The organism is Jeotgalicoccus sp. FSL K6-3177, from assembly GCF_038050175.1.
Taxonomy (GTDB): domain Bacteria; phylum Bacillota; class Bacilli; order Staphylococcales; family Salinicoccaceae; genus Jeotgalicoccus; species Jeotgalicoccus nanhaiensis.
This window is the reverse complement of the sequence record NZ_JBBOSK010000001.1, coordinates 1,267,693-1,383,035: the sequence shown is the minus strand read 5'-3', so window position 1 is coordinate 1,383,035 and position 115,343 is coordinate 1,267,693. Positions and strand designations below refer to the sequence as shown.

The window sequence follows — 115,343 nt, the reverse complement described above, 5'->3', positions numbered from 1 at the left end:
GATTTTGTTTTAGATGTTAACGTTAAAGGTGTCCTGTTCGGAATTCAGGCAGCAGCCAAGCAGCTGAAAGAGCAGGGCCACGGCGGAACGATTATCAATGCATCAAGTATTGCCGGGCATGAAGGTTTCGACTTCCTGTCAACCTACAGTGCATCTAAATTCGCAGTGCGTGGCTTAACCCAAGTTGCATCTAAAGAGTTTGCCAAAGACAATATTACCGTTAATGCATATTGTCCAGGTATCGCAGCAACAGGAATGTGGGAACGTTTAGATGAGAAATTTATGGATGTTATCGGTACTAAGAAAGGTGAAGCCTTAGAACAATACGCTTCTTCTATTTCTTTAGGACGCACGCAGGAACCAAAAGACGTGGCAAACTTAGTAGCATTCCTTGCTTCTGAAGATGCAGGTTATATTACTGGTCAGGCTATCTTAACTGATGGCGGTATAGTTTATAGATAATTTCACAAATGTTATTTAAATATAGAACCAGAGCAGAAAACTATCTGTCCTGGTTCTATTCTATTCATCGTTATAAAAGATGAATAAGGGGACTCTATTTATATGGTAACTATAGATATACTTTAATAATTAAAGATAATAAGCGCCGGGTTGCCCCGGCGCTTTTTTATTGAAGAAAATTATCTTAAATACTTGAACATAACGTTACGTCATGTGATTTAATCAAGGTAGAGGTGAAGTGCATGCATGAAAAAATGTATACCGTTGGTGAATTATCCAGATTATCCGGAGCAACGATCCGAACGATTCAATATTACGATAAAATCGATTTGCTTAAAGCTAACAGAGATGTGAAGGGCAATATTAGATATTATTCAAAGAAAGATTTAATGACACTTCAGCAGATTTTATTCTATAAACGTCTTGGCTTTTCCTTGAAAGAGATTAAAACAAACCTGGTTAATTTTGAGGATGTTTCAGATATCAAAAATATATTGAAAAACCAGGAAGATATACTGTTTCAGCAGGAAATGGATATCAAATTGAGAATGACAATTATTCAATCTGTGAATAGTGTGCTTGAAACAGACCCGAATCAGGATCTGGAACCTTTTATGGAACTTGTGCTCGGTCTGAATAAACAAACCATCCTTGATTACGCAAATGTTGAATTCAATCAAGACACGGAAGAATTATTTAACGATAAATACGATGATTACAATGAGATTATTGAAATTTACTGGCAGTGGAAACAGCTTATTCTGGAAGCGGCTTCTTATAAATTGAATAACACAGATGATAATCATCAAATTAAATTTCAATTTGGCAAGAAGTGGAATGATTTTATAAACAGTGTCACTGCCGAAGATCCGGATGCTGTCGCAGTGTTTGAAAAAGGGCTGGAAGACAGTGATAAGTGGCCGAAGGAAGATCTCTTTTTATACAACTTTTCCAATGATTTCATAGAAGATGCACATAATTATTATCTGAAAAAGGATGATGAACATGATTAAACTGGAGAACCTGACAAAAGAATACGGGGATAAAACCGTTGTGAATGATTTAAGTTTGACATTCAAACCCGGTATCGTCACAGGGCTGCTCGGTCCTAATGGGTCCGGCAAATCGACAACCATGAAAATGATTATATCTCTCGTCAATCCGACAGCGGGTGACGTACTGATTAATGGGAGTAAATATAAGGATTATCAAGAACCATTTAAACAGATTGGTACACTGATTGATCCATCGGCTTTAGATAAAAATTTTACGGCGCATCAGCATTTATCTATTATCGCTGAAGCATCAAATATCGATCCGGTCAGAGTGGATGATATGCTAGGAATCACGGGTCTCGACAATGCTAAAGATACAAAATTGAAATCTTTTTCCCTTGGAATGAAACAGCGATTGGGTGTGGCGACTGCACTGCTTAGTGATCCAGCTGCGATTATTTTGGATGAACCGTTCAATGGATTAGATGTAGACGGTATCAAATGGCTTAGAAAGCTGTTTAAGAATCTTGCAGAAGAAGGAAAAGCTGTAGTGGTGTCGAGTCATTTAATGAGTGAAATCCAGGCAGTGGCTGACCGGGTAGTCATTATTGGCCAGGGCAATCTGCTCGCGGACATGACTATGGAAGAAATGAATGAAAAAAGTTTAAGCTCTTACGTCTATGTGGAAGCAGACAATCTGGAGAAAATGAAAAAAGCCCTTGAGGAAAGACAGGCAGTAATTAAGAGGAAAGATGACGGTTTTGAAGTTCGGAACCTTGAAGCAAAAGAAATCGGCAGACTGGCTCTAGAGGAGCAGCTGATACTTCATGAGCTTAAGAGTGTGAAACCTTCCCTCGAGGAACTATTTACGGAAATCACTTCCGGAAAAGCGGATTACGTATCACAAGGGGCTGAGGACAAATGATGAACTTAATTAAAGCAGATTTTAAAAAGATATTTTACCTGCCGGCCTACCGGAATTTTTTAATGACCACGGTAATCTTGAGTATCGTGTTCGGAGCTATTTTTCTGTTCACCATTAATATTACTCAAGGCAAAGCATTAACAGACCTGACCTTTATAGAAATGATTGATATTTCATTCCTTGGGATAGATGTTACGACTATTATGCTCATCATATTCACAGCGATGTTTATCTCGAAGGATCTGTCTCCGGGAGCCGTTCATACGAATTTAGCGATTACTCCGGACCGCAGGAAATACTTTCTTTCTAAGATAATATTTATGGCTGTGTTATTTATCATTATCAGTACAGCAGTCACAGCATTATTAGTGATTATCAGTCAGCTTATTGCTTCTGCGATTGGATTAAGCGGGCTGAGTGCTGCGGGAAGCGGTTTTGTACAGCTCATCATCGGTTCTATTATCATGGTCTTATTTTATACGCTCTTAAGTGCAGCTGGGACGTTTTATATTCAATCGGCGGCTGGGGGAATCACCTTCGCTTTAGGTATCATGTTCCTTCCTGCACTCATTAAGATGTTTCCTGCCGGCGTATCAGACCCTTTACTTGTTATATTTCCTGAAAACGCACTGAATTACTTTATCGGTGCCGGCAACGGTTCATTTGTATTATCTGCTGCTGTTCTTCTGGTATGGATTATCATCCCATCCGTAATTGCCTTGTGGAAATTTAACAAAATCGATTATTAAGCGTGCGGTTATGCCGTAAGGCCTGTCCAACAATGTTGGATGGGTCTGTTTTTATTTGGGGGTATGACTAAAAACATGAAATTCAAAAGCGTTTATACCAATCGCTGGCGTAAATGTATATATTATAAGTAATGGACCAAGCTTAATTTGAGAGAGGGGAAGTTATGTGAAAAGGTTAAGTGTGTTAGTCATGATTCTGTTTGTCAGTGCTTGCGGCGATGGACAGACTGAACAAAGTGAAGCTGACAGTCAGGAAGAAACAGCGTCTACTGAAGAACAATCCGATGATGAGTTGACGGAATTAGAAAAAGAAAATGAAGAGCTGCGTAAAGAACTTGCAGAGGAAGAAAAAGAAGAAGCCGAAGAAAATACGGCTAGTGAAGCGGATAAGGCAGAAGACTCAGAAGATGAAGCGGCATCGCAGAATGACCCGGATGATAGTGAAAAATCTGCAGCTGTTGAAGAAGAAACAGCTGAACTCGCTGTAAAAGAGTTCACTATGGAAGAACAGCAGGAAATGACCCAGCACTTCTATGACTGGGCGATAGAACGCGCCGAAATTGGAAATATGGCAGTAACCAATATGTACTTCAGTCATGGAGCAGCAGGACGCGGAGATTGGTATGCTATGACGCCTGACGGTGAAGTACAAACTCAAAATCAGGATAACCCCGGCTTCGATCATTTTGATATTCATGCTGTCGGCGGAGTGGCATTTTATCAGCCTGCAAGCGGAGACTTTGGAGAAGATGCGGACGCACCATTCCCGGGTACAGCTGAAGGCTACTCCAGATTAGCGCTGCCGGATACAAATATCCACAAGTATATGCTGGCCGACAACGGTGTGGTTTATGAGCTGATTGGTAAAAGGGAACAAATGAGCTTCTCATCAGGCTTTGGTGAATACGATGATGAAGGAACGTACGGAGAATTCCCGCCAGGAGTTGAGTTTGAAATATCAGGAGATCAGGATGCCCAGCAGGAGTGGAAAAGAATACTGGGGATGTATCAAGGGTAATATATAGGAATGGCAAAAAAAGATATGTAATTACTTACGGAATAATAAAGATAATGAAAAGGACATCACCTATTAAATCATGTTATAATAGAGTCATGAGGAGGCGGTTTATATGTTAACTATGGATTCAAAAATTAATAAACAAATCGCTAAAAATTTAGAATTAGAAGGTATGAAAGTTTCTAAAGAACAGCAACAGTTAATACTGGAAGTTATTAATTCTAATAAAAAAATTACCAACGAAATAATTAGGAAAATAGCCTTAAAATGACAAAGTATAATACACAAGGCCAAGAGGAGTATTTATTAAAATCTAATCTTTTGGGTGCGCAAAATATGAAAGAACTCGAGCAGCTCGAAAGAGTTGCTTTTTATTTATCGTCTTCGAAAATAGAAGAAGATGGTTTAGATTTCTTGTTACCCCTTAGCCCCAATACAGTAACTATACTGCATAAAAAATTATTCGGTGATTTATATGTATTTGGAGGAGAAATAAGAGATAAAACGTTAATGAAAGATAAAACAAGGTTTTGTGAACCTCAATTTATAGAAGAACAATTAAGTATATTATGCAGAGCAATAAATAATGAAAGTTCATGGAATTCCGTAGAGGAAGCTGCAGAGCGATTGTCTTACTTTAAAACAGAGTTGAATATGATCCATCCATTCCGTGAAGGAAATGGAAGAACTATCCGATTGGTAATTAGAGAGGTCGCTAAGAGTAAGGGTTACGATTGGAGTATAGATCTGATGGATAATAATGAGTATATGGAAGCTATGATTTCATCTCAATATGACACGGGAAAGCTAGAAAAAGTATTTTTAAAATCGTTAAGGGAATTTTAATAATGAAAATGTTAAATTATGCTTTTCAATGGGAGTAGTTTTATGTCCAGAATGTATGAAATCAAAGCGCGTGCTATTGAAGATAATCCTGAGCGTAAAATGACATATGATACGGAAGCCATTCGTCTTAAAACTGCAGTTATAGTAATGCACAGGTGAGCACTACTGTGGAAATGCTGAGCTGGATTACTCAAGCTGTGGGTAAAGAACTCGAAATGAGTATTGTATAAATCTGAAAAGAAAAAACACTAATTGATTTGCTGCATTCATTGTATTAATAGATAGGAAGCGTTCGGGTAACCGGATGCTTTTTTATTTTATTACGCATCAAAGCTTTAATAATATACTGAAAGTTTCATTATCTGTGGTAATAATATTTTATAATTATGATTATCAACTTAAACTTATATTTCCTTAAGCCTCTTACATAATATTTTAATAGTGTTATAATTATCTATTGCAGGATATATTTGTAAATATAATTTTTATGAAAAAGATACGGGGGTAAATGAAATGGCGAATGAAAAGCAATTTTCACGACGTGATTTCTTAAAAACCACAGGAGTTGCTACTGGAGGCATTATCGGTGGCAGCCTGCTCGGTGGCTTGATTGGTTTTAATGTGCAGGACGCAGAGAATGATGAAGCTGTCACGGACAATGAATCCCACAATGCCGGAGACTCAAATGACAGTAGTGATCTCGGCGCAAATATTCCGGAACAAGGACGCGTATTCTTCAGCAATGATGAAGATTTCAACACTATTGAAGCGGCTATGGAAAGAATATTTCCTGAATCAGATATGGGACCGGGTGCAAAAGAACTCGGTGCAGCTTACTTTTTAGATGGTCAGCTTGCAGGTGCATACGGACATAATTCGAGAGAATATATGCAAGGACCTTTCCACGAAGGAAAAGAAACACAGGGTTATCAATCTAATTTAAACCGTGCATCATACTTTAAACTTGGAATTCGAAAATTGCAAGATGAAGCAAGCGATCGGCACGATACATCGTTCGCCGAATTAGAAGCTGAGCAGCAGGACGATATTTTGAAAGACTTTGAAACAGATGAAGTTGATTTCAATGTCCCTAAAAGTACAGCGACAGCAGGCTTTTTCTTTCAGCTGTTACGTACTGCAACCTTAGAGGGTGTATATTCAGATCCGATTTACAGAGGAAATAGAGATATGGCCGGGTGGAAGATGAAACAGTTCCCGGGACATCAGCATTCTTATTTAGATACCATTGATACCGATGAATTTCAGGATATCGAGCCAATGCCTAATTTTGGCTAGGAAGTTGAGATTGTAGGAGGATAAGGAAATGGCAAAAGAGTTAGATAAAGTAGACGTTATAACGATTGGAGCCGGCTGGACAGGCGGAATTGTTGCTGCAGAAACTGCGAAAGAAGGACTGAAAGTTAAAAGTTTAGAGCGTGGACCTTACCGGGATACCACTGATTATCAGCATGTGCATGATGAATTGAAGTATGCCCAGCGCTACGAACTGATGCAGGACACTTCAGTTGAAACTTTAACTTTTAGAAATTCCAGAGACGAACGTGCACTGCCTGTCCGTCGTTTAGGTTCATTTTTACCTGGTAATGGACGAGGGGGCGCCGGTACGCACTGGAATGGTCAAACTGACCGTTACATGCCTTATGATTTTGAAATTAAGACAATGACAGAAGAAAAGTACGGAAAAGATAAACTTGGAGAAGATTCTGGTCTTCGTTATCGCGACTGGGGTATCACCTTTGATGAGATGGAAAAATACTATGATAAATTCGAAAAAACTGCTGGGGTAAGCGGTGAAGAAAACCCGCTCGGTGAAGAGCGTTCAAGTCCATATCCAAACCCGCCGATGATTAAAACAAAAACTTTAAAAATGTTTGAAAAAGCAGCTCAAGAGTTAGATTTACATCCAATTATGATGCCGTCTGCTAACATGTCACAGAATTATGAGAATCCTGACGGTGAAGTGTTGAATCAGTGTCAATATTGCGCCTTCTGTGAACGTTTCGCATGTGAGTATGATGCAAAAGCAACTCCTGATGTGACTGTATTAAAAACAGCAGAAAAAACTGGAAACTATGAAGTCCGCTATAATTCAAACGTGACTGAAATTGTTACCGATGAAGATGATGATAAAAAAGTAACTGGTGTGAAGTTCATAGATACTGAAACGCGAGAGGAATTTTTCCAGCCAGCAGATATTGTTGTCTTAACGAGCTTCCTGTTTAATAACTATAAATTGCTCAGAGTTTCAGAGATTGGCGAACAATATGACCCTGAAACAGAGGAAGGAACACTCGGTAGTAATTATTGTTACCAAACAGGTTTGGGTGCTACCGGTTTCTTTGATGAACAGTTCAATACATTTATGGGTGCAGGTGCGCTTGGTATGATTCTGGATGATTTTAACGGTGATAACTTTGATCATGATGACCTTGATTTTATACACGGCGGATCAATTCACTTTGTTCAAACAGGCGACCGTCCTATCTTATCGAACACAATCCGTAAGGGTACTCCTGAGTGGGGAGAAGAATTTAAAAAAGAATCAATTAATAACTTTACAAGAACCTTAGAAGTGTATTCGATGGCCCATACTGGACCGCATAGAGATCATTACTTGGATTTAGATGATACATACAAGGATGCATTCGGAAATTCACAAGTCATGCTCACCTATAATTGGACAGAACAAGATAATGCCAGAAATAAATATCTGACAGAACGATGTGAAGAAATTGTAGAAAAAATGGGTGCTAATCATATAGATGTAGAAAATGATGATATCGGTGAATACGATATTGTACCTTATCAATCAACTAACATCTCAGGGGGTACACCGATGGGGACAGATCCTGAGAATAGTGTAGTAAACACGTGGCTACAGCACTGGGATCGCGACAACTTGTTTGTTGCAGGCTCGAGTACATTTGTACACAACTCCGGAAATAACCCGACAGGAACAGTCGGTGCGATAGCATATCGCTGTGCTGAAGGAATAATTAAATATCATAAAGACGAACAGAGATTAGAAGATTAAAATAAACACACGCAAAATTTGCGTGTGTTTATTTTTGATATTTCAAGATAATCATTAGAAGCTCTATTTTACAAAAAAGAGTTAATAAGATTTAAAATACCTATCTGGGGTATAAGAATAGAATTAGTTACAAATAGGAGGTATTTTAAATGAAGAGCAAGAAGTTTTTATCAGCAACCATTATCTCAGCAGGTCTGCTGCTCGCTTCGTGCAGTAATGCTGAAGAAGAGCCGGCTGAAGAAGGAACGCCAGGGAAACCACTGGAGGAAGAGGGAAGTCATGAAGAAATGGATCATTCTAGTTCCGGAGAAGTACCTGACACTCTCGAGGAGGCTGAGGATCCAAAATATCCTGTAGACAGTGAAGCGATGATACTTACTGATCATATGCCGGGTATGGATGGTGCTATCGCAACGATTACCGGTGCGTATGACACGACAGCTTATGAAGTATCGTATACTCCGACAACTGGCGGTGACCCGGTAGAGAATCATAAGTGGGTAGTGCATGAAGAATTGGAAGACCCAGGTGAGGCGCCCTTGGAGCAAGGTGACGAAGCAGTCATGAATGCTACTCATATGGAAGGCATGGAAGGCGCAACAGCCACTGTGGATTCAGCTGAACAGACTACCGTATATATGATTAGTTACGTGGATACGGAAACCGGAGATCCGGTCGAAAATCACAAATGGGTAACTGAAGCAGAACTCGAAGCTGCAGAATAGAATTACTAGGATAAAGAACATCGCTGTCAGTAAATCTGGCAGCGATGTTTAATTTTAAACCTTAAAATCCGTTTAATTAAGCGAATTTTATTGATTTTTATTCCATTTCATAATGTTCTATAACGTAATCAATAATTTCGGACAGCTGTTTAACCCGAGAAACTTGTACGTGTTTGGAAATGGTCGAGACAGATCTTTGCGTCAGTTTTGCTATTTCCTTCTGACTGATTCCTGTTAAATAATACTGCATGACTTCCTGCTGCAGAGGGGTCACAGTTCTGAAAATATCAGTCGCATACATTAACGCAATTTCGATACCTTTTGGCATATCAGGACTTGAGAAATCCTGCACTTTTGATTTTTTAATTGCTTCAAGCGATTCTCTTACTGCTTTTATAGCAGGGTGGTCCCAGCGGTCCGGATTGTATTCAGGATAAGAATCATCTACGGTATGGAAACTGCATTTTAAAGGAAAATTTGAAGCAGGCCATAATGATTTTGCGTAAAATGATAACAAAATAGTGTAATACGGCTGTGAGGATATGATAAACAGCTCTTCACCCATACGGTAATTCATATATAGTTTATTATTGTCTGTATTTAAACTTCGAAGTTTGCGTTCTATGAATGAGAGATGGTTATATATTTCAGGAGGCGCCTTCGTACTGTTAGACACGTCCAAAATCAGCATAGATATTATGGAAATCAGCTCCTTTATGTAGTGCTTATATTGTATTATAATTCGTCTTAAAAGGCGAATCGATATTTTAAGTTCGTTTAAATAGACGAATTCTGTAGAATCGAAGATAGAGCCTAATAGACCTGTGGTAGTATTTGGAAAATCTCAGAAACAGAATACGTAGGAGGGGAAGAATACAGGGGATTTATAAAAGATAAAGCTAAATCTATGAGAAAATATAACTTGTTTTACTTAATATATACTTTAAGATGTGATACAAAATACTTTATTAATTTTGTCAGCGGAGGGAATTATGGGAGAAATAGAAAGTTTAAATGAATGGGTTAACTATTTGAGTGTGATACTGACTGTTATTAGTATTATTTTAACGGCTTATCAATTATCTCAAGAGCATAAAGATGGCACTTCTTATATGAATATTTCGCTTTATGAGGAGAGATACAAAAATGAGATTAAGAATAATCAAACGGAACCGAATAATATATTGGGTGTCGTATCAGGACTGTTAATTATATTTTTGGTACTGTCATTCAATCAAGTAATAATTATAGTCATTTTATTAATAGGTATTATTGCTATTTTCCGTAGTATTATTATTGCAAAACAAGAAAGAATAAAAGTTGGAAGAGTTATAGTGAAACATATTATCTTTTTACTAATTTTATTATCTTCACTATATATACCTGATTTCATAATAAAGTATAGTCAACAATTGCCTGAACTAGATTTTTCAAGTTTCTCTAATTTATTTACGACAGCTTTATCAGGGTTTATGGCAATTTTTAAAATGGGAATGGATTTTAATGAGACATGGCCTATTTTTATCTTTGTGATTATGAGGATTTTCCTCTACACATATATGTTGTCCTACTTTATAAAGAACATCATCAAAATCAACATATATAAAGAAGCCTTCAAGTTATTAGGTAGGAATTATTTTTTGAAGATGTTAATTTTAGTTATTTTATTGCTATCATTAGTATTCATCGATTTTTACTATGGATTTATTGAAACAATAATAAATGCTATCTCGGATTGGATGACACGATAATTCGTCATAAAAGAAAGATATGTATATAGAAAAACATATAATATATAAGTAACAAAAATCGCTGACATATTATACTGCCAGCGATTTTTGTGTTTCCTATCATGAAAGTTACATAGAGGAAACGGAAATATTTTAAGTATGCTTCATCTTTGGAGAATGATTTTGCGCAATTCACTTATTTGAACAAAGTACAACACCAGAGACGCGTCGTATTTTGCCAGTCCTTCAGATACGACGGTGTTTTGGTGTAGTCCTTTAACAGTGTTTGGAGTATGACAGGGTGTCGCCGTTGGATTTGAACAGAGGTTGAGATACGACGGGCATTTCGCGTCGTACTTTATAAGAGTTTCAAGTACAGCGCCGCTTCACCGTCGTACTTGAACGCGGACAACCCCTAACCAAAGGGTCCAGCGTCCCCGCATAGGCGGGGAGACCTTTATCGTCTGACCAAGCATTTCAATAAATTCCTTAAATAAGGCTTGCCTGTCCATGTATTAGATGAAACACACGATGAAATCTGTTACTATATTAGAGATTGAGAATTGATGAACGGGAGTGCCATTATGCAATTTACAGAGTTATCTTTAGAAGAATTCAATGACTATACGAAGCAGAATTTCAGTCATTTTACCCAGACGGAACAAAATTATAAATTAAAAAAAGACAGCGGCATTGAAACTTATTTAGTCGGTGTCAAAGATGGGGATACGGTGAAGGCGGCCTGCCTCATTACACTGACACCCGTAATGAAAGTGTTTAAATATGCATATACCAACAGAGGCCCGGTACTCGATTACAGCGATGAAGCAGTGTTCAAAACTTTCTTTGACGGCTTGACAAAGTTCTTAAAACCGAAGAAGGTCATGTACCTGCGTGTCGATCCGTACGAAGTGATAAACAAACGCAACCACGAAGGTGAAGTCATCGAAAGCATGGAGAACGATTATATCTTCGATAATTTTAAAGCATTGGGCTATGAGCATGACGGCTTTAAAAACGGGTTTGACCCGATTGTGCAGGTTCGCTGGCATTCGGTGCTGAATCTGGCAGGGAAAGATAAAAAAGAAGTCTTTGATGATATGGATAATCTCAGACGGAGAAATATTAAAAAAGCGGAGAAGCACGGTCTGCACATTAAATATTTAGACCTGGATAATATCGATATCTTCCGCAAGTTCATGAAGGATACTTCGGAGATGAAGGAATTCTTCGACAGAGATGACAGTTTTTATATAGACAGAAAACGCTACTTTAAAGATCAGGTCATGATTCCGATGGTCTATGTGGATCTTGAAGATTATAATGCATCTATTGCCAAGGAGAAGGCGAAGATGGAAAAGAATATAGATAAAGCGGAACGTGCGCTTGAGCGTGATCCGGATAATGAGAAGAACCAGAACAAGGTGAAGAACCTGACTGAACAGCTGGAGAACATTGATGCGAAATTACAGGAAGGTAAAGAGCTGCTTGAATCTCACGGCAAAGAATTGCCGCTGTCGAGTGCTTACTTTATCGTCACACCGCATGAAGTAACATACCTGTCCGGCGGGACTGATAACGACTTCAGACATTTCGCGGGAAGCTATTTAATCCAGTGGACGATGATTCAGTATGCCCTGGATCAGGGTATAGACCAGTATAACTTCTACGGCATCAGCGGAGACTTTACGGAGAATGCCGAAGACTACGGCGTCATTCAGTTTAAAAAAGGATTCAATGCTGTCGTGAATGAATATATCGGGGACTTTATCAAACCGATTAATGGACCTGCTTATAAAACATATCAAATGATTAATAAAATACGAGGGTAAAAGAGAAAGCCTAATCAGATTGATGATTAGGCTTTTTATCAAACAAAAAAAGGGTGTTAGATATGAAAGTGCGTGTAGGACTGATTGCGGTAGAAGATAATATAGATTTTATAGCTAAGGTATTGGGAGAGTACCAAGAGATAATTGTAGTGAAAATTAATCATACCAAAGAAGAAGAATTACACAGTTTAATGTCCGAACATGAAAATTCAGTGGATGTATGGTTGTTTTCAGGATATTCGCCATATATATACGCAACAAGAATTCCAACAGCTCATCCTTTATTTTATTTTGAGTACTCTGGTTCAAGCTTATATAAGTCACTCTACTTACTTTTAAAAGAAAAAGGATTAAATGTTAATCAGATGAGTTTTGATACAATCAAAAGTGAAGAAATAGAAACTGTATTCAAAGAACTAAAGATGTCCTTTGACGAAAGTCGAGTTATTGAAAATATTGAAAATCTTGATAAAGTTGTTGACCATCATAAACGATTGTATGAGAACGGTGATACAGTCATCGCTTTGACTTGCGTTTGGAATATTCAACAACAATTACTTGAGCTGAATATTCCTGTCGAAAGGATTACTTTAGCAGTAAGTAGTATAAAAGCAACGACCAATCTTTTATTAAGACATATGGAAATGGAAAAATTTAAAGACACGCAAATTGCTGTCCAAATGATTGAAATTGATTCTTTAAGAAATAGGAATAACTATATTGATACATCAGATGAACTTCACCATATGGAAATGAGAAATGTATCAGATTTACTATATTATTCTAAAAAAATAAATGGTTCTTTAAAGGAAATAGGACCAGGGAGATATGCTATATTTTCAACGCGTGGAATGATGAAGAATGTGACTAAAGATTTCACTGAAAAATTTTCTTTTAAAAGTGCTAAGTCGTTAAATTTAGATGTTGTAATATCAGGTATAGGTCTCGGAAAAACAGCTTATGAAGCAGAAACGAACTCATTAAAAGCTTTACACAATGCTCAGCAAAGAGGAGTAGGTTCCTGGTACGTACATTTTCAAGATAAAAAAATAATTGGGCCACTAAGTTCGTCTCAATTGACCATAATGGACTCCGATCAAGAGAAATACAAAGAAATTAGTAATCAAACTTCATTGAGTTTAAATACAATAATAAATATAGCAACAGCTATGAAAGAAAGAGATGAAGACACATTCACAGCTAACGCTATGGCAAACGCATTGAGTATACAGCCGAGAAGTGCGAGAAGAGTACTGATGTTATTAGAACAAGCGGGTTTCGCTGAGAAAAATGGTGAAGATCAAGCTTTAAAGCAAGGCCGTCCAAGAAAAAAATATAAAATTAAGTTTAAGTAGGTTCAAAAGACAGGATACAAACCCTGTCTTTTTTTATTATATGAAATTTTCAAAATATTTATTGACAATGCGATAAAATTAAAATATATTATGGTCATGACCGAAAATAGTCCGAAAAGAGGGGTAAAATGCAACAAATTACAGATGATTTATTTCAGGATATGCTAAGGTGGCGTCGATATTTACATGAGAATCCTGAACTGTCTAATCATGAATCAAATACAGTTGATTACATAATCAAAGAGTTAAATTCTTTTGATGGGAACTTTGAACTTGTTCGGCCTACACCAACCAGCGTTATTGCTAAGTTAAAAGGAAACAACACTGATAAAACAGTAGTGCTTCGATCTGATATTGATGCTTTGCCAATTGACGAGCAGACAGATTTATCATTTAAATCAAGTAAAGGAGGTATCATGCATGCCTGTGGTCATGATGGGCATACTGCAATGTTACTAGCTGCTGCTAAAACATTAGGAGAAAAGGAGAAAGAAATCGATGGACAAATTTGGTTTCTCTTTCAACATGCAGAAGAATTAGCGACTGGAGCGTTGGAAATCTTGAGTACCGGTCATTTATCGGAAGCAGACTACATTTTTGGTGTTCATTTAAATAACAATTTCCCGGTAGGACAATTTGGTCTTGCTTCAGGAAGAATGATGTCTGCCTCAGATGGATTTTCAATTGATATCAAAGGTAAAGGCGGACATGCGGCTATGCCACATACAACAACAGATGCAATATATGTCGGCACACAGTTAATTAATGCATTTAATCAAGTAGTTGCTAGACAAGTTGATGCAAATGATCAAGCAATTATTTCTGTCACAACATTTAATGCCGGATTTGCTAATAATGTAATGCCGGATAATGCTAAATTATCGGGATGCATCAGAAGTTTCTCAGAAAAAACAAGAATTTTTTTGAAAGAAAAAATGAAAACGATTACAGACCATTTTGCGTTAGTATCTGATTGTAATATTGAGATGAAATGGCAAAGAGGTGCTGATGCTGTCATCAATACACCTTATCTTACAGAGGCTGTAGCTAACTTAATTAATGAAAAAATTGACGATGGGAAAGCAGTCGAAATTATGCCGCAAATGATTAGCGAAGATTTTGGCTCATATTTAAAAGAGATTCCTGGAAACTTTTTATTCGTAGGATCTGGTAACCCTGAAGCAAACATTGATAAAGCATTGCACCATCCGAAATTTACTTTTGATGAAGAAGCAATGAAATATGGAGCAGCGTTGCATATTCAAACAGCATTAAAAATGTCTAGTTATAAAGAAGATTGACTTTTTAGGTAAATTTGCAACCAAGGGGGATGAAATATGAATAAACAGAACAAAAGGGTTGGAAAAAAACAGTTCGCTCTGCCACATATATATGTAATTTTAGTAATAATGATAATTGTGGCATACTTAGCAACTTTAATTGTACCATCTGGTAAATTTCAAACAGAAGAGGGCCCGACAGGAGCCGAGGTATTAATACCAGGTACATTCGAAGTTATTGAAAAAACATACTTAAGTATATCGGATTTATTATTTTCGATTCCTGAAGGGCTTATACAAGCATCTGAAATATTCTTTGGAATATTGATGATCGGCGGTATGTTCGCAGTTCTTGAAAAAACAGGCATTATTGAACTGGGAATTAGTAAATTAGCACATTCTTTTGCAAACCGTGGAGTATTAATTATTCCTTTTTTAATGATTCCAATGGCACTTTTAACCGCTTTTACAGGGGCGGTAGAACTCGTTTTAGTATATGTACCTGTTGTCATCCCACTTATGTTGAAACTTGGATATGACAGAATTACAGGAACTGCTATTGCACTAATTTCGACAATTGCAGGTTACTCTTTAGCATTAACAGCACCTGCGACAGTTGGTATTGCACAACAATTGGTTGAGCTTAAACTATATTCAGGGATTGGCTATAGAATGATTGCTCTAGCAATTTTTTTGACTATAGGTATTGTCTTTTTAATGAAGTACGCACTTAAAGTTAAGAAAGATCCTAAACAAAGTCTACTCTATGGTGATCATGAAGTAGATGCAGAGTTTGAGCAAGATATAACAAATATTCCAAAAGCGACAACAAGGCAATTGATTGCAACGTTTGTGATTTTAGCAGGAGTAATTTTGATGATTTATGGACTCATCAATTGGGGTTGGTATTTTAAAGAACTTGCTGGACTATATGCAGGGATAGGTATTTTAACAGGTTTAATTGTTGGAATGAAGTTAGATACTATAGCAATTGCCTTCAATGAAGGATTTAAAAATATTATCCTAGGGGCAGCAGTAGTTGGTTTAGCTAGAGCAGTGTCGGTTATTCTTAATGACGGTCAAATTATCGATACAATCGTCAATGGATTAGGTGTCATTACTCAAATTGTACCTCACTCAATTACACCAACAATTATGATGGCAGTACAAGGTCTGCTGAACTTTGTTATTCCATCATCCAGTGGACAAGCGATGATTTCCATGCCGATTATGGGCGGGCTGGCTGATATCACAGGGGTATCAAGACAAGTGTCAGTCCTTGCTTTCCAAATTGGTGATGGGTTCAGTCATATTTTTTATCCGACATCGGGTTATTTCATGGCGACATTAGCACTTTCTAAGATACCGTATACTAAGTGGCTGAAGTTTATAATCCCATTAATTATAACTTGGTATTTAGTCGGTGCTATATTACTTGTTATTGCACAGTTAATAAATTGGCAGTAATTTATAGGAGGAACTGGAATGAAGATTTGTTTTATACAAAATGATCCTATAGTTGTACCAGGAACTATTTTAGAATGGATTGAAAAAAATAATCATGAAGTAGAAATTTATAAATCATATGAGGAGTATAATTTGCCTGATACGAATGACTTCGATCTGGCTATAATTTTGGGCGGTCGAATGGGTGCTTATGAAGAAAAAGAGTATCCGGCATTAACTAAAGTTAAGGAATGGACCAAGCACAATATAGATGAAGATAAACATATTTTAGGTATTTGTCTAGGCGCACAGATTATTGCGGATGTTACTGGGGGTGAAGCAAAACCTCACGATAAACCGGAAGTCGGTTGGTATAATGTAGAGTTTAATGAAAAGGTTAATTCACATCACTTACTTAAGAATAATGTTTCTAATAGTAAATTTTATGAGTTCCACTTTGATTCAGTAGAATTGCCAGAGAAAGCCATTTTATTAGGATCTAGTGAAAGAACGGATAATCAAATATTTGCAATTGGTGATAAAGTGTTAGCTACACAATTTCATCCAGAATTCAATATTAAGAGTATCGAAGATGCACTCAATCATACTAATGAAGAGAAAGCTAAAATGTATTATGCACAATCAGTAGAAGAGATGAAAAATGATACTTATGTTGAGAATAGTAAGAAATGGCTATTTAATATTTTAGATAACTTTGAATCATCAATAAAGAATTAAGGGAAATCTGATCAGTATGCACTGGTCAGATTTTTTATTTCAAGCTTAAATATATCATGACTAAAGTTGTCATGTACTATGATATAGTTGAATTAATACATATAAAAATGTAAAATAATTTATTGGTTAAAAGAAGACTTTTAAGAGAGAGTGAAACTGATGGAATTCTTAGAACTTACTGATAGAGAATATCAATCTTACATGGAAGAGGGCTATGAGCCTGCCTTTTTTCAAATGATAGAAAATAAAACCAACCGTGAAATGAATGGCGAGACTGTTAAACTGCTAGGGGTTAAGGACGATGCCGGCAAAGTGATTGCTGCATGTCTCTTTACGCTCCAGCCGACGGTCATGGGTAAATATTTCTATTACTCGAATCGGGGCCCGGTGCTCGATTACCATAATTTAGAGCTGGTTCGTTTCTACTTTGAAGGTTTAACGGACTATCTTAAGAAAAATAATTGCTCTTACGTTAAAGTCGACCCGAACTGGATTTATAAGAAATACGATAAAGACGTTGTTGAAAAAGAAGACTACCCGGCGCAGGATGCGTTAATCGAACTGATGGAGTCGCTCGGCTACGCTCATGAAGGGTTTACACGCGGCTATTCGAAAACGTCCCAGGCCCGCTGGATGAGTGTCTTGGATGTGTCGCCGTTTGACAATGAAAAAGACCTGGTGAAGTCTTTCGACTCCCAGCGTAAGCGCAATATGAAGAAAGTCCAGAAGTACGGTGTCGAGCTTAGATTTTTAGAAGTGGATGAAATCGATAAATTCGTGAAGCTGTATGCTGATACATCAGAACGCCAGGGTTTCTTCACACATCCCGATCCGAAGAAATACTTCTCGAACTTTAAGAAGGCCTACGGTGAAAAGGTTCTGATTCCTTACGCGTATATCGAACTCGATAAGTACGTGGCGAATCTGACTAAGGAGTTAGAGGATGTGGCGAAGCGTCTAGAGACGATGCAAGCGAAAGAGAATAAAAACGAGAAGACCTTGAATAAGATTAAAGAGATGGAAAAACAGGTGAGTAATCTTACCGGCGATCTTGATGAAGCAAAAGTAATTCACGAGAAGGAAGGCAACGTGCTCGATCTTGCTGCCGGCATTTACTTCGAAACGCCGTATGAACTTGTGTATAACTCAGGGGCGAGTACTTCTGAGTATCCGCAGTTTGTCGGACCGTATAAAATGCATTTAGAGATGATGAAATATTGTATGGAGCATAATATTTCACGCTACAACTTCTACGGTGTCAGCGGTGATTTCTCTGAAGACGGAGAAGACTACGGTGTTTATCGTTTTAAACGCGGTTTTAATGCGGAGATTGAAGAGCTGGTCGGCGATTTCGTTAAAGTGATTGCGCCGCTGCAGCATAATATCTATAAAGTGAAAGCGAAACTTGGACTGAATAAGTAAAGAACAGAAAGGTTTGATCCAGCGATGGAAGTAAAACCAATAACAGAAGAAGCATTTAAATTATTTGTACAGACCTATCAGGGGCATATGCATTATTTCCATGATGAATTGTTTTACGATTATATTTCCAAGGTGAATGAAACGCATTTGCTTGGCTTATATGATGGTGAAGAATTAATTGGAGTGTCTATGCTGAGTGCGACATCGGTGCTGAAGAAATTCAGGCTGTTTACGTCGCATACGGGGCCGCTTCTGCGTGACTTTTCGAATGAGCGCTTGAAGTTTTTCTTAGAGGAAATCGATCAGTATGCAAAGAAGCATGGTGCGCTGCAGATGATTCATTCGCCGTATCAGGTATACCAGCTGCGTGATCACGATGGTAACGTGGTTGAAGATGATGCCCGCAATAACCGGGAGCTTGTGTCTTTATATGAAAACCTCGGTTATACGCATCACGGCTTTACGACCGAGTTGATTACAGAAGAGTTGCTGCGTTTCCAGGCAGTCATCGATGTCGATAAGCCGCTGGATGATATTTTAAAACAGATGGATACGACGACGCGCTACAATACCCGACAGACGGAAACTATGCCACTTGAGTTAAAGCTGCTCGATGAAGATGAGTACGATAAATTTATCGATATCTATAAAGAAACGGAAGAACGCATCGGCTTTGATCCTGTGCCGGCAGAGAAGATTAAAAATCTGCTGCATACTTTGAAAGACCGTATGTTCTTAGTGATGACACATGTGAATGTCGATAAATATCTGTCGCAGCTTGAGGAAGAACGTGAAGCGGAACTCGGTCACATTGCGGAAATCGAAGAAAAGGCTGCGAACGGTACAGCGACCAAACGCGAGAAAAAACGCATCAACGAACATAAGGAACAGCTTGCAAGTAAGGACAAGCGCATTGCTAAAATGGAAGAGTTCAAAGCTGAATTCGGCACGGAACTCGACTTGTCAGCAGGCATGTACTATTACAATAACCACGAGATGGTCTATTTGTTCAGCGGCAGCTATCCAGAACTTTCATTCTTTAAAGGCACGAACTTTGCGACTTGGGAAATGATTAAGAAAGCGAAGGAATTAGGCGTGAAGCGGTTTAACTTCTTCGGCCTGACAGGCGAGTTTACTGATCAGGCGCAGGACTACGGCGTTTACCGCTTTAAACGCGGTTTTACACCGTATATCGAAGAACTGCCGGGCACCTTTGATAAGGTATTCAACAAACCCGTGTATGCGATAGCGAAAAAACTAGGGAAGATATAAAGGGCTTAACGCATGGGACTGGCTGCAGAAATATATGAATTTATTAAGCTGCTGTTGAGTATTGTGTTTAATAATTATGTAATCTGGTATTTGGTATTGCCGGGAATAATAGCAGCAGGGATTATTAAACTTAAAAAAGAAGAAAACAAGCCGTATTTTAAATCGGTTCTTAAATTTTTGATTATTTATTATGTGGCGAGAACCATAGTTGTAATAATCTTCTATTGAAATAGGAGCGCAGGCAGCACTTTCGAAGTGCTGCCTGCTTTTTTGTTGGATTTGTATGCTCGCGCGCCACTGTGGAAGTGACAATGACGGGGCAGCCCGTTTATCCTGTCACTGTGAAAATGACAATGACGGGGCAGCTCTCTTATCCCGTCACTGTGGAAGTGACAATGACGGGGCAGCTCTCTTATCCCGTCACTGTGGAAGTGACAATGACGGGATAGCTCGTTTATCCCGTCACTGTGAAAATGACAATGACGGGGCAGCTCTCTTATCCCGTCACTGTGGAAGTGACAATGACGGGATAGCTCGTTTATCCCGTCATTGTGAAAGTGACAATGACTGGACAGCTCGTTTATCCCGTCACTGTGGAAGCGACAATGACCCGGTAGAAGCTTTCTCGGCTACTTGTGAGAAAGACAATGACCCGGGAGCGCGGCTCTCGGGTCATTGTGCTGTTTATTTTTAAATGAAACCCACAAAAATTCCTTCCGGAACTTCTATTTCGCTGTCTAAACGAGAGATTGTGCCGTCTCCATTGATTTTGAAGAGCACGAGGTTGTGGGATTTCTCATGGGCGCATACTAAGTACCCGCCGTCCGGTGTAATATTGAAGTCTCGCGGCCAGTTGCCGTTGGATGATTCAATTTGCAGACGTTCCAGCGACTGGCCGCCTTCTTTAATTTCAAACACGGCGATGCTGTTATGGCCGCGGTTGGTCACGTAAATATATTTACCGTTCGGATGCTTACGGATGGCTGCTGCCTGAGAATGTTCAGTGAAATCTTCCGGCAGGGCGGAGTAAGTTTCAACCGGCGTAAATTTACCATCATCATATTCTGCAGCAATTACTTCGTTGGATAATTCCGTAACGATATATGCGTAGTCTCCGGCATCGCTGAACACCAGATGACGCGGGCCGCTGCCAGGCGCGACTTTAGACTCCGCTAGTTTAACGAGACGTTCTTCTTCTATTTTAAATGTAATTATCTTATCTGCACCTAAATCGACAGCAGCGAAATACTTGCCATCCGGCGTTTCCGTAACAAAATGCGAGTGGGCGTGATCCTGGCGCTCGTGCGGACCGCTACCTTCAACCTGATAAACATCCAGACGCTCAGTGACTGCACCGCGGTCGTCCATTTTATATAAACGCACCTTGCCTGTGCTGTAAACAGCATCGAGCATATACTTGCCGTCAGAAGACGGACTTAAATAACAGCCGTTTTCAGCTTCCGGTAGACATTCTTCGATGAGTTTAAGACCGCCATTTTCAATCTCAAACGTCGCAATGCCTGCTGTATCACCGTCCTGTTTTAATGAATACAATTTATCATTCTGTATATTTAAATATAAGGGACCTTGAAATTCTTCGATTAAGTCGCCGCCGCTCAATTTACCAGCTTCAGTATCTAAATTAAAACGATAAATACCCTTACTTTTTTCCTGAGTATAAGTTCCTGCATATCCAATCATTTAATCTCCTCCTAATTTTAAGCGATTAAATTGTTACATTACTGTATACCCTGAATATGGAACTTAAAAAGGGGTATAATGAAACTGATTAAAAAGGAGGCGCTGTATGTGGAAAATGGTGAGCGGATAACAATAGATATTGCAGAATTTCAGAAGAATCCTGAGAATGCTTTTAAAACATCTGAAAAAGAGCAAAGTGTTGTGCACGTAATCGATGGCGATAAAACTGCAGGCGTTCTGATGAGTAAAGCGCAGTACGAGTTCGCACGTGATGAAATCGAATCGCTGTATGACGTTATCGATGCTCTGACGGTGAATGAGGATTTAGCCAACTCGGATGATAAGACATTTTCTGTTGACGATGCAGCGTATGAAAAGATAAAAGAACTGCAACTGGATGAGGAATGGGAGTAAATAAGCTTTATGATTTGCTAGGGGAATAGTATGGATTATAAACATCAATTTGTTTCATTTTACAACAGTAAAACCAGATGGTATAATGTACTTACAAGTAAAGTGCTGAACATGAAACACCGAAACCCCAATCTATTCCAGTAGATTGGGGTTTTTTAATGGTGTATTGGCAGCTGTCCGGCTATTCATCGTCATTGTTCAGCCAATAAGTGAACAGTGAGACAATCACGCCGACAATTATCGGCGCAAAAAGTAATTCCAGTAAAGTGCTTTGCATGATAACACCTCCTTCCATGCTACCGGCACGGAAGTCAGCTGGACAACCTCTCTAATTTTACCATAAATCATACCTGTTACATATGTAATAATAGGGCAGATATTAAAGCAAAATATAATTAATCGCAATATTCAGATAATTTAAGTCAATAAAATTCGAACCCAATTGTAGTTCGCATAAGATGTGAATTTAACGAAATATGGAGAAAAACTGTTAAAATTGATGCATATACGTATCATCAGGAAGAAATCCAGCGATCATTAGAAATCAGCTGAAATGTACGTAAAACTTAGATTTAACGTTAAAACTGGAAATATCCGTATATAATCATATGAATACGGAAATACATAATTAAGGTAAAATCAGCTGGATCTGAGAATGATTTTAAGGATGCAACTGAAGGATTATCCATAGTAAATGATTAACTAAGCTTAGAATGAGCCAGGCGGATGACAGGCAGATTGAGCTGCACAGAGTCAGACGCAAAGGAAATGCGATCTGCAGCTGAACAGACAAAAATTAACCAGTTAAACACATAAATGAATTAAGTTAAAACAGCATATAAAAACACATAAATTTGAACATCTATATTATAATATATACTAAAGTTTACATAACATATATTATAGGAAGTTGTATGTACAGCAGAATATCAGGTGTACAGTGACCTATTTCGGTATGCATATCTTAAAAATATATTATGATACATAATTCACATACTATGTATTGCTCTTTTATTTGATAACGAGCTCTATTTATACACGGCTGTTCCCGCTGCAGCATCCGACGCACCTGCATCAGGACACGAGATCTTTATCTTTTAATCACTCACTATGTTTAAAACTTTCGGGCACGGATATATACAGTAATGTGTTCAATGAACAAACTATTTGGAGGGATATTATTATGGCACCATTTATTAAAACGTATCATGATGATGACAAAATCCAGGAAGCAATTGAAATTCTAAAATCCAACAAGGTAGATACTAAAGACATCTACGTTGTGACCCACGATGATGATCGTACGAAGCGTATCGCAGACAACTCCGGCGCAAATACTATCGGTATGAGCGAACAAGGTGTTGCTGACGCTGTTAAAACTACTTTCAAGAAAAAAGGCGATGAATTACGCAACAAATTGGAAAACATCGGTTTTGATGAAAATCAGGCAAAACAATATGAGGCTGAGTTAGATAAAGGTGCGGTACTTCTAATTGTCACTGAATCATACGGTGTAAACTTAGATACCCTTTTAGCTTAGTAAAATATAAAAATTACAGCTGCGTCCCCCACTATGCTGGGCGGCGCAGTTTTTTTGTGCAGAAAAAAACCTCCGTTTTGAAATGTTTAATCAAAACGGAGGTTTGTCATTTTATTGATATCTTTTTATCAGTTCAACAAAAGCATCTACAAATGTCTGCAGAAACTGAATCGTATCTTCATTAGTGATTTTATCGTTTTCGTCGAGTAAATTCTGCGAGTTCGCAAGATAAACTTCCGGCTGCTGAACGACCGGCATGTTCAGGAAAACGAGGGATTGGCGTAAATGATGATTTGCACCGAAGCCGCTCAAATTACTGATCGACTGACTGATAATCGCTGCCGGTTTCATATCCCACACACTTTCACCGTAAGGTCTGGAACCGGTATCGAGCGCATTTTTCAAGGCAGCTGACACGCTGCGGTTATGCTCGGGCGTAACAAACAGAATCGCATCCATGTCTCTGACTTGCTTGCGGAATGCTGTATATTCTTCGGGGCTGTCTTCATCGTAATCCTGGTTATATAATGGAAGATTTGCGATTTCTATAAACTCCGGTTCATAGTCCGATGGGAATAAAGGAGCGACATTTTCAGCAATTTTTCTCGAAAAAGATTCTTTTCTCGTACTGCCGACAATAATACCAACTTTAGCCATATTAAATCATCCTTTTCTTTACAAAATAATATTCCAGCTTCAACTCAATAACAAGGTCTACATTATATTGCTTACCCTATTTTAAGGATAGTATTCAGGATGAATGATGTGAATCCGGTCGGTATAACTTTGCATACCCCGCTGTACACCACAAAAAGACACCGGCTGCAGCCGGTGTCAAAAATCATCTTATATTTCCTTTTTATGTTCTGCTTCGTCGATAGTTTCACCGGGTCCGTCCCGCAGCTCTTTAGCACGGCGGCGGTTTCTCTTAACTACCCACATCGACATTGATACTACAAATGACAAGACTGCTAAAAATGCGGCGTATCCAGCCAGCGGTTGCCATTCGAGGTTGTCGTAAAAGTTCGGCAGCACAAAGGCTGCGATTCCCATAAGCACCAGCGTCAAAATCGGCATGATGAAATATCTTTTCGTAAAAAATCCGATAGCCATCGATAAAATGATTACTGCTAAAATAGTATATATATAAAACTGTACATCATTAACCATATCCTCACCTCTCTATAAATTATTACCCATTTTCCTGAAGTTCACTCACAGTTTCTAATGAATATACAATATTCAAAATCTTATGTATAATAAACTGTGTAACAAAGGGATAAAAAACCAGGGAGATGATTTAATGTCAGAGTTACAAAACAGACAGGATGTCGATGTCAATTACACATGGGATCTCAGTCCGTTATTTAAGGATGATAAAGCATGTGAGGCGGCGATTGATTCTGTTAAAGAGAAAATTGATTCTTTTGAAACGGAATTCCAAGGACAGATTGACGATGTCGCTGCTGCTGTTAAAGCAATTGACAGCTACCGTGATATTTTAGAACAGTTCGTCCTAATCGGTACATATTCGAACTTGCGTTTATCCGGAGACCGCGGAGATCAGCAGGCACAGAAACTTGGTGCACTGGTCGGCAATGCGGGTACTTCTTTAAGTTCGAAAACAAGTTTTTTACAAAGTGAATTATTAGCGAAAGATGAATCTTTCTTACAAGATATTGCTAAGGAGAAAGAGGAATACACAGGCTTTATTGAGGACTTACTGCGCAATAAACCTTACCAGCTGGATCAGAAGGTAGAAAAAGCACTCGCTTCCTTCTCTTCTGTCTTTAACGGACCTTACGATTTATATCAGAAAACAAAACTGCTCGATATTGATTTCGGTACGTTTACTGCTAACGGCAAAGAGTATTCTTTATCGTATCTTGCATTTGAAGGCGGTCTTGAATCGAATCCGGACAAGGAAGTGCGTCGTGCAGCCTTCAAGAAATTCTCAGAATCGCTGCGCCAGTATCAACATACAACTGCAGGTACTTACGACATACATTTAAAACAGGAGAAAGCGGAAGCTGACCTCCGCGGCTACGATTCTGTGATTGACTACCTGCTCCACGGCCAAAAAGTTGACCGTGAGCTGTACGACCGTCAAATCGACGTAATTACCGAGGAACTCGCTCCGCATATGAGACGTTACGCTAAACTTCTTCAAAAAGTGCACGGACTCGATAAAATGCGCTATGAAGATTTGAAGATTCCTTTAGACCCTGCGAGTGAACCGGAAATCAGCGTGGAAGAATCTCGCAAATATATTTTAGATGCGCTCGGTATTATGGGTGAAGATTATACGGATATGATTAACCGTGCCTATGACGAACGCTGGATTGATTTCGTTATTAACAAAGGGAAATCGACCGGCGCCTTCTGTTCGAGCCCTTACGGATCACATCCGTTTATCTTAATTTCATGGTCTTCTTTAATGGAAGAAGTTTTTGTTCTTGCCCATGAGCTTGGCCACGCAGGACATTTCTATAATGCCAACCGTGCGCAGAATATTTTTGACACTCGCCCGTCGATGTACTTTATCGAAGCGCCGAGTACGATGAACGAAATGCTGATGGCTAACCATCTGCTGAAAAACTCGGAAGATCCGAAATTTAAACGCTGGGTGATCAGTTCAATTATTTCACGCACGTACTATCATAACTTTGTGACCCACCTGCTGGAAGCAGCTTACCAGCGCGAAGTGTACAAACGCGTGGATAACTACGAAACTGTAACTGCGGAATCGCTGAATGAAATTAAACGCGGTGTGATTGAGAAATTCTGGGGTGACGATGTTGAAATTACTGAAGGTGCGGAACTGACTTGGATGAGACAACCCCACTACTACATGGGACTTTATCCGTATACGTACTCTGCGGGATTAACAATTGCAACTGAAATGTCGCAGCGTATTCTGAATGAGGGCCAGACCGCAGTTGACGAATGGCTGAAAGTTTTAAAAACAGGCGGCAAAGAAACGCCGGTTGAACTGGCGAAAATGGCAGGCATTGATATTACGACAGATGCTCCCTTGAAAAACACAATTCAATACATCGGCGAACTGGTGGATGAACTGGAAACGCTGACAGAAGAAATAGAAGGATAAAACAGATTTAAAGAACGGGGGGACATGAGTCCCTCCGTTTTTGTTTGTCTTTTTGAGGGTTCTAGTGATTTCTCTATATTAGTGACAATGAGCGTTGCTCATAGTCACGGAGAAGCGTTTAAGTGCCAATGAAGGTCGCCCATTGTCACGGAGAAGCGTTTAAGTGACAATGAAAGTCGCTCATAGTCACGGAGGAGCGTTTAAGTGACAATGAAAGTCGCTCATAGTCACAGAGGAGCGTTTAAGTGCCAATGAACAGCGCTCATAGTCACGCAAAGCCACCAAAAACTAAAAAAACGGAATCCCCTCCCAAGGATTCCGTCAATACAAGCTTATTTCTTCAAATGAGTTGCGCCGTTTACAAATTCGATCTTGTCTTCTTTTAAAAGTCCGCCTAAAGCGCGTTTAAACTGACCTTTTGACAAGTTAAATGCGGCTTTGATGTCTTCTGGTGAACTCTTGTCCGTGAATTCCATCATGTCGCCGTGCATCTGCATGTATTCCAGAATGCGTTCGCCATCTGTACCTAAGCGTTTGTAGGCTTTCTCCAAAAAGGAGCCGTTAACTTCGCCCTTGTCGTTGATGCCGATTACACGGAAGTTTACTTCCTGGCCGAGACGCGGTTCCTGTTCGCGTTCTGTTTCGTGGACAAATACTTTATAGCCTTCTTCGGATAAAATAAATGTGCCGACGCGGAGCAGACGGTAAGGACGCCCTTTCAGCCATTTGTTGCCGAGTGTTTCGTAGTCTTCTTTTTTCAGCGGCTGGAATTTTTCATCCACTTCTGTTTCTGTAATTAAGCGTCCGAACATCTGATCATCAGCTTCGACGCGAATCGTTGCATAGACCATGTCGCCGACTTGCGGCCATACTTCTTTCTTCCGCGGCAAATCGATCCACGGAATTAAAATTTCGCGCGGTGATCCGATATCGAGATAAGCGCCGTCGCGGTTAACTTCACTGACTCGGGCATAGCCGAATTTAGTCGCGGTAATGCTCGGCAGATTCGGTGTCGCAAACAGTTCACCCGAGCGGTTCGGGTAAATAAAGACCAGGACTTCTTCATCGATATCGTAGTCTTTATCCCCTTCGATTTCCGAACGGTTCATACGGATATACTTTTCGTCTTCTGTAACGAGAGTGTACGTCGAGCCCTCTTTTTTAATCACTTTTAAAAATTGTGTAGTACCTGAAATTTTTGTCATATAGACTCCTCATTAATATTGTTTCTATTGTGTATTATTCATTTATCGGTTAATGTTTAATATTGTGGTTTTTAAATAGTAAGCATACGGATGAACATACTGATATATTTAAATAATACCATATTTATGGTATTATCGCTTATGAATGTAAACTAAAACGATTGTTTTAATATAAAGGAGAATGCACATGCTGCAAGTTAGCGACGTGAGTCTGAGATTTGGAGACAGAAAATTATTTGAAGATGTAAATATTAAATTCACCCCGGGAAACTGCTACGGTTTAATCGGTGCGAACGGTGCCGGGAAATCCACTTTCCTGAAAGTCCTGACAGGTGAAGTTGACTCGGACGGCCACGTTATTTTAGGAGCGGACGAGCGTATGGCTTTCCTCCGCCAGGATCACTTCGGCTATGAAGATACGCGCGTACTCGATGTTGTAATGATGGGTCACGAAAAACTATGGTCTATTATGAACGAAAAAAATGAAATCTACATGAAACCGGACTTCTCGGATGAAGACGGCATCAGAGCCGCAGAGCTCGAAGGTGAATACGGCGAAATGGGCGGCTGGACTGCTGAAAGTGACGCTGAAACACTCCTTCACGGTCTTGGTATTCCCCATGAGCTGGTCGATAAAACAATGGGTGAAATCGACAACACGGCAAAAGTTAAAGTCCTGCTTGCACAAAGCCTGTTCGGCAACCCCGACGTGCTGCTTCTGGATGAGCCGACCAACGGTCTCGATATCGAAGCGGTACAGTGGCTGGAAGAATTCCTCATTAACTTTGAGAACACAGTGATTGTTGTATCCCACGACAGACACTTCCTGAACAACGTCTGTACGCACATTGCGGACCTCGACTTCGGCAAGATTCAGGTCTACGTCGGGAACTATGACTTCTGGTATCAGTCAAGTCAGATGGCACTGCAGATGTCTCAGGATCAAAATAAGAAAAAAGAAGAAAAGATTAAAGAGCTGAAAGACTTCGTTGCACGTTTCAGTGCCAACGCTTCAAAATCTAAACAGGCAACAAGCCGTAAAAAGATGCTTGAGAAAATTGAATTGGAAGATATTAAACCGTCATCACGCCGTTATCCTTTCGTCGGCTTTACAGCTGAAAGAGAAATCGGCAACGAGCTGTTAACAGTCAGAAATCTGACGCATTCAATCGACGGTGAAACGGTACTCGATAATTTAACGTTCACGCTCTCTCCTGACGATAAAGTTATTTTAACAGGCGGTTCTGAACTGCAGCGTACTACCCTGCTCCGCATTCTTGCTGGTGAAATTACGCCGGATTCAGGAGACGTCAACTGGGGTGTCACAACTTCACAGAGCTACTTCCCGAAAGATAACTCGGAGTACTTTGAAGGCGTTGATTTAAGCCTGGTTGAATGGCTGCGCCAGTACGCTCCGCCTGAAGAACAGACAGAAACCTTCCTTCGCGGATTCTTAGGAAGAATGCTGTTCAGCGGTGAAGAAGCGAAGAAAAAAGCAAGCGTCCTCTCAGGTGGAGAGAAAGTCCGTGCGATGCTCAGTAAAATGATGCTGTCGCAGGCGAACGTCCTCTTAATGGATGAGCCGACGAACCACCTTGACTTAGAGAGTATTACTGCAGTCAACGACGGTCTGAAGAAATTTAAAGGATCAATTATCTTCACTTCACATGACCTGGAGTTTATCAATACAATTTCAAACACGGTGCTCGATATCAGCAACAACACAGCACTTGTGAAGGAAATCGGTTATGAAGATTACCTTATTGAAAAAGGAATTATAAAGAAATAGAAATTATCTGTTTACTTTGAATACTTTGTTATGTATAATGACAATCAACATCAAAAACTGAATAGTACGGATGAGGCGCATCAATCAATAGTACTCATATACTTAACTTCTGCAAAGTGTATATGACGAAAGGGTGAGATGCCGAAATGTCCGGGAGCGCGCAGACCCCGGTTGTTGGATTCACAGGTTAAGAGCTATGGATTTGTCATTATTGACTCAATAATGGAGGGCATCGCTTGTATATACAATTTTAAAACAAGTCCGGTACCCGGGCTTGTTTTTTTATTTATATCATTCTATTCAGGAAAACTTCTAGGAGGCTGTATTTTATGAAACTCGCAATTGTCGGTGCAACAGGTGTCGTCGGTACAAAAATGCTGGAAATGGTGGAACAGTATAAAATTCCTTATAAGGAACTGGTCCTCTTCTCTTCCAAACGCTCCAGCGGAAAAGAACTGGAAGTAAATGGAGAAACGTATACAGTTCAGGAATTAACTGAAGACAGAACGAAAGATGGTTTTGATTATGTGGTTATGAGTGCCGGCGGTTCAACGAGTGAAAAGTTTGCCCCGCTCTTTGAAGAAGCCGGTGCAATTGTTATCGACAATTCAAGTTTCTGGAGAATGCATGAAGATATTGATTTAATCGTTCCGGAAATTAACTCACCTTCATTAAATCGTAAAATTATCGCGAACCCGAACTGTTCAACAATCCAGTCGGTTATCGCCTTACAACCTTTATATGATGCATTCGGAGTAAAACGCGTGCACTACGCAACATATCAGTCGGTTTCAGGTTCGGGTTCAGGCGGCATCAGAGACCTCGAAGAAGGCGCGAATGGTGCTGAGCCGACGACGTATCCAAAACCGATTTACAATAACGTGATTCCGCAGATCGATGTCTTTTTAGATGACGGCTATACGAAAGAAGAAGTCAAGATGATCGATGAAACGAAGAAAATTCTCGGAGATGATCAAATTGCGGTGACGGCAACATGTGTCAGAGTGCCGGTTATCTCAAGCCACAGCGTACAAATTAACGTCACGCTTGACCAGGAGGCGACAGAAGAAGAAGTCAGAGATGCGTTCCGCAATATTCCTCACATCGTCCTGATGGATAATCCTGCTGAAGGTGTTTATCCTACTCCGTATGAAGCGACAGATGAAAACGAAATTTACGTCGGCCGTATCCGCAAGGATCCGACGCTCGAAAACACTTTCCACGTATGGTGTGTCGGGGACAACATTCTTAAAGGCGCAGCGCAGAATACAGTGCAGATTCTAAAATCATTAATAGATAATAAATAAGGAGCGGATATATATGAGTCCGATTTTTGAAGGTATCGGAGTGGCGATGGCCACCCCGTTTAGAAATAATGAAGTAGACTACGATGCGTTCAGAAACCATATTGAATATTTAATCGACAATAATGCACAAAGTTTAATTATTAACGGCACGACCGGCGAATCCCCTACTTTATCAGCAGAAGAAATTAAAGAACTGCTCCGTGTCGGCGTTGAAACTGCTGGGGGCCGGATTCCGGTAATTGCAGGTACAGGCACGAACTCAACTCAGCAGTCAATTGACTTATCGGTGTTCGCTGAAGAAACGGGTGCTGACGGTGTTATGCTGATTACGCCCTACTACAATAAAAGTAACCAGCGCGGTCTGATTGCACACTTTACAGCGATTGCAGACAGCATTAATATCCCGGTTATTTTATATAATGTGCCGTCCCGTACAAGTATGTCCATCGACCCTGAAACAGTGTTAGAATTAAGCAGACACAAAAATATCGTCGCTCTGAAAGATGCGGCCGGCGATTTAAACTATACAATTAATGTATTAAACCTTGTAGATTCTGAATTTTCATTATACAGCGGGAATGATGATAATTTGACAGACTTTACAGCACTTGGCGGCAAAGGATTAATTTCAGTAGTCGGCAACGTCATTCCGGGTGAGATGCAGGAAGTATATGAAGGTATGAAAAATGGCGAGTCATCAGCAAGACAGCGATTCTCATCACTGATGCCTGTCATCAGTTCTGTACAAATTGATGTTAACCCGATTCCGGTCAAAGCCTTAACTGCAGAGCTCGGCTTTGGTGAATACGAGCTCCGCCTGCCGCTCTTGCCGCTGGAAGAAGATGCGAGACAATCTATTGTTGAAGCCTTCAACGAATTCAGAAAAGGTGTGAGAGTATGAGAATACTCTTAATCGGCTACGGGACGATGAATAAAATCGTTGCCCGTCTCGCAGTGGAAAAAGGTCATGAAATTGCAGGAGTCATTTCATCCAGCACAACAGACTACCCGGCATTTACAAATATCGATGATGCGGGCGCAGATGTGGCAATCGATTTCTCGAATCCCGACCGCATCCTGCCTCTCATTGAAAAACCTTTCACCACTCCCCTCGTTGTGGCAACGACAGGGAAAAAAGAAGAAATTGTAGCAGCATTAAAAGAACGTGCGGCATCAGCTCCGGTATTTTTCAACGCAAATATGAGTTACGGTGTACACGTGTTAAATAACCTGCTCCGTGAAGCACTAAAACAGCTCGACGGCTTTGATCTTGAACTCGTTGAACGCCATCATAAGCACAAAGTCGACGCCCCGAGCGGTACGCTCGTTAAACTCCTTGATACGGCACTTGACGTTAGACAGGGCAGCTATCCTGTTTATGACCGATCAGAAGCGAATGAAGAGCGGTCAGATGATGAAATCGGCGTCAGCGCTATACGCGGCGGCACAATTGTTGGCGAACACGATGCAATCTTTGCAGGACACGATGAAGTTATCGAACTGAAACATATTGCACAATCGAAAGATATATTTGCAAACGGTGCAATTGGCGCCGCAGAAAGTCTTAGACACAAAGAAAACGGATTTTACGACTATAACAACATATTTTAAGGAGTTTTTACACAATGGAAAAATTTACAGCAGAAGAGATTATTCAGTACATTTCAGATGCGGAGAAAGCAACACCGCTAAAAATTTATATCAACGGTAACTTTGAAGGTGTTGAATTCGATGAGTCATTCAAAGTATTCGGTACAGAGGATTCAAAAACTGTATTTGCGGATGCGCGCGACTGGCAGGCTTTCTACCCTTCAATAGAAGAAAAAGTAACGGATATCGTTATCGAACAGGACCGCCGCAACTCGGCTATTCCGTTAATGGACTTAACAAATACGAAAGCGCGTATTGAGCCTGGTGCCTTTATCCGTGAACATGCAGTAATCGGTGACGGCGCGGTCGTTATGATGGGCGCGTCAATTAACATCGGTGCTATCGTCGGCGAAGGCACGATGATCGATATGAATGCAGTAATGGGCGGCCGTGCAACGACAGGCAAAAACGTCCATGTCGGCGCTGGTGCAGTACTTGCAGGCGTAATCGAACCGCCAAGTGCTTCTCCTGTTATGATTGAAGATGATGTATTAATCGGAGCTAATGCTGTGATTTTAGAAGGTGTAACTGTCGGTAAAGGTGCTATTGTTGCAGCAGGTGCTATTGTTACAGAAGACGTCCCGGCAGGTACAGTCGTCGGCGGTACACCGGCACGCGTCATTAAGCAGGCAAGTGAAGTCACTGGTTCTAAAAAAGAAATCGTTCAGGCGCTCAGAAAGCTGAATGACTAATGTCTCCTGAATATACAGAAGAACTTAAATTCGTTACAGAACACCGGAGATATCTGCATCAGCATCCGGAATTAAGTCTAAAAGAATATAAAACGACTGAATATATTATTTCTGTTTTAGAAGAAATAGGAGTATCTTATTACCAGGTGCTGGATACGGGGGTCATCGCCGAGCTCGAGGGAAACAGCGGTCAGACACTCGGCTTCCGTGCCGATATCGATGCCTTGCCGGTACATGAACAGAATGATCTTGAGTATAAAAGCAGCGTGGATAATGTAATGCATGCATGCGGACACGATGGGCATACTACTGCCCTTCTTTTGTTTGTGAAACGTGCAAAGGCGCTCGCTGACAATGGAGATTTAAAGTATAATTGTATTTTTATCTTCCAGCCGTCAGAAGAAGCGAATGCCGGTGCGAATTTAATGATCAAAGCCTGGGAAAACCGTCCGGATTTCTCTGCGATTTTCGGTGTTCATTTAATGCCGGATGAAGATGAAGGACTGGTGCTGTACAGAGATGATGAATTAACAGCGAGCGCAACGGAATTTCACTTTACTGTAAAAGGCGCCAGTGCACATGTTGCCCAGAAACATCAGGGCATTTCAGCTCTTGAGACAATAGTTAAAATAGCCGGTGAAGTCGGCAATATCCAGCAGTTCCACCTGGACGGCCTCAACCGCAACATTATTCATATGGGTAAAATCAGTTCAGGTGAAGCGGTCAATACAGTGCCTGCCAATGCCCGTTTGAGCGGAACGATCCGTACGTACGAAGCGTCTGATCTTGCTGTGATTAAATCTCAGATGACTAAAATTAAAGAAGCCGCTGAACTGCTGTACGGTGCATCTGTCGAGCTGCATTACACTGAAGGTTATCCTGCAGTGAAAAATGATGCGGCCTTAAATCAGCTTGTTGAAACTTCGATAAGCGCTGCGGGACTCCGCGGGATAGAAAAAGATAAACCGTATTTATTCGGTGAGGACTTCAGCTTTTACAGTAACATCGCAAAGACGTACTTTGTCTTCGCAGGCTCGCGCAACCTTGAAAAAGGCTACGCATCAAGTCTGCATACCGATACGTTTAACTTTGATGAGCGCGTGCTGATTAAAGTTGCGGATTATTATGAAGCATTGTTAAACAATTACTAAAACAGGGAGACATGGCAATGGGTGGTATTTTTCAAACAGATGAAGCGCAGTTTATTAAACAGGCCAGACAATTTCAGCTGCCGGGCCAAACGATTGCGGTCGTTAAAAATAATGCATATAACTACGGACTGGAATTTGCGGTCAAGGCCTTTGCAATTTCAGGCATCCGCGCATTTGCAACAACGTCGATGGATGATGCGGTTAAAATAAGGCAAATGTGCGGAGACAGCGCCGTCATTATTCTAATGAATCCGACGACGGACTTTAAACGGGCGCGTATGTTTAATCTTCATATCACCCTGCCCTCTTCTACTTATTATGATACATATAAGCACGAACTTCAGGGTCTTAATATTCATATTGAATATGCCGGGCTCTTTAACCGGTCGGGATTAACGGATATTAATGAACTCGAGTCTATTTTAAATGATATGAAATCGTCAGGCATCGAACTGAATTTCACGGGACTCTGGACGCATTTCGGCTACTCCGATGAGTTCGACGGCATCTATGAAAAGGAACGCGGCATGTGGCTGGAGTTTGCTGACGAGGTCCGAAAGCTTGGCCTTGCACCTGAGATGATTCACGCACAGAACAGTGCGAGCTATGTGCGGGACGGTATCTTTGATGGACATACTCATGTCCGGCTCGGCATCGGTCTCTACGGTTCGAAACCGTACGCTGAATTAGATGATAAAGACTTTATTCAGAGCTCGACGCTGTCAGCACCGATTATCCAGTTCAGACAGCTGACTGAGGGAATGACACTCGGTTACGGTGCGGCCTTTAAGGCGGACAAAGACTGTACAGTGGCGGTCGTTGATATCGGCTACGGTGACGGAGTGCTCCGTGCGCGTGCGGGATATGAATGTGAAATTGGCGGAAAAGTTTATCCGATTGTCGCACTGATGATGAGCCATATGGTCGTCCTGGTTGACGATGATGTCCGGGCTGATATGCCGGTTTATCTTTATAACAGCAAACTTCGTATCGATAAATACACGAATCTCGGAGTCGGTGCCAACTCGGAACAGCTCGGGGCTTTAAATTACCAATCATTGGGGAGAGAAATTATTTATGACGTTTAATTATTCAGCGGGAGAACTTCAAGTCAGAGGGCATAAAATTAGTGATATAGCAGCACAGTACGGCACACCGGTTATTATATACGACGAAATGTATATGACCGGTATGATGGAGAGATATCACAAAGTCTTAAAAAGCCATAGCATTCCCTACTCTGTGTCCTACGCTTCAAAAGCGTTCAGCAGCGTCCAGATGATAAAACTGCTCGAGAGCCAGAATATGGAGCTCGACGTCGTATCAGTCGGTGAGCTTTACACGGCTCTGGCTGCAGGATTTCCGGTGGAAGACATTCACTTTCACGGCAATAATAAGACCGCTGAAGAGATTGAATATGCTTTAGATCATGGCGTGCGGTTCTTCATTATTGATGGTCTCGACGAAATTGACCTGATTGAGGGCTTAGCTTCCGGACTTTCTGATGATGACGGCGTGAACGTGCTGATCCGCATTAATCCGAGTGTTGAAGTGAACACGCATGATTATATTTCGACGGGACAGGAAGACAGCAAATTTGGACTGTCTCTCACGAACGGGGCGGCGAAGACAGCAATCGATAAAATTCAAGGATGCAGATCTTTAAACTTTAAAGGCATCCACTATCATCTGGGATCCCAGCTCGATGACAGCACGCCTTTTATCAATGCTGTAACGAATGTCTACAGCTGGCTTGATGAACACCAGATTGATCTTGAGATTTTAAATATGGGCGGCGGCTATGGTGTGAAATATACTGAAGGCGATGTGCGCTTCCCGATCGAAGAAGGATTCGATGCGATTCTTAATCACTTAAAAGAAGTTGTGGCAGCATCAGGACGCGAACTTCCTCACGTAATGATTGAACCCGGACGTTCGATTGCCGCCGAAGCAGCAATCACTGTCTATGAGGTCGGGACTGTTAAAAACATCCCGGGCGTTGCCAAATACGTCTCTATAGACGGCGGTATGAGCGATCATATCCGGACACCACTGTATGGTGCCGAATATGAAGTTGTCCCTGTGACTGAGCATTTTGGGGATACTAGCGTGTCATCGCACGTGGTTGGGAAATTATGTGAATCCGGAGATATCATCGGTAAAAATAAAATGCTGCCGGATGATTTGAAACGCGGTGACTTGCTCGCGGTGAGAACGACAGGTGCATATCACTACTCCATGGCATCCAACTACAACCAGATGAGAAAACCCGCAGTCGTATTCGTCGGGGAATCCAGAGTGCGCGAAGTCATCAGACGCCAGACACTCGAACAGCTGATTGAAAATGATGTGAGATAAAGTAAGCTCTTCTGAAAAGTGAATTTCAGAAGAGCTTTTTATTATGGTTCTACGATAAATAGAGTTGATGAACTGTTAAATCTGAGCGCCTAGCCTATGGTAAACGGGTTAGACGTTTTTTGGCTTCTATATACAAGTTTTAAAGATGAATTTCACTTCTGTAACTTATGATACCTAGTTTATTTTGACGCCGTCGTACTTGAACATCTTCCCGGGTACGACGGCGAACTCGTGTCGTACTTGAGCGCTTGAACTTAATAAGAAATGTAATCTATCTCAAAATTTTTAAATCATTGGTATATGATCTTTATATCTCATATACGCATCAGATTTATTTACAGCATCTTCAAAATCAAAATACTTAAAAGTATAGGTGGTGCGTGTTCCTTTATTATTCGTATAGCAATGTTTTAATAATGCTCTGGAAACAGCTTTAAAGTGTAAATCATAATCGATAAACTCCAATAGTGAATTTCTTGTCATCGGCTGATTATAAAATAAAAATTTATAATCATTCATAGCGCGTAGCAGGTGAGTTTCATTGCATTCTGTGCTGCCGCATTTGTTACAGGTCAAATGAAATCTTTTTTTACTGAGATTAAAGCTTCCGCAACGGCCGCAATACAAGCCGAATTTCAGACGGGTTTTATCGACTGCAGGTTTAAAGTAAGGATTTTCAACTATACTGCTGCTGATCAGCCATGAAATATATTGCGCTTTATTCCCAGCCACAATTCCCGATTGATTAAACTGGCGGAAATAGTCGCGCAGACCGGAACGCAGTATAATTTTATTCCAATTCGATTGGTCATCAGAATGAAAAGTGAAATTGTCATTGGGAAAAATGAGCTTCCCGGACACCTTAAAATCACTCCGAGATGTATTCCTAAGTTCCATTAATTTTCCGACTGAACGGTTCAGCTGACTGAAAGCGTCATTCGGTATCGCGAAATTACCTCTATACCAGCTGCCGTCACGAAACGTGACACTGCCGGAAAAATTCTTGATTTCATTCGAAATAATACCAATATCACTAATTATCAAAGTGTCGTACTGTGTAACTGAGCCATCAATGCTGAGAAAAAGATCCCGATAAATCAATACGTTGCCATGACCGATACTGTCAAAAATCTGATCGTACAGCATTTCGCCTTCGTAACCTTTCTTCACATTCTCGAACTTTGCTGACTCTTTTTTCATCAGCGAAGTCCTAGCAGACAGTGCTTCGTAATAAATTAACTCATGCGGTTTTGTTCTTTCATTGATAAACAATATAAGACCCCTTTTTAAAATAAAAACCCTTCTACCCTATATATAGGTGAAAAGTACGGTTTCCTTTTAAAAAAGTTACTTAAAAACAAAAATAGCAAAACTGGTTTACTTTTTACACAAGTTTCATTATTAATGGAATTATATGTATGCAGATGTAAAATATATTTCTATGAAAAGTATTCTCTTAATTTTACATTTAAGAGATAATAAAAGGTTAAATATATTTGTTTCAATCTCCGCTCAAAAAAACAAGCACCCGGATTTTATCCGGGTGCTTGTTTAGAAGTTACAAATTATTCAAATGAATCAATTTATAATTATAGTTTAGCAACGTTTGCAGCTTGTGGACCGCGGTCGCCTTCAACTACTTCAAATTCAACTGCTTGACCTTCTTCAAGAGACTTGTAGCCTTCTTGGTTGATTGCTGAGAAGTGTACGAATACGTCGTTTTCTCCTTCAATTTCGATGAAGCCAAATCCTTTTTCTGCGTTAAACCATTTCACTGTACCTTGTTTCATTAATAAAATCCTCCAAAAGACGTAAATTATCAATAAGAAGAACTTACTGATGATTCATATTATACAACATACTTCATTATATTGCAAATGTGTTTCTAACAATTGTGTGACGTTTTCACTAATTATTATAAAATTCATTATTTTTTGTCATTATCGGCGTGTAGAATATTTGCACGTCTTCATCACACTCTTCGCAAAATTCGATTTCACATGCGTTAAAAAATGCGTATAAATCATATTTACCCTGAATATAGCTGCTGTAATCATTTTTCATCTGTTCAATAATTGCCTTGTAGCCTGTCAGCATCTGAGCGGTATCGTTAAACTGCTGCCTGTTAATAATGTCGTCCTGCCAACCGTCGAAGAGCCACCAGCCCTCATAATCCGCTTTAACGATCACGACTTCATACATGTTTAAAACTCCATTCCCTGGCCGATATTATTCATTATTATAAACGCGTATAATTAGCATTATCAAGCATAACGCTTTATAATTGTAATAAATAGGCACATCTATACTAAGGGGTTTTGAACAATGAAGAGTAATTATTCACATTTCATTGCTTCTGTGATTGCTGTACCGGCCGGCCTCCTCGCTTGGGTCCTGTCGTCTAATATATTCGATATTCATATGTTTTTAGACGTCGTAGTCGGCATCGGCGGTTTTGGTGCATCATACCTGCCCGCCCAGCGTATTTCACATCATAAGCATTTAGAGAAATTGAAACTCACAAACAGTGAGTACAAATATATAAAAGAACAGCTCGCTCAGGCGAAAGAGCATACGAATCGTTTGCGTTCCAGCTATATGAATATCAGATCGATAAAAGACGCGAAGATGATATTCGATATTAACCGGATCGTTAAAACGATTATTTCATCTGTAGAGGAAGACCCTAGGCAGTTTTACAGCGTACAGCAGTTTTTCCATTCCAATCTGGAAACTGCGGTCAATACGATTGAAAAGTACCTTTATCTGTATAAGATGCCGGGGAAATCAAAAGATGAACGTATTCAGCTGCACGAGACGCGTTTATCAATGTTAGAATTGAAACGTACGCTGCAGTCGAACCTCTCGCACATGAATCAGCGGAGCTACCAGGATTTAAATGTCGAACGTGATTTAATTAAGATGAACTCCGCCCGCGCCAAAAAACGCCAGGCGGCACTTGATAATAAGCTCGGCAAAGAAAAAGTGAATTTGAAGCAAAAACGACAAGCTGAAAAAGAAACAGAAAAAGTACACCGGGGTGAAGGAAATGGCTGAAGAAAGAAATCTTAAGGACGAACTTTTAATGGATCCATTTAAAGAAGCTGATGACAGTAACGACAGTTTAATACTGCAGCCGGAAGAAGCTGCGGCAGCAAAACCGAAAGACAGCGAAGTGCTGACGACCTTTAAAGATCAATTCAGTGAATCAGATCTTAAATCTATCCATGAAATTAAAGATAAAATTGAACCGCTGAATAACGATGCACTGATTACTTACGGAGCCAATGCACAGCAGGCAATGTCTAAGTTCTCTCATCAGATGCTGAGCGAAGTGCAGTCGAAAGATGTTGGCCCTATCGGTGAAACTCTTGAAGAACTGATGAAAAAATTAAAAGAGATTGATCCGGAAGAACTGACGAATGAGAAAAGTAATATTTTCAAGCGTATGTTCGGGCGTGTAAAACGTTCCGTAAATGAAATGATCTCGAAACATCAGAGTATTGCGTCACAGGTCGACCGTATTTCAATTCAGCTTGAGCATGCGAAGGAAGTACTGATTAAAGACGTGAATATGCTTGATGGGCTGTACAATCAGAATAAGGACTATTTTGATGCGATTAATATATATATCGCAGCAGCAGAGCTTAAAAAAGAAGAGCTGGAGCAGGAAACACTGCCGCGCTTAAAAGCAGAAGCAGATGCTTCCGGCAATCAGATGGATGTACAGGATGTAAACGATATGATGCAGTATATCAACCGTTTAGAGAAGCGCGTACACGATTTAAAACTGTCTAGACAGATCACACTGCAGTCGGCACCGCAAATCCGGATGATTCAAAATATCAACCAGACACTCGCTGAAAAAATCCAGAGCTCGATTCTCACGAGTATTCCGTTATGGAAAAACCAGATGGCTATTGCCCTTACCCTGCTCCGTCAGGAATCGGCATCGAAAGCTCAGCGTGAAGTAACAAATACGACGAATGACCTGCTCACTAAAAACAGTGAGATGCTGAAACAGAACTCATTGAGAACTGCAGCTGAAAATGAACGCGGCATCGTCGATATTGAAACGCTGAAAACCACTCAGGAAAATCTGGTTACAACCATTGAAGAAACACTCAGAATCCAGTCTGAAGGTACCGAGAAACGTAAATCTGCAGAGGCTGAACTGGTAACGATGGAAAAAGAACTGAAAGAACGTCTCCTTCAGATTAAAGATAAACACAGATACTAATGATATAGACAAAAAATCACTTCTCCCATACGGAGAAGTGATTTTTTATTCTTATGAGTATTCCACTTTGGGTTTCTTCATGCCGATTAAATAGCCTAGAATGTAGCCGACAATCATAAATGGTATCCACTCAAAACTGCTTGAGAACAGCGGCAGTGACTCGATCCAGCTCATTTCAAACCAGCCGTTTCTGTGTACTACTGCGATCACAGATAATATAGACACTAAGAATACCGGAATTTGCAGACTGAGTCTCGGTGACGGTATGAAATAAGTCAGTATTAAGAGTAAGACAGTAGTCATTGCGACCGGATAAATAATAGACAATATCGGTACACTTGTAGCAATAACCTGATTCAGACCCTGGTTAGCCAGACCGAATGAGATGAGTACAAACAGGACAACCCATACTTTATAAGGCACTTTCGGTAAAATACTGTTAAAGTATTCCGAAACAGATACGATAAGTCCTGTTCCTGTAGTGATACAGGCAAATAATACGATTAAACCGAGTAGTATCGGTCCAAAGATACCGAACACTTCATCACTCATAAAGGTCAGCAGGAAGGTTCCAAGGTTTTGGTCATCGACTGCGGCACCGCCAAGATCGACTCTGTTTGCAAGCCATCCGAGTGAAATATAAATGGCAGCTAAAAGTACGGCAGCAAGCAGTGCTGATTTAATCGTTCCGATAAGTAAATCTTTACGGTTGGTTACACCAAGCTGACGGATTGAGTTAAGAACAAGGACGCTGAACGCAATCGCTGCGATGGCATCCATAGTTAAGTAACCCTCAGTAAAGCCGGTTGTAAATGCTGAAGAACCTTCAAATGTTTCAACAGCCGGGTTAATTGGATTATTGAAATATGTATATCCTGCAACGGCAATTAACAGTACGATTCCAATTAATAGCAGCGGCGTTAATACTTGCCCGATACTGTTAACCAGTGTGCCGGGTTTAAGACTTAATAATAAGACTACGATAAAGTAAACTAAAGAGAAAATTAACAGCCACATGCCTGTGTTTTCACTTAAGAACGGCACTATTGACATTTCATAAGCAGTTGTTGCTGTTCTCGGTATTGCAAAGAACGGCCCGATTGTTAAATAGATTGCAACCAGGAAAATGACTGCGAATGCAGGATGGATATTTTTAAGTGATTCTTTATATCCGTCTTTTGAAATTGAACCTACGATAACTCCGATTAAAGGAAGTCCTACTCCTGTCAGGACAAATGCAATTATTGCTGTCCAGAAGTATTCCCCGCTTGAAAATCCGAGTGCAGGCGGGAAAATTAAGTTACCAGCTCCAAAGAACATGGCAAATAAAGTAAACCCTACCATAATGACTTGTTTTGTACTCATGGGCATCGCCTCTTCTATAATAATTAATATGCAATAATTCTACCTTACTCTAGCAAAAAAATCCATAAGTATTTGAAATTATCTGACTTTTAAACTATGAAAAATACGTTTTGTAGTAGCCGCCTACTTTTCCTGAATTATCTTTGACGAAAATGTACTCTTCAGTTTCATTGACTACTGTATATTCTTTGCCTACTGTAAGCATATCGGATACTTTATATTTTTCAGCATCCACATGTTTTACGGTCACAGTTCTGATATTATTATTTTCCCATTCATTTTGAAGCATAATTATTCCTCCTAAGTAAAAAAGAAAAGGTATCGCGAGGATACCTTCTCTTATTAAATTGTTTTATTTTAACCTTCTAATAATAAATCTTCAGGGTTTTCAATTAATTCTTTAATCGTTTTCAGGAATCCGACTGACTCAGCACCGTCGATAATTCTGTGATCATAGCTTAGTGCAATATACATCATCGGACGGATTTCAATATCGTCGCCTACTGCCACCGGACGTTTTTGAATTGTGTGCATGCCTAGAATTGCTGCCTGTGTACCGTTGATAATCGGCGTAGACATGAGTGAGCCGAAAACTCCGCCGTTAGTAATTGTAAATGATCCGCCCGCCATATCGTCAAGAGATAACTTTTTATCTTTTGCTTTTTTAGCAAGTTCAGCAATATCATTTTCAATTTCAGCAAATGTTTTACGGTCCGTGTCGCGGACAACCGGTACAACTAAACCTTCATCGGTAGATACTGCAATCGATACGTCGAAGAACTCTTTGTAGATAAAGTCCGTGCCGTCGATTTCAGCGTTTACTGCCGGGTATTTACGGAGTGCAGCTGTAGCAGCTTTGGTAAAGAATGACATAAAGCCGAGTCTAGTACCGTCGTTACGCTCCTGGAAGCTTTCTTTCTTACGTTTTCTAAGTTCCATAACGTTCGTCATATCAATCTCATTAAACGTTGTCAGCATAGCAGTGTTTTGCGACACATCGAGAAGACGTTTGGCAATAGTTTGTCTGCGTCGTGACATTTTTTCGCGTCTGACCGGTTTTTCAGGTGCCGCATCAGCTTTAGGTGCTGCTTTCTTCTCTTCCTGTTTGCTTTCAGATTTAGGCGCAGGTGCATTGCCGTGGTTTTCAACGTCCTGGCTGCGTACTAGACCGCGGGGATCGGTCGGATTGATATCCGAGATTTTAATCCCTTTTTCGCGGGCAAGTTTTCTTGCTGAAGGTGTTGCAACGACAAGTTCGTCGTTCTCGTCTTCTTCAGCCGGCTCAGCAGCAGGTACGCTGTCCTTAGTTTCTTTAGACTGCTCTTCTTTTGCTTCTTCTTTCTTATCAGCAGCAGGTCCTGAGCCTTCACCGATAACAGCGATGACTTGTCCAACTTCAACAGTGTCGCCTTCTTCGGCTTTAAGTTCTGAAATCACGCCTGCTTCTTCGCTGACGATTTCAACGTTTACTTTATCAGTTTCAAGTTCGAGTACGTTCTCTCCCTTTTCCACTGTGTCCCCAACTTGCTTAAACCATGTAGATATTGTTCCTTCTGTGATTGATTCTGCTAATTCAGGCACGATAATTTCAGCCATTTTATAATTTACCCCCTATTATTTTAAAGCTTTTTCTATTATATTCTGCTGTACAAGTTTGTAAGAACCGCCGTTGCCTTCAGAAGTTGAAGCGCTCGGTTTTCTGCCGATATAGTTCAGTTCTGCTTTCTTAGGAACGATATCGAGCAGGTAAGGCAGTGCGAAATGATATGAACCCTGGTTTTGCGGCTCTTCCTGAACGAAGCGTACTTCTTTCAGGTTTGTAATATCATCTAATACTTCTTTAATTGCTTCAGCCGGGAACGGGTACAGCTGTTCCAGTCTGATAATCATTACTTCGTCGTTTGGTGTTTCAGCTTTAGCTTGTGCTTCAAGCAGGTCAACAGCGACTTTTCCGCTGGCAATGACTGCTGTTTTCACTTTTGATTTCTTGTATTCAGGTACGATTACTTCGTGGAAACGGCCCTGAACAAATTCGCTGACCGGCTGGCTCGCTGTCGTGTTGCGCAGCAGGCTTTTCGGTGACATAACGACTAAAGGACGCATTTTTTCAGTATTTAAATACTTAGCCTGACGTCTTAAGAGGTGGAAGTAGTTGGCACTGCTCGATAAGTTTACAACTGTCATGTTGTTTTCAGCACAAAGCTGTAAATATCTTTCCAGACGTGCAGATGAGTGCTCCGGTCCCTGACCTTCCTGTGCATGCGGCAGAAGCAGCGTTAAAGCAGTTCTTTCGCCCCATTTGGAATGTGCAGATGATACGAACACATCAAAAATCGGCTGAGCCATGTTGGCAAAGTCTCCGTACTGTGCTTCCCAGATTGTCAGCGCGCTGTTGTTTTCAACGTTATAGCCGTACTCGTAAGCAACGACTGCCATTTCAGTTAACGGCGAGTTGTACAGCTCAAAAGACGCCTCCGCATCGCTGATGTTATGGAGCGGTGTATGTTTCTTACCTGTTTCAGGATCGTGCAGCACTGCGTGACGGTGTGCGAATGTTCCTCGCTCTGCATCTTCACCTGTGAAACGAATCGGCGTGCCGTCCTGGTTAATCGTTGCAAAAGCAAGAGCTTCCGCATGTGCCCAGTCGACAAGAGCTGTGTCATCTTCAAATGGTTTTTTACGTCTTGATAATACGTTATTCAGTTTTTTAAGCGGCGCGAATCCTTCAGGATATTCGAGCAGTTCATCGTTTATCTTTTGAAGACGGTCGCGTGTAATATCTTCTTCTGTTTCATTCGCCTGGCCTTCCATAATTTCTTTTGGCGTCTGAATATCTTCAGTGACAACAGTATCATTTTTGTCAATCTTATCATGTTCGGCTCTTAATTCATCCTGAATCGCCTGCATAATACTGTCTTTGTCTTCTTGTGTAATAACACCTTCTTCGACAAGCTTATCACCGTAAAGGTTATCGATTGAAGGATATTCATGAACTTCGTTGTAAAGATTCGGGTTCGTCGTCATCGGCTCATCCATTTCATTGTGGCCGTAACGGCGGTAGCCGATAAGATCAATGACTAAATCTTTTTTGAATTTCTGGCGGTACTGAATCGCAATATCGATGACGCGGAGGACATATTCCGGACGGTCCGCGTTGACGTGGAAGACCGGCATATCGAAGCCTTTGGCAATATCAGATGCGTACAGTGTTGAACGTGCATCCCACTCTTCTGTCGTAAAGCCGATGCGGTTATTAGTAATAATATGCATGGCACCGCCGACTGAGTAGCCGTTAAGATTCGATAAGTTCATCGATTCCGGGTTTACACCCTGTCCCGGGAAGGCAGCGTCACCATGAATAATTACACCAAGTGAATTATCCACGTCGTGAACCGCTTTGCCCGCCTGATCAGTTTGTTCCTGCTGGGCGCGCGTGCGTCCCTGAACAACAGGTCCGACAATTTCAAGGTGTGACGGGTTATTGGCAAGCGTCACTGTCTGTTCGATACCTTTGTCTGTTCTCGTCTTAACGCCGCCGAGGTGATACTTCACATCGCCCATCCAGCCGTTGGTAAGCACGAGCGAACCGTCTTCCGGGAGGAATTTCATCGGGTCTGTCGACATAAACTCACTCAGCATCATAGCGTACGGTTTCTGCAGCGTATGTGTCAGCACGTTTAGGCGTCCGCGGTGAGCCATACCAATCTGCAGATGCGGAATGTTTTCCTCTGCCATACGCTGGAGCAGGTGATCGAGCATCGGTACGAGCGAGTCCACCCCTTCGATTGAAAATCGTTTGGCACCGACAAAGTTTTTATGAAGATACTTTTCAAAGCCTTCAGTTTTAACTAGTTCCTTGAAAAGATAAACTTTCTTATCGCTGGAAAGTTCAACTTCTCCGAGTCCTTCAATGGTGTTCTGCAGCCAGTTTCTTTCTTCAGTGTTGTTAATATGAGTATATTCATATGATAACGGTGAAGTGTAGATTTTTTCCAGGTAACGTGCTGCTTCAAGCGCGTTGTCGAATTTATCGGCAATCGCTTCAGAAACGATACCTGCCGGCAGGTTTTCAAGATCAGCATCTGAAAAACCATAGGCGTTAAAATCAAAGTCAGGTGCGTTGTCAATTTCCGGTGAATATACCGGATAGACATCCGCTTTTAAATGACCATACTGCCTGATGTCATTTAGCCACTGCAAGATACCTTTGATTTTATCCTGTCCGGCCGGAGTAAGAGCCTTATCTGAATGACGAGTATTGCTTCCTTCATTCGAAGAAATGCTGTCGAATAATAACTGCATTTCCTCCGAGACTGAATCCGGGTCTTCTTTGTACATGTCAAAATACTCAAGAATCATGCCTAGATTTGTTCCAAATCTTACAGGAGCATTCTCAACTTCATTTTGTTGCATTGTACTGCCACCTCTTTATATTTTTTAAATACTCTTTACGTATAAAATTTTACCATTTAACACTGCTTCTTGAAAGCGCAATTACAGATTGTCACTAATGTTTTATAAATTAGTTTTTCAATTTTGGAAATTTGATGTGAACTGTCGTCGATTTTCCTTCTTCGCTTGATATCCATACGTTTCCGCGGTATAATTCGACGATTTTTTTAGCAATCGATAAACCGAGTCCGTTTCCGCCCTGATCGCGGCTTCTTGATTTGTCCACCCGGTAGAATCTGTTGAATACCTGATCGATTTCCTCTGCCGGGATACCGATTCCGGAATCCGTAATCGCAATTTCGATGCTGCCGTCTTTAAGACGTTCCGACGAGACAGTAATATGCTTGTGCTCCGTATCGAATTTAATCGCGTTATCGAGGAAAATAATCAGCATCTGTTCAAAATGATAATTATTAATCGGATACATCAGCTTGCTTTTATCCAGTTTCGCTTCAAACGTATAATCCGGATGAACTTTATCGAGACTTTCAATACGGCTCATTATTTCATCGTTTAAATTAATGCTTTCAGTCTGGAGGTAATCCGCCCCTTCGTTTTTAGTGAGCAGGAGGAGTTCCTCGACGAGCTTGTTGATGCGTTTCAGCTCTTCGATTGAAATGCCGAGAGACTCATCTAGCACTTCAGGACTGTTTCTGCCCCACCGGTTAATCAGCTGCAAATGCCCCTGAATAATCTGCAGCGGCGTTCTGAGTTCGTGGGACGCATCTTCAACGAACTGTTTTTGCTGATTATAGGACTCCTCGAGCGCTTCCATCATATTATTAAACGATTCAATCATATAATCGGTTTCAATAATATTCGTTTTTAAATCGAGCCGTTCGGCGAAGCCCTGATTCTCAATTTTCTTCAGCTGGCCGGTGAATCTGCCAATTGGCTTGACCATCTGAATCGAGAAGAAATAACTGATAATCGACGTGAATGTAATCGATAAAAAACCGATAATCGTTGCGATGAACAGCATCATACGGATAATCGTATTATACTCGTTCAGCGGATGGATAACGGAGATGTAACCGTGCCAGTAATCCGACTGCAGCATGCGTGTGCCGACGAGATAATCATCGCCGTCGACACTCGTCGTTTCAATGACAGGATTCAGGTTCGCTTCAAAATCTGTCTCAACATTCAGCTGAGTGCGGATCGGCCAGCGGTAAACCTCTTCGCCGCTGAGCGTGTAGAGACCCATCTGCTGATTATCGTACAGACTCGTATAAATATCACGTTCAGTAATCGAGTTGAACGGCTGGTTCTCATACAGCGAGCTGACATCGGTCAGACTCCTCGACACTGCGCGGTATTCCTGGTCTTTTAAATAGACGCTCGTCGCGTAAATCAGGAGCGAACTGAACAGTATATAAGTAATTGTAATAATTAAAATGGACAGTTTCAGCCACTGCGTTCTGAGAGATGTCACGCGGTTCATTGTCTAATCACATACCCGACTCCGCGGACGGTTTCAATCAGTTTATCTTTGCCGAATGGTTTTAATTTGTTGCGGAGATACCTGATGTACACATCGACAACATTCGTCTCCACTTCGCTGTCGTAGCCCCAGATAATATCGAGAATCTGTTCGCGTTTCATAACGATACTCATATTTTTAACGAGCAGATGGAGCAGTTCGTGCTCCGTTTTTGTAAGCTCAATCGGCGTGCCGTCAATCGAGACGGTATAGGCCGACGTGTCGATAGAAATGCCGTGCAGCTCGAGTGTCGAGTGACTCGTCTCTGCCGTCTTGTTGCGGCGCATAATCACCCGGAGGCGCGCGAGCAGCTCCTCAATCTCAAACGGCTTTACGATATAATCATCTGCCCCGTAATCAAGGCCGACGACTTTATCGTATGTATCTCCTTTCGCCGTAATAATAATAATCGGCGTATCCTTTGTTTTGCGCAGCCGCCTGCACACTTCGAGACCATTCAGTTTCGGCAGCATTAAATCCAGCAGAATGACATCGTAATCATTCTCACTCGCCATATTAAAACCTTCCTGACCATCCGCTGCCAGCGTTACACTGTAACCTTCGTGGCCTAATTCCAACTCTATGAAACGGGCTAAATTCGTTTCGTCTTCAACAACTAATACTTCCGGCATAAGCCTCACCTACTTTGTCTACATATTATCATGAAATTATACCGGATTAAAAATTAAAGGTGCGAGATGCGGGGGTTTGCGGATGATTTGCTGGTTTTACTGGTTATGATGGGGATTTTGCGAGGTAAGGAGTTGATTGGGGGGACTGGATGTGAGGTGGATGCCCATGTGGAATTGACATGGTAATTTAAAGAGGTTTGGATGCCCATGTGGAATTGACATGGTAGTTTAAAGAGGTTTGGATGCCCATGTGAGATGAACATGGTAATTTAAAGAGGTTTGGATGCCCGTGTGAGATTGACATGGTAATTTAAAGGGGTTTGGATGCCCATGTTGAATTGACATGGTAATTTAAAGGGATTTGGATGCCCATGTGAGATTGACATGGTAATTTAAGGAGGTTTGGATGCCCATGTTGAATTGACATGGTAATTTAAAGGGGTTTGGATGCCCATGTGAGATGAACATAGTAAATTAATATAAAAAAGCGATAAAGTTGCTACATGTACTTTATCAAATCGACAACGTCTATCCGCCGGCGTCACCCACCCAAATATAAAACAACACAAAAAACCGGACACCCTTTCTCCAAGGTCCCCGGTTCAAATTAAATAAATATGGTTAGCTTACAATTGTATTTGGTGTGTCCATCATATAGCTTTGCTGTTTAATGAGTAGATTCGTTTTCACTTCGGGCCATTCATCATCGATAATTGAATAGATTATTAAATTGCGCGGAACGCCGTAGAGCGAGCGTTCTTTACGTATCACGCCTTCTTTGGTGAAGCCGATCCGTTCAATTGCTTTGTTGCTGCGCTCGTTTCTTTCGTCGGCGCGTACCTGTACGCGCATGAGCTTTAACACTTCAAAGCAGTATTCAAGCAGTAAGAATTTGCTGTCTGAGTTAATGAAAGTACGCTGGGCTTTGGTGCCGAACCAAGAGGCGCCTATTTCGCAGCTCTGACGTTCATAGTCGATATGCTGAATGCGCGTGGCACCGACGACTTCGCCTGTTGCTTTTAAGACGACAACAAACGGTATCGATTTCAACTGGTTGCGGAGCTCAATGGCACTTTGAATCCATTCGCTCATTGCTTCTTCAGTTGTGGCTTGAAAAAGCATATAGGTCCAAATACTGTCGTGATTAATAGACTGAAGTTCTGCGGCGTGGCTCAACTGCATGGGCACGAGTCGAATTCTGTCGTTTTCAAGCGTAATGTTTTCATATAAATTTATTGCCATATCATCACCTGCCATCTTAATAATACCCAAAGTAATTTCATTATAATTCCTCGGAAAATATTAAGCAATGATAATATTTCAAAATAAATTCACTTAAATTAAAACCGGCTTTTTGAACTTCTTGTGAAGCAGTGCACTCGTTCCAACCACTACTGCGAGACCGATTACAACGCCTGCGAGAACGTCTGTCGGATAGTGGACGCCGAGGTAGACGCGGGATGATGAAATCATCAGGATAAAGGTCGCGCACACCGTCATTAAGAGCGCCTTGTTGTTTAAATCTGTATGCTTAATAATCGCCCCGAGCGAGCCGAAGAATATCGTTGAACCCATTGCGTGTCCGCTCGGGAAACTGAAGCCGGAAATTTCGATCAGGCGGAGCATCGACGGACGTTCCCTGTCGAATGAATTTTTTAGGACGGGAATTAAAATACTCGATGCAATCATCGAAATTAAAATGAACAGCGTGTGCACCTTCAGTTTATACAGCATCAGAATTGATATCAGGATAAGCGACATTACAATCATGGACAGCACTTCGCCGAGCTGGGTAAAGCCGAGCATGAGCGCTGTCGTTATAAAACTTTCAGATGCGTAAATAAATTCATAGACTTCACGGTCAATCCAGCGGCCTAGCCTTGATTCATGAAAGATGGCAATCACGCCGAATATTAAAGTGAAGACTAAAAATAAGGACATTTTCTTGCTCCGGCTCACACTGATGCCTCCCCGATTAGTTTATCTGCAAGTTCGGCAGGATTAAAGCCGTGTTTGAACTGTGTCATCTTAGACGTAATATCACTGTAGTTCTCTTCGATAAACTCCAGTTTCTCCTGTAAGTTTTCAAGATTTAAGTCTTCTTCCTTCAGAACTTCCGCATAACCCTCTTTTTTAAAGTGTTTTGCATTTTGAATCTGATCACCGCGGCTCTGGTCGAGACCAAGCGGAATTAAAATCATCGGTTTTTTCGCGAGGAGCAGTTCAAATATTGCATTCGAGCCGCTGCGTGAAAGCACGATATCACTGATGGCTAACAGATCAGCCAGTTCATCACCGGCAAATTCGAACTGTTTGTAGCCCGCCTTCTGGATTTTCTGCTTCATATTGCCTTTCCCTGTTAAATGGATAAGCTGATACTTTTCCGTGAGAACATCAATATGCTCATGGACGAAATCATTGATTTTTTTCGCACCGAGCGAACCGCCCATCACGATGACTACAGGTTTATCAGAATTAAAGCCGGTTAAAGCATAGCCTTCATCCTTGTTTCCTTCCATCAGATCAGGCCGGATGACCGGGCCGAGGTATTCGGCCTTTGCATCAGTAAACTGTTCTGCTGTCGCTTCGAAGGTGCAGAATACTTTTGTTGCAAACTTGCTCGCAATTCTGTTGGCAAGTCCCGGTGTTAAATCCGATTCGTGGATATAAACCGGCACGTCTTTTGCAGCTGCTGCCAGGACGACCGGGACCGACACGAAACCGCCTTTTGAAAAAACAAACAGCGGCTGTTCACGTTTTAAAATTTTCTTAGCATCCGTGACACCTTTCAGCACTTTGAAAATATCTTTTAAATTTTCAAATGATAAATACCGGCGCAGCTTGCCGCTCGAAATTTCATGGTAAGGAATATCGAGCTCCGAAATGATATCTTTCTCTATGCCTTTTTTCGAACCGATATAATGCGGTTCAATATTTTGCTTTTGAAATTCAGGGATTAGAAGTTTGTTCAGCATCACATGGCCGACTGTACCGCCGCCTGTCAGCATTACTTTTTTATTTTCTGAAACCATAAGCGCCCTCCATAATACTTAGTGACTTTACTTTAAACTATTTACAAAATGTCTACAACAAAAAATTCCGTACAAGCGTGAACTGTACGGAATTTGATGTCTTATTCTTCTTCATCATTTAAATTCTGTTCATCTTCAATGACCGGCGGGATATGCGGTGCATTATCGCGCGCCTCCTGTTCAATTTCCTTAATTGACATGTCACCGTTAATATAATCGATTAAATAATTCAGCTGAGCATCGTTGTCGTTAATCTGGTCGCGAATATCCGACAGAATACCCGTTGTTGTTTCTCCGGTCACAATACCGTCAGCTTCGAGATTTTCATCGCTCTGATATGCCATTACGGCTTCGGTCAGCTCGGCATCAAATGTATCATTGAAATTGGTAATGTCGTAGCCGAGCTCATCGAGTGCGACTTTAATAGACAGCACTTTTTCATTGGTCTGGCCTTCTGCGAAGACTTCATCTTCGGTCAAGAGCTCGATACGGTAGTAATCCGGATTGATCAGTTCGATATCCGGTGTAATACCTTTATCCTGCACCCAGGTCTTGTCCGGCGTCAGCCATTTGGTATTCGTATATTTCAGCATCGAGTTGTCTTTAAACTCGCTCGTGCGCTGGACGACACCTTTACCGAAGGAAGTCGTTCCCGCAATTGTGACATCTGTTAAATCATCGAGTGCGCCTGTAAATACTTCAGAAGCACTTGCAGAGCCTTCGTTAATTAAAATGTACACTTCGTCAAATGATTCAGCATTCGGATTTTTCTCATTTTCTGTGAGTATTTCCTGCTGATTGCCCTGGTTATCTTCAAGGTACAGTGCAGCAGTATCCGGTTCAATGAACTGATTGATCAGTGTGACTGCTTCATTCAAAAGGCCGCCCGGATTGTAGCGGAAGTCGACAATCAGCTCGTCGACATCGTCCTCTGCCGCCTGGTCGATAAATCCGCTGAATTCATCGGTTGTGCCCTGCTGGAACCGGTTGACACTGATATGACCGACACCTTCGATTTCTTCATACGTCACGCTGTCGATATGAATCGTATCTCTCGTAATCGTAATATCCGACGGGCTGCCGCTGCCGCGCTGAATAGTAAGCACAACATCAGTGCCGCGTTCGCCGCGGATCAGCTGGACGGCTTCCGTCGTCGTCATGCCTTCGAGCGATTCGCCGTCAACAGCAAGAATCTGGTCGCCGGGTTCAATACCGGCCTCTTCTGCAGGAGAGCCCTTCATTGGACTTGAAATAATAATTTTACTGCCTTCCTGCATCACTTCGGCACCGATGCCTTCAAAGTCTCCGGTAATACTCTCTTCGAACTCATCAGTTTCGTCGATATTCATATATTCGCTGTACGGATCTTCCAGTCCTTCGACCATGCCGCGGATGGATGATTCGATTAAAGCGTCCGAATCGACATCTTCATAATAATTTTCAGTCAGCGTATCGTAGACGCTGTACAGTTTTGCAAACTCGGTTCTTGTATCCGTTCCGACGTTGACTGCACGCTCCTGATTATTTGATATGGCGACGGCTGTAATTACTACACTGGCAATTATCGTCGTTAAAATAATGACGATAAACCAGAATATATTCATTTGAACGGACCGCAGCTTATGCTGGACGTTCTTATCATTGTTTTCTTCGCTCAAGATATGCACCCAATTTCTACCTATGTATTACTCATATATTATCAGTTTACTTGATTAAAGAAAAGAAAAGAACAGTGAAATCACTGTTCTTCAAATTAATCTTCTATTTTCCGATAAATGGCACTGCTGCATCGAGTGCAACTTCAATCATATCATTGAAAGTTGTCTGTCTTTCTTCGGCACTTGTTATTTCGCCTGTAATCAGGTGGTCAGAAATTGTCAGAATAGCCAGCGCACGCGCTTTGTATTCCTGTGCGATAGTAAACAGAGCTGCAGATTCCATTTCAACAGCGAGAACACCGTAGTCAGCAAGCTGCTTAGTATCTGTTTTAGAATCGTAGAACGAGTCTGCTGTGTAGACGTTGCCGACTTTCACATCAAGACCGCGTTTTTGAGCTTCGTTATAGCTTGCTAAGAGCAGTTCGAAGTCTGATGTCGGTGCATAGCTTACGTTTTCAAATAATTTAACGTTCTGATAAGAGTCAGTTGTTGCACTTTGTGCGATAACAACGTCACGTACTTTAACTTCTTCTTTTAAGGCGCCTGCAGTACCGACGCGGATTAAGTTTTTAACGCCGTAGTCGCGCATCAGTTCATGAATGTAAATTGAAATTGACGGTACACCCATTCCTGTACCCTGAACTGAAATTCTCTTGCCTTTATAAGTACCTGTGTAGCCGAACATATTGCGGACTTCGTTGTAGCACACAACATCCTCTAAAAATGTCTCGGCGATGTACTTCGCACGGAGCGGATCTCCCGGCAGTAAAATAGTGTCGGCAATATCGCCCTGTTTCGCATTAATATGAATACTCATATTTTCATCTCCTCTATGATTGTAGCCATTCTCTGTAGTCTGAAAAACTTTCATCGAACGTATCTAATGATATATTAAGATACGGGTTCTTTTCAAGATAATCCGAGATTTCATCGTAATTATTTGAGTATTTCGGGAAGGACATGTCATCTGCAATATAATCTGCGAGTTTCCCGACAGCGGTCTTTGCCCCGAGCTGTGTCTTCATATATTGATAATATGGACGGTCTTTCATACTACTCCTCTGAATCTAAGAGATTGACGTATTCCCCGTAACCTTCTTTTTCAAGGTCTTGTTTAGGGATAAAATCAAGCGCTGCAGAGTTGATGCAGTATCTTAAGCCGCCGAGTTCCTGCGGTCCGTCAGGGAAAACATGGCCGAGGTGCGAGTCCGAAGTTTCACTGCGGACTTCTGTGCGGCGCATGCCGAATGACGTATCTACATGTTCGGATACATCGTCTTCAGACAGCGAGCGGGCAAAGCTCGGCCAGCCGCATGAAGAATCGAATTTATCTTTTGACGTAAACAGCGGCTTGCCGCTCAGTTTATCGACGTAAATCCCCTCTTCGAAATGTTTCCAGTACTCGTTTTCAAATGGTGATTCCGTACCATTTTCTTTCATCACGTTTCTTTCAAGTTCTGTTAATTCACTGATATCTTTTCTTGCCATTATTTTTCACCCCATACATTTTCAACGAATCCTTTACGTCCGGATCCTTTATAGTACGCATTATAGTGTCCTGCATTTTTCTTGTAAAAGTCCTGATGCTCATCTTCTGCTCTGTAGAAGTTTTTATAAGGCAGCACCGGTGTGTTAATTGGCGCATTGAAAACATTTGCTTCATCGAGCTCTTTAATTACGTCAAGTGCTGTATTATGCTGTGCTTCGTCGTGGTAAAATATCGCCGGCATATACTGCGGTCCGCGGTCGCCGAACTGGCCGCCGGTATCGGTCGGATCGAAAGTCTTGAAAAATACTTCCAGCAGTTCACGGTAGCTCATAACGTCTTCGTCGAATTCAATCTGCACAGCTTCGATATGTCCTGTCGTACCTGTTGAAACTTGTTCGTAAGTCGGATTCGGTTCATCGCCGTTCGAATAACCCGAGACGATTTCTTTTACGCCGTCCCACTGGTCAAACGGTTTAACTAAACACCAGAAACATCCGCCTGCTAAAGTTGCTGTTGCCATAAATAAATTCCTCCTAGAAAGTGTTGTTTACTGAAAAATACCACGCATTGTTCTCATAGTCTATTTTATCGGCTTGAAGTTCTACGCCGAAATACTGTTCAAACAGCGACATGTCGATGACAAGTGCGCGTTCTGTTTCGCTCATCGCTATGCCGTCAGGCAAGTCGACGAGCTTTCTAAGTGCTGTATACAGGGCATCTTCTGAGAGGGGCAGCCCTGCTAAATTCAAATCTGTTAAGTGAATAATAATATTACTGCCACTGACAACGGGTTCGCCGGAAATACTTGAATTGATGGAAAACCCGAGCACTTTCTGTTCAATATCAACCGTAATACCTTCAGTATTAATATTAACGGTAAATTCGTCATATGGAATATTATCATTAATTAATGTTTCAACTGTACTGTTCGTTAAAATAAACTCGAGCTCCTGCGGCTCTTCCGGCGGCGCCTCGCCGCTCGTCTGTTCGTAAGACTGATTGAAGAAAGACACGGCAATAATAATTACCGCTATATTTACCGCAAGTAAGACAAAGAACAGAATCATCCATATATTCTTCTTCATATTACAGCTCTCTTGTCAGGTGCAGGAACTTGTGCGGATAGCGGTTTTTCTCGTCTTCTGAACCGTCCTCTTCTGATTCCACAGTCCATTCGTTCATCGTGTAGTCAGGGAAAAACGTGTCGCCTGCAAAAGTTTTGTCAATCACTGTAATATACATCTCGTCGATTAGATGCATGGTCTGTTCATAAAGCGTACTGCCGCCGAAAATAAACACTTTACCCGGCAGGTTTTTAATCTCATCAATTGAATGGATAACCTCCGCGCCCTGTGCTGAAAAATCCTTATTCGATGTGAGCACGACATTTTTTCTGTTCGGCAGCGGACGTCCAAGTGTCTCAAAAGTTTTACGGCCCATAACTATAGTGTTCCCTGTGGTCAGTTTTTTTAATCTTTTTAAGTCTGCGGGCAGGCTCCAGGGCATATCACCTTTAAAGCCGATGACGTTCTGGTCTGCATGAGCAACTATTAATGATACCATCTGTCTCCTCCTATACTGCAATCGGTGCTTTGATTGCCGGGTGGGATTTATAGCCTTCAACTTCAAAGTCTTCATATTCAAGTTCGAACATCGATTTGTCCGACTTAATTTTAAGCTGAGGCGGTGCGTAGCTTGTCCGGGACAGCTGAGTATTGACCGCATCGAAATGATTGGAGTAAATATGCGCATCCCCTATCGTGTGCACGAACTCGGCAGCTTCCAGATTACATTCGCGTGCGACTAAGGCTAAAAGCAGACTGTAGCTTGCGATATTAAACGGAATGCCGAGGAAGATATCCCCGCTCCGCTGATAGAGCTGCAGGCTTAATTTGCCGTCTGCGACATAAAACTGGAACAGCGTATGACACGGCGGCAGCGCCATCGTTTCAATTTCCGCCGGGTTCCATGCGCTGACGATATGACGTCTCGAATCGGGCTTATTTTTAAGACCGTCGATAAGATTCTTCATCTGATCAATGACCTCACCGTTTGGACCGACCCAGTGACGCCACTGTTTGCCGTAAACATTGCCGAGTGTTCCGTACTTCTTGCTGAAATCATCATCGTTCAGCACTTTCTCTTTAAAAGTTTTCATTTCAGCTTTATACTGCTCGTTAAATGCTTCGTCCTCTAGCGCCCGGTGACCGAAATTCGTCATATCCGGTCCTGTGTAGTCATCGGACTCGACATACTTTTTAAAGGCCCATTCGTTCCATATATTGTTGTTATACTGGAGTAGATATTTAATATTCGTATCGCCGCGGAGAAACCAGATCAGCTCGGTTGCCACGAGTTTAAAAGATACTTTTTTAGTCGTAAGAAGCGGGAAACCTTTACTTAAATCAAAACGCATCTGATGGCCGAAGACAGATTTAGTCCCTGTATTGGTCCGGTCAGTTTTTTCAGTGCCCGACTCCATGACCCGGTTCATCAGATTGTGATAAGTATTATCAAATGAATTCATTAAAATCACCCTTTTCTTTTATTGTGCAGTTCTATATAATTAGTATTAATGAGACGAGAAAAATAATTGTGATCGGAGTGTTCATAATGGAAATTTTATTCACAATCGGTTTGACTTTACTTGCGGGCTACATGATTACAATGTGCATCTACGAGTAGGCAGCGACTTATAAAAAAAGGAAAGGGTGCGCCCTTTCCTTTTTTTATTTTGCACAATATTCGTCAAAATCCGCTTTCAGATCCATCATAATATCTTCAATACTTCTATTTTCAATGTTTTCCCGTCCTGTAAATGAGACGAGTTCTTTTCCTTTAAATAAAGCGAAGGAAGGGCTTGACGGTTCAGCTGTAATATATTCACGCATAGCAGCTGTTGCCGGACGCTCCTGGCCGGCAAAGACTGTCGCGAGACGGTCTGGTTTAACCGGATTCTGATTCGTGACTGTTACTGCAGCGGGCCTTGCGAGCCCTGCTGCACAGCCGCAGACACTGTTAATAACGACGAAAGTCGTGTCATCTTCTCCGGCGTCCTTCATAAAATCATGCACACCCTCAGGTGTCGTTAACTCTTCAAAATTATAATTTGTCAGTTCCTGCCTCATAGGTTCTGCAATTTCTCTCATATATGCCTGATATGCATCCATGTTATCGCTCCCTGTTCTGCATTTGTTTCCATACACTGCCGAGTGCATCTTCGCCCTCTTCAATACGGGCAATCGCCATTTCAATCTGCAGTCTCACATCGTATTGCGGATCATGCTGATGCGCTTTTAATACTCCGAGACTGTCCTCGTCGCCTGTTTCGTATATAAACATTGCCGCGCGCCAGCGGACAATCGGGTTTTTATCGCCGAGTGCTTCATACATATCGGGAAGACCTTCTTTAAAACCGAGATCGCTGTAAGCGTCAGCCGCTGTTCTTCTGACCGGAATTGCCCGGTCTGCCATCGCAATTTTTAAAAATTTGAGCGTTTCCGGCACTTCAATCATGGCAAGAAGGCTGACACTCATCCGTCTGACCTGCATTTTTTCATCAGAAAGCGCGTACTCGAGGAGTGGATAATCGCTCTCATCCGGGGTATCAAAGTGATTGAGCATATAGAGCCGCTCTTTCCAGTCTTCTGTATTTTTAAATTCATCAAGCGAAACTTTAAAGTATTTCATCGGCGCCGGCTGCACACGGTTTTTCGCTTCTTCGACGAGCTCTCTCAATACAGCTTCCGGATAAAGTGCTTCAAGCTCTTCAATAACCTCTGAAAATACTTCATCCGGTGTACCGTAGCGGGTGCTTAAAGTTTCCCATTTGCGGTCGAAAATAATATTGTCTTCGGGCAGGGTCGCTTCTTCCACAGCTTTAGTAAAACGCACGGGCAGTTCACGCCGGTGCTCCCCGCCGTCATTTAACTTGATCTGATAAGGAATGCCTTTAAACATGAGCACCTGAGTGTTCACTTCACCAAAGTTCGACTCAGGTGTCAGTCTTTTTTTACTTCACCAGCATCCTCATTATTAAAAGTAGCCTCTATTTTCGGAACCAGTGTTTCCCAGTCAGCTTTGGCACTTTTATCTACAGAGATAAAGTCCAGTGCATGGAAGACGCTTGTGACATCTTCAAGTTCCAGCACACGTGCAATAAATGTCGGTGTATCCTCTGTGATTTCTTTATAAGTTGAAGATTTCATTTCTTCTTTTGTTTCATTGACAGTGATTTTCATAGTATTCGGGCTTGGTGTCGGTTCAATTCTTACGATTTCCATAGTCGTGCCTCCAGTATTATAGTTTATTGCCGTGCATTTTCATTTCAATGCCGACGGAACACTCCGTAATGCAGAATGAATGCGCGCTTGATTTCGAACCTTCGGTTCTGTTGACTTCTTTCAAGAGACATCCTCTGCAGTAAGTGCGTTCAAGATGATTAATTTTATCAAGGACTTTCGTATTCATTATCATACCTCATTACTTAAAATTGCAAAACAGCTAATTCAGATTTAATTTTTTGCGTTCTTTGTATAAACGGTCTTTAGCCAGTTTATCCGCACCGCGGTTATTTTTTCTCGGTGTATGAGTAATTATAAACATATCGAGCGCGTTTGTTAAAGGAAGCACTCTGTCGTAGTAAGATTTGAACGTTTTATTTTTGACGTGCTGTTTATCGAACGTGTCGACGATAATTTTAGAGTCCGTATAGACAATCAGCGAGGTAAGCTTTAATTCCTCTGCTGCTTTCAGGGCAAATTCAAGTGTCGCCCATTCCGCTTCATGGTTATCCATTTCGCCGAGCAGGACAGTTTCCTGAAAGTCGAGGTCCGCGTCTTTAATAATCACCCCGCCGCAGGCAAATTTCGGTTCAAAACTCGCTGCCGCATCGATATATACTTTCGCCATTTACATCACCCTAAATTTAAAGTTGATAAATACTTCTCCGCGAGACGGAGGTCATGGTCCTTCAAAACTTTGTTAACATGTGCAGTATCGAAATTAAGCCGGCTCTTGTCCATCAGTCCGTCGACTTTAATCGGCACATCCGTAATAATTTCGGCCAGGCGCTGCGACATACGGAGAGATTCCATATCACCGGTAATCTTCTCCTGCATTTTCGGTGTCAGCATATGGAGGTTATCGAGAAGCGCATCAACCGAACCATGAGTCTGAATCAGTTTAAGCGCGGTCTTTTCTCCTATACCCTGAACACCTGAATATCCATCACTCGCATCCCCCATCAGCGCCTTGACGTCGATAAACTGCTGAGGGGTAATTCCGTATTGTTCTTTAAAGGCTTCGTAGTCATAATAATGGTATTCCGTATAGCCTTTTTTCGTCAGCCAGATCCGGTTGGTCTCGTTAATCAGCTGCAGGAGGTCGCGGTCGCCGCTGACAATCGTCAGATTATCGACATGCTGTGCAACTGTGCCGATAACATCATCCGCTTCATAGCCTGCAATGCCATCCTGGTAAAATCCGATATCATGCATAACTTCTTTGATCATATCAAATTGCGGCACCATTTCTTCAGGCGGTGCCACCCGATTTGCGTTATAGCCTTCGTACCATTCATTCCGTACCGACTTCGACCCCATATCCCAGGCGATAATCACATTATCCGGCTGAGTCAGGTCGAGCAGTTTGAAAGTATGCCTCAGCATGCCCTGAACACCGTTCGTCGGGAGTTCCTTGTTATTGTACATGAACTGATTGCGGAAACTCGTCGCGTAGAAGTGTCTGAACAGTAAGGCCATGCCGTCTATTATTAAAGTATGCTGTGTCAAAAAGTTCCCTCCATGGTTATATAGAGATGTGCTGTACTGCTTTTAGCAGAGCTCGGTCTCCATCGTAATCCGTACGTGATATTTCTTCAGGCTCTACTTTAAGCGCTGCGGTTATCTCTCTTCGGTCTGCTGACAGCTGTCTGTCGAGCAGTGCCGTATATTCTCCGGCAAGCTTTTCCATCTGAGCTCTTAAGTCGTTTTGATCCACTGAACGGACAAGCGTTTCTGCAAGCTCCAGCAGGGTCTCTCTGTAATCTTGTGTTTTATTTCTGTGCTGATAAAGAATTTTGCCAAAAGGTTTTAATACGTCCGCATCAATACGAACATGAGGCTCCTCTATTTTGACACTCGTTATGGACAAGGTGCCCGGTGTACCTGATAAGGCAAGACGTTCGTTAAACTGCGTAATCATCTGCAGCGTTTTTTGATCCGCCTGCCGGTAGACAGCGTTAAAGGCAATACTTGTCTCAAGGGTCAGAAAGTCCTCAATATTCCGGACGAGCACAGAACTGTTATTTTTTAAATAATGCCTGTCGCTCATATGCGATACTGTCAGCAGACCTTTTAAGTGGTCGTACAGCTGAAGTTCAAGCCGCTTCGTCAGATAGGTCAAGATAATATCAATTTCCTGCTTCAGGGTTTCATTAAGACTGTCTGCTTTAATACTCCCAATATCTCGTAACAGATTCTGTCTTAAGTCGAGCAGTTTGCTGCGCTCTTCCCCATTATCTTCAAACTGGCGTATATTGCTCTCCAGTGTATTCAAGAGCTGCTGGCGCGTTTCCTTCAGCGTCTGATATTGGACGTTCCCAGACTGCCGGTCAGCAATTTCCTTAATCTCTTTCTGTGCTGTATTGAAATACCCGTCTCCTCCGTCAAGTGCCCGTTTACTGGAAACAGGATACAGGACATGTTTAATATGCATAGTATTTAAAGCATTCCTCATATAGTCGAGTACTTTTTCTTTATCCGCTTCAGACTTCATTAAATCCACCGCGTTAATAATGAAAATAATCGGGAAGTCTTTACCTTTCAGCGACTGGATATACTGCAGGAAGGTTTCATCCGAGCGTGAAAAGACGTGATTATAGTAAGAAACGTATATAATCATATCGCTCTCTGTAATAATATCTCTCGTTTCTGACGTATGACGGGCGTTTATAGAGTTAATCCCCGGCGAGTCCACCAGCGTATAAGCTTCTGTCATTTCATTTTCGAGTGACACATTCGCCTTATGGATAAAGGTCGAGTCTTTATCATTACTTATTTTTTCTATAAGCGCATCCGTGTCGATACTCACCGTCTGGCCTAAATCGTCTTTGTACTTGTCGTAATTCTCAAGAATTCCCGACAGAAGCGGTTTATAGGTTTCATCAACTTTTGAGATATTTTTATTAATCCATTTTTTATAACCGTCCGCTGTCTTATGCTCTTCCCCGGACAGTGTCTGAAGCGTTTCTGTTAAATCCGCTTCACTCTTATACACGACAGTACTGGTGTCATCATTATTAATTTCGGTGATCGTTGCGGTCGTCGGATTTGGACTCGTCGCTAAGTACTTATCACCGAGCAGGGCGTTAATAAAAGTAGTTTTCCCGGCACTGAAACCGCCGAAGACACTGATATTGGCTTTACCGTTATCAATTCGTGAAAGCTTATCGTTTAACAGGCGCTGATAGTCCGTATAGCGCGGTGAGTCTTCCAGTAAATCTCTAAGTTCGCGGAAGGCCTGTAAATTCATGCGGCCTTCATTGTTAACTGTAAATTCGTTATGTCTACTTTCTTCCGCTTCTGTCTGCTTGTCCTCATCGTACGTCAAAGTAATCTCTTCCAGCAGATTCAGCTTATCGATCTCGTCATCCAGATGAATGTAGAAATGGCGGTAATTTTGTGTATCGAGCGACTCTATCAGTTCGAGCAGGTCTTTTGCTTTAATATAAAAAGCTTTCTCTCTTGTGAGTGTCGTCTGCGCTTTTATCTCTCCCGTCTCTTCAGGTGTCAGCGTCTCTAGATGCCGGACGCTCCGCTCGGAAACTTCCTGAGTCAGACTGCTCTTCAGCTTATCGAAGTAATTGCTTATATACGTCTGGTTCAGCGAAGTAATCTTTTCGTCTCCAAGGAGCGCATGATTCCATTCAAATTTGAACGGTTCACCGATTAAACCGAGCGACTGAAAGAAACTGTTAATGTTCGCATTGATTTCAGTATGTATGACCGGCTGTATCGCCTCATCTACTAGAGCGAGGGTATCTTCCAGCAGCGCCTGTTCTTTTTTCTTTTTACCGAACAAGCCCCCTGCCTTCTTCTCCCCTGCCATAACCTTTAAATATTCCGTTATGGCGTCTTTCACCTGATGCGGAAATAAGTAGCTGTCTTTAACGAGTTTTTTAACGGACTCTTTCACGTGGAATCTTAATTCATCTTCGTCGCTCCGGAGATGATCGATTTCCGCTTTTTCGATTTCCTTGTTTAAATAGTCAATACGTTCTGCTGCCCGTTCTTTCGTCAGTGGATTATCAAGCTGCAGTTCGTCTGTCAGCGTCTCGAGCTCATCTCGTAAATATTCGAGCTGTTTATCTTCTATATTCTTTGTAATACGGGTGTCATAGGCCGCTTCAAGTTCAGCGCGTTTCTTTTCCATCTCTTTAATAAAAGCTTTTAAATCGTCTATATGGTTGTGTGTCGACTCGTAGATAGACGTTGTAAACAGATGCTCCGGATAAATATTCCAGTTCGTGAGCGTCGTCTTAACGCGATTTAAGAAGGTGTCGAGCGTTATCTCACGGTCGTCGTGCTTATCGATCTGATTAATAATTAAAACGAGCGGAATACCGAGGCCGGCAATTTCTTTTAACAGCGTTAAATTGTGCTCGCTCTCCACGTGGTTGTATTCCACCGTAAAGAAGATTAAATCGCTGTTCAGTAAAAATCTGTTGGCCGCTTCCTCGTGGCTGTCCGTATTGGAATCCACACCCGGTGTATCCTGGAAGACTGTATTCTGCTGATAGTCATCCGACTGGATGTCCATCGTAATCGCCTGGATATCCATATCTTTAGTATTGAGCGCTTTTAATTCTTCGTAGTTATCGACTGCGGCATACTGATATTGGTTGATAAAGGCCTGGATTCCGCTCTTATTGCCGATCTGCACCGAGACGGTATTGCTTGTCGTCGGCACCGGTGATGAAGGCAGGATGTCCTGATTTAAAAGATAATTAATCAGGCTCGACTTCCCTGCAGAGTAATGGCCGATAAATGAAAATACCAGCTGGTCGTTATACGTCTTTTGGATTGCGTGGTCAATTTGTGATACGAGTGTATCGTTGTCCGACTTCAGAATTTCTTTTTTTAGTTTATACAGCGTATTAAGTGTCTGTCTGTTTTCCCCTTGTGATGACAACTATTCTTTCACTCCCCAATATTGGTAGAAGGTTGTTTCAATGTAGCCGTTAAACAGCTTTCTGCGTTTCGTTGCTTTTTTGCCGATGATTTCTTCGAACTCTTTGTTCGATGTCATTAAATAAACGTTCAGCGACGGATTTTCTTTCATCAGTTCGCCGACCTTCGCGTACATCGACTCCACGGCTTTCGCTTCCCCGATACGTTCACCGTAAGGCGGGTTGGTTACAAGCTGTGCGTTTTTATCGAGCGTGTCAAGATCGTGCACATCGAGTGTACCGAATTCTATATCTGCTTCCAGACCGACTTCTTCCGCGTTTTTAATCGCGATATTAATCATGTCGGGTTCAATGTCTGTCGCGTAAATTTTAACATCCTTGTCGAAGTCTGCTTCGTGCTCGCACTGGGTGCGGACTTCCGTCCACAATTCTTCCGGGATAATATCCCATGACTCGCTGTCGAAAGTGCGGTTGGAACCCGGGGCGATATTGCGGGCAATCATCGCCGCTTCAAGTGCGATAGTGCCTGAGCCGGTAAACGGATCATACAGCGTATTGTCTCCTGTATAGTTGGCAAGCTTCAGCATGCTGGCAGCGAGCGTTTCTTTAATAGGAGCATCCCCCTGGGCGAGTCTGTAGCCGCGTTTGTGTAAAGCGTCTCCGCTCGTATCTACAGTCAGCACCGCTCTGTCTTTTAGAATATTAATATCGATTTTATAGCGGGGGCCGTCTTCAGGCAGTTTGCCTTTCATGCTGAACGCTTCTTTTAAATGTTCAACAATGGCTTTTTTCGTAATACGCTGTACATCCGGCACACTGTATAAGGTCGACTTATGGGAGCGTCCTGTCACCGGGAATTCTGCATTCGGTCCGAGAATATCTGACAGCGGCAAAGCTTTTACCGCTTCAAACAACTCGTCGAACGTTTTTACAGTAAAGTCGCCGAGGACAATTCTGATACGGTCGACCGTGCGGAGTTTCAAATTAGTTTCGACGATGGTGCGTTCATCGCCTTCGAAATAGACGCGGCCGTTTTCTAAAGTAGTATCGAGGCCGAGCGCTTTGATTTCATCCGAGACGACACGTTCAAGTCCCATCGGTGTATTGACTATAAATTTAAAGTTCATATTAAGAAGCTCCTAAAGTTAGATTTGTTTACATTATAGTATGAATATAGGCATAAAAAAAGCTCTCCTCATAAGTGGAGAGCTTTTTGTCTAGTCCGGTTTCTCTATAAGCCATGTTCTGTCCCGCTGTGCTGCCGGCGTGCACTAGTATACACTCGCACATTGGTGATAATCATCTGTCTATATTAAATGAATAATATCTCTCCGCCAGTTGAATTCCTGTTGGAAAGTGCTCCTACCTAATTTGGATTGCTCACTCGAGGGGTTTACCGCGTTCCATCTTCATCATTTCTTCTGAAGCTCGTTTCTGTGGCACTTTTAAAGCTACTCTATCCGTATGTTTACACACTTAGAATATTTCGCAGCCGTCAAGATATAAAATATCATTGCCCAGACTTATTGTTTCGTCTGGCACGAACACTACGGCCGTCTCAGGTCCGTGTGAGCATGGACTTTCCTCTATGCAGGCATGCTGCATAGCGATTATCCGAGTTACCGTCTGTTTATTTTAAAGTTCTTAAAATACATGCATATAATCTGTCTTACTGTTTTGCTGTACTGCCGAAAACCTGCTTTTCGAGACTCGACAGACGTTTTAAAATATCGATTTGCTGACTCTGTCCATTGCCGCCCTGAGTGCGTGTATTGGTTGCCACCCTGATGCGGAGATCTTCAACTTCTTTTTTTAATCGTGCATTTTCTTCTTCAAGTTTTTTAATATTGTTGTTCATGTCTGCCATTTTCTGATAATCACTGATAACGTCGTCAAGAAAACTATCTACTTCTATCGGTTTAAAACCTCTTAGTGATTTTTCGAATTCTTTCTCGAATATATCCTTTGCAGACAGCTTTAGCGTATAGTCACTCATACTTACACCTCTTAACTATCATATCTGTCATTAATAAAGTCATTAATATCATCAAATTGTATTCTTTCAATATTATAATGACTTTTCTCGCTTAATTCAAGCATAACACTGTATATATATTTTAAATTTGTTTCCGTCTCGCTGTCGTAGACAATCAGACCGTAATCTGTGTGGGCGGTCAAAAACTGATTAATCGCTTTAAACATCCCCGGATCCCCGTACTCTCTCTCAAAGATAAACTGATGAAAATCGGCATGCTCGAGTATATTGTTTAAATTAATTTTATCGGATTCATTGTAGCGGTCATCGAACTTATGGAACGGCTTTAAGACACCGAGTTTAATATCGTAGTCCGCTTTCAGATCGATAATTTCATTGGCGGCATACATTTCTATGCCCGTATAGCCCTGGATGATAAACCACTCCGCGCCTTCTTCTGCGAGATTAATAATGCGGGCGCGTAAAAAATCGCGCAGCACTTTGACTTCCGGCTGCGAGTCTTTAAAGATGCCGAGCTCGTAATGCCGGTAGCCTGTAATCAAAACTCTCACAGCAATCCTTCTTTCCTGGCGTGATTGACCCACATATTAATATATTTGAATTTTTCATGATACAATTTTAAACTGAAGCGGGAAACATGGCAGCTCATTAAGAGTTCCATCAGCTCATCGCTCATAATTTCTCTGACCCGTTCAGTCAGCCGCTCATCGGTTTTTATATGAAGCAGCTGGTCTGCGAGTTCTTTATTTTCATTTAAAAAGGGTTCTATTTCAGTTTTAAAATCAAACTCGTAACCCGTTCTTGCCTTGTCATAGCGTCTCGCAATTTCTTCGAGCATGGCCCGGTAATCGCTGTACGATGCATTTCTTGACAAATTGGACACACCACCTATAATAATGAAATGTTAATCAAACTTTAATTAATATATAATAAACAGTATATATAATAATAGTTTGGAGTGCGAATTTAATGAAGTACCCTCAGGGAGTCAAGAGAAACAAATCCAATATAACGCGTGCGAATAAAGAAATTAACTACGGCCAGCGCGGCATGACACTGGAAAAAGATCTCGATAAGACCAATCAGTTTTATCTGGATACGAAGCGGGCAATCATTCATAAAAAGCCGACACCGGTACAGATTGTCGACGTGGATTATCCGTCACGGAAAAAAGCTAAAATAACGGAAGCTTACTTTAAAGTTCCCTCGACGAGTGACTATAATGGTATATATAAAGGAAGATATATCGATTTTGAAGCGAAGGAAACACGCAACAAAACACGCTTTCCTTTTATTAACATTCATGGACACCAGGTCGAGCATATGCGCGCCTGTCATAATCAGGGCGGCCTTGTTTTTATCATTCTTAAGTTTACCGTTTACGACGAAGTCTATCTATATCCGTTTGAACATTTTGTTAAACACTGGGATGACTTTTTAGGCGACGGAAGAAAGTCCATAACCTATGCTGACATTAAGAAAGAGAGTATTTTACTACCAATAAAATACAATCCGCGTTATGATTATTTAGCTGCAGTTGACGAATTTTATTTTGAATAGGGAGAATATATATGGAATCGAATTTTAAAAGGAGTAAACAGTCCGGTGCGAAATCCGAACAGAAAAAGCAGTCGAAATCCAAATCATCAATTATTAAAAAAGTGTTTTTATATGGTGCACTGCTTGCACTGATCGGTCTTGTTATCGGAGCGGTGCTGTTTGCCTATTACGCATCACAGGCGCCCGCTTTCAGCGATGAAAAGCTGAAAGATCCTGTTCCCGCTGAAATTTATGACCAGAACGATGAACTGGTTACCACCCTCTTTCAGGGTCAGAAAAGGGAATATGTCAGTATCGAAGATGTGCCGGCACATGTGTCGGACGCGGTGCTTGCAATAGAGGATAACCGGTTTTACGATCACGGTGCAATTGACTTTATCCGTCTCGGCGGCGCGGTCATCAGCAACTTTACGGACGGCTTTGCCTCTCAAGGGGCCAGTACGATTACCCAGCAGGTTGTTAAACGCGCCTTCCTGACAGAAGAACAGACAATCGAACGTAAAGCACAGGAAGCGTATCTGTCATACCGCCTCGAGCAGGAGTATTCAAAGGATGACATTCTCGAAATGTATCTGAATAAGATTTACTACTCCGATGGCATCTACGGCATTCGTACAGCGAGCTTATATTATTTCGATAAAGAGCTTGCTGATTTAAACATCGCAGAAAGTGCTTACCTGGCAGGGCTCTCAAATCTGCCGAACGTGTATAACTTATACATGGATCCGGAAGCGGCGAAGAGCCGGACAGACACGGTCTTATACCTGATGCTCGAACACGAGAGAATTACGCAGGAAGAGTACGATGAGGCAATGAATATCGATATTACGGAAAATTTAGTACCGCGTGACGAGGCAGAACGCTTCTCGACAGAACAGGAAGATCCGGAATACGCATCTTATATTAATTACATTAAAACAGAGCTTCAGTCACATGATGAATTCCGCAATAGAGACATTTCTGAAGTACTATCAAGCGGCATACAGATTTATACGAATATGGATTCAAACGTTCAGTCCTACCTTCAGAATATGACGAATAACAGAAACTATTACTATAACGATAAATTCCAGAGCGATGATTTTAATATCGCATCGACGATTCTCGACACATCAACCGGCGGTCTTGTAGCAATTTCAGGCGGCCGCGATTATCAGGAAGTTGTCGACCAGAACTTAGCACTTGTCCAGCACAACGTCGGTTCCACGATGAAACCGTTCCTGGCATATGGTCCGGCAATTGAGCACATGGAATGGGCAACGAATCAGACCATCCAGGATGAACAGTCGTATACGCCAAAAGACAGCCCGAACAACACGGTCTACAACTACGATAATCAGGGACACGGCAATGTGACGATGCGAGATGCCCTGCGTCAGAGCTTTAACGTCCCGGCCGTCAAAGCATTTGAAGCGGTACAGGAAGAAGCGGGCTATAATGCACCGGCAGAATTCGCAGCTGAAACAGGCCTCGACTACTCGACGAAAAATGACGGAGATTATACCGTATCATTTAACGATGTGCTCGGCGGCGGAGAATCACGCTTCAGTCCGCTGCAGATGGCCCAGGCTTACGCAACACTCGGCAACAACGGTGAGTTCAATGAAGCGCAGTCCATCCGCTACATCGTTACAGCAGAAGGCGATAAAATTGAATTTGACAACGAAACACGCGAGGCTATGGAAGACTCTACAGCCTTCATGCTGACAGATATGCTGAAAGATACATTCGAAAATCAGGGAAGCGCCGACTACATTCAGATGAACGGTCTGAATATCGCAGCGAAAACAGGAACAACTTCGCTTGATACGAGTATTCTGGAAGAAAATAATCTGCCAAGCAACAGTGCAAAAGACGCATGGATCGTCGGCTACACCCCTGAATATACGATGAGCGTATGGACAGGATTCGATAATGCATCTGCAGGCTACTCTGAAGATAAATTATTTGTCGGTACCGATGAACACATTACTCCGCAGTGGTTCTTTAGAGATATCATGCAGTACATCAGTACATTCAACGGTCAGGACTTTGAACAGCCTGACAGCGTTGAACAGATTAACGGCAACGAATTTAGAGTTGCCGGCGGTGGCGGTTTCTGGAACAGCGGCGGCAGCAACAATAACTCTAACAGCAATAATAATGGGAGCGGTAATTCTGACTCCAACAGTAATAATAATGGGAGCGGCTCGACAGGCGGCGCCTGGAGCTGGGAGTATAACGAAGACGGTGAAATAGAAACAGAAGGTGATGTGCCTGAAGGTGAACTGCCTGAAGACGCTGATCTCGCTGAACCGGAAGACTCCGGAGAAGACGAAGACCCTGCGCCACAGGATGACACAGCTGAAGACGAAGATGCGGGAGCATCTGACTCAGGCTCAAGCTCATCGGAAGATGAAGAAGACGCAGCTGACGAAGAATAATATGTATGAATTGCCGAACACGGGGCTGGGACAAAAGCCCTGAAGCAATAAGAGAAACGGCTGGGACATCTTGATTTTAAGATGTTCCAGCCGTTTTTTAGTGGTTTAAGTATAGTAAACACAGATTGCCGGACGAGTTTTCTCAGGTTCACCGCCATTAAAGCGATGCCCAATTCGTTACGGACCGGAGTATTCCCCCGAACAGACATCCGAGTGAATCTCAAATTCGCCTTCAAGTTTCCAAAAGTCGTTTCGACATCGATTTTGCGTTGCGCGTATCGACGTCGACCTTCCGGGCTTGAAAGCGTCTGGTTCACCTGAGCTTTGAAATACTCCAGGTTCATATTTTTTTGAATTCGTTTCGGCTGATCCGGTGCAGATGTTTTACACAATGCCATCAACGGACATGCCTGACAGTCCTCGCATTCATATATTTTAAATACCCGCTGATAACCATATTTGTCCGTTCGAGTCGTATGCCGTTTCAAAGGTAAACGGCGGTCATTCGGACAGACATAGTAATCATCGATTGCGTTATATTCCCAATGATTCGGGTGCATCTCATCTGTTTTGTACCGTTTCTTTTGTTCTTTATAGTACGTATTGTAAGGAATCAATGCCTGACGTTCATATGTGTCGACGACGCACTCATAATTGGATTCACTGCCATACCCGGCATCGGCGACAATATATTCCGGCAGGTGCTGGAACGTGTGCTGCATCGTATGGAGAAAGGGATCGAGCGTGCGGGTATCGGTGGGATTCCAATAAATATCATATCCCAACACAAACTGATTATTGGTCGCAATCTGTAAGTTATAGCCGGATTTCAACTGGCCGTTCTGCATGTGATCATCTTTCATGCGCATGAATGTCGCATCAGTATCGGTTTTGGAATAACTGTTACGGTCTCTCATCAGCGCACGTTGGGTTTGATAGTTTAAGCGCCGGTCCAAATAATCTTTCATGGCTTTCTTGGATTTGCGAATCTCTGAACGCTCTGTGCGAATCGCTTTGCGGGTGGGTATATCTTCAGTGCGTTCAATCTGTTCAGTGAGTTCGGTTTCAGTGTCTGTCAGTTGCGTATGAATATGCGCCAGTTCCGATGCCGTCAACGGACCCTCCGATTCCCGAATCATTTCTGGAATCACTGCTGATTCGACCAGCGCTTCGTATTTTGCTTTAGATTTTTCCAACACCGCCGACTCGTGTCGGTCGATATTCTTTCTAAAGACAAAGGTATACTTATTGGCATTCGCTTCAATTTTTGTACCGTCTATAAAAATCGCATCCGACTCAATTAAGCCATTCGATTCCAGCTGAGTTCTAAACTGGATGAAGGCAGACTGAAGCAGCGCCGCCATCTTCGGATGCGCACGGAATCGGTTAATCGTTCGATACGAGGGGGTTTGATTTTGCGCCAGCCACATCATTCGGATACTGTCCTGCAGTAACGCTTCAATCTTACGACCGGAGAATGCGGATTGACTGTAGGCACAGAGTAAGATTTTCAGCATCATTTTGGGATGATAGGACGACGCCCCTTGAGATTGTCCGAACTCATCAAACACATCTTCCGGCATACTTTCGACCAGTGTATGTACCGCTTTCGAGATATCATTGTCTGGAATCAGGATTTCTGTTTCGAGTGGCAGTGTGATTTGGTTCATGTTATAATTTTTATACATAAGATTCCTCTTTTCATTGTTTGTGTCGTTACTTACATTGTATCTGAGGGTCTTATTTTTTTGTAGAGATATACGTATATTTCCATATAAAAAAGCGCACTTGACTCCTAGGGGAGTAGCGTCTGCGTGAGACTACAGGCTCACGCGACGCCCCTGGAAAGCAAGTGCGCTTTTTGATTTAGAGGCTGGACTTATGTCCCAGCCCCTGTTTTTTTGCTGATCTATATTAGCGATGACGTTTATCGTCTGGATAAGTTGTATATGGTGATAAGTTAGGGGAGTTTGCTGGAGTTATCACCTTTTATGAGCAAGCTCACTCATTCTTAATCGACCTTGCTCATTTTTGATCGCTTTTCGAGCAAGGTTGCCGTTTTTGACTATACCCTGTTCATTTTCATACACATTATGAGCAAGCTCATTCATTTTTGATTGACCTTGCTCATTTTTGATCGCTTTTCGAGCAAGGTTGCCGTTTTTGACTATACCCTGCTCATTTTCATACACATTATGAGCAAGCTCATTCATTTTTGATTGACCTTGCTCATTTTTGATCGCTTTTCGAGCAAGGTTGCCGTTTTCGACTATACCCTGCTTATTTTCATACACATTATGAGCAAGTTTGTCTATTCTGAAGTAGTCTTGCTTTTATTTACGTTTAAAATGAGAAAAATGGCATTTACCAGACAGTCTCGAATCTTCATTATCCAAAACAAAAAAACCGCACCTCCTCACAGGAAATGCGGCTCGAACATCCAATCATTACTTTTTAACTAATCCTTTTTTCAAACGTTTCTGTCCTTCCCGGCATTCATCCAGCAGCGGACAGACGTGGCATTTAGGATTGCGCGCGAGACAGTGATAACGGCCGAAGAAAATCAGCTGATGGTGTGTCTTGCTCCAGCGTTCGGCAGGAATTTTGCGCATCAAAGTTTCTTCAACCTGCAGCGGTGAATCTTTGTAGCGTGCAATGCCTAAACGCTTTGCGATTCGTTCAACGTGCGTGTCGACTGCAATTCTCGGCGTATCGAATGCGACGGATAAAACGACATTCGCAGTCTTCCGGCCGACGCCCGCGAGCGATACTAAATCATCGTAGTTCCCCGGGATTTCGCCATCGTATTTATCGATTAGATCACGGCAGAGTTTTTGAATATTTTTAGCTTTTGTACGATATAAACCAATTGTTTTAATGTATTGTTCGATCTCTGTAACATCGACTTCCAAATAATCTTCCGGCGTTTTAAAGCGCTTAAACAGTCCCTCCGTCACCCTGTTTACCCCGACGTCTGTCGTCTGTGCGCTTAACAGCACAGCAATGGTCAGTTCAAACGGGTTTGTATAATTAAGTTCTGCTTCAGCATCCGGAAACATCTCTGCGATAACGTCGATCATTTCCATCGTTTTTTTCTTACTTGTTGTCAAGTCGGCTACCTCCGTCCAGCCATGATATAACAGGCAGTCCTGTCCCTTTTACCGATTCGCTTTTCGACGTGCTGCTCAAAATACGCTCCACGTACTGCAGCGATGTAATATTGCTTTTATACGCGATATCCACCGCATCCTGAATAGCTTCCGGCTGATAGTTTGAATCGTTCATCCAGCTGTTCAGACGCTCGTACTCGTTCGGACTGATCGCCCTGCCGTACAGCTGCTCAATATATTCGAACAAACCGCGCAGCGTCGTATCGTCTTTGACCGGTGCTTTTTCTTCCAGCATGATAAAATCCTCGAGCTTATTATACAGCGGTTCAAAATTATACGTTTCGGTGTACTTGCCGTCGATCTGATGCGTATCGAGTTCGAGCAGGTTTTCTTTTATCAGCGACTGAATAATATGAGTCAATTCACTCTCGTTTAAAGTCGTGCCGGCAAGCAGCTCGCTGAAATTAAGCGGCGTATTATGTGTGCGGTAGCGTTCGAGCAGCTTGATTAAAATAATGACACCGGCTTCATCAAGCCCTATTTTTGCATAATTATCCAGCAGTATTTTATTGACCGGAATCGTAATATATTTTAAATAATCGTTAACCATATATTTCCCTCCAACAGCAGAATGGAGACATTAGGGAACCTAACATCTCCATTGATTTTACGGGTATAAACGATTTAATAATCTTGGGAATGGTGCAGTTTCTCTGACGTGCTGAACACCTGAGAACCAGGCAACTGCACGCTCGAGACCGAGTCCGAAACCTGAATGCGGCACACTGCCGTATTTACGGAGGTCAAGGTACCATTCATAAGCGTCAAGGTTCAGTCCTGACTCCACAATGCGCTCTTTCAGCTCATCGTAGTCGGAAATACGTTCACTGCCTCCGATAATCTCTCCGTAGCCTTCAGGCGCGATTAAATCGGCGCACAGCACTGTACGAGGATCTTCCGGATTTGTACTCATGTAAAATGATTTAATTGCTTTCGGATAGTTGACGATAAAGACCGGCTTGTCGAAACTGTTTGCAATTTCAGTTTCATGCGGTGAACCGAAATCATCGCCCCACTCTATATCATCGAAACCTTTTTCATGCAGCAGATCGATTGCTTCCGTGTATGAAATACGCGGGAACGGTGCTTTAATTTTTTCAAGCGCTGTCGTATCACGTCCAAGTGCTTCTAAATCGAGTTTGCAGTTTTCAAGTACATTTTTAGCCAGGTATTCAACATACTGCTCCTGCACTACCAGGCTGTCTTCGTGATCGTAAAAAGCCATTTCCGGCTCGATCATCCAGAACTCGATTAAGTGGCGGCGCGTTTTTGATTTTTCAGCGCGGAAAGTCGGGCCGAAAGTAAAGACTTTGCCGTGTGCCATTGCAGCAGCTTCAGCGTACAGCTGACCGCTTTGTGACAAGTAAGCATCTTCATCGAAGTATTTAGTATGGAATAATTCCGTCGTGCCTTCAGGAGAACTGCTCGTTAAAATCGGCGAGTCAATTTTCTTAAAGCCGTTGTTGAAATAAAAATCATGCGTGCTTTTAATAATTTGATTTCTGATATTCATCACTGCATGCTGTTTTCTCGAACGCAGCCATAAGTGTCTGTTATCTAAAAGAAATTCAGGACCGTGTTCTTTCGGTGTAATCGGATAGCCTTCTGCAGCCTGAATAATTTCAATATTTGAAACTTCCATCTCGTAGCCGAAAGAAGAACGTTCGTCCTCTTTAATAGTTCCTGTAACATACATCGATGTTTCCTGGTGCAGTCCTTTAGCTGTGGCAAACAAATCTTCATCATTAGCTTTGACTACAACACCCTGCATAAAACCTGTGCCGTCACGGAGCTGAAGAAACTGCAGCTTTCCGCTGCCTCGTTTTTGCAGCAGCCAGCAGCCGATAGTAACTTCCTGTCCTGTATATTGTGGTGCCTGGTTAATAGTGATTTTCATAACTTCTACATCCTTATGCGTTAGTTTTTTCTTCGATAAATTCTTTAATGCGGGAGATTGCTTCGTTAAATTTCTCTTCACCCAGCGAATAGCTGATTCTTGCATATTCCGGAGCGCCGAAGCCGGATCCCGGAACAAAAGCAACATGTTTTTCACGGAGAATATTTTTGACAAATTCATTCACTGTTTTATAACCGCATGCTTCTGCACATGTTTGCATGTGAGGGAACAGATAAAACGCACCCTCCGGTTTAAGGCATGTCACATGCGGCAATTCAGAAATTTTTTCGTATGCATTATCCCGGCGGCGTTCAAATATCGCCCTGTAAGCTTCAGTTTCTTCGGGGTCCATGTTGTATGCTGCAATAGCACCGTACTGCGCGGGTTCTGCCACACTTGTAGTAGACTGTGATGTTAAAGCTGCGAGTGCAGAAATAAGCTCGGCATCGCCGCAGGCGTAGCCGACTCTCCAGCCTGTCATAGAATGCGACTTGCTGACGCCGTTAACAATGATAGTCCGGGCTTTAACTTCATCACTGAGAGATGCGATTGAAACGTGTTTGGTCCCGTAAGTGAGCACCTCGTAAATTTCATCGACAACGATGATGATGTCAGTGTGAGCGAGCACATCTGCAAGCGCCTGCAGTTCATCTTTGGAATAGACAGAACCTGTCGGGTTGTTCGGACTGTTTAAAACGAGCATCTTCGTTTTTTCAGTCAGATGAGCTTTGAGGAGCTCCGGAGTTAATTTAAAATGAGTATCTTCTCCGGTAACTGCAGTGACCGGTTCGCCGCCGACCATTTTAATCTGTTCAGTATAACTGACCCAGTAAGGTGACGGCACAATCACTTCATCTCCCGGGTTCAAGGTCGCGAGAAAAATATTGTACAGCACTTGTTTGGCGCCGTTGCCGACATATATTTCAGTTGAATCATACGTCAAATTATTATCGCGCTGCATTTTTTTAGCAATAGCTTCGCGTAATTCCGGCAGCCCGGCAGAAGCTGTATATTTCGTATGCCCCGCTTTAGCAGCAGCATTCACAGCATCGATGATTTCATCGGGCGTGTTAAAATCAGGCTCCCCGGCTGACAGACTGATAACATCGACGCCTTCAGCTTTTAATTGTCTTGCAGTATTAGTAATTTCTATCGTTTGGCTGGGCGTGATTGACTTTACCTTTTTTGATAATTCCAAGCTGCAGTCTCCTAACAATTATGTTTTCCTTATTATAAACCAAAAAGCAGCGCTTTAAAAGTTTCCCTCGTGTCATGAATAATATTTTCTTTAGGAAAATATTTTAAAAATGCCTGCCTGTACGGCTTGGTCATAATCCTGTCATCGAACAGGAGTACGATCCCTTTATCTTCTCTGCTCCGCTTGACCCGGCCGATAATCTGTCTGAAATGAATGACAGCTTCCGGCAGGTCTGCCGTATAGAAATCTCTGAAACTGTCGCCTTTAGGCACCGGGAACGGAAGTTTTGTCAGCATCAGCGCCTTGTCCTGATCGCTGACGAGATTAATCCCTTCGGTAAAAGTATAGGTGCCGAGAAGGAGGCACTGGCTCAGCTGGTTGTACTGGCTGAGCAGCTTCTCGTTATTTGAGTTATGAGACTGGCGGAGAACGGGAATCTGTTCAAACAGTTCAATGTCTTCGGTAAAGCTGTAAACTCTCTCCAGCAGTTCATAATTTGAAAATATAACGATGAGCTTCGAGTTCGTTTCGCTTAAATACAGCGCAATATAATCGAGTATGTCGACGATATAGGCACTGTCATGCGGATCATAGCTGCTGATATCATTCGGTATAAATAATTTAATGTCATTATACATTTCTGTCCGGTTCATGACCGTTGTCTTAAAGTCATAATCGCCGAACCAGTATTTTAAATGCTTAAAGCTGTCGTGCACTTCCAGCGTGCCGGAAAGGAGAATCTGACAGGGAATGGATCTGAGGGCATCAGCCAGTGTGTCGAGGACATCTGTCCGGATGGTTACTTCTGTTTTCTGGAAGTTTTTGCTGTTTTTAATATGATAATCATCATAAGCGAGCGCATAGCGCAGATTCTTCAGGGAATCATCGAAATAATGCATGTGATTATACAAAGCCTGATAATTATCAGTGCCGCGTACGGTGCTTAAAAACATATCGGTAAATTTTATGAGACTGTCGAGTGTTTCGAGCGCCTCACTCACTTTTTTCCGTGACAGCTCCTGAAATAATAAATCGATATTTTTATTCAGATTAATTACAAGATCCTCAAGCAGATACATAGATACTGCACTGTTGGTTTTACTGTATTGGCTGAGCAGTCTGTCCTGATTAATCAGACCGACCTGGCCGATAAAGAACTTCAGTTCAGGATAGCTGAACTTTCTGCGTTCTTTCAGATCAAGTGCCTGTTTCAGCTGATGGGCCTCGTCGATAATCAGCGCCTGAATGTCTTTGAGATTATTGAGACAGTCGTTTAAAAAGTAATGATTGGTAACGATAATCGGCACTTTCCTTGCGTTTGACAGCGCACGCTTAAAATAAAAATGGTGCTTTTTATCCCCTGCCTGAATCAGCATGGTCTCATAATACGATTTTTCCGGCCCCCGGAGATTTACTTCTGACAGATCGCCGGTTTCTGTTTCAATAAGCCAGATGAGCATGCGCATCTTAAGAAAGCATATTTCAGGATTTGCATCATCGAGTCCGAGCAGAGCTGTAAAAGCGTTAAGGTCAACATAATTGAGCCTGCCTTTTAAGAGCGCAAACGGCGTATCGTATGACACTACTTTTCTGAGCCGCATCAGCGACTCTTCAATCAGCTGATTTTGCAGTATTTTCCGCGAGGTCGAAACGACGACCTGACCGTCGTAAGCCGAATAATAGCTGAGAGCCGCTATTAAGAATGCATCGCTTTTCCCGAGTCCGGTATAAGCTTCAATCGCATGATAATTTTCTTCGACCAGCGAGTCGTAAATTAACAGCGCAAGCTTGTACTGATCTTCCCGGTAGTCATTCCCCGTAATGCTGAGATATTTATGATACAGATCATGTACGCTCACAGGATCTATTGATTTATGGGTAACACTCGTATCCTTAATATAAAATTGGTTGTAGCTGATAATATTGTCATCGTTATCATCTGTATACCGGTTTAATATTGAGAAAATCAAATCGGTCAGGCTGGTCCGCATCATCTTCGACAGATGGTAGATTTTTATCAGCGTTTCACGGTGCAGACCGATCATTTTTTGCATGATAAATATCAGCGCTTCGGCTGTGGCATAGGCATCCTCATCCGCCCGGTGCGCCTGAGACAGTTCGATGCCGAGATGTTCCGCAACGAGATGAAGCTGGTAGCCGGATACAGACGGCAGAAAGATACGGACGAGTTCGACCGTATCAAGTTTGTGCATGGGCTTGTAGGACAGACCTTGAGACTGGAAGGCAGCCTGCAGGAAAGTCAGATCAAAATCAACATTGTGTGCAACGAAAACCGCATCTTCAAGCTGGCTCAGCAAATCTTCTGCAAGGTCTTTAAATTTTGGTGCGCCGACCAGCATGTCTGAAGAAATATTCGTCAGTTCGCGTATAAACGGTGACACAGCTGTTTCATCACTTAAAAAAGTATTGTATTGTCCTGTAATTTTCAAATTACGTACGAACACAATACTTAATTGAATGATATTATCTTTTTCCAGATTATTTCCAGTCGTTTCCAGATCGACGACTGCGAATGTTTTGTTTAACATTATATCACCAAGTTAAATTTCAATATCGGCACTGATTACCTTATGTATGTTCTGGTCCCCGTCTAAAATGACCAGGTAGCCTTCATCAGTAATATCGAGAGCTTTGCCTCTCAATTTTTCTTTGACAGTCGTGATTGTCAGCTCGCGGTTAAAAATGATTGCCTGACAGAGCCAGTCTTCTTTTATCGAACTGAATGACGCGTGTAAAAACTTATCGTAGTAATACTCTATTTTGTCAAACAGCACCTCGGTAAAATGATTGACATCAAATTCTCTGCCGAGCTCACCGGCAATCGATGTCGCGGTCCCGAGAGAACCGGTTACAGGCGAAGGATTAATATTGATGCCGATCCCGCAGACAATCGTATCTACGATATTGTCCGCACTGATGACCTCCGTTAAAAATCCGCACACTTTTTTATCGTTGATAAAAATATCATTCGGCCATTTTATACCGCTTTTTAAACCTGTCGATTCACGTATTGCGCTGCTGATGGCAAGCGACATAAATAAATTAAAGACAATCATTTCCTGGTTAGTCACCTTGGGCCGGAGCACAAGCGACATATAGAGCCCGGTTTCTTCCGGCGACAGCCACTCGCGTTTAAAGCGGCCGCGTCCCGCGGTCTGCTGACCGCTGACAATTACTATATTACCATCATACCGGTCTAAAATCCTGAATGCATGATTCTGCGTGGAATCGATGGTTTTTTTGAAAATCAGTTCTTCAAAGAGAACGGATTTCTGCACCGTGCCGGCGAGCAGTGTTTCATTAATTCTGCCCGGCGGTTCAAGCAGCCTGTAGCCTTTGTTTGTTACAGCTTCAATATTATAGCCGTCACTTTTCAGCTTTTGAATATTTTTCCAGACTGCAGTCCGCGAAACATTCAGTTCCTCTGCGAGCCGGGCGCCCGACAGATAATTACCTTCCATCATTAAAGACAATATTTCCGTCTTCGTTTTTGACATGTAAATTCACCCAATTAACTATTTCTTTTTCGTTATTGATAAGATTTCCGAGGAGCACTTCTTCCTCAATTGCATTCAGACACTCGCGCAGCCAGGGTCCGCCTTTTGCATTTAAAGCGGTCATCAGAGTATTGCCGTCGGCAGCGAGTTCGCTCCTGTTCTTTAAAGCGAGCTGCGGACGCGCATCAATGGCTGCCTCAAGATGAACTTCAAGGTCAGCACTGACGAATGCGTTTAATTTTATTATATCATTTACACCAATTAAAATGTCCTCTTCATAGCGGTAAGCCAAAAGCTTTGTATTCATGCCGTTCTCTAGCGCTTCGATTGCTTTCAAAGATTCTTTTATCACTGTTTTCTGACGGTTAGCCAGTTTCAGCGTGCCGAGATGTTTCTGCAAAGCGCTGTCTCTGTAAATATGAACGACAGCTTCCTGCTCCAGCGACAGCGCTCTCGACTGAATATACTGTTCTTTATCGATATATTGAAAGAATGGGAGATAGCTGAGCATATCTGTTTTTGCGATAACATCTTTTGCACTTTGAACATTGATGCCGCGGTATAATTTACGAAGCTCTGCTGTAATCCGCTCGACGGCAATATAGCGGAGCATGCCGGCGTGTTCTGCAACGGCTTTTTCTGTCTCAGAAGTAAGCTTAAAATTAAGCTGCGACATAAAGCGGACAGCACGGAGCATGCGGAGTGCGTCTTCATCGAAGCGTTCTGAAGCAGTGCCGACTGTATTGATCAGCCTGCTTTTGAGATCTTTTAAGCCGTTATAAGGGTCGTACAAGTCCATATCAGCAGTCATCGCCATCGCGTTAATCGTGAAATCCCTGCGGCTTAAGTCTTCTTTCAGATGCTGAGTAAAAAAAACATTATCCGGTCTCCGGTGATCGGTATAAGTGCCTTCGACACGGTAAGTCGTCACTTCAAACGGAAGTCCGTCCATCAGGACAATAATCGTGCCGTGCTCTTTGCCGACATCGATTGTTTTATCGAATAAAGCTTCGATTTCATCAGGAAGCGCGTTCGTCGTAATATCGACATCGCTGACAGCGCGGCCGAGCGTATAATCCCGCACCGCCCCGCCGACAAAGTAGCCCTCATAATTATTTTCTTCCAAGCGCTCTATAATTTTGGCGCCGATTTTAAATAGATTTTGTTCCGTCATTGTCTGCACCTGCCAAAAGTCTGGTATAAAGATTTTCGTATTCGGTAACGATACTGTCCATGTTAAATCGTTCTTTAACATCTTTCAGCATCTTGTCCTGCATCTCTTCGTACAATGTATCATCGCTGAGCAGTTCTATCAGATAGGCTGCTGCCTGCTTATAATCGCCGACCTCGACGACATAACCTGTTTCCTTATGTTTGATCACTTCGGATATGCCGCCAGCTGTCGAGCCCACCGGCACGGCACCGCAGTACATTGCTTCAAGCATAGCGAGACCGAAACTTTCCTTAGCGCTCAAAAGCAAAAAAGCATCGCTTAATTTGTAATATGAACTCACATCCGACTGCTGACCGGCAAAATGCACACGGTCCTCAATGCCGAGACTGCTGACGAGAGATCTGATACTGTACATATCGGGACCATCCCCGACAAAGACCAGATGGCAGTCGATTTCTTTTGAAGTCTCATAAAAAGTGCGGACAATATCATCAGCATTTTTAATTTTCCTGAAATTCGATGTGTGCATAAGCACTTTAGAGTTCTTTGGAATATTGAGCTTTTCTTTCAGTTTTTGTTTAATTTTATCTCTCTTGCCGGTATTAAAACGGGATTCATCGACGAAATTATAAACAGTCTCAATCTCGCTTTCAGGCTGTATTAACTCATAAGTCTCCTCCGTCAGGCTGCTGCTGACAGAAGTTGTGATATCGGAGTTGTCGATGCCGAATTTTATGGCGCTGACGAGCGACATATCGTGGCCGAGAACTGTAATATCTGTGCCGTGCAGCGTAGTGACAATACCGACATCTTTCTTTTTCGACATTTGTCTCGCAAGTATACCGCAGACTGCGTGCGGAATTGCATAATGCATGTGAATAACATCTAGCTCGTAACGGTCGATAATCTCTGATATTTTACTCGATAAAGTAATATCATACGGCGGATATTTAAAGACGCTGTAGTCATTAACCTCTGTCCGATGCGTGTATATATTATCATAATTATGCTCAAGTCTAAACGGCACACTCGATGAAATAAAGTGCACTTCGTGTCCGCGGCGGGCCATTTGAATGCCAAGTTCCGTAGCGATAACACCGCTGCCGCCGACACTTGGATAACATGTAATTCCAATTTTCATAATCATGCACCTCTAATGCTTATAGTATCGTTTATCAATATTAATTATAATGAATATGAGAGTATAAGGGAAATGAATCTGTTTACATTGATGATATAAGTTTGGAAAGCTGTGTTTTAATAAAAATTGCGTATTAATCAGGCGCATGGAAACTCCATGAGCTCATTTCATAGAAATCCAAAACGTTCAGAAACTCCATGAGCTCATTTCATGGAAACCCAAAATGCTCAGAAACTCCATGAGCTCATTTCATGGAAACCCAAAATGCTCAGAAACTCCATGAGCTCATTTCATGGAAACCCAAAACGCTCAGAAACTCCATGAGCTCATTTCATGGAAACCCAAAACGCTCAGAAACTCCATGAGCTCATTTCATGGAAATCCAAGACACTCAGAAACTCCATGAGCTCGTTTCATAGAAATCCAAAATGCTCAGAAACTCCATGAGCTCATATGACCGGTACAACACCGACCCCTAAACTCAACAAAAAAAGCTGCACCATCCTGTAATCAGGATTCTGCAGCTGCTTTAAAAATTATTAATTTGAGTTTCTTGCAATCATGATAAAGCGTAACAGTTCGGCTACAGCTACTGCTGTTGCGGCAACGTAGGTCATTGCTGCAGCGTTCAGTACTTTTTTAGCGTGGCGGTATTCTTTACTGTTCACGATGTTCAGTTCTTCAATCTGGTTCATTGCCCGTCTCGATGCATCGAACTCCACAGGCAGTGTAACAAGCTGGAAGAGTACGGCAAAGGCCATTAATCCGATACCTGACCAGAGAAGTATTTCACCAAGTCCGCCTCCTGCAGCGCTTTGTGCCGCTGTCAGAATGATACCTGCAATAATCAGGAAGTACGAGAAGTTGCTTCCGAGCTGTGCGAGCGGGAACAATGCTGATCTGAAGTTTAAAAACTTATAGCCGGTAGCATGCTGGATTGCGTGTCCGACTTCGTGTGCGGCTACTGCGGTGCCTGCAACACTCGGGTTGTCGAAGTTGCCGGGAGACAGAACGACTTTTTTGTTTTTCGGGTCGTAGTAGTCCGTGAGAACACCTTGCCCGCGTTCAACGGTGACGTCGTATATTCCATTTTCCCGGAGGATGTCTTCTGCAACCTGCTGTCCTGTCAAACCGCTTGTTGAGCGTACTTTGGAGTATTTGTTAAAGGTGGATTTGACATTCATCTGTGCAAGCATTGGTACAATCATTAAAATTACAAAATAGATTATAAGATACAAGTTAGTCCCTCCGTCTGATTCATAACACTATTTTACTAAACTGTTTTTACTTTAGTCAATTATTACGTCTAGCCGCAAGCTTATATAATAGCACGAGGACAATGACTGTCAGCCAGAAGGCAAGATATCCTATCTCTTGTGCATACGGATGAAGATTGCCGTATTTCGGATACTGCATATAGACGTAATCAATGACATCGTTGTGAAACAGCCAGACGGCTGTAACGTAAAAATGCCAAGGTTTAATTTCAATATAAGGCAGGAACATAAATGCCATCAGCGCCATGGCAGCATGCGAAGCGATAAGCATCAGTCCGATCCAAGACACAAAACCCATATCGATAAAGTTCCAGATATTCATAATTACTGCCCATACCCCATACTTTATCAGCGTAGTAAAAGCCAAGGCATCGATCAGGCCAAATTTTTGATTGAATAATATTAAGACAATTAATATACATAAAAACAGAGTGGCTGTCGGGCTGTCAGGAACGAATGGATAAAAATACCACGGTGTAATAGACAGCTGGCCGCCGTACCATATATAACCGTATATTGTTCCAGCGATGTTGCAAATCAAAAGAAAGACCAGGAAGAGTCTGTTAAACATCAGTTTATATAAGTTATATATCATCATTTCACCTATAAGAAGACCCTTCTGTTGCCAGAAGGGTCATTATTATTATTCTGCTGATTCTTCAGTGTTCGCTGCTTCATCTTTTGTTGTCAGTTCGAGTCCTGCAACATACTCAGAAATTGCTGTAATTTCATCATCTGTTAATTGACCTTCGAAGGCCGGCATTTCTTCTGTACCGTTTCTAACAAAAGCTTCAACCATTTCCGGAGCAAGTTCCGGTTCAATCAGGTTAGGACCCGATCCCCCGGCAAGCTCTCCGCCGTGACAGCTCGTACAGTTTGTACGAATCAGATCGTTAAAGACAGGGTCTTCAGCATCTAAGTTTGAGAAGACAATCTGTCCTTGCTGATTTTGCTGTTCCCAATCATGGTAAGCTACCGATTCCCAAGTTGTATAGAAAATTATACCAACTGCAATCAGCATCATTCCTGTTGCTACCGGGCGTTTTTTCCAGTGGCGTTCTTTTTTGCCGTCAAGCCAAGGTGCAAGAAGTAAAGCACCGAAAGCAATACCAGGAATAATCATGGCACCGACAATGTTGAACGGACCTGAAGCGTATGTGTATTTAAGAATCTGATAAAGGAAAAGGAAATACCAGTCAGGTAATGGAATATAACCTGTATCAGTTGGATCTGCCATACGTTCAAGCGGCGCCGGATGAGCGACCGTCAAACATAGGAATCCGATTAAGAACACTGCTCCGACCAACCATTCTTTGAGCAGATAATCGGGCCAGAACTCCTCTGTACGACCAGGGAATTCTGAATAGTCACGATTTAATTTTGGTTTGTCATATTTTTGAATTCGTGAGTCACCGACAAAAGTGAGACCTTTACCGCGTTTCATATATTTTCCCTCCCCTTATAGTGGTCCTGAGATACCTTGTCTACGTATTAAGATAAAGTGAATTGCCATTAATACAAATAGTGCAGCAGGCAGGAAGAATACGTGGATGGCAAAGAACCTTGTAAGTGTCTGTGCACCGATAATAGTTGAATCACCTGCGAGAAGTGTCTTAATCCATTCTCCGATGAACGGAACACTCTCAGCAATATCCAAGCCTACTTTAGTAGCGAATAATGCTTTCATGTCCCATGGCAGTAAGTAACCTGTGAAAGCCAGACCAAGCATAACTGCGAATAACAGAACGCCTACGACCCAGTTTAATTCACGCGGTGACTTATAAGCACCTGTAAAGAATACTCTGAGAGTATGTAAGAACATCATAACCACTACTAAACTTGCACCCCAGTGGTGCATACCTCTGACAATAACACCCGCTGCTACATCCTGCTGCAGGAAGTATACAGAGTTCCAGGCATTAATAATGTCCGGCACGTAATACATTGTTAAAAACATTCCAGATAAAATCTGAATTACTGTAATAAAGAACGTCAGTCCTCCAAAACAGTAGACGAAAGCTGAGAAGTGGTAGGCAGGGTTAACATGCTCTGGCACTTCGTGATCAGCTACGTCTCTCCAGATCGGCGTGATGTCAATTCTGTCATCAATCCAATCATAAATACGATTTAGCATTTAATTCCCTCCTATACCAATTCATTCTCGTGTATAGCACCAATTGTCAGGTAGCCGTCTGATTCTCCGACTTCGAACATATCAAGCGGTCCACGAGGCGGTGTTCCCGGTACGTTAGCACCGTTCTTTTCGTAAAGCCCGTTGTGACACGGACAGAAGAATCTATCCGGGTTAGCGGCATCACTTGCCCATGAAACCGTACAGCCTAAATGTTTACACACAGGTGATAACGCTATGATTTCATCGCCTTCGCGGTAAACCCAAGCGAAATCCGTTACCTCACTCACATACCAACCATCTTCTTGTTCGAATGTGAAGTCTACACTGACCGGTTCCTCTGTGATGTCATCAATCTTTACACTTGTAGTAATCATGTCACCTGCAGAAGATTCCTGGAAAAGCGGATCGAGTGCGAATCTTCCCATTGGCAGAATCATACCTGCCGCCATGAACGACCCTACACCCATTAATGAGTAGTTCAGGAACTGGCGTCTTGTTACTTTTTGCGACATTTTTCTTTCCCCCCTCAAACGCACATACTTTTACATATAATATAACTAGGACATTTCAATTTTAGCTCATTAAAACTAGGCGGTCAATACGGTTTTCAAATAATTGACACATGTTATAAACAGAAATGTGTAATTATACTTTTAATTATTGATTCCACACTCCGATTATCTGTTTGATAACGGTTTTAACCTCATCGTTAATAATTGAAATTTTCATTTCGTTATCCATATCGCTGATCGGGATGCTGTTAATTTTTATATGATGGACGCCTTCTATGTCGAGGGAATCAAACGACAAGCTGACTACATGTTTAAAACCGTAGCCCGTAAGCTGGTCTCTGTACGTTTCGAGCGCCGAACTGTCCCCGCCTACATTTGTCAAAGCCGGAGTAATCATCAGGCGGCCCTTCAGCTGCTTTTCAAGTTGGATTGTAACGAGCTGAACCAGTTCCAGATTATTAGCGTGATGCAGCAGATCGCCGTCAAAATCAACCTTGGCAAAAGGAACGATTGCCGTATCGACAAATTCAATTTCATCTTTTAACACACGTAAATCGCGATTATTATAAAGCACAAATACTAACCTCTTTTATCATTTAATTTTTGGAGTTCATCTGTCAGTTCGAAAAAGCGTTCTTTATCTTTTGACACGAGCGCCTCATCGATTAAAACTTCGAGTTCTTTAATATCTTCCAATAGAATTTCATCGTTTTTCATCAGTTCTTCAGTCTTCGCCTGATTGTAGCGGACATCGTTTTTTGAGAAGATAAATTCGACGTACAGCTCTTCGGTTTTGTTCAGGTTGAGCTCATGGAAAATCGTCTCGCCGTCAGCGGTTACCGTGCCGTTCTTTTCAAACATTAAAGTCGGCCGGTTTGTTCTCTTTTCAGCAATACGGAGCTTGCGGCTGAGTCCCGATTTTGTAAACGAAATATTATGCGTTATCAGAGGATGGGATTTTATAAAATTTAAAATCCACACTGCAGTATGGTCTTTGAATTCATAATTATACAGACAATAATTTATAAAATCTTTTTTAAAACTCGTCTTCCTCACCTGCTATTCGCTCGTAATCCAGCTGCCATTCCAGATTATCGGGTTCTAGTTTGATTAATTTTTCGAGTACTTCTTTTTTCTTCGGATGATTGATTTCAATCAGATAGTAATAGAAATCGGCGTAAAATTCTGCTGATTCTCCAATCAGTGCTTCCGCATCTTCGTAATACTTAAGTGCTTTTTCGTCGTTTTCATTCTCTGCTTCAATCTTCGCAAGAAGATAAATGGACTCCCCGCTCAGCGCGTTGATATCAAGATGTTTCACGTATTCGTCCACAGTCTCTGTTTCTCCTGTTTTCAAAATGCTTTCAAACAGCATGAGATAGGCGTCATCGTAGTCTTCATCAAGCGATGTTGCAAGACTGAAGTTTTCAATAGCTTCCTCCGGTTTGTTCTGCCTGAAGTAAAGACGTCCGATATGGAAGTATATCAATGCGTTCTTATCATTTTCACGCAGGTAGCGGAGCAGCGTTTCCAGGGCCTCATCGAGATTATGCTCAGTTTCATAGATGTTCATCAGAAGAATGTAAGCATTGATAAAGTACGGTTCATTATCGATAACTTTATCAAGCAGAGTTTTCGCACGGTCGTATTCTTTTAAATTGTACTCGAGGAGAGCTTCTTTATAAAAGTCTTCGTTTCCGTAGCTTTCGTCCGGCACGTTGTCAAAATATGCTCGTGCGTCTTCGAAGTTTAAAAGATTTAAGTTAATATCCGCAAGGCGCAGGCTGATGATGATACCGTTAACTTCCTCAAGACCTTCGTTCAGCACTGTTTCATAAAAACGGATTGCTTCTTCAAGGTCTCCGAGCGTGTAATAAAGCTCTGCGATTGCAAAGTCTATAATAATATCATCCGTCATCGTTTTCGCTTCAAACAAGAGACGCACGGCTACATCATTTAAGTTCATCTGCTGGAATATTTCAGATTTCAGCATCAGCACCGTCGGTGTTTCAGGACTGTTGTTAATCAATGTGAGCGCCTCGTCTAAACGCGCTTCATTGATATACGAATCAACGAGATAGCTGATGACGTAATCGTCATGATCAACATTGTCGTTTAAATGTAGGAAGACCTGTCTTGCCTGATAGTCGAGCCCTGCATTCTGCAGCGCATCGCCGAGTAAGAACAAAGCCTCCAGCGATTCATCCGAGTGAAACTGCTCTAAACTGTTTAGTATATAATTTAAATCTTCTTCGGGATAAGTCCCCTGCCGGAGCTTATCGATTATACGGAGTATTTCTTCCTGCATATTACCGGTCCTTTCTTAAACCCTCAAGATCACTAACAAACGAAGGGAACGATACGTCTATTGCGCTCTGGTCATCAATTTCAATACTTGTATTCGCTGCTGCCGCCATGACAATCAGCATCATAATTATACGGTGGTCATGATAGCCTTTAAACAGTTCATCCTGTTTAACTTTTTTATATCCCGGTTTCACTTTAAAGCCGTCTTCGTACTCTTCAAATGATACACCGAATTTTGACAGTTCCGCAATTACAGCTGTAATGCGGTCTGTTTCTTTAAATCTTAGTTCCTCCGCACCGCGGACAGTGCTCTCACCGTCAGCAAATACTGCAAGCACCGCGAGAATCGGAATTTCATCAATCAGACGCGGAATAATGTCGCCGCTGATATGAAAAGGTTTTAAATCAGGTGTATACTGCACTCTGATATCTCCGAACTTCTCACCTTTAGAATCGTGTTCGGTAATTGTAAGCTTGCCGCCGCATGCCTTCACGACGTCGATAATACCTGACCGTGTTTCGTTTAGTGAGACATTTTCAATTGTAATATCAGCATCTTTCGTAATCAGTGCGAGCACGATTAAAAATGCCGCCGATGAAATATCGCCCGGCACGGTAACGTCCGAGGCTGAGAGCTTTTTGCCGCCCTGTAGTTTAACAGTTGTACCCGAGACGGAAATGTCCGCACCGAACTGCTCCATCATAATTTCTGAATGATTGCGGGACTGGTGTGTTTCACGGACGACGGTCTCCCCGTCAGTAAACAGTCCGGCAAAAAGTATTGCACTTTTCACCTGGGCAGATGCAACCGGCATATCGTACTCCAATGGTTTTAATACTGCCGGATGAATATTTACCGGCGGATATCTGCCGTCTTTCAGAGAAATATCAGCACCCATTTCCGACAGCGGTATAACAACGCGGTCCATCGGCCGTTTAGCGATTGTTTCGTCACCTTCAACCGATGCAGTAATATTATTAAGACCGGCGAGCAGGCCTGTAATCAACCGTGTTGTTGTGCCGCTGTTGCCTGTATACAAGACAGCATCAGGCGATATTAAATGGTCATGCCCTTTTGAGACAACTTTAAAATCATCGCCTTCCTGGGTCACTTCCGCGCCCAGCTGACGCATATTTTCAAAAGTTCTGAGCGTATCCGCGCTGATTAAGGGGCGGTAAATCTGAGTTGTTCCCTCACTCAGTGCACCGAGCATAAGAGCGCGGTGTGTGATTGACTTATCGCCGGGGACTCTTACAGTGCCTTCGAATGTTCCATTCAGTAATTGTTTCATATGCGCTCCTTTAATGCTGTCAGCATATTTTTCAAATCTTCGATTTTTATATCCGTGACAGCAGGGGTATTTTTATCTTCGAATACAACATAGCTTATATAATCACTGCGGTGATTTTTTTTATCTTTCTGCATAAAGTGCATCATCTCGTCAATATCCATCTCTTTAAGGAGCTGAACCGGATAGCCGTGACGACGTATATAGGCAATGTATGCATCAAGGTCAAAACCGGCGCCGTTCAATTCGTTAGATATATAAAGCGCTGCAATGATTCCGAGCATAACTGCCTGGCCGTGGGGAATTTTATATTTATATTCCACAGCATGGGCCAGCGTATGTCCTAAATTTAAAAACTTGCGGCTGCCCGATTCGTGCTCATCTTCGATAACAATTTTCATTTTTGTTTCGATGCCTTTAATGATATAAAGCGGAAGCGTTGTAATATCGATACTGTTCTCTGTCGCCGCCATAAGTTCATCCAGCAGTGCGGGACTGTGAAGCATCGCATGCTTGAAAACTTCTCCGAAACCGCTCAGCACTTCATCTTCCAGCAGCGAATCAAGAAATTCAAGATCATAAATGACTGCCCGGGGGCGGTAAAATGCGCCGATTAAGTTTTTACCATGTTCGGAGTTAATCGCAGTCTTGCCGCCGATAGCGGAATCGTGTGCGAGGAGTGTCGTAGGCACATGAATATAATCCACACCCCGGAGAATAATGCTTGCGATAAAACCGCCGGCATCCCCCGTGGCGCCGCCGCCGATAACGACAAGCAGAGAATTCCGCTTGATGCCGGATGCGAGCAGTGCTTCCATAGTGTGCATTAGAGGAGAAACGTATTTAAACGATTCTCCTCCTGTGACGACCAGCGGCGATTTTATAAATGATAATTTTGAATCCTTGTATATATCATAGATATTCTCATCGATAATATAGTATACAGATTCGTATTGTTCGGTATAAGTCTGAAGAACATTTTTTAAAATATTCCGGTCAACGTGGATTTTATAATTATTATCTTTATAGGCCGTCGAAATGTCCATATTAATACTCGCTTAAACGTTTGTTGTATAGTTCGAGAGAAGCTTTCAGATCACCGAAGTCATCGCTTGAGAATTTGTCTAAAATTGCTTCCGCCACTTCGATTGCGACCATATGTTCAGCGACAATAGATGCAGCCGGCACCGCACAAGGGTCACTGCGTTCAATCGTTGCGGTAAATGCTTCTTTCGTTTCGATATCGACACTCATCAGCGGTTTGTAAAGCGTCGGTATCGGCTTCATTACTCCGCGGACAACAATCGGCATTCCCGTTGTCATGCCGCCTTCGAAACCGCCGAGATTGTTCGAACTGCGGTAAAAACCGTCTTCAGAGTCGAATTTAATTTCATCCTGCACTTTTGAACCCGGAGTTTCAGCCATCTTAAAGCCCATGCCGAACTCGACACCTTTAAATGCATTAATACTGACGATGCTGCGTGCAATTTTCGCATCGAGTTTACGGTCGTAATGCACGTGTGATCCCAAGCCTACTGGAGGATTTTCAACGATGACTTCAACGACACCGCCGAGTGTATCGCCTCTCTTCTTCGCGTCATCAATCGTTTCTTCAGCCTGTTTTGTTGCCTCATCTGAAATCATGCGCACACTTGAGTCAGCCGATTTATCACTTAATTCATCGAAATTGTATATACCGTCATCTGTAACTTCGCCGATTTTAGTCACGCGGGAAGTAATATTTATATCGAGAGCATGCAGTAATTCTTTACAGAGGGCACCTACAGCAACACGTGCAGTTGTTTCACGGGCAGAAGAGCGCTCAAGAATATTGCGCAGATCGCGGTGATTGTACTTCATTCCACCGACGAGATCTGCATGTCCCGGACGCGGTTTCGTAATAATGCGTTTCATTTCCGCTTCTTCTTCTTCTGTAATCGGCTCGGCTCCCATAATATTGACCCAATGTTTAAAATCATCGTTATTGACTTCCATCATAATCGGACTGCCGAGTGTTTTGCCGTGGCGGATGCCTGAACCGAATTCGAACGTATCTTTTTCAATCTGCATACGGCGTCCGCGCCCGTATCCGCCCTGGCGTTTAAACAGCTCCTCCTGCATGCGTTCTTTGTTAACAGGAAGGTTTGAAGGGAATCCTTCGACAATGGCGTTGACTTTCGGGCCGTGTGATTCTCCTGAAGTTAAAAATCTCATTGTAAGCACCTCTATCTGAATTATTTATATATATGAAAAAAAGACTGAGTAATGTTATTACCCAGCCTGGTTGCAAGTTTTAGTAAATCCAAGCGCTATTAGATAGGTCGTAATCTAATACTTCAGATTCGTCGAAGAATAAGTTAATTTCTCTTTCAGCACTTTCAGGTGAATCTGATCCGTGAATAATGTTTTTACCGACAGTTAAACCGAAATCTCCGCGGATTGTTCCAGGAGCAGCTTCCTGAGGGTTTGTAGAACCAACAACTAGACGTGCAGTTTTAATAACATTTTCACCTTCAAGAACCATTGCGAAAACTGGGCCTGAAGTGATGAAGTCTACAAGCTCGCCGAAGAAAGGTCTTTCGCTGTGCTCACCGTAGTGAGTTTTAGCAAGATCTTCAGAGACTTGCATTAATTTAGCACCGACAACTTTGAAACCTTTGTTTTCTAATCTTTCAACGATAGGTCCGATAAGATTTCTTTGGACACCATCAGGTTTAATCATAAGAAATGTTTTTTCCATTATAGTAAGCTCCTTAAATGTGTTTTCGAATATCATTTTATCATTATATACAGTGTGTTTACAAACTAATTTCGCCTGTTTTTCAACATACCGGCAATTTCCGTCAGATAATGTCTGACTGGCTCATCGATATTGCTGATTTCAACCTCGGCAAGTTCGAGATGTTCCGTGCTGACAGCAAGTGCCCGGTCCACTGCATCACTTTTTAATATATAGTCAATCAAGGCGCCCGGATTTTCCTTTGTCAGAGAAAACTGTTCGAGCATCGATTTAAACTCGGAATCCGAGTCTCTCAAAAGCAGTACAGGCAGCGTATAATGCCCGTTTTTAATATCCGAGTAATTCGGTTTGCCGAGCGTTTTCGTACTGCCGGTAAAATCGAGGCAGTCATCGATAATCTGGAAGCTCATGCCGATATGATAGCCGTAAGTCCGGAGTTTCTCCATCAGCTCAGCGTCCAGTTTCGCCGCATGTGCGCCGAGTTCAATACTGAGAACAATCAGCAGCGCAGTCTTGCGGTAGATTTTTTTGAAATAATCATCCAGTGTCTGAGCGGCATCAAACTGCGTATCAAACTGGACGAGCTCCCCCTTCACAATTTCCCTGATGCCCGAAGAATAGACTGCATGGAAGGCAGGATTGTTTATTTTACTGACTATCTGCAGGGCAGAAGAAAGCAAATAGTTGCCGGTATTAACTGCCTGAAAATAGCCTTCTTCATAAAATACAGTCGGTTTGCCCCGGCGGAGCTCACTGTCATCGATAATATCATCATGGACCAGTGTCGCCATATGCAGCAGTTCGAGGCTCGCACTTGTTTTCAGTACATCATTATAATGTTCTTCTCCTCCCAGTTTACCGGCAAGTATCGTAAACATGGGACGAAGTTTCTTTCCCCCAGAGTTAAACAGCTCGAAACTCTTATCGTTAACTATCGTGCCATTTGGTTTCAGTTCCTCTTTAACAATTTTTTTAACACGGGTCAGTTCTCCCGCCATGAATTTTTTTAAAGATTTCACATTGCAGCCTCTAGCGGTTTGTAGCCGATATGAGTTGCTGCAGTACCAAATGTATGAGGGATTACTTTGATATTTATATACCCTGAGCGGTGCATCATCATTTTCAACTCAGCTTTTGTTAAAAAGCTGCTCGTCGATTCATACAGCCAGGTATATTCCTGTCCACTGCCGGCAATTTTCTGGCCGAGAAACGGCATGATTTTACCGAAATAAATATTAAAACCGAAATTAATCAGGCTGTTTTCAGGATTGGAAGTTTCGAGAATCACAAGCTGGCCGCCCGGTTTCAGCACGCGGTAAAACTCTTCGACTGCACCTTCATAATCAGGCAGGTTGCGGAGGCCGAAACCGATTGTAATAATATCAAATGAATCATCCCCATAGAGAAGATCCGTAGCGTCGCCCTGCACCAGTGTAATATTTTTAAGATCAGCAGTTTTTTTGTCTGCGACTTTCAGCATGTTCTCGCTGAAATCGAGTCCGGTAATATCAGCGTCTTTATTTTCTTCGGCAAGCTGGATTGTCCAGTCTCCTGTGCCGCAGCACAGGTCGAGCACCTGATGGCCCGGTTTCACAAAGATTTCCTTGTTCGTCCGGTTGCGCCATATCGTATGCTGATTAAAGCTTATGATATCGTTCATGTGATCGTAATCATCCGAAATGGAATTGAAGATTGTCTGAATTCTATTTTCTGTTTGCATTAGCTTTCACCTTTTGTATTTATTATGTATGCCAGCTCCGAACGGTTCATGTTTTTAATAAAACAGCCGAGTACGTCATCGAGGTCAGACTTCACATACCCATTATCTATTAAATACAAAAGCGGTGCAAATAGCAGGTACTTTAATTCGCTGTCGGAAAGTTCAAGCCCGTGTTCGTACTGTCTGGATTTTTTAGAAGCCAGATTTTTCGAGATTTCAACCATATCGTGAACAACCTGCATTTCTCCGTGGCGTGCAAGTGCCGAATAGAACTCGCTGAAATAATAGTCCCCTGTCAGAACATGCTGTTCGCGCTTGTCGGCAGATGGTATTCTGTCGAGCTGATTTAAAGCATATGTAAATAAAAGAACCGCATCAGAAATGTGTCTTTTATGAATTATATTTTTATTATCTGAAAAAAATTCAGTAATTTCATTTTGATCCAGTTTTTCAATCAATTCCTGAAGTGTCGAATCGTTATAGGTTTCCGGGGCTGAGTATTTCATAAATATCACCTTATAAATGAATAGACCTAACGTTTCAATGTTAGGCCTAGTAGATAAATTATTTAACTGCGTCTTTAAGTGCTTTACCAGCTTTAAATGCAGGTACTTTAGATGCTGGAATTTCGATTTCTTCACCAGACTGCGGGTTGCGGCCTTTTCTTGCAGCACGGTCACGTACTTCAAAGTTGCCGAATCCGATTAACTGTACTTTTTCACCGTTTTGCAGTGAAGATTGAATTGATTCAAAAACTGCGTCTACTGCAGCTCCTGCTTCTTTTTTTGTAAGGTCAGCTTTGTCGCTGACAGCGTTGATTAAATCTGTCTTATTCATCTGATAGACCTCCTATAATCTGTATAATGATTTTATCATTATGTTTTGACTTTACCATACGGCCGTAGGGACTGCAACGGATTTAAACGTTTTTTACTTTAAAAAAAGGGCATAAATTAACTTTTATGCACACTCGTCATAAATATGGCTTCGTTATTCTCGTCAACTGTCATTTCAGGCGCATATATCGGCACTATCGGGGTAAGCTCATAAAGAACTTCACGGATATCCTCGCCCGTTTCAAATTCGAGTCCTTCGTTTTCAATCATCAGATTCAGATCATCTCTGTAATCGACGACAAATTCCTCACCGCCGCTGTAATAGACATTCAGCTCGCGTCCAGTATAAGGGCTGGTGACAGTCGGATTCTCAGCGAGATTGTAATGTTCCAGGTCAAGCTGATAAACGTTCGGACCAATCTGTTCTCCGAGTTCGACGTGCTCGCCCATACCGTTAATGCGGAGGCTCAGCGAACGCAGCTCTTCGATAATGGCAAGATCCGCAATTTTTACCGTCGGATTATCTTCTGCATCGAGTATAACATATTGAAAGTTCCCGCCGTTTTCGTACGCTGTTACCGGAATCTCACTTAAGTACTCAGGTACAATTCTGGTAAATTCAACCGGGTATTTTAAATACTCCGCAGAATCCTCAGTCGTTTTAATCGGCAGGATACCGCCTTCCTTTTCCCTGAAGTTTTCGACTGCGCTCTGCACGTTGTCTATATCGGTTTCAGGCGGAATATTGCTTCCTGCGCGCTCGTCGTCCGGATACATGCACCCGGTTAATACGAAGAGCGCCAGTGCTGCAGTTAAAATATAAGTCAGTTTACGCATGTGTGGATCCTCCGATAACTAAAATCATCAGGAGAAAAGCGAGTATTAAGAGCACCCACGCCACTAAAGAAACGATAACGCTGACAAAACGAATAGTAATAACAAATCTTGCCAGATATATTAAGACCGCCGCAAGTGCCATAAAGCCGATTGACACAAATGACACCCACATTAAGTCCATTCTTGAAATATCAAACATATATTTACCTCTAACTATTTACTATTTTTTATTTGACTCTCCAGTAATTGTTTCAAACCTTCTGATTCCGAAGTTTTTTCACGCTTCATCAGTGCAGTGAATGCTTCATCTTCGCTGATGCCGTTAAATAAGTAACCGTACAGAACTTTCGTAATCGGCATCTCAACATCGTGCTGTTCAGAAAGCTCATAAGCGGCTCTGGTCGTATTGACGCCTTCGACCACCATGCCCATTTGTTCTGTCGCTTCTTTAAGAGTTAATCCGCCTGCAAGCATCTGGCCGCAGCGGTAGTTTCTCGAGTGCTGGCTGGTCGCTGTAACAATCAGATCTCCCATTCCTGCCAGGCCGAGGAAGGTCAGCGGATTTGCCCCGAGTTTCGTACCGAGACGGGCGATTTCATGGAGTCCGCGTGTAATAACCGCAGCTTTAGGATTATCGCCGAAACCGTAACCTGCCAGTGCACCGACAGCGAGAGCAACTATATTTTTCAGCGCTCCTCCGATTTCCACTCCGACCATATCGTTATTAACGTATACTCTGAAATAATCCGTCATAAAGACATCCTGAATAATTTCAGCACCCTCTTCTGAAAGAGATGCTGTGCTGACAGTTGTCGGCTGCTTCAGAGCAACTTCTTCTGCATGGCTCGGTCCGCTGAGCACACAAATATCAGAGACACGTGCTTCATCGAATACTTCTTCGAGGACTTCCGAAACGCGTTTGTAGGTATTTAATTCAAGTCCTTTTGCTACATGTACTACAAGAACCTGTTTATTTAATTCTTCGAGGTATCCGTTTAAGTCGGACGCGACTGAACGCATCGCATTCACGGGTACCGCAAGCACTAAAAGTTCAGCATGTGCTGCAGCTTCTTTTAGTGATGCTGTTGCTGTAATAGTTTCAGACAGCTTGATATCTTTTAAATATCGGCTGTTGGTGTGTCTTTCATTTATTTCCTGGACAGTATCTTGATTTCTCCCGTACATCATTACTCGATTATTATTGTCATTTAAGACCATCGAGAGGCTTGTACCAAAACTACCTGTTCCAATGACTGAGATGTTCATATTGATACCCTACTTTCTAATTTCGTTTACGGCTGATAATGTGAATCGGCGTGCCGGTGAAATCAAAGGCTTTTCGCAGCTGATTTTCTATATACCGCCTGTAGCTGAAATGCATCAGCTCCACGTCGTTCACGAACAGGACGAAGGTCGGCGGGCCGACGCTCACCTGCGTACCGTAATAGATGCTCAAACGGCGGCCTGTTGAGTCTGTCGGCGTTGGATTCATGCTGACACTGTCTACAAGTACTTCGTTCAGTGTACTCGACTTTACGCGCATATGACTTGATGCGTACGCCTGTTGAATAAGCGGGAACAAAGTTTTAAGACGGACTTTAGTCATAGCAGAGACGAAAGTAATCGGTGCGTAGTCCAGATACTGGAAGTTCGATCTGATTTCCAGTTCAAATTTGCGCATTGTCTTTTCATCTTTTTCGACTGCATCCCATTTGTTGACGACAATTATAATCGCTCGGCCCGCTTCGTGTGCAAGACCTGCAATTCTTTTATCCTGTTCGCGGATGCCTTCCTCACCGTTCAGCACGACGAGAACAACATCGGAACGTTCAATCGCCCGGGTTGCACGGAGCACTGAATATTTTTCGGTTGCTTCATATACTTTACCGCGCTTTCTCATACCCGCTGTGTCGATTAAAGTGTACGGTTCATCTTCAAAAGTATACGCTGTATCGACCGCATCGCGCGTCGTGCCTGCTATATCGGAAACGATAACGCGCTCCTCGCCGAGAATAGCGTTGACCAGGCTGGATTTACCAACATTCGGACGGCCGATTAAAGATACTTTAATCGACGGATCTTCTTCGACTTCTGTTTCCAGATTTTTAAAGTGCTGGACGACTTCGTCGAGCGCATCTCCGAGTCCGAGACCGTGTGATCCGGATACCGGCCAGGGTTCTCCGAGCCCAAGCTGGTAAAACTCGTATATTTCACTGCGCATTTCATAGTTATCAATTTTGTTTACAGCAAGAACGACGGGTTTTTTTGACTTCTGTAAAATTCTCGCAACGAATAAATCATCGCTCGTCACACCGTCTCTGCCGTTCACAATCATTAAAATAACATCTGCTTCAAGAATCGCGATTTCCGCCTGCATTTTAATCTGCTGCTGAAACGGCTCATCTTTAATTTCAATACCGCCGGTATCAATTAAATTAAAAGTATAATTTAACCAGTCACCTTCGGCGTACAATCTGTCTCTTGTAACGCCCGGAGAATCTTCGACAATTGCCTTTCTTTCCCCGATAATTCTGTTAAAAAGTGTGGACTTGCCGACATTCGGCCGACCTACTACTGCTACTGTTGGTTTATACATTGTTACCCTCCCTGTATGCACATATATTTTAACACAAATAAAATAAAGAGCGATAGTATCATCGCTCTTTATTCATTAATGAGTTCTAATATTATAAGTCTAAGTTTTTAAAACGATCGCCGAACACGTCACCTAAAGTAGGTGCATCGTCTTCAGTATCATCAGTGTAAACGCGTGTGTTTTCTTCGCGCTTAGGCTGTTTTGATTTTGGCGGAGCAGATTCCAGAGCCTTGATTGACAGTGAAATCTTTTCGTTATCTTTGTCTAAGCCGATGATTTTCACTTCAATTTCCTGGTCTTCTTTCAGTACATCGCCAGGTACATTTACATGTTCATGTGCAATTTCTGAAATGTGAACCAGTCCTTCAACGCCAGGTTCTACTTCAACGAAAGCACCGAAGTCAACGAGACGTTTAACAGTTCCCGTGAGCACATCGCCTGTGCTGTGAGCATCGATAAACTTATTGAATGGTGATTCGCCGGCCTGTTTCACAGAAAGGCTGATGCGTTCCTCTTCAGGATTAACATCAAGAACTTTCACCTTAACTTTTTGTCCGATTTCAACTGCGTCTTCGACGCTGTTAACACGGCTGTAGCTCAGTTCTGAAATGTGTGCAAGACCGTCTGCACTGCCGATATTAATGAATGCACCAAAAGAAGTCGTGCGTACAACTTCACCTTCGATAATGCTGCCGATCTCCAGGTTTTGAAGTTCTTCCTGGCGCTGTTTTGATTTCTCACCTTCAACGATGCGTTTGCGGTTAAGAATTACTCTGTTTTTCTCCTGATCGATATCTTCGACTTTAACTTCCAGAGTCTGACCGTTGAACTGTTCAAGGTCTTCAATATATTCATCAGAAAGAAGTGATGCGGGGATAAATCCTCTCACGCCGACGTCTAGTACAAGACCGGCCTTAACTGCTTCTACAACAGTACCTTCTAGCGTTGCATCAGCATCCTGTTTCTGTTTTAAATCTTCGTATGCTTTTTGTTCATCGAGCTTGCGGATTGAAATGATGATGTTTTTAGCATCATCTTCCACTTTGATAACTACTGCAGTGATTGAATCATCAAGTGCAATAATGTCATTCGGGTGCTCGATGCGTTTGTTTGTAAGCTGACTGATTGGAATTATGCCTTCGTAGTCAGAATCATCCACTTGAACTTTTACAAACTTGTCTTCGATGTTAAAGATTGTACCTGTTACCGTGTCTCCAACTGCAAACGGACTGTTGTCAGCCGTTTCAGTTTCATTCTGTAAATCTTCGCTGTTGTCAGGTGCATCGTTTACTTCTGTTTCTTCAATGTTTGATTCTTCGTTCTTAATGTCTTCTGTCGCCATGTGCTTGCCTCCAATTACTATACAGTGTATATAAATAACTTCTTACAATTCGTGTCTTTTGTCAAGTGATTATTCAGAAAATAGTAAATTGTTAAGATTTTCCTCTAATTTAAGCGTTAAATCTTTGCGTGTATTGCCTGCCTCTAAAAACTCTTTCGTATCAATCGGTTTACCAAATACTATTGTAACACCTTTTTTTCGATTATACTCGCCTTTAATAATTACAGGGACAATCGGTGCTTCTGATTTGCTGGCGATAAAGCTCGCCCCCTGCTGAAGAGGCTGTAATTTTTTAACATCTTCTTTATTGCGGCTGCCTTCCGGAAATATTAACAGACAGCGGTCTTCTTTTAACGCATTAATAGAAGTTTTCAGAGCAGCTCTGTCACTCTTCCCGCGGGATACGGGAATCGCGTTCAGGCTCGGGAATATTTTACCGATGACCGGCAGTTCGAATAATTCCGATTTTGCAAAGAATGACAGCTGGCGTTCCAGAGCGAGACCGATCAGCGGCGGATCGAAATCCGAAATATGATTTGAGACTAGCATAACCGGCCCCGATGACGGTACTCTGTCTTCGCCAATTACCGTTATTTTAAATCTTAATTTGTAATAGCATTTAACTAAAAACTTCGCACTTTCATATATCATTTACTGTACCTCCAGTTTATCTTCCGCCAGCTGAATTATCTTTGCTTCAGCTTCTTCAATCGACAGCTGACTCGTATCGAGAAGGACTGCGTCATGAGCCTGAACGAGCGGTGAAATTTCTCTCGTGCTGTCAATTTCATCGCGGCGGATGATTTCCGCAGTCAGTGTGGCTAAATCTATGTTGTTGCCTCGTGCAGTCTCTTCGAGCAGCCTGCGCTCTGCTCTGACTTCTGGAGAAGCCATCATAAAAACTTTCAAGTCCGCATCTGGCAGCACAGTCGTGCCGATATCCCTGCCGTCCATTACAACACTGCTCGTTCTGCTTATTTCACGCTGCATGTCAACGAGATATGTTCTGACCTCGCCGGCTGCTGCAACACGGCTGACGTTATTTGTAACTTCCGGCGAGCGGATTTCTTTTGAGACATCTTTATCATTTAAGTATACTTCGTCGTTGATGCCGAATGTAATGTGAATGTGCGAAGCGATATCTTTAATAATATCATCGCCGTGTTCAAGCACATACAAAGTAACTGCGCGGTACATTGCACCGGTATCGATATATAAAAATCCTAATTTTTTTGCGACGCGTTTTGCAATAGTACTCTTGCCGGCAGCAGCCGGCCCGTCAATTGCGATGCTGATGTGTGACATTTAATGGCCTACTTTCATTTACGGTATTATAAGTTCCTGTCCAACGGTCAGATTATCCGGAGTAACGCCGTTTGCTTCCATGATGCGCTGTACATTTTCTGCGCTGCCCTCGCCGTAGTACTGAATAGCAATACGGTATAAGTTATCTTCGGATGTGACGACGTGAGAAGCATTGGCGTTTTCTGTTTCATCTGAGTCGGAGTCTGTATCTGTTTCTGTATTTTCTTCCGTTTCGTTTTCTGTACTGTTATCTGCGGTTTCTGCGTCCGAATCAGTTTCTGAGTTTTCTTCCGACTCTTCCTCAGCTGACTGATTCTCTTCCTCGGAACCGTCTTCCTTGCCGCGGATTGCGCTGAGTGCAGCTTCTTCAAGTTCTTGAAGTTCTTCCTGAGAGTAATTTGTTTCAATATTTTTTGCAGTTAAATCTTCATTGCGGTTTTCAGCCAGCCGTCTTTCGTGTTCTGCTTTCTGGGCTTCAAGTTCCTCGTTAAAAGCCTGTTCTTCTTCTGTCTCTTCATCGTCTGCGGTTTCTTCTGAAGTGTTTTCATCGGCCACCTGCATTTCATCGTTCAATGACGGCCAGAAATTCGAAAATATTAAAAATGCCAATAAGACTGTAATAGGAATTAAAACGAGTATGGCAAGTACCCAGGGAAGCATGCGTTTCTGTCCGCCATCTTTCTTTTGTTCGGGTTTTTTATCAGCTGCTTTTGCAGCACCGATGCCGCCGAGTTTTTCTTTGGAAATTTTAATTTCATTGTTAATGCGCTGTTTATATGAGGATAACTTTCCTGCAAACAGCGCCTTGCCTTTTTCGGCATTTTCCCGGCTGAAGTACCCTTTCAGCTTATCTGTAAAATTATTATCTTTCGGCTGCTGTTTTTTCGGAGCTTTTTTCTCCGGCTGTTTACTATCAGTAGCATCTTTAGTTTTATGACGCGCACTGCGGCTTAAAGTTTTGTGTTCTCGTTCTTCAGACTTTTTGTTACCTGCACTTGTTTTACCAGACTTCTCATCCTGTGCACGCTTATGGTTAATATCTTTGTAAAAATCATCTTTCATAGCGCATTCTCCTAGTAACTGCATTCTTGGTTTAATTATATATTGTTTGTATGGACATTTAAAGAGTAATCATACTTACGGTGGATTGTTAACAAATTCGATTTTTGTTCATTGATAAATTTTTGATTTTCTCTTAGTATTAGTTATGAACTAATCGTAAACGTTAAGAGGTGAAATATATGTGCGCAAAAAAGTACACAATTGTTGATCAAGATACTTGTATCGCATGCGGTGCATGTGGTGCTGCAGCACCAGATATATATGATTACGATGACGACGGCATTGCTTACGTCATTTTAGATGATAATAAAGGCGTTACGGCTGTGCCTGAGGACCTGCTTGAAGACATGGAAGACGCATTCGATGGCTGCCCGACAGACTCGATTAAAGTTGAGGATGCACCATTCGACGGCGATCCATTAAAATATGAATAAATTGATTTAAATATCAAGAACGGGATCATGGATTCCGTTCTTTTTTTGTCTGGAAAGAATTTACGGATTGAGCGCCTCCGAATAGCATCGCGCGGCCGCCGTTGTAAACCGGACGTCCTCGGATAACAACATCACTTCGCCGTTGTGAACCGAACGTCCTCGAATGACAACACCGTTAGGCCGTTGTAAACCGGACTGCTTCGAACAACAACACCATTCTCCCGTTGTAAACCAAAGCCAACACCTTAACCAGCTAAATACTCCTCCAAATAAAAAGTCACCCGGATATCCGGATGACTTTCATTTACTGTCTGTTCATCAGAACAGGAACCGCCTTTTTATAAATTACATAACAGATCAGACTTAAAATAATACCTTTAACAATGTTAAACGGAATAATTCCCGCTGTAATTACCGTACGGAGGTTATTGAAAATATCTGTCTGGTCGACGATCAGACCGTATGCCGGCAGCAGTACGAAGTAGTTGAGTACCGCAAGGGCCAGCGTCAGCACGACAGTCCCCGCTATAAAGCCTGCAATCAGGCTTTTCGCTGTTTTTCGCTTGTAATAGAAAAAGTATACAGGCAGCAAAAATGAAAATGCAGCGAGCAGATTTGCTATCGGTCCGATTGGCTCACTTGCCATTAAAATGCTGTACAGCACTATTTTCATAATGATGATTAATGATCCGCCGATGCCTCCGAACAATATAAAACCGATAAAGGCCGGTATGTCGGATAAATCGAGCATTAAGAATGGCGGCAGAAAAGGCAGCGGAAATTGAATCAGCATCAGAATGAAGGCGAGTGCACTTAATATACTGATGTAAATAATTTTCCGAAGTCGCTGTCTGTCCAAATGGCTCATTCCCTTCTATTTTCTTGGCAGTTTAATAGTGAATACTGTACCTTCGCCGAAGATACTGTCTGCAGTAATCGTTCCGCCGTGTTTTTTAATAATATTGCTGACGATGTAAAGACCGAGACCGGTGCCGTGTTTTCCTCTTGTCCGTGCTTCATCGGCTTTATAGAATCGTTCAAATATATGTTTCAGATTCTCACGCTTAATACCTGTACCGGTGTCACGGACTTCGATGCTTACATAGTCTTCATTATCTTCTGCAACATTTATTGTAATCATATCTCCTCGTGATGTATAGCGTATTGCATTATCGATTAAGTTAGTAAAGACCTGATTCAGTTTATCGTAGTCAAACGGGAACTGCACCATCTCACTCCCGGCCTCTATAACCAGCTCAATATTGTTATCTTTCAGCTTATAATCAAAGCGCTGATGAAGTTCATCGAGCAGCATAGTAAAGTTCTGCTCTTTAATATCGTACAGCACATCATCAGAATCCATGCGGGCAATAATCAGCAGTTCACTGACCAGCTTGTTCATACGGTCGGATTCGTCTTTTATAATCGAGACCATTTCCTTAACTTCTTCGGGTTCGGTTACTATATCATCGAGCAGAGCTTCTGAATATCCGCTCAGCATCACCATCGGTGTTTTCAACTCATGAGAGACGCTCGAAATAAAGTCCGTCCGCATTTTTTCTGTATTATATTCATCCGTAATATCCCGGATGAGTACCGTGACGCCATTCTCTTCTTCAAGCGATTTAACTGGAGACATGGCAAGCTGCAGATGCAGATCTTCAATATCGAGCCGCTCGAGATGGTTTTCATCCGACCTCGAAACTTCTTTGATCAGCGACTTAAAGGATTCGAATTCTTCTTGATTCTGCTGGAACAGCTGATAATAACTCTGTCCCCTGTCATTAGAGTAGACAGGTTCTGCTGACGTATTAAAATATATAATTCCGTTCGACAGTGACGAAAAGACAGTTTCTCTTAAATTCTTTTCATGAGTCAGTTCTGTAATTGTATTTTTAATATTGTTATTCATCTTATTAAATGCCAGTGTCAGCTCGCCGATTTCATCTCTCGAGGTCACTTTAAGCTGGTTGTATTTCCCTCCTGCTGTTGAGAAGGATGAATTTTTTAAGGCTATCAGCGGTTTAGTAATTCTTGAGATTAAGAAAAACGCAAAGAAAGTTGTCATTAAGAAAAGAACCGCCGCGCTGATTATCAGAATAATTAAGACTGTTAAAAATGACTGGTTGAGACTGTCAAGATCACTGTATTTTATAATTGCTGTATCCGACTCGAAGAACTCGCTCAAATCAGACACCTTAACCATAAATTCCCGTTCGTTTATATCGTTGACGATAAAAGTGCTGGAAGTCAGATCAGAAGTAATAATTTCGCTGTATATTTCTTCAGCCATTTCGCTGTCGCCGGCAATGAAATGTCCATCGGAATAAATAATCAGGTTTTCTTCAGCTGAGAGGTACGAGTCGTTTAAATCAAGTGTATGCGTCGACAGCACTACATTTTCAATCCGGCTCAGTTCGTCTTCCAGGTGTTCTTCTGTACTGCTGAGCGCATAATTTCGGAAATAAAAACTCAAAATGATCGATAATATAATTAAAACTGTAGTTACTATCATTAAGATAGTAAACCACAGTTTAGTTACAACGCTGGAGAAAAAACTCATTTGTCATTAACCTCGAACTTATAGCCGATACCCCAGACTGTGTGAATCATCTGGCTTGCTTCCGGAGAAACTTTGTTCAGTTTCTCGCGGAGACGCTTAACGTGCGTATCGACTGTTCTTAAATCGCCGTAGAAGTCATAGTTCCACACTTCTTTCAGCAGTTCTTCCCGGTTAAATACTTTATCCGGACTCTTCGCTAAAAATAATAACAGCTCGTATTCTTTCGGTGTTAAATTAACCTTTTTGTCATCGGCGAGGACGCGGTGAGCGTCGTTGTCGATAACAAGATGTTCGTACACGATCATATCTTTTGCTGATGAATCGTTCTCGATAAAGGCCGTTTCAGAAGAACGGCGCAAGATTGCTTTTACTCTCAGCACGACTTCGCGGGGCGAGAACGGCTTCACGATATAATCGTCAGCACCGACTTCAAGTCCCTCGACACGGTCAGCTTCTTCACCTTTTGCTGTCAGCATAATAACGGGTGTTGATTTTTCCTTGCGCAGTTCTTTTGCGACTTCAATCCCGTTCATTTCCGGCATCATCAAATCGAGAAGAATACAGTGGAAATCATTGTTTAATGCAAGCTCCAGTGCTTCTCTGCCGTCTCCTGCTTCAGTAATTTCATACCCTTCTCTTGTCAGGTACAAGTTAAGCAATTTACGAATACGTTCTTCATCATCGACTAATAATATTTTTTCTGCCATAATTACCCTCTTTTCATATTATGCGTAGGAATGCAGGCCGGCTACAATTAAGTTAATCGCAATCAGGTTAAACAGAATAAGAATGAACCCGCCTACGGCTAACCATGCAGACTTTTCGCCTTCATAACCGCGGTTTAAGCGGAGGTGAAGGAAGATTGTATAGAACATAAATGTAATGAAGGCCCACGTTTCTTTCGGGTCCCAGCCCCAGAATCTGCTCCACGCAATCTGAGCCCAGATTGCAGCGAAGAAGATACCTCCGAGTGCAAACAGCGGGAATCCGATAATAACAGATCGGTAGCCTATTTCATCCATCAGCGCAAGGTCGGCTTTTTTAGTTAAAGGTTTAACCAGTGAAAACAGACGTTTTCTAATAATCAGACGTACAATTCCATACGTAATCAAACCGATAATAATCGACCATACTACTGTATTTAAAGTATGTGCTTTAATAACCGGAGGCAGGTCAATTCCAAGGTGGAAGTGGTCGACAGGCTCATATTCATTGTTGCCTACGTGCTCTACCGGTATTGCATCATTGTAATTAATCAGGCTTGGAAGATGGTATTCAGCAATAACCTGCTGGCCCTGCTGGTCGGTATAGTAGAACTCATCATTGTAGCCGATAATGTTCTGCATAAATACCGTTGTCACCATATACATTACAACAGTCAGAATCGCTATCATGACTGCTTCCAGCCAGCGTGCGCGCCATGAATTTTCATCTGCAGGAATAGCTTTTATTAAATAGATCAGTCCTGCAACTGCACTCATGGACAGTATACCATAAGACAAGGTAACAGTAATAACGTGAATAGCCAGCCAGTTACTCTGTAATGCCGGTATCAGAGGTTGAACGTCTGTTGAGAACAGACTGCCGTATCCGAGAAGGAGCAGTGAAACCGGAATGGCGAACAGACCGAACACCTTCGTTTTGAAATAATGATAGGTAATTAAAAATCCGCCGATCAGCATAATAGAGAACATCGCTATAAATTCATACATGTTTGAGACCGGCGCGTGGCCCGTTGCGAGCCAGCGCATTATAAAGTAAGCCAGTTCAAGTATAAACGCGATTACAATCATCCAGATTGCAAGTTTTTCATATTTTTTCGATTCTGATTTTGATTTAATACTTATGCCGAGCGGTAAAAGTGCAATCAGCAGTATAAGAAACGCAATAAATATAAATGTGTTACTGAGTGATAAAAAGGTTGATTCCATAATTTAAACACTATCCTTTCATCTTGTCATTTTCCTCTTTTTCCTGTTTATCGAATACTTCGGGAAGGTCGTAGGATGCAAGTGCTGCATTCATTTCTTTCTTCAGTCCGAAGTAGTTTTTGTTAGTGTGAGCGGCTATCTTCATCGTGTCGCCTTCTGCATTAATCCAAATTCTGCGGTGATTAATGTATGACCCGATAAATAATCCGATGAGGAAAATCACAAATCCGGTTGCAATAATCGGCATTGATAAATCTTTTTTCAATGTCAGTACACTCGCCATATGCTCTTCGGCTTCGACGAATTTAATACTGTATTCGTTATCCTGTGTAATATCCGTTGAATTCATAATCTGCAGCAGACTGAGTTCCGAAGTATCTCCTGCTGCGACTTCAAAGACGAAGGCCGGATTTGTAGGAACCGGTGTTTCGGATATCAATGTTCCATTTTCATCGATTTCTAAAAAGTCGGGAGAATAAGCTTTCATGTTAATCGTAATATCTTCAGTTATTTCATAGCTGTCTGCCGGATCATCGAGACCGACTGTGAAGTTCTCGCCGAGTACATTGCCTTCTGAATCTTCAAGCCTGAATGTCATCGATTTCATTTGCGAGTTGTCGTAACTTGACTGATACAGCTCGTAATCGTCAAAGTAATACGGGTGGTTCACGCGGATACTGTAATTTTCTATTTCTTCAAGATCCGGTGATGAACCGACGATATCTGCTGTTTTGTTCTCAAACATCGTAATATCTGTCTGGAAGTTGCTGATTGTCATCTCCATATTGTTCTGCAGTGACTGATCAAAAACCGTGCCGGCATCTTCATCGTATGTATCCAGCGTGAAACCGTCGTTACGCATGTAATACTGTCCGTCGGTAGTCGGTATGCTTACTGTCTCGCCTTCCTGTGCGTAAATGATTTCATCAATGTATACACCGGGGAAGAATCTCAGCATACTTCCTGCAAGCAGAATAATCAGCCCTGTATGGTTAATGTAAGGGCCCCATCTTGACAGCCGGCCTTTTTCAAGGAGATAGTGGTCACCGTCAGTTTTTAATTTATATTTTTTGTTTTCAAATGTCTCGGCAAGTGCTTGAGCATTTTCATTTGATTCATATTCTTTAAATAAACGCTGGCGCTTGAAAAATGAAGCGTGTTTTTTGGCACGCTGATTTTTTAATGACTTGTACAGCGGGACTCCTCTGTCGACACTCGCTGCAATCAGACTGAGGGCAAGGAGCCCCATCAGCAGCACGAACCACCATGATGAATAAAGCTGCGTAAAGCCGAGTTTGTAGTATAAGGTACCGAATGTACCGTACTGTTCTGTATAGTGCTGCAGCGGGTCTGCACCGATTGGAATAAAGTATTCCTGAGGCAAGATTGTTCCGATAGCAGCGGCTATTGCGATTATCGCAATGATTCCTACGCCGACTTTAATGGAGGTGAAAAAGTTCCATATCTTATCGAAAATACTTTGTGAACGTACCTTTGAACGCACTGCACTACCGTCATAGCGCATCAGGTCTTTAATTTTTTTCTTGTCGTAATCTTCATTGATCATCTTACCGCAGGACTGGCACAGCTGGGTGCCCGGAGGGTTTACATGACCGCAATGATTACATTTAATTTCCTTGAGTTCCATATTAGGTCATCCTATTCCAGAGATTCATCTATAAATGCGTAGATATCCTCTTTAGTCAGTTGATATTCCTGTTTTTTAACGACGACACCTTCTTTATTAACAGCGACAGTCGTCGGCAGTGGTCCGATATTATAAGCTTTCGTTACACTGCGGTTTGGATCCAATGCTATCGGATAATCGAGATCTTCAGATAATCCCGAAAGAAACTGCTCAATCTGCTGCTTGTTTTCAGAAACGTTCACAGCAATAATTTCATAATCCTCATGACCTTCGTTATACACCTGGTTCATTTCCGGCATTTCTTCGCGGCATGGTTTGCACCATGTTCCCCAGAAGTTCAAAATAACGCCGTTTTCGGCAGTTAATTCAGACAGCTGAATTTCTTCACCGTCCAGTGTCTCCAGTTTAAAATCCACTGCCTCGTCTCCGACATTGACAGTTTGAGAGCCGTCCCTCAAATTTAAATAAAGTGTAATGCCGAGCAAAGCGGCGATTGTAATAATTGTACCTGTACGAATAATTTTTCTAGTTCCTTTTTTCAACGTCAGGCCCCTTTCCACATTAATATAAACCGCAATAAAATGCGTACGCAGCACCAATTATAACACTACACATTTTGTTGCGGTTTGACAGTATTATGACATTTAAACGCTTACTTCTTACTGTTCGCAATCAACTTTTTGACTTCATGAGGCTTCAGGAAACGGTAGTCGCCCTCTTTTAAGCCGTCGAGTGTCAGGAAGTCGAAACGGATGCGTGTCAGCTTTGTGACATTTAAACCGAAATGTTCAAACATTCTTCTCACCTGACGGTTGCGTCCTTCATGAATTGTAATTTCCAAAATCATATCTTTGCCGCCCTTGTCGCGGATAACTTTTAAATCGCAAGGTGCAGTTTTGCCGTCGTCGAGTCTGATGCCCCGGCGCATTTCATCCTGCTGATGGCGGAGTAAGATTCCGTCTGTTTTAACTCTGTATGTTTTCTTCATTTCGAATTTCGGGTGTGTCATAAGCTGGGTAAACTCACCGTCGTTCGTAACGAGCAAAAGCCCTGAAGTATCGTAGTCGAGCCGGCCTACTGGATAAAGACGCGCGTCGATATCGTGAAAAGCGTCTATCACTGTATCGCGCTTTTTATCGTCTTCTGCAGCAGAGATTTCACCTGCCGGCTTGTAGTATAAAATATGGACCGGCTCTTCTTTGGTCAGCTGCACGCCGTCGACAGTAACCTGATCTTTGTCAGTCACTTGAAGTCCGAGTTCAGTAACTTTCTTGCCGTTAACGAAAACGCGGCCCTCTTCTATTAGTGTGTCCGCTTTTCGCCGTGAAGTAATGCCTGCATCTGCAATTTTTTTATTTAACCGTGTAGTTTTCATTAATTTTGCTCCTTTAAGCTATTGAAGAACAAGTCGATTTCTTCCTGTTCTGCTATCATATCATCTGCCGGCAGGTCATCTAAAGATTCCAGACCGAATATTTCCAAAAAGCTTTGAGTGGTTTCGAAATGCTGAGCGCGTTCGTCACTAATATTTTTCTTTTTCACCAGCCCTTTATTGACCAGTGTTGCAATTGGACCGTCCGACTGAATGCCGCGAACGCTTTCTATGCCGTTCCTTGAAATCGGCTGATTGTAGGCAATTATTGCAAGCACTTCAAGCGCCGCCTGGGATAACTTCTTCGCCGGCCGGTCAGCGAGTACTCTTTTAATATATTTCTCCATATTATCCGTCGTTTTTAAAAAGTACATGTCGCCGTGACGGGTAATTGTTAAATGTTCTTTATCGTATTTTTTCACTTCGGCCTCAAGCTGCATTTTAGTAATCGGCACGTGCATCATCAGTGCTTCTTCACTTAAACCGAGGTCGCCGGCAATATATAATAAACCTTCAATGATGTTTATTTTTTCCAAATCTAAGCCAACCTTTCGAGCTCAAAATCATCTTCATCGATGCGTTTAATCTGATAGAGATTTTGACTGATATAATCTAGTATAGTAATAAATACTTGCACTACTTTGCTGCGGGGTTCATCGAAAGTAAGAAGCTCGGTCATTTTTAAAGATTTTCTGTCTTTAAATTTCGCGGCGATAAAAGCCACTGCCTGTTCCTTCGTATAAACTTCGCGCTGCACGACGACATAGGACTCTTCGTTAAGAGAGACGCGCGACTTTACTTTGCTGTAGGCCTCAAGCAAGTCGTGAAGACTCAGCTCGAGAGTGCCGGAATCTTCGTCCTCATCTTCGAAAGCATGCGGTGCTTTGGTGAACTGGAGACTGTTCTCCGCTTTCAGCTTATTCAATTCTTCAGCATATAATTTATAATTTTGATATTCTATTAGCTGGGACATCAGCTGCTCGCGCGGATCTTCATAATCATCATCAGGCATGGGGGGTTCCGGCAGCAGCATGTGGCTTTTAATTTTCACAAGCTCGCTCGCCATAACGAGATAATCGCTTGCAACGTTGAGCTCAAGTTCTTTCATCTGATTAATATATTCCATATACTGCTCAGTGAGCATTTTCATCGGAATATCGTAAATATCGATTTCAAGTTCTTTAATCAAATGAAGCAGCAGATCGAGCGGTCCTTCAAAAACATCTAATTTCACTTTATAAGCAGTCATTACAAAACCTCAATTTCAGGAGTGATACGTATCGATAAAAAAATACTGTTACAATTCTTTAACGAATTAATTATAAAGCAAGATTACTTCGAATGCCATGAAATCATGGAAGATGCATGGAAAGACAAGGGTGACTTTACGAAAGAAGACCCGGAAGTGTTCTTCGTGCTGATTGTGACCGGTGAATACCATTACCGGAGAGATAATATTATCGGCGCAGCGACATCTTATAAACGCGCGCTGAAACTTTACGGGAAACACGAGTATGATATGACAGCATTCGGTTTTACTGAGGAGTTGATCAGCCTACTTCAGGAACGCTACCAGCATCTGGCAGATACACCCTTTAAACCGTTGAATTTTCCGGTTCTAAACTGGGTATACGAGTCTCTTTATGAGATGCATCAGGATGAGTATGAATCGTACAGCGCATTTACTCTGGATATTTTAGAACGCTTTGAAAAAGATGAAGAAATAGTCCATAGACACCGGCTGCGCGACCGCGAAGATGTAATTGAAGCGCGGCTCGAGGCGCTGAACCGGAAACTGGAACAGCGGAAGGAATGAGTATGGTGCCTGTTTTGATGTGAAGACGCATAATTGTCTCAATGTGAGATGTTCAATGAGACAAATGTATATAATCATCCCATTGCGTCTTGTTCTTTGGAACCAAAGCTTTTTATCGCCTCAATGAACATGTCCTTCATACGGTCGAACATAAGTTATCAGCCTGATGTGACATTTTCATTTGGTCGATAAACGAATATTATGCTGGAGAGTCGATTTTGGACTCTCTTTTTTGATGAGAAATTTTATTATGGGTTAAAATCTGCTCTCATGTATACGTATCATCTTATGCATATACATGAGCAACCCTCATATCTACGATAATCAGTTTGCATATACATGAGCAATCCTCATGCCTACGATAATCAGATTGCATATACATGAGACCCCCTCATGCCAACGATAATCAGATTGCATATACATGAGACCCCCTCATGCCTACGATAATCAGATTGCATATACATGAGACCCCCTCATGCCAACGATAATCAGTTTGCATATACATGAGCAACCCTCATGCCTACGATAATCAGTTTGCATATACATGAGCAATCCTCATGCCTACGGTAATCAGTTTGCATATACATGAGCAACCCTCATGCCAACGATAATCAGTTTGCATATACATGAGACCCCCTCATGCCTACGGTAATCAGTTTGCATATACATGAGCCCCTGCTACCCTCTGAAAACAAAAAAACAGTCCAAACACCTTAAAATAAAGGTGTTCAGACCGTTTATCCATCTTTCTTATTTAACTTAAACAACAAATATCCAATAGATGAATCCCCATATAATACTCATAAGGAGGATGCCGAAAAAGATAATGTATTTTGCTTTATTCATTTATTTTAATTCCTTTAAGAAACTTTGGCCGTGTGTTTCGTAGTCCACGCCGAAGTTTTCAGCAATTGTTGCTGCGATGTTGCTGAAGGTGCCGCATTGGTTGATCTCACCAAAGTCCAGGTCTTTGCCTGTCGTGATTAAAAGCGGAACATATTCTCTCGTGTGGTCTGTCCCTGTGTAAGTAGGATCATTTCCGTGATCTGCTGTAATAATTAAGAGATCGTCTTCTGTCAGTTTGCCGGTAAGTTCAGGCAGTCTGTCGTCAAAGGCTTTTAAGGCATTGCTGTAGCCCTCAGGATCACGGCGGTGACCGTATTCCGCGTCAAAGTCCACCAGATTCAGGAATGATAACCCGTTAAAGTCGCGGTCCATGACCTGCAGAAGCTTATCGACTCCGTCATCGTTATTTTTCGTACGGACTGCATCTGTGATTCCGCTGCCTGTAAAGATATCGTTAATCTTGCCGATTGCGATAACATCTTTGCCATCATCTTTAAGCGCGTCCAGCACAGTTTTGCCGAATGGTTTCAGTGCATAGTCATGACGGTTTTCGGTACGCTTAAATTCACCTTTTTTAGAACCGACAAACGGACGTGCAATAACACGGCCGACTAAAAACTCAGGGTCTTTTGTCATTTCGCGTACTTTTTCACAGATTTCGTAAATTTCCTCGAGTGGAATAACTTCTTCATTCGCTGCGATTTGAAGAACAGGGTCGTTTGATGTGTATATAATCAGATCTCCTGTTTCCATCTGATGCTCACCGTATTCTTCGATAATATCGGTACCGCTCGCCGGTTTGTTGCCGACGATGCCGCGTCCTGTTGCTTCGGTGATTTTTTCCAGCAGTTCATCTGAAAATCCGTCAGGATAGACTTTGAAAGCTGTATCGATATTCAGACCGGCAATTTCCCAGTGCCCGGTCATCGTATCTTTACCTTTCGATACTTCCTGCATCTTGGTATAAAAACCTGTTGTATTTTCAGTTTTTTCAACACCCGGCAGTGCTTCGATATTGCCTAGCCCGAGTTTCGCGAGATTCGGCAGCGTATTCGGATGTGCTTCCAGCGTATGTTTTAAAGTATGTGTACCGACGTCTCCGAAATCTTCAGCATCAGGAGCTTCCCCGATGCCGACAGAATCGAGAACGATTAAATGAATTTTTTTGTACATAATAAATTTACCTACTTTCTTGGATGGAACTGCTTGTACATTTCTCTGATTTTGCTTGCAGAGATTTGTGTGTACACCTGCGTTGTGGATATATCGGAATGACCGAGCATTTCCTGAACCGCGCGGAGATCTGCGCCGTTCTCAATTAAATGCGTGGCAAAAGAATGCCGGAATGTGTGCGGCGTAATATTTTTATTGATGCCGCTGATCAGCACATACTTTTTAATGGTCTTCCATAATCCCTGACGGGTGAAACCTTTACCTCTGTTCGTAAGAAACAGTATATCAGTATTTTCATGCTTTAATAATGTTAAACGCTGATTTTTTATATAATTATTTAATTTATCTGCAACATATTCGGTCGTCGGAACAATTCTTTCTTTATCACCCTTGCCGTATACACGAATAAAACCCATGTCCAGATTCAAGTCGCTGAGCTTTAAATTAATCAGTTCACTGACTCTGAGTCCGCTCGCGTACAGCAGTTCCATTATTGCGTTGTCGCGTATGCCCTGAGCAGTCGAATCAGGCGAATGCAGCAGCGTTTCCATTTCTTCAACGGACAGCACAACCGGCAGCTCGCGTTCTTCTTTCGGCGTATTGAGCCGGAGCGCAGGATTCGTCTCGATTACCTGCTCGAGCTGCAAAAACTGATGGAAATTTCTGAGCGTCGACTGGATACGTCTGATGGTTTTGTTGCTTTTGCCGCCGAGCGATAAAAACTGTAAAAATGTTACGAGGATTTCTGTCGTAATCTGGTCGACACCCGTAACATTTTCATCAGTTAAATATTGACTGTATTGTTTTAAATCCTGTTTGTATGATGATATCGATGCATCGCTTAAACCTCTTTCGATTTTCAGATAGGTCAAGTATTCATCGATATAACGGTTAAGCATCTGTGCTTCCTTCTTTCCCTTTGCATAACTTGCAGACACCGTGGAAAGTTAAACGGTGGTCGATGATTTCGAAATTAAAATCGCGAGCAACGATTTTTTCAACATCGGTCAGTAAATCTTCTTCGATTTCTTCCACCGAGCCGCAATGTATGCAAATTAAATGATGATGAAAGTGCTGGGCACCTTCTTTTCTGAGGTCGTATCTTGAAACGCCGTCGCCAAAATTAACCTTATCGAGTACATTCAATTCGTTTAAGAGCTCGAGCGTACGGTAGACTGTTGCCAGTCCGATTTCCGGGTATTTATCTTTTACTTTCATA

The 115,343-nt window shown here is 42.1% G+C and carries 115 protein-coding genes, 1 other RNA gene, 2 pseudogenes and 1 riboswitch (2 of these 119 only partly in view); of the genes and pseudogenes, 35 read left to right on the top strand and 83 right to left on the bottom strand.

The genetic code is table 11. The features are described from left to right. From MHH58_RS06895 to MHH58_RS06850, 10 genes are all read left to right on the top strand, one after another. Window positions 1–462: the 3' portion of an acetoin reductase gene (locus tag MHH58_RS06895; RefSeq protein WP_341345427.1), read on the top strand. The gene continues 318 nt to the left of window position 1, outside the view; only the last 462 of its 780 coding nucleotides appear in the window; its start codon lies off the left edge, out of view; the stop codon is at window positions 460–462. Window positions 463–704: 242 nt separating this feature from the next. After that, a complete protein-coding gene (locus MHH58_RS06890; protein WP_341345426.1) occupies window positions 705–1,475 on the top strand; it encodes a MerR family transcriptional regulator in 771 nt (256 codons plus the stop codon). Continuing rightward, window positions 1,468–2,382 carry an ABC transporter ATP-binding protein gene (locus MHH58_RS06885; protein WP_341345425.1) on the top strand — a complete coding sequence of 305 codons (915 nt, stop codon included), beginning with the start codon at window positions 1,468–1,470 and terminating at the stop codon, window positions 2,380–2,382. Before MHH58_RS06890 ends, MHH58_RS06885 begins: the two co-directional genes overlap by 8 nt. After that, on the top strand, window positions 2,379–3,131 hold the full coding sequence (locus MHH58_RS06880; protein ID WP_341345424.1) for a hypothetical protein: 753 nt from the start codon (window positions 2,379–2,381) through the stop codon (window positions 3,129–3,131). Before MHH58_RS06885 ends, MHH58_RS06880 begins: the two co-directional genes overlap by 4 nt. A gap of 166 nt (window positions 3,132–3,297) precedes the next feature. Then, window positions 3,298–4,149: a hypothetical protein gene (locus MHH58_RS06875; protein WP_341345423.1), complete on the top strand. Its 852-nt coding sequence runs from the start codon at window positions 3,298–3,300 to the stop codon at window positions 4,147–4,149. Between the two features lie 112 nt (window positions 4,150–4,261). After that, window positions 4,262–4,420, top strand: coding sequence for a hypothetical protein (locus MHH58_RS06870; protein ID WP_341345422.1), 159 nt, complete (start codon window positions 4,262–4,264; stop codon window positions 4,418–4,420). After that, complete coding sequence (locus tag MHH58_RS06865) at window positions 4,417–4,995, top strand: Fic/DOC family protein (protein ID WP_341345421.1); 579 nt, start codon at window positions 4,417–4,419, stop codon at window positions 4,993–4,995. Before MHH58_RS06870 ends, MHH58_RS06865 begins: the two co-directional genes overlap by 4 nt. Before the next feature lie 513 nt (window positions 4,996–5,508). Then, window positions 5,509–6,291: a gluconate 2-dehydrogenase subunit 3 family protein gene (locus MHH58_RS06860; protein WP_341345420.1), complete on the top strand. Its 783-nt coding sequence runs from the start codon at window positions 5,509–5,511 to the stop codon at window positions 6,289–6,291. Window positions 6,292–6,319: 28 nt separating this feature from the next. Next, entirely contained in the window at window positions 6,320–8,050 is a 1,731-nt protein-coding gene (locus tag MHH58_RS06855) for a GMC family oxidoreductase (RefSeq protein WP_341345419.1), read from the top strand. Between the two features lie 149 nt (window positions 8,051–8,199). Next, the gene (locus MHH58_RS06850; protein WP_135096954.1) at window positions 8,200–8,775 is read left to right on the top strand and encodes a YdhK family protein; all 576 of its coding nucleotides are present in this window, start codon (window positions 8,200–8,202) and stop codon (window positions 8,773–8,775) included. Window positions 8,776–8,872: 97 nt separating this feature from the next. Here the strand turns inward: MHH58_RS06850 and MHH58_RS06845 are convergent, their stop codons facing one another. Then, the gene (locus MHH58_RS06845) at window positions 8,873–9,352 is read right to left on the bottom strand and encodes a helix-turn-helix transcriptional regulator (protein ID WP_341345418.1); all 480 of its coding nucleotides are present in this window, start codon (window positions 9,350–9,352) and stop codon (window positions 8,873–8,875) included. 415 nt (window positions 9,353–9,767) lie between these two features. Between MHH58_RS06845 and MHH58_RS06840 the strand changes: the two genes are divergently transcribed. The 8 genes from MHH58_RS06840 to MHH58_RS06805 all read left to right on the top strand — a co-directional run bounded on the left by MHH58_RS06840 (window position 9,768) and on the right by MHH58_RS06805 (window position 19,850). After that, the gene (locus MHH58_RS06840) at window positions 9,768–10,526 is read left to right on the top strand and encodes a hypothetical protein (protein ID WP_341345417.1); all 759 of its coding nucleotides are present in this window, start codon (window positions 9,768–9,770) and stop codon (window positions 10,524–10,526) included. A 563-nt stretch (window positions 10,527–11,089) separates the two neighbouring features. Continuing rightward, complete coding sequence (locus MHH58_RS06835) at window positions 11,090–12,337, top strand: aminoacyltransferase (RefSeq protein WP_341345416.1); 1,248 nt, start codon at window positions 11,090–11,092, stop codon at window positions 12,335–12,337. 62 nt (window positions 12,338–12,399) lie between these two features. Then, window positions 12,400–13,692: a hypothetical protein gene (locus MHH58_RS06830; RefSeq protein WP_341345415.1), complete on the top strand. Its 1,293-nt coding sequence runs from the start codon at window positions 12,400–12,402 to the stop codon at window positions 13,690–13,692. Window positions 13,693–13,820: 128 nt separating this feature from the next. Further along, complete coding sequence (locus MHH58_RS06825) at window positions 13,821–14,993, top strand: M20 metallopeptidase family protein (RefSeq protein WP_341345414.1); 1,173 nt, start codon at window positions 13,821–13,823, stop codon at window positions 14,991–14,993. Between the two features lie 36 nt (window positions 14,994–15,029). Next, window positions 15,030–16,439, top strand: coding sequence for a YfcC family protein (locus tag MHH58_RS06820; protein ID WP_341345413.1), 1,410 nt, complete (start codon window positions 15,030–15,032; stop codon window positions 16,437–16,439). Between the two features lie 18 nt (window positions 16,440–16,457). Next, complete coding sequence (locus MHH58_RS06815) at window positions 16,458–17,156, top strand: type 1 glutamine amidotransferase (RefSeq protein WP_341345412.1); 699 nt, start codon at window positions 16,458–16,460, stop codon at window positions 17,154–17,156. A gap of 159 nt (window positions 17,157–17,315) precedes the next feature. Then, complete coding sequence (locus MHH58_RS06810; RefSeq protein ID WP_341345411.1) at window positions 17,316–18,578, top strand: aminoacyltransferase; 1,263 nt, start codon at window positions 17,316–17,318, stop codon at window positions 18,576–18,578. 24 nt (window positions 18,579–18,602) lie between these two features. Continuing rightward, window positions 18,603–19,850: a peptidoglycan bridge formation glycyltransferase FemA/FemB family protein gene (locus MHH58_RS06805; protein WP_341345410.1), complete on the top strand. Its 1,248-nt coding sequence runs from the start codon at window positions 18,603–18,605 to the stop codon at window positions 19,848–19,850. A gap of 690 nt (window positions 19,851–20,540) precedes the next feature. Here the strand turns inward: MHH58_RS06805 and MHH58_RS06800 are convergent. Further along, entirely contained in the window at window positions 20,541–21,551 is a 1,011-nt protein-coding gene (locus tag MHH58_RS06800; protein WP_341345409.1) for a lactonase family protein, read from the bottom strand. Between the two features lie 78 nt (window positions 21,552–21,629). On the opposite strand from MHH58_RS06800, the gene MHH58_RS06795 reads away from it, so the two are divergent. Further along, complete coding sequence (locus MHH58_RS06795; protein ID WP_341345408.1) at window positions 21,630–21,965, top strand: hypothetical protein; 336 nt, start codon at window positions 21,630–21,632, stop codon at window positions 21,963–21,965. Between the two features lie 181 nt (window positions 21,966–22,146). On the opposite strand, the gene MHH58_RS06790 is transcribed toward MHH58_RS06795, so the two are convergent. After that, window positions 22,147–22,242, bottom strand: coding sequence for a type I toxin-antitoxin system Fst family toxin (locus tag MHH58_RS06790; protein WP_135096938.1), 96 nt, complete (start codon window positions 22,240–22,242; stop codon window positions 22,147–22,149). Window positions 22,243–23,148: 906 nt separating this feature from the next. Here MHH58_RS06790 and MHH58_RS06785 point away from each other — a divergent pair. Continuing rightward, on the top strand, window positions 23,149–23,505 hold the full coding sequence (locus tag MHH58_RS06785) for a general stress protein (RefSeq protein WP_135096936.1): 357 nt from the start codon (window positions 23,149–23,151) through the stop codon (window positions 23,503–23,505). A gap of 111 nt (window positions 23,506–23,616) precedes the next feature. Here the strand turns inward: MHH58_RS06785 and MHH58_RS06780 are convergent, their stop codons facing one another. Then, window positions 23,617–24,162 carry an NADPH-dependent FMN reductase gene (locus MHH58_RS06780; RefSeq protein WP_135096934.1) on the bottom strand — a complete coding sequence of 182 codons (546 nt, stop codon included), beginning with the start codon at window positions 24,160–24,162 and terminating at the stop codon, window positions 23,617–23,619. Between the two features lie 189 nt (window positions 24,163–24,351). Next, on the bottom strand, window positions 24,352–24,675 hold the full coding sequence (locus MHH58_RS06775; protein WP_341345407.1) for a hypothetical protein: 324 nt from the start codon (window positions 24,673–24,675) through the stop codon (window positions 24,352–24,354). 133 nt (window positions 24,676–24,808) lie between these two features. Between MHH58_RS06775 and pepF the strand changes: the two genes are divergently transcribed. After that, the gene (pepF, locus tag MHH58_RS06770; protein WP_341345406.1) at window positions 24,809–26,614 is read left to right on the top strand and encodes an oligoendopeptidase F; all 1,806 of its coding nucleotides are present in this window, start codon (window positions 24,809–24,811) and stop codon (window positions 26,612–26,614) included. Between the two features lie 332 nt (window positions 26,615–26,946). On the opposite strand, the gene MHH58_RS06765 is transcribed toward pepF, so the two are convergent. After that, entirely contained in the window at window positions 26,947–27,819 is an 873-nt protein-coding gene (locus MHH58_RS06765; RefSeq protein WP_341345405.1) for a CvfB family protein, read from the bottom strand. Between the two features lie 187 nt (window positions 27,820–28,006). Between MHH58_RS06765 and MHH58_RS06760 the strand changes: the two genes are divergently transcribed. The 8 genes from MHH58_RS06760 (at window position 28,007) to lysA (ending at window position 36,766) form a co-directional block, all read left to right on the top strand. Then, on the top strand, window positions 28,007–29,608 hold the full coding sequence (locus MHH58_RS06760) for an ABC-F family ATP-binding cassette domain-containing protein (protein WP_341345404.1): 1,602 nt from the start codon (window positions 28,007–28,009) through the stop codon (window positions 29,606–29,608). 62 nt (window positions 29,609–29,670) lie between these two features. Further along, a riboswitch (Lysine riboswitch) is annotated at window positions 29,671–29,849 on the top strand. 88 nt (window positions 29,850–29,937) lie between these two features. Then, window positions 29,938–30,915 carry an aspartate-semialdehyde dehydrogenase gene (locus MHH58_RS06755; protein ID WP_135096924.1) on the top strand — a complete coding sequence of 326 codons (978 nt, stop codon included), beginning with the start codon at window positions 29,938–29,940 and terminating at the stop codon, window positions 30,913–30,915. 13 nt (window positions 30,916–30,928) lie between these two features. Continuing rightward, window positions 30,929–31,816, top strand: a complete 888-nt coding sequence (gene dapA / locus MHH58_RS06750; RefSeq protein ID WP_135096922.1) for a 4-hydroxy-tetrahydrodipicolinate synthase — start codon at window positions 30,929–30,931, stop codon at window positions 31,814–31,816. Then, window positions 31,813–32,526: a 4-hydroxy-tetrahydrodipicolinate reductase gene (gene dapB, locus MHH58_RS06745; RefSeq protein ID WP_135096920.1), complete on the top strand. Its 714-nt coding sequence runs from the start codon at window positions 31,813–31,815 to the stop codon at window positions 32,524–32,526. The genes dapA and dapB overlap by 4 nt, the downstream gene beginning before the upstream one ends. 14 nt (window positions 32,527–32,540) lie before the next feature. Continuing rightward, window positions 32,541–33,257, top strand: coding sequence for a 2,3,4,5-tetrahydropyridine-2,6-dicarboxylate N-acetyltransferase (dapD, locus tag MHH58_RS06740; protein WP_135096918.1), 717 nt, complete (start codon window positions 32,541–32,543; stop codon window positions 33,255–33,257). After that, entirely contained in the window at window positions 33,257–34,408 is a 1,152-nt protein-coding gene (locus MHH58_RS06735) for a M20 metallopeptidase family protein (RefSeq protein ID WP_135096917.1), read from the top strand. The genes dapD and MHH58_RS06735 overlap by 1 nt, the downstream gene beginning before the upstream one ends. Window positions 34,409–34,425: 17 nt before the next feature. Then, window positions 34,426–35,496 carry an alanine racemase gene (locus MHH58_RS06730; RefSeq protein ID WP_135096915.1) on the top strand — a complete coding sequence of 357 codons (1,071 nt, stop codon included), beginning with the start codon at window positions 34,426–34,428 and terminating at the stop codon, window positions 35,494–35,496. Continuing rightward, window positions 35,486–36,766 carry a diaminopimelate decarboxylase gene (gene lysA / locus MHH58_RS06725; RefSeq protein ID WP_341345403.1) on the top strand — a complete coding sequence of 427 codons (1,281 nt, stop codon included), beginning with the start codon at window positions 35,486–35,488 and terminating at the stop codon, window positions 36,764–36,766. The genes MHH58_RS06730 and lysA overlap by 11 nt, the downstream gene beginning before the upstream one ends. Window positions 36,767–37,051: 285 nt before the next feature. Here the strand turns inward: lysA and MHH58_RS06720 are convergent, their stop codons facing one another. The 3 genes from MHH58_RS06720 to MHH58_RS06710 form a co-directional block, all read right to left on the bottom strand. After that, window positions 37,052–38,038 carry a nuclease-related domain-containing protein gene (locus MHH58_RS06720; RefSeq protein ID WP_341345402.1) on the bottom strand — a complete coding sequence of 329 codons (987 nt, stop codon included), beginning with the start codon at window positions 38,036–38,038 and terminating at the stop codon, window positions 37,052–37,054. Window positions 38,039–38,355: 317 nt separating this feature from the next. Then, on the bottom strand, window positions 38,356–38,556 hold the full coding sequence (gene cspA / locus MHH58_RS06715; RefSeq protein ID WP_026859816.1) for a cold shock protein CspA: 201 nt from the start codon (window positions 38,554–38,556) through the stop codon (window positions 38,356–38,358). Between the two features lie 118 nt (window positions 38,557–38,674). Further along, window positions 38,675–38,968, bottom strand: a complete 294-nt coding sequence (locus tag MHH58_RS06710) for a DUF1033 family protein (protein WP_341345401.1) — start codon at window positions 38,966–38,968, stop codon at window positions 38,675–38,677. A 123-nt stretch (window positions 38,969–39,091) separates the two neighbouring features. Here MHH58_RS06710 and MHH58_RS06705 point away from each other — a divergent pair, with 123 nt between their 5' ends. Both MHH58_RS06705 and MHH58_RS06700 read left to right on the top strand, forming a co-directional pair. Beyond that, entirely contained in the window at window positions 39,092–39,823 is a 732-nt protein-coding gene (locus MHH58_RS06705; RefSeq protein ID WP_341345400.1) for a 5-bromo-4-chloroindolyl phosphate hydrolysis family protein, read from the top strand. Then, complete coding sequence (locus MHH58_RS06700; RefSeq protein WP_341345399.1) at window positions 39,816–41,006, top strand: toxic anion resistance protein; 1,191 nt, start codon at window positions 39,816–39,818, stop codon at window positions 41,004–41,006. The genes MHH58_RS06705 and MHH58_RS06700 overlap by 8 nt, the downstream gene beginning before the upstream one ends. Before the next feature lie 51 nt (window positions 41,007–41,057). Here MHH58_RS06700 and brnQ read toward each other — a convergent pair whose 3' ends face one another. From brnQ to MHH58_RS06560, 28 genes and pseudogenes are all read right to left on the bottom strand, one after another. Next, complete coding sequence (gene brnQ, locus MHH58_RS06695; RefSeq protein WP_135096901.1) at window positions 41,058–42,371, bottom strand: branched-chain amino acid transport system II carrier protein; 1,314 nt, start codon at window positions 42,369–42,371, stop codon at window positions 41,058–41,060. A gap of 94 nt (window positions 42,372–42,465) precedes the next feature. Then, window positions 42,466–42,660 carry a DUF6501 family protein gene (locus MHH58_RS06690; protein WP_115884258.1) on the bottom strand — a complete coding sequence of 65 codons (195 nt, stop codon included), beginning with the start codon at window positions 42,658–42,660 and terminating at the stop codon, window positions 42,466–42,468. A gap of 68 nt (window positions 42,661–42,728) precedes the next feature. Then, on the bottom strand, window positions 42,729–43,967 hold the full coding sequence (gene odhB / locus MHH58_RS06685; RefSeq protein ID WP_341345398.1) for a 2-oxoglutarate dehydrogenase complex dihydrolipoyllysine-residue succinyltransferase: 1,239 nt from the start codon (window positions 43,965–43,967) through the stop codon (window positions 42,729–42,731). An 18-nt stretch (window positions 43,968–43,985) separates the two neighbouring features. Beyond that, window positions 43,986–46,784 carry a 2-oxoglutarate dehydrogenase E1 component gene (locus tag MHH58_RS06680; protein ID WP_341345397.1) on the bottom strand — a complete coding sequence of 933 codons (2,799 nt, stop codon included), beginning with the start codon at window positions 46,782–46,784 and terminating at the stop codon, window positions 43,986–43,988. Between the two features lie 109 nt (window positions 46,785–46,893). Further along, the gene (locus tag MHH58_RS06675) at window positions 46,894–48,267 is read right to left on the bottom strand and encodes a HAMP domain-containing sensor histidine kinase (RefSeq protein WP_341345396.1); all 1,374 of its coding nucleotides are present in this window, start codon (window positions 48,265–48,267) and stop codon (window positions 46,894–46,896) included. Then, the gene (locus MHH58_RS06670; RefSeq protein ID WP_341345395.1) at window positions 48,264–48,938 is read right to left on the bottom strand and encodes a response regulator transcription factor; all 675 of its coding nucleotides are present in this window, start codon (window positions 48,936–48,938) and stop codon (window positions 48,264–48,266) included. Before MHH58_RS06670 ends, MHH58_RS06675 begins: the two co-directional genes overlap by 4 nt. A gap of 621 nt (window positions 48,939–49,559) precedes the next feature. Further along, the gene (locus MHH58_RS06665) at window positions 49,560–50,180 is read right to left on the bottom strand and encodes a GNAT family N-acetyltransferase (RefSeq protein WP_115884263.1); all 621 of its coding nucleotides are present in this window, start codon (window positions 50,178–50,180) and stop codon (window positions 49,560–49,562) included. A gap of 93 nt (window positions 50,181–50,273) precedes the next feature. Beyond that, window positions 50,274–50,897 (bottom strand): phosphatase PAP2 family protein, encoded by a 624-nt coding sequence (locus MHH58_RS06660; RefSeq protein WP_135096891.1) that lies wholly within the window; start codon window positions 50,895–50,897, stop codon window positions 50,274–50,276. Continuing rightward, window positions 50,894–51,970, bottom strand: coding sequence for an undecaprenyldiphospho-muramoylpentapeptide beta-N-acetylglucosaminyltransferase (locus tag MHH58_RS06655; protein WP_341345394.1), 1,077 nt, complete (start codon window positions 51,968–51,970; stop codon window positions 50,894–50,896). The genes MHH58_RS06660 and MHH58_RS06655 overlap by 4 nt, the downstream gene beginning before the upstream one ends. 101 nt (window positions 51,971–52,071) lie before the next feature. Then, window positions 52,072–53,637 (bottom strand): S41 family peptidase, encoded by a 1,566-nt coding sequence (locus tag MHH58_RS06650; protein WP_318272265.1) that lies wholly within the window; start codon window positions 53,635–53,637, stop codon window positions 52,072–52,074. Window positions 53,638–53,731: 94 nt separating this feature from the next. Next, window positions 53,732–54,445 carry a purine-nucleoside phosphorylase gene (gene deoD, locus MHH58_RS06645; RefSeq protein WP_341345393.1) on the bottom strand — a complete coding sequence of 238 codons (714 nt, stop codon included), beginning with the start codon at window positions 54,443–54,445 and terminating at the stop codon, window positions 53,732–53,734. Window positions 54,446–54,458: 13 nt separating this feature from the next. Next, a complete protein-coding gene (locus MHH58_RS06640) occupies window positions 54,459–54,680 on the bottom strand; it encodes a YozE family protein (RefSeq protein ID WP_115884268.1) in 222 nt (73 codons plus the stop codon). A gap of 1 nt (window position 54,681) precedes the next feature. Beyond that, entirely contained in the window at window positions 54,682–55,116 is a 435-nt protein-coding gene (gene msrB, locus MHH58_RS06635) for a peptide-methionine (R)-S-oxide reductase MsrB (protein WP_135096883.1), read from the bottom strand. Beyond that, window positions 55,116–55,637, bottom strand: coding sequence for a peptide-methionine (S)-S-oxide reductase MsrA (msrA, locus tag MHH58_RS06630; RefSeq protein ID WP_115884270.1), 522 nt, complete (start codon window positions 55,635–55,637; stop codon window positions 55,116–55,118). Before msrA ends, msrB begins: the two co-directional genes overlap by 1 nt. Window positions 55,638–55,650: 13 nt before the next feature. Further along, entirely contained in the window at window positions 55,651–56,202 is a 552-nt protein-coding gene (locus tag MHH58_RS06625; RefSeq protein ID WP_135096881.1) for a DUF2140 family protein, read from the bottom strand. A 1-nt stretch (window position 56,203) separates the two neighbouring features. Continuing rightward, window positions 56,204–56,680, bottom strand: coding sequence for a dihydrofolate reductase (locus MHH58_RS06620; protein WP_135096879.1), 477 nt, complete (start codon window positions 56,678–56,680; stop codon window positions 56,204–56,206). Between the two features lie 10 nt (window positions 56,681–56,690). Further along, on the bottom strand, window positions 56,691–57,644 hold the full coding sequence (locus tag MHH58_RS06615) for a thymidylate synthase (RefSeq protein WP_341345392.1): 954 nt from the start codon (window positions 57,642–57,644) through the stop codon (window positions 56,691–56,693). Window positions 57,645–57,846: 202 nt separating this feature from the next. Next, complete coding sequence (locus MHH58_RS06610; RefSeq protein ID WP_135096875.1) at window positions 57,847–58,287, bottom strand: BrxA/BrxB family bacilliredoxin; 441 nt, start codon at window positions 58,285–58,287, stop codon at window positions 57,847–57,849. 1 nt (window position 58,288) lies between these two features. Next, window positions 58,289–59,400 (bottom strand): annotated as a pseudogene (locus MHH58_RS06605) (conserved virulence factor C family protein). A 16-nt stretch (window positions 59,401–59,416) separates the two neighbouring features. Then, window positions 59,417–59,587 (bottom strand): zinc-finger domain-containing protein, encoded by a 171-nt coding sequence (locus MHH58_RS06600; RefSeq protein WP_115884275.1) that lies wholly within the window; start codon window positions 59,585–59,587, stop codon window positions 59,417–59,419. A gap of 33 nt (window positions 59,588–59,620) precedes the next feature. Next, window positions 59,621–60,028, bottom strand: coding sequence for a ribonuclease HI family protein (locus MHH58_RS06595; protein WP_135096873.1), 408 nt, complete (start codon window positions 60,026–60,028; stop codon window positions 59,621–59,623). A gap of 5 nt (window positions 60,029–60,033) precedes the next feature. Then, entirely contained in the window at window positions 60,034–60,909 is an 876-nt protein-coding gene (locus tag MHH58_RS06590) for a 5'-3' exonuclease (RefSeq protein WP_341345391.1), read from the bottom strand. Between the two features lie 16 nt (window positions 60,910–60,925). Further along, a complete protein-coding gene (locus MHH58_RS06585) occupies window positions 60,926–64,309 on the bottom strand; it encodes a dynamin family protein (RefSeq protein ID WP_341345390.1) in 3,384 nt (1,127 codons plus the stop codon). Next, on the bottom strand, window positions 64,310–65,434 hold the full coding sequence (locus tag MHH58_RS06580; protein ID WP_341345389.1) for a THUMP domain-containing class I SAM-dependent RNA methyltransferase: 1,125 nt from the start codon (window positions 65,432–65,434) through the stop codon (window positions 64,310–64,312). Window positions 65,435–65,536: 102 nt separating this feature from the next. Beyond that, window positions 65,537–65,929, bottom strand: an RNA gene (gene rnpB, locus MHH58_RS06575) — RNase P RNA component class B. A 47-nt stretch (window positions 65,930–65,976) separates the two neighbouring features. Next, window positions 65,977–66,303 (bottom strand): cell division regulator GpsB, encoded by a 327-nt coding sequence (gene gpsB / locus MHH58_RS06570; RefSeq protein WP_115884280.1) that lies wholly within the window; start codon window positions 66,301–66,303, stop codon window positions 65,977–65,979. 11 nt (window positions 66,304–66,314) lie between these two features. Further along, complete coding sequence (locus MHH58_RS06565; RefSeq protein ID WP_115884281.1) at window positions 66,315–66,854, bottom strand: SLOG family protein; 540 nt, start codon at window positions 66,852–66,854, stop codon at window positions 66,315–66,317. Continuing rightward, window positions 66,851–67,177, bottom strand: a complete 327-nt coding sequence (locus MHH58_RS06560; RefSeq protein WP_341345388.1) for a DUF1798 family protein — start codon at window positions 67,175–67,177, stop codon at window positions 66,851–66,853. The genes MHH58_RS06565 and MHH58_RS06560 overlap by 4 nt, the downstream gene beginning before the upstream one ends. 95 nt (window positions 67,178–67,272) lie before the next feature. On the opposite strand from MHH58_RS06560, the gene recU reads away from it, so the two are divergent. Both recU and MHH58_RS06550 read left to right on the top strand, forming a co-directional pair. Then, window positions 67,273–67,863, top strand: a complete 591-nt coding sequence (recU, locus tag MHH58_RS06555) for a Holliday junction resolvase RecU (protein WP_135096863.1) — start codon at window positions 67,273–67,275, stop codon at window positions 67,861–67,863. An 11-nt stretch (window positions 67,864–67,874) separates the two neighbouring features. Then, a complete protein-coding gene (locus tag MHH58_RS06550; RefSeq protein ID WP_341345387.1) occupies window positions 67,875–70,286 on the top strand; it encodes a transglycosylase domain-containing protein in 2,412 nt (803 codons plus the stop codon). A 140-nt stretch (window positions 70,287–70,426) separates the two neighbouring features. On the opposite strand, the pseudogene MHH58_RS06545 reads toward MHH58_RS06550, so the two are convergent. The 34 genes and pseudogenes from MHH58_RS06545 to MHH58_RS06380 form a co-directional block, all read right to left on the bottom strand. Then, window positions 70,427–71,956, bottom strand: a pseudogene (locus MHH58_RS06545) (IS1182 family transposase); the annotation flags it as partial. A gap of 312 nt (window positions 71,957–72,268) precedes the next feature. Further along, the gene (locus MHH58_RS06540) at window positions 72,269–72,580 is read right to left on the bottom strand and encodes a hypothetical protein (RefSeq protein WP_341345386.1); all 312 of its coding nucleotides are present in this window, start codon (window positions 72,578–72,580) and stop codon (window positions 72,269–72,271) included. A gap of 153 nt (window positions 72,581–72,733) precedes the next feature. Further along, on the bottom strand, window positions 72,734–73,372 hold the full coding sequence (gene nth, locus MHH58_RS06535; protein ID WP_228063425.1) for an endonuclease III: 639 nt from the start codon (window positions 73,370–73,372) through the stop codon (window positions 72,734–72,736). 10 nt (window positions 73,373–73,382) lie between these two features. Then, window positions 73,383–74,006 (bottom strand): DnaD domain-containing protein, encoded by a 624-nt coding sequence (locus MHH58_RS06530; protein WP_135096855.1) that lies wholly within the window; start codon window positions 74,004–74,006, stop codon window positions 73,383–73,385. 57 nt (window positions 74,007–74,063) lie between these two features. After that, window positions 74,064–75,353 carry an asparagine--tRNA ligase gene (gene asnS / locus MHH58_RS06525; protein WP_135096853.1) on the bottom strand — a complete coding sequence of 430 codons (1,290 nt, stop codon included), beginning with the start codon at window positions 75,351–75,353 and terminating at the stop codon, window positions 74,064–74,066. A gap of 13 nt (window positions 75,354–75,366) precedes the next feature. Beyond that, window positions 75,367–76,551, bottom strand: a complete 1,185-nt coding sequence (locus tag MHH58_RS06520; RefSeq protein ID WP_341345385.1) for a pyridoxal phosphate-dependent aminotransferase — start codon at window positions 76,549–76,551, stop codon at window positions 75,367–75,369. A gap of 32 nt (window positions 76,552–76,583) precedes the next feature. Then, window positions 76,584–79,100: a helicase C-terminal domain-containing protein gene (locus MHH58_RS06515; RefSeq protein WP_341345384.1), complete on the bottom strand. Its 2,517-nt coding sequence runs from the start codon at window positions 79,098–79,100 to the stop codon at window positions 76,584–76,586. Between the two features lie 12 nt (window positions 79,101–79,112). After that, window positions 79,113–80,069 carry a biotin--[acetyl-CoA-carboxylase] ligase gene (locus tag MHH58_RS06510; RefSeq protein WP_341345383.1) on the bottom strand — a complete coding sequence of 319 codons (957 nt, stop codon included), beginning with the start codon at window positions 80,067–80,069 and terminating at the stop codon, window positions 79,113–79,115. Further along, on the bottom strand, window positions 80,023–81,243 hold the full coding sequence (locus MHH58_RS06505) for a CCA tRNA nucleotidyltransferase (RefSeq protein WP_341345382.1): 1,221 nt from the start codon (window positions 81,241–81,243) through the stop codon (window positions 80,023–80,025). The genes MHH58_RS06510 and MHH58_RS06505 overlap by 47 nt, the downstream gene beginning before the upstream one ends. Then, window positions 81,221–82,384: an N-acetyl-alpha-D-glucosaminyl L-malate synthase BshA gene (bshA, locus tag MHH58_RS06500; protein WP_341345381.1), complete on the bottom strand. Its 1,164-nt coding sequence runs from the start codon at window positions 82,382–82,384 to the stop codon at window positions 81,221–81,223. Before bshA ends, MHH58_RS06505 begins: the two co-directional genes overlap by 23 nt. Before the next feature lie 539 nt (window positions 82,385–82,923). Continuing rightward, entirely contained in the window at window positions 82,924–83,622 is a 699-nt protein-coding gene (locus tag MHH58_RS06495) for a zinc metallopeptidase (RefSeq protein WP_341345380.1), read from the bottom strand. Between the two features lie 55 nt (window positions 83,623–83,677). Continuing rightward, on the bottom strand, window positions 83,678–84,232 hold the full coding sequence (locus tag MHH58_RS06490; RefSeq protein ID WP_341345379.1) for a DUF1405 domain-containing protein: 555 nt from the start codon (window positions 84,230–84,232) through the stop codon (window positions 83,678–83,680). A 72-nt stretch (window positions 84,233–84,304) separates the two neighbouring features. Next, window positions 84,305–85,105, bottom strand: coding sequence for a menaquinol-cytochrome c reductase cytochrome b/c subunit (locus MHH58_RS06485; protein WP_115884300.1), 801 nt, complete (start codon window positions 85,103–85,105; stop codon window positions 84,305–84,307). A gap of 15 nt (window positions 85,106–85,120) precedes the next feature. Then, entirely contained in the window at window positions 85,121–85,795 is a 675-nt protein-coding gene (gene qcrB / locus MHH58_RS06480; RefSeq protein ID WP_026858063.1) for a menaquinol-cytochrome c reductase cytochrome b subunit, read from the bottom strand. A gap of 11 nt (window positions 85,796–85,806) precedes the next feature. Next, on the bottom strand, window positions 85,807–86,307 hold the full coding sequence (locus MHH58_RS06475; protein ID WP_115884301.1) for a QcrA and Rieske domain-containing protein: 501 nt from the start codon (window positions 86,305–86,307) through the stop codon (window positions 85,807–85,809). 145 nt (window positions 86,308–86,452) lie between these two features. Next, window positions 86,453–86,881 (bottom strand): DUF2487 family protein, encoded by a 429-nt coding sequence (locus MHH58_RS06470; RefSeq protein WP_135096841.1) that lies wholly within the window; start codon window positions 86,879–86,881, stop codon window positions 86,453–86,455. A 5-nt stretch (window positions 86,882–86,886) separates the two neighbouring features. After that, complete coding sequence (locus MHH58_RS06465) at window positions 86,887–87,363, bottom strand: YpiB family protein (protein ID WP_115884303.1); 477 nt, start codon at window positions 87,361–87,363, stop codon at window positions 86,887–86,889. Continuing rightward, window positions 87,344–88,615 (bottom strand): tetratricopeptide repeat protein, encoded by a 1,272-nt coding sequence (locus MHH58_RS06460; RefSeq protein WP_341345378.1) that lies wholly within the window; start codon window positions 88,613–88,615, stop codon window positions 87,344–87,346. The genes MHH58_RS06465 and MHH58_RS06460 overlap by 20 nt, the downstream gene beginning before the upstream one ends. Window position 88,616: 1 nt before the next feature. After that, window positions 88,617–89,906: a 3-phosphoshikimate 1-carboxyvinyltransferase gene (aroA, locus tag MHH58_RS06455; protein ID WP_341345377.1), complete on the bottom strand. Its 1,290-nt coding sequence runs from the start codon at window positions 89,904–89,906 to the stop codon at window positions 88,617–88,619. Continuing rightward, window positions 89,903–90,949, bottom strand: coding sequence for a 3-dehydroquinate synthase (locus MHH58_RS06450; RefSeq protein ID WP_341345376.1), 1,047 nt, complete (start codon window positions 90,947–90,949; stop codon window positions 89,903–89,905). The genes aroA and MHH58_RS06450 overlap by 4 nt, the downstream gene beginning before the upstream one ends. A gap of 1 nt (window position 90,950) precedes the next feature. Then, complete coding sequence (gene aroC / locus MHH58_RS06445; RefSeq protein ID WP_341345375.1) at window positions 90,951–92,117, bottom strand: chorismate synthase; 1,167 nt, start codon at window positions 92,115–92,117, stop codon at window positions 90,951–90,953. Between the two features lie 79 nt (window positions 92,118–92,196). Further along, window positions 92,197–92,643, bottom strand: a complete 447-nt coding sequence (ndk, locus tag MHH58_RS06440) for a nucleoside-diphosphate kinase (protein ID WP_115884308.1) — start codon at window positions 92,641–92,643, stop codon at window positions 92,197–92,199. A 65-nt stretch (window positions 92,644–92,708) separates the two neighbouring features. Beyond that, complete coding sequence (locus tag MHH58_RS06435; protein ID WP_135096831.1) at window positions 92,709–93,662, bottom strand: polyprenyl synthetase family protein; 954 nt, start codon at window positions 93,660–93,662, stop codon at window positions 92,709–92,711. Beyond that, window positions 93,659–94,363 carry a demethylmenaquinone methyltransferase gene (locus tag MHH58_RS06430; protein WP_341345374.1) on the bottom strand — a complete coding sequence of 235 codons (705 nt, stop codon included), beginning with the start codon at window positions 94,361–94,363 and terminating at the stop codon, window positions 93,659–93,661. The genes MHH58_RS06435 and MHH58_RS06430 overlap by 4 nt, the downstream gene beginning before the upstream one ends. Then, window positions 94,363–94,869: a hypothetical protein gene (locus MHH58_RS06425; protein ID WP_135096827.1), complete on the bottom strand. Its 507-nt coding sequence runs from the start codon at window positions 94,867–94,869 to the stop codon at window positions 94,363–94,365. The genes MHH58_RS06430 and MHH58_RS06425 overlap by 1 nt, the downstream gene beginning before the upstream one ends. Window positions 94,870–94,927: 58 nt before the next feature. Next, window positions 94,928–95,200 (bottom strand): HU family DNA-binding protein, encoded by a 273-nt coding sequence (locus MHH58_RS06420; RefSeq protein WP_115884312.1) that lies wholly within the window; start codon window positions 95,198–95,200, stop codon window positions 94,928–94,930. Between the two features lie 116 nt (window positions 95,201–95,316). Further along, window positions 95,317–96,036: a hypothetical protein gene (locus MHH58_RS06415; protein WP_135096825.1), complete on the bottom strand. Its 720-nt coding sequence runs from the start codon at window positions 96,034–96,036 to the stop codon at window positions 95,317–95,319. Beyond that, window positions 96,029–96,235: a DUF2768 family protein gene (locus tag MHH58_RS06410; protein ID WP_194194244.1), complete on the bottom strand. Its 207-nt coding sequence runs from the start codon at window positions 96,233–96,235 to the stop codon at window positions 96,029–96,031. Before MHH58_RS06410 ends, MHH58_RS06415 begins: the two co-directional genes overlap by 8 nt. Before the next feature lie 14 nt (window positions 96,236–96,249). Then, window positions 96,250–97,302 (bottom strand): NAD(P)H-dependent glycerol-3-phosphate dehydrogenase, encoded by a 1,053-nt coding sequence (locus MHH58_RS06405; protein ID WP_135096823.1) that lies wholly within the window; start codon window positions 97,300–97,302, stop codon window positions 96,250–96,252. Between the two features lie 16 nt (window positions 97,303–97,318). Then, window positions 97,319–98,632: a ribosome biogenesis GTPase Der gene (der, locus tag MHH58_RS06400; RefSeq protein WP_115884315.1), complete on the bottom strand. Its 1,314-nt coding sequence runs from the start codon at window positions 98,630–98,632 to the stop codon at window positions 97,319–97,321. A gap of 91 nt (window positions 98,633–98,723) precedes the next feature. After that, window positions 98,724–99,974, bottom strand: a complete 1,251-nt coding sequence (gene rpsA / locus MHH58_RS06395; protein ID WP_341345373.1) for a 30S ribosomal protein S1 — start codon at window positions 99,972–99,974, stop codon at window positions 98,724–98,726. A 69-nt stretch (window positions 99,975–100,043) separates the two neighbouring features. After that, on the bottom strand, window positions 100,044–100,625 hold the full coding sequence (locus tag MHH58_RS06390) for a lysophospholipid acyltransferase family protein (RefSeq protein WP_135096819.1): 582 nt from the start codon (window positions 100,623–100,625) through the stop codon (window positions 100,044–100,046). Then, on the bottom strand, window positions 100,626–101,279 hold the full coding sequence (gene cmk, locus MHH58_RS06385; protein ID WP_135096817.1) for a (d)CMP kinase: 654 nt from the start codon (window positions 101,277–101,279) through the stop codon (window positions 100,626–100,628). Between the two features lie 18 nt (window positions 101,280–101,297). Further along, on the bottom strand, window positions 101,298–102,341 hold the full coding sequence (locus MHH58_RS06380) for a LysM peptidoglycan-binding domain-containing protein (RefSeq protein WP_341345372.1): 1,044 nt from the start codon (window positions 102,339–102,341) through the stop codon (window positions 101,298–101,300). Window positions 102,342–102,520: 179 nt separating this feature from the next. Here MHH58_RS06380 and MHH58_RS06375 point away from each other — a divergent pair, with 179 nt between their 5' ends. Next, window positions 102,521–102,775 carry a ferredoxin gene (locus MHH58_RS06375; RefSeq protein WP_115884320.1) on the top strand — a complete coding sequence of 85 codons (255 nt, stop codon included), beginning with the start codon at window positions 102,521–102,523 and terminating at the stop codon, window positions 102,773–102,775. 304 nt (window positions 102,776–103,079) lie between these two features. Here MHH58_RS06375 and MHH58_RS06370 read toward each other — a convergent pair whose 3' ends face one another. From MHH58_RS06370 to MHH58_RS06330, 9 genes are all read right to left on the bottom strand, one after another. After that, window positions 103,080–103,634, bottom strand: coding sequence for an ECF transporter S component (locus MHH58_RS06370; RefSeq protein ID WP_115884321.1), 555 nt, complete (start codon window positions 103,632–103,634; stop codon window positions 103,080–103,082). Between the two features lie 15 nt (window positions 103,635–103,649). Beyond that, window positions 103,650–105,290: a sensor histidine kinase gene (locus tag MHH58_RS06365; RefSeq protein ID WP_228063403.1), complete on the bottom strand. Its 1,641-nt coding sequence runs from the start codon at window positions 105,288–105,290 to the stop codon at window positions 103,650–103,652. A gap of 44 nt (window positions 105,291–105,334) precedes the next feature. Next, entirely contained in the window at window positions 105,335–106,045 is a 711-nt protein-coding gene (locus tag MHH58_RS06360) for a response regulator transcription factor (RefSeq protein WP_135096811.1), read from the bottom strand. 18 nt (window positions 106,046–106,063) lie between these two features. After that, entirely contained in the window at window positions 106,064–107,269 is a 1,206-nt protein-coding gene (ccsB, locus tag MHH58_RS06355; protein ID WP_135096809.1) for a c-type cytochrome biogenesis protein CcsB, read from the bottom strand. 10 nt (window positions 107,270–107,279) lie between these two features. Continuing rightward, window positions 107,280–108,917, bottom strand: a complete 1,638-nt coding sequence (locus MHH58_RS06350; RefSeq protein ID WP_135096807.1) for a cytochrome c biogenesis protein ResB — start codon at window positions 108,915–108,917, stop codon at window positions 107,280–107,282. An 11-nt stretch (window positions 108,918–108,928) separates the two neighbouring features. Next, the gene (locus MHH58_RS06345) at window positions 108,929–109,459 is read right to left on the bottom strand and encodes a redoxin domain-containing protein (RefSeq protein ID WP_135096805.1); all 531 of its coding nucleotides are present in this window, start codon (window positions 109,457–109,459) and stop codon (window positions 108,929–108,931) included. 110 nt (window positions 109,460–109,569) lie between these two features. Continuing rightward, window positions 109,570–110,292, bottom strand: a complete 723-nt coding sequence (locus tag MHH58_RS06340; RefSeq protein ID WP_135096803.1) for a pseudouridine synthase — start codon at window positions 110,290–110,292, stop codon at window positions 109,570–109,572. Next, window positions 110,292–110,825 carry an SMC-Scp complex subunit ScpB gene (scpB, locus tag MHH58_RS06335; RefSeq protein ID WP_135096801.1) on the bottom strand — a complete coding sequence of 178 codons (534 nt, stop codon included), beginning with the start codon at window positions 110,823–110,825 and terminating at the stop codon, window positions 110,292–110,294. Before scpB ends, MHH58_RS06340 begins: the two co-directional genes overlap by 1 nt. A gap of 2 nt (window positions 110,826–110,827) precedes the next feature. Beyond that, on the bottom strand, window positions 110,828–111,538 hold the full coding sequence (locus tag MHH58_RS06330; RefSeq protein WP_341345371.1) for a segregation and condensation protein A: 711 nt from the start codon (window positions 111,536–111,538) through the stop codon (window positions 110,828–110,830). 21 nt (window positions 111,539–111,559) lie between these two features. Between MHH58_RS06330 and MHH58_RS06325 the strand changes: the two genes are divergently transcribed. Beyond that, window positions 111,560–112,105: a DUF309 domain-containing protein gene (locus MHH58_RS06325; RefSeq protein WP_341345370.1), complete on the top strand. Its 546-nt coding sequence runs from the start codon at window positions 111,560–111,562 to the stop codon at window positions 112,103–112,105. Window positions 112,106–112,951: 846 nt separating this feature from the next. On the opposite strand, the gene deoB is transcribed toward MHH58_RS06325, so the two are convergent. The 3 genes in view from deoB to fur are tightly spaced (at most 11 nt apart) and all read right to left on the bottom strand, a layout consistent with a single transcriptional unit that may run on beyond the window. Beyond that, complete coding sequence (deoB, locus tag MHH58_RS06320) at window positions 112,952–114,124, bottom strand: phosphopentomutase (protein ID WP_135096795.1); 1,173 nt, start codon at window positions 114,122–114,124, stop codon at window positions 112,952–112,954. 11 nt (window positions 114,125–114,135) lie between these two features. After that, on the bottom strand, window positions 114,136–115,023 hold the full coding sequence (gene xerD, locus MHH58_RS06315; RefSeq protein ID WP_135096793.1) for a site-specific tyrosine recombinase XerD: 888 nt from the start codon (window positions 115,021–115,023) through the stop codon (window positions 114,136–114,138). Continuing rightward, window positions 115,016–115,343: the 3' portion of a ferric iron uptake transcriptional regulator gene (fur, locus tag MHH58_RS06310; protein ID WP_135096791.1), read on the bottom strand. Its footprint extends 131 nt past the window's final position; 328 of the gene's 459 nt are visible here — the last part of the coding sequence; its start codon lies off the right edge, out of view — the gene reads right to left on this strand; its stop codon occupies window positions 115,016–115,018. The genes xerD and fur overlap by 8 nt, the downstream gene beginning before the upstream one ends.

Excerpts from the sequence above, each read along its gene's own strand:
- MHH58_RS06890 (WP_341345426.1), top strand. The coding sequence starts at position 705 with ATGCATGAAAAAATGTATACCGTTGGTGAATTATCCAGATTATCCGGA.
- MHH58_RS06885 (WP_341345425.1), top strand. The coding sequence starts at position 1,468 with ATGATTAAACTGGAGAACCTGACAAAAGAATACGGGGATAAAACCGTT.
- MHH58_RS06880 (WP_341345424.1), top strand. The coding sequence starts at position 2,379 with ATGATGAACTTAATTAAAGCAGATTTTAAAAAGATATTTTACCTGCCG.
- MHH58_RS06870 (WP_341345422.1), top strand. The coding sequence starts at position 4,262 with ATGTTAACTATGGATTCAAAAATTAATAAACAAATCGCTAAAAATTTA.
- MHH58_RS06865 (WP_341345421.1), top strand. The coding sequence starts at position 4,417 with ATGACAAAGTATAATACACAAGGCCAAGAGGAGTATTTATTAAAATCT.
- MHH58_RS06860 (WP_341345420.1), top strand. The coding sequence starts at position 5,509 with ATGGCGAATGAAAAGCAATTTTCACGACGTGATTTCTTAAAAACCACA.
- MHH58_RS06855 (WP_341345419.1), top strand. The coding sequence starts at position 6,320 with ATGGCAAAAGAGTTAGATAAAGTAGACGTTATAACGATTGGAGCCGGC.
- MHH58_RS06850 (WP_135096954.1), top strand. The coding sequence starts at position 8,200 with ATGAAGAGCAAGAAGTTTTTATCAGCAACCATTATCTCAGCAGGTCTG.
- MHH58_RS06845 (WP_341345418.1), bottom strand. The coding sequence starts at position 9,352 with ATGAATTACCGTATGGGTGAAGAGCTGTTTATCATATCCTCACAGCCG.
- MHH58_RS06840 (WP_341345417.1), top strand. The coding sequence starts at position 9,768 with ATGGGAGAAATAGAAAGTTTAAATGAATGGGTTAACTATTTGAGTGTG.
- MHH58_RS06835 (WP_341345416.1), top strand. The coding sequence starts at position 11,090 with ATGCAATTTACAGAGTTATCTTTAGAAGAATTCAATGACTATACGAAG.
- MHH58_RS06830 (WP_341345415.1), top strand. The coding sequence starts at position 12,400 with ATGAAAGTGCGTGTAGGACTGATTGCGGTAGAAGATAATATAGATTTT.
- MHH58_RS06825 (WP_341345414.1), top strand. The coding sequence starts at position 13,821 with ATGCAACAAATTACAGATGATTTATTTCAGGATATGCTAAGGTGGCGT.
- MHH58_RS06820 (WP_341345413.1), top strand. The coding sequence starts at position 15,030 with ATGAATAAACAGAACAAAAGGGTTGGAAAAAAACAGTTCGCTCTGCCA.
- MHH58_RS06815 (WP_341345412.1), top strand. The coding sequence starts at position 16,458 with ATGAAGATTTGTTTTATACAAAATGATCCTATAGTTGTACCAGGAACT.
- MHH58_RS06810 (WP_341345411.1), top strand. The coding sequence starts at position 17,316 with ATGGAATTCTTAGAACTTACTGATAGAGAATATCAATCTTACATGGAA.
- MHH58_RS06805 (WP_341345410.1), top strand. The coding sequence starts at position 18,603 with ATGGAAGTAAAACCAATAACAGAAGAAGCATTTAAATTATTTGTACAG.
- MHH58_RS06800 (WP_341345409.1), bottom strand. The coding sequence starts at position 21,551 with ATGATTGGATATGCAGGAACTTATACTCAGGAAAAAAGTAAGGGTATT.
- MHH58_RS06795 (WP_341345408.1), top strand. The coding sequence starts at position 21,630 with ATGAAACTGATTAAAAAGGAGGCGCTGTATGTGGAAAATGGTGAGCGG.
- MHH58_RS06790 (WP_135096938.1), bottom strand. The coding sequence starts at position 22,242 with ATGCAAAGCACTTTACTGGAATTACTTTTTGCGCCGATAATTGTCGGC.
- MHH58_RS06785 (WP_135096936.1), top strand. The coding sequence starts at position 23,149 with ATGGCACCATTTATTAAAACGTATCATGATGATGACAAAATCCAGGAA.
- MHH58_RS06780 (WP_135096934.1), bottom strand. The coding sequence starts at position 24,162 with ATGGCTAAAGTTGGTATTATTGTCGGCAGTACGAGAAAAGAATCTTTT.
- MHH58_RS06775 (WP_341345407.1), bottom strand. The coding sequence starts at position 24,675 with ATGGTTAATGATGTACAGTTTTATATATATACTATTTTAGCAGTAATC.
- pepF (WP_341345406.1), top strand. The coding sequence starts at position 24,809 with ATGTCAGAGTTACAAAACAGACAGGATGTCGATGTCAATTACACATGG.
- MHH58_RS06765 (WP_341345405.1), bottom strand. The coding sequence starts at position 27,819 with ATGACAAAAATTTCAGGTACTACACAATTTTTAAAAGTGATTAAAAAA.
- MHH58_RS06760 (WP_341345404.1), top strand. The coding sequence starts at position 28,007 with ATGCTGCAAGTTAGCGACGTGAGTCTGAGATTTGGAGACAGAAAATTA.
- MHH58_RS06755 (WP_135096924.1), top strand. The coding sequence starts at position 29,938 with ATGAAACTCGCAATTGTCGGTGCAACAGGTGTCGTCGGTACAAAAATG.
- dapA (WP_135096922.1), top strand. The coding sequence starts at position 30,929 with ATGAGTCCGATTTTTGAAGGTATCGGAGTGGCGATGGCCACCCCGTTT.
- dapB (WP_135096920.1), top strand. The coding sequence starts at position 31,813 with ATGAGAATACTCTTAATCGGCTACGGGACGATGAATAAAATCGTTGCC.
- dapD (WP_135096918.1), top strand. The coding sequence starts at position 32,541 with ATGGAAAAATTTACAGCAGAAGAGATTATTCAGTACATTTCAGATGCG.
- MHH58_RS06735 (WP_135096917.1), top strand. The coding sequence starts at position 33,257 with ATGTCTCCTGAATATACAGAAGAACTTAAATTCGTTACAGAACACCGG.
- MHH58_RS06730 (WP_135096915.1), top strand. The coding sequence starts at position 34,426 with ATGGGTGGTATTTTTCAAACAGATGAAGCGCAGTTTATTAAACAGGCC.
- lysA (WP_341345403.1), top strand. The coding sequence starts at position 35,486 with ATGACGTTTAATTATTCAGCGGGAGAACTTCAAGTCAGAGGGCATAAA.
- cspA (WP_026859816.1), bottom strand. The coding sequence starts at position 38,556 with ATGAAACAAGGTACAGTGAAATGGTTTAACGCAGAAAAAGGATTTGGC.
- MHH58_RS06710 (WP_341345401.1), bottom strand. The coding sequence starts at position 38,968 with ATGTATGAAGTCGTGATCGTTAAAGCGGATTATGAGGGCTGGTGGCTC.
- MHH58_RS06705 (WP_341345400.1), top strand. The coding sequence starts at position 39,092 with ATGAAGAGTAATTATTCACATTTCATTGCTTCTGTGATTGCTGTACCG.
- MHH58_RS06700 (WP_341345399.1), top strand. The coding sequence starts at position 39,816 with ATGGCTGAAGAAAGAAATCTTAAGGACGAACTTTTAATGGATCCATTT.
- brnQ (WP_135096901.1), bottom strand. The coding sequence starts at position 42,371 with ATGAGTACAAAACAAGTCATTATGGTAGGGTTTACTTTATTTGCCATG.
- MHH58_RS06690 (WP_115884258.1), bottom strand. The coding sequence starts at position 42,660 with ATGCTTCAAAATGAATGGGAAAATAATAATATCAGAACTGTGACCGTA.
- odhB (WP_341345398.1), bottom strand. The coding sequence starts at position 43,967 with ATGGCTGAAATTATCGTGCCTGAATTAGCAGAATCAATCACAGAAGGA.
- MHH58_RS06680 (WP_341345397.1), bottom strand. The coding sequence starts at position 46,784 with ATGCAACAAAATGAAGTTGAGAATGCTCCTGTAAGATTTGGAACAAAT.
- MHH58_RS06675 (WP_341345396.1), bottom strand. The coding sequence starts at position 48,267 with ATGAACCGCGTGACATCTCTCAGAACGCAGTGGCTGAAACTGTCCATT.
- MHH58_RS06670 (WP_341345395.1), bottom strand. The coding sequence starts at position 48,938 with ATGCCGGAAGTATTAGTTGTTGAAGACGAAACGAATTTAGCCCGTTTC.
- MHH58_RS06665 (WP_115884263.1), bottom strand. The coding sequence starts at position 50,180 with ATGGCAATAAATTTATATGAAAACATTACGCTTGAAAACGACAGAATT.
- MHH58_RS06655 (WP_341345394.1), bottom strand. The coding sequence starts at position 51,970 with ATGGTTTCAGAAAATAAAAAAGTAATGCTGACAGGCGGCGGTACAGTC.
- deoD (WP_341345393.1), bottom strand. The coding sequence starts at position 54,445 with ATGAGTATTCATATTAATGCGAAACAGGGCGATATTGCCGACACTATT.
- MHH58_RS06640 (WP_115884268.1), bottom strand. The coding sequence starts at position 54,680 with ATGAAAGACCGTCCATATTATCAATATATGAAGACACAGCTCGGGGCA.
- msrB (WP_135096883.1), bottom strand. The coding sequence starts at position 55,116 with ATGGCAAGAAAAGATATCAGTGAATTAACAGAACTTGAAAGAAACGTG.
- msrA (WP_115884270.1), bottom strand. The coding sequence starts at position 55,637 with ATGGCAACAGCAACTTTAGCAGGCGGATGTTTCTGGTGTTTAGTTAAA.
- MHH58_RS06625 (WP_135096881.1), bottom strand. The coding sequence starts at position 56,202 with ATGAAGAAGAATATATGGATGATTCTGTTCTTTGTCTTACTTGCGGTA.
- MHH58_RS06620 (WP_135096879.1), bottom strand. The coding sequence starts at position 56,680 with ATGGTATCATTAATAGTTGCTCATGCAGACCAGAACGTCATCGGCTTT.
- MHH58_RS06615 (WP_341345392.1), bottom strand. The coding sequence starts at position 57,644 with ATGAATTCATTTGATAATACTTATCACAATCTGATGAACCGGGTCATG.
- MHH58_RS06610 (WP_135096875.1), bottom strand. The coding sequence starts at position 58,287 with ATGGATGCATATCAGGCATATATGAGAGAAATTGCAGAACCTATGAGG.
- MHH58_RS06600 (WP_115884275.1), bottom strand. The coding sequence starts at position 59,587 with ATGAATACGAAAGTCCTTGATAAAATTAATCATCTTGAACGCACTTAC.
- MHH58_RS06595 (WP_135096873.1), bottom strand. The coding sequence starts at position 60,028 with ATGGCGAAAGTATATATCGATGCGGCAGCGAGTTTTGAACCGAAATTT.
- MHH58_RS06580 (WP_341345389.1), bottom strand. The coding sequence starts at position 65,434 with ATGAACTTTAAATTTATAGTCAATACACCGATGGGACTTGAACGTGTC.
- gpsB (WP_115884280.1), bottom strand. The coding sequence starts at position 66,303 with ATGAGTGACTATACGCTAAAGCTGTCTGCAAAGGATATATTCGAGAAA.
- recU (WP_135096863.1), top strand. The coding sequence starts at position 67,273 with ATGAAGTACCCTCAGGGAGTCAAGAGAAACAAATCCAATATAACGCGT.
- MHH58_RS06550 (WP_341345387.1), top strand. The coding sequence starts at position 67,875 with ATGGAATCGAATTTTAAAAGGAGTAAACAGTCCGGTGCGAAATCCGAA.
- nth (WP_228063425.1), bottom strand. The coding sequence starts at position 73,372 with ATGGAAATGATCGACGTTATCGCAGAGATGTTTCCGGATGCTGAAGCA.
- MHH58_RS06530 (WP_135096855.1), bottom strand. The coding sequence starts at position 74,006 with ATGGTTAACGATTATTTAAAATATATTACGATTCCGGTCAATAAAATA.
- asnS (WP_135096853.1), bottom strand. The coding sequence starts at position 75,353 with ATGAAAATCACTATTAACCAGGCACCACAATATACAGGACAGGAAGTT.
- MHH58_RS06515 (WP_341345384.1), bottom strand. The coding sequence starts at position 79,100 with ATGTTAAACAAAACATTCGCAGTCGTCGATCTGGAAACGACTGGAAAT.
- MHH58_RS06510 (WP_341345383.1), bottom strand. The coding sequence starts at position 80,069 with ATGTCAAAAACGAAGACGGAAATATTGTCTTTAATGATGGAAGGTAAT.
- MHH58_RS06505 (WP_341345382.1), bottom strand. The coding sequence starts at position 81,243 with ATGACGGAACAAAATCTATTTAAAATCGGCGCCAAAATTATAGAGCGC.
- bshA (WP_341345381.1), bottom strand. The coding sequence starts at position 82,384 with ATGAAAATTGGAATTACATGTTATCCAAGTGTCGGCGGCAGCGGTGTT.
- MHH58_RS06490 (WP_341345379.1), bottom strand. The coding sequence starts at position 84,232 with ATGTTTAACAGACTCTTCCTGGTCTTTCTTTTGATTTGCAACATCGCT.
- MHH58_RS06485 (WP_115884300.1), bottom strand. The coding sequence starts at position 85,105 with ATGAAACGCGGTAAAGGTCTCACTTTTGTCGGTGACTCACGAATTCAA.
- qcrB (WP_026858063.1), bottom strand. The coding sequence starts at position 85,795 with ATGCTAAATCGTATTTATGATTGGATTGATGACAGAATTGACATCACG.
- MHH58_RS06475 (WP_115884301.1), bottom strand. The coding sequence starts at position 86,307 with ATGTCGCAAAAAGTAACAAGACGCCAGTTCCTGAACTACTCATTAATG.
- MHH58_RS06460 (WP_341345378.1), bottom strand. The coding sequence starts at position 88,615 with ATGCAGGAAGAAATACTCCGTATAATCGATAAGCTCCGGCAGGGGACT.
- aroA (WP_341345377.1), bottom strand. The coding sequence starts at position 89,906 with ATGAAACAATTACTGAATGGAACATTCGAAGGCACTGTAAGAGTCCCC.
- MHH58_RS06450 (WP_341345376.1), bottom strand. The coding sequence starts at position 90,949 with ATGGACATTTCGACGGCCTATAAAGATAATAATTATAAAATCCACGTT.
- aroC (WP_341345375.1), bottom strand. The coding sequence starts at position 92,117 with ATGAGATTTTTAACTTCAGGAGAATCACACGGCCCGAAAGTCAACGCC.
- ndk (WP_115884308.1), bottom strand. The coding sequence starts at position 92,643 with ATGGAAAAAACATTTCTTATGATTAAACCTGATGGTGTCCAAAGAAAT.
- MHH58_RS06430 (WP_341345374.1), bottom strand. The coding sequence starts at position 94,363 with ATGCAAACAGAAAATAGAATTCAGACAATCTTCAATTCCATTTCGGAT.
- MHH58_RS06425 (WP_135096827.1), bottom strand. The coding sequence starts at position 94,869 with ATGAAATACTCAGCCCCGGAAACCTATAACGATTCGACACTTCAGGAA.
- MHH58_RS06420 (WP_115884312.1), bottom strand. The coding sequence starts at position 95,200 with ATGAATAAGACAGATTTAATCAACGCTGTCAGCGACAAAGCTGACCTT.
- MHH58_RS06415 (WP_135096825.1), bottom strand. The coding sequence starts at position 96,036 with ATGCGTAAACTGACTTATATTTTAACTGCAGCACTGGCGCTCTTCGTA.
- MHH58_RS06410 (WP_194194244.1), bottom strand. The coding sequence starts at position 96,235 with ATGTTTGATATTTCAAGAATGGACTTAATGTGGGTGTCATTTGTGTCA.
- MHH58_RS06405 (WP_135096823.1), bottom strand. The coding sequence starts at position 97,302 with ATGAACATCTCAGTCATTGGAACAGGTAGTTTTGGTACAAGCCTCTCG.
- der (WP_115884315.1), bottom strand. The coding sequence starts at position 98,632 with ATGTATAAACCAACAGTAGCAGTAGTAGGTCGGCCGAATGTCGGCAAG.
- rpsA (WP_341345373.1), bottom strand. The coding sequence starts at position 99,974 with ATGGCGACAGAAGACATTAAGAACGAAGAATCAAACATTGAAGAAACA.
- MHH58_RS06390 (WP_135096819.1), bottom strand. The coding sequence starts at position 100,625 with ATGATATATGAAAGTGCGAAGTTTTTAGTTAAATGCTATTACAAATTA.
- cmk (WP_135096817.1), bottom strand. The coding sequence starts at position 101,279 with ATGTCACACATCAGCATCGCAATTGACGGGCCGGCTGCTGCCGGCAAG.
- MHH58_RS06380 (WP_341345372.1), bottom strand. The coding sequence starts at position 102,341 with ATGAAAGATGATTTTTACAAAGATATTAACCATAAGCGTGCACAGGAT.
- MHH58_RS06375 (WP_115884320.1), top strand. The coding sequence starts at position 102,521 with ATGTGCGCAAAAAAGTACACAATTGTTGATCAAGATACTTGTATCGCA.
- MHH58_RS06365 (WP_228063403.1), bottom strand. The coding sequence starts at position 105,290 with ATGATAGTAACTACAGTTTTAATTATATTATCGATCATTTTGAGTTTT.
- MHH58_RS06360 (WP_135096811.1), bottom strand. The coding sequence starts at position 106,045 with ATGGCAGAAAAAATATTATTAGTCGATGATGAAGAACGTATTCGTAAA.
- ccsB (WP_135096809.1), bottom strand. The coding sequence starts at position 107,269 with ATGGAATCAACCTTTTTATCACTCAGTAACACATTTATATTTATTGCG.
- MHH58_RS06350 (WP_135096807.1), bottom strand. The coding sequence starts at position 108,917 with ATGGAACTCAAGGAAATTAAATGTAATCATTGCGGTCATGTAAACCCT.
- MHH58_RS06340 (WP_135096803.1), bottom strand. The coding sequence starts at position 110,292 with ATGAAAACTACACGGTTAAATAAAAAAATTGCAGATGCAGGCATTACT.
- MHH58_RS06330 (WP_341345371.1), bottom strand. The coding sequence starts at position 111,538 with ATGACTGCTTATAAAGTGAAATTAGATGTTTTTGAAGGACCGCTCGAT.
- deoB (WP_135096795.1), bottom strand. The coding sequence starts at position 114,124 with ATGTACAAAAAAATTCATTTAATCGTTCTCGATTCTGTCGGCATCGGG.
- xerD (WP_135096793.1), bottom strand. The coding sequence starts at position 115,023 with ATGCTTAACCGTTATATCGATGAATACTTGACCTATCTGAAAATCGAA.